This window comes from Anoxybacillus kestanbolensis (genome assembly GCF_001996285.1).
GTDB lineage: Bacteria > Bacillota > Bacilli > Bacillales > Anoxybacillaceae > Anoxybacillus > Anoxybacillus kestanbolensis_A.
In genome coordinates this window covers 115344-229895 of the sequence record NZ_MQAD01000005.1, presented here as the reverse complement: position 1 = coordinate 229895, position 114552 = coordinate 115344, and the positions used below count along the sequence as shown (strand labels likewise).

136 protein-coding genes, 1 tRNA gene and 1 pseudogene (1 of these 138 cut by a window edge) are annotated in these 114552 nt (G+C 38.8%); 78 read left to right on the top strand and 60 right to left on the bottom strand.

The genetic code is table 11. The annotated features are described in order from the left end of the window. Nucleotides 1-86: 86 nt before the first annotated feature. On the bottom strand, nt 87-542 hold the full coding sequence (locus tag BO219_RS03585; protein WP_077428427.1) for a chemotaxis protein CheX: 456 nt from the start codon (nt 540-542) through the stop codon (nt 87-89). Nucleotides 543-807: 265 nt separating this feature from the next. Between BO219_RS03585 and BO219_RS03580 the strand changes: the two genes are divergently transcribed. From BO219_RS03580 to BO219_RS03540, 10 genes are all read left to right on the top strand, one after another. Further along, nucleotides 808-1872 (top strand): type III polyketide synthase, encoded by a 1065-nt coding sequence (locus BO219_RS03580; RefSeq protein WP_077428426.1) that lies wholly within the window; start codon nt 808-810, stop codon nt 1870-1872. Continuing rightward, nucleotides 1869-2375 (top strand): isoprenylcysteine carboxyl methyltransferase family protein, encoded by a 507-nt coding sequence (locus BO219_RS03575; protein WP_226373753.1) that lies wholly within the window; start codon nt 1869-1871, stop codon nt 2373-2375. The genes BO219_RS03580 and BO219_RS03575 overlap by 4 nt, the downstream gene beginning before the upstream one ends. A 58-nt stretch (nt 2376-2433) precedes the next feature. Continuing rightward, on the top strand, nt 2434-6069 hold the full coding sequence (locus tag BO219_RS03570) for a dynamin family protein (protein ID WP_077428424.1): 3636 nt from the start codon (nt 2434-2436) through the stop codon (nt 6067-6069). Beyond that, complete coding sequence (locus BO219_RS03565) at nt 6062-6334, top strand: YpbS family protein (RefSeq protein WP_077428423.1); 273 nt, start codon at nt 6062-6064, stop codon at nt 6332-6334. The genes BO219_RS03570 and BO219_RS03565 overlap by 8 nt, the downstream gene beginning before the upstream one ends. A 60-nt stretch (nt 6335-6394) precedes the next feature. After that, a complete protein-coding gene (locus BO219_RS14635; protein ID WP_088223298.1) occupies nt 6395-6535 on the top strand; it encodes a hypothetical protein in 141 nt (46 codons plus the stop codon). 50 nt (nt 6536-6585) lie between these two features. Then, the gene (locus BO219_RS03560) at nt 6586-7107 is read left to right on the top strand and encodes a peroxiredoxin family protein (protein ID WP_077428422.1); all 522 of its coding nucleotides are present in this window, start codon (nt 6586-6588) and stop codon (nt 7105-7107) included. A gap of 80 nt (nt 7108-7187) precedes the next feature. Next, nucleotides 7188-7319, top strand: a complete 132-nt coding sequence (locus BO219_RS03555; protein ID WP_077428929.1) for an FbpB family small basic protein — start codon at nt 7188-7190, stop codon at nt 7317-7319. A gap of 34 nt (nt 7320-7353) precedes the next feature. Then, a complete protein-coding gene (locus tag BO219_RS03550) occupies nt 7354-7497 on the top strand; it encodes an acid-soluble spore protein N (RefSeq protein ID WP_004890310.1) in 144 nt (47 codons plus the stop codon). 126 nt (nt 7498-7623) lie between these two features. After that, on the top strand, nt 7624-7851 hold the full coding sequence (gene tlp / locus BO219_RS03545; protein WP_077428421.1) for a small acid-soluble spore protein Tlp: 228 nt from the start codon (nt 7624-7626) through the stop codon (nt 7849-7851). A gap of 91 nt (nt 7852-7942) precedes the next feature. Continuing rightward, a complete protein-coding gene (locus BO219_RS03540) occupies nt 7943-8362 on the top strand; it encodes an acyl-CoA thioesterase (RefSeq protein ID WP_077428928.1) in 420 nt (139 codons plus the stop codon). Nucleotides 8363-8380: 18 nt separating this feature from the next. Here BO219_RS03540 and BO219_RS03535 read toward each other — a convergent pair whose 3' ends face one another. Next, nucleotides 8381-8668, bottom strand: coding sequence for a HesB/YadR/YfhF family protein (locus BO219_RS03535; protein ID WP_171699925.1), 288 nt, complete (start codon nt 8666-8668; stop codon nt 8381-8383). A 164-nt stretch (nt 8669-8832) separates the two neighbouring features. Here BO219_RS03535 and BO219_RS14995 point away from each other — a divergent pair, with 164 nt between their 5' ends. The 8 genes from BO219_RS14995 to BO219_RS03495 all read left to right on the top strand — a co-directional run bounded on the left by BO219_RS14995 (nt 8833) and on the right by BO219_RS03495 (nt 14624). After that, nucleotides 8833-8964 (top strand): hypothetical protein, encoded by a 132-nt coding sequence (locus BO219_RS14995; protein WP_268915711.1) that lies wholly within the window; start codon nt 8833-8835, stop codon nt 8962-8964. 24 nt (nt 8965-8988) lie between these two features. Next, the gene (locus BO219_RS03525) at nt 8989-9927 is read left to right on the top strand and encodes a magnesium transporter CorA family protein (RefSeq protein ID WP_077428419.1); all 939 of its coding nucleotides are present in this window, start codon (nt 8989-8991) and stop codon (nt 9925-9927) included. Nucleotides 9928-10075: 148 nt separating this feature from the next. Next, the gene (locus BO219_RS03520) at nt 10076-11512 is read left to right on the top strand and encodes an NAD(P)/FAD-dependent oxidoreductase (RefSeq protein ID WP_077428927.1); all 1437 of its coding nucleotides are present in this window, start codon (nt 10076-10078) and stop codon (nt 11510-11512) included. Between the two features lie 107 nt (nt 11513-11619). Further along, nucleotides 11620-12609: a biotin synthase BioB gene (bioB, locus tag BO219_RS03515; protein WP_077428418.1), complete on the top strand. Its 990-nt coding sequence runs from the start codon at nt 11620-11622 to the stop codon at nt 12607-12609. Between the two features lie 83 nt (nt 12610-12692). Beyond that, the gene (locus BO219_RS03510) at nt 12693-12887 is read left to right on the top strand and encodes a hypothetical protein (protein WP_004890325.1); all 195 of its coding nucleotides are present in this window, start codon (nt 12693-12695) and stop codon (nt 12885-12887) included. Nucleotides 12888-13119: 232 nt separating this feature from the next. After that, nucleotides 13120-13293, top strand: a complete 174-nt coding sequence (locus tag BO219_RS03505) for a YozD family protein (protein ID WP_004890329.1) — start codon at nt 13120-13122, stop codon at nt 13291-13293. A 98-nt stretch (nt 13294-13391) separates the two neighbouring features. After that, a complete protein-coding gene (locus tag BO219_RS03500; RefSeq protein ID WP_077428417.1) occupies nt 13392-14162 on the top strand; it encodes a sporulation protein in 771 nt (256 codons plus the stop codon). Between the two features lie 153 nt (nt 14163-14315). Then, the gene (locus BO219_RS03495) at nt 14316-14624 is read left to right on the top strand and encodes a hypothetical protein (protein WP_077428926.1); all 309 of its coding nucleotides are present in this window, start codon (nt 14316-14318) and stop codon (nt 14622-14624) included. A gap of 101 nt (nt 14625-14725) precedes the next feature. Here BO219_RS03495 and BO219_RS14990 read toward each other — a convergent pair whose 3' ends face one another. After that, nucleotides 14726-14851 (bottom strand): hypothetical protein, encoded by a 126-nt coding sequence (locus tag BO219_RS14990; protein ID WP_255707113.1) that lies wholly within the window; start codon nt 14849-14851, stop codon nt 14726-14728. A gap of 81 nt (nt 14852-14932) precedes the next feature. On the opposite strand from BO219_RS14990, the gene BO219_RS03490 reads away from it, so the two are divergent. The 3 genes from BO219_RS03490 to BO219_RS03480 all read left to right on the top strand — a co-directional run bounded on the left by BO219_RS03490 (nt 14933) and on the right by BO219_RS03480 (nt 16988). Beyond that, on the top strand, nt 14933-15295 hold the full coding sequence (locus BO219_RS03490) for a hypothetical protein (RefSeq protein WP_077428416.1): 363 nt from the start codon (nt 14933-14935) through the stop codon (nt 15293-15295). Between the two features lie 105 nt (nt 15296-15400). Beyond that, a complete protein-coding gene (gene deoD / locus BO219_RS03485) occupies nt 15401-16105 on the top strand; it encodes a purine-nucleoside phosphorylase (protein WP_077428415.1) in 705 nt (234 codons plus the stop codon). 73 nt (nt 16106-16178) lie between these two features. Then, entirely contained in the window at nt 16179-16988 is an 810-nt protein-coding gene (locus BO219_RS03480; RefSeq protein WP_077428414.1) for a M15 family metallopeptidase, read from the top strand. A 2-nt stretch (nt 16989-16990) separates the two neighbouring features. On the opposite strand, the gene BO219_RS03475 is transcribed toward BO219_RS03480, so the two are convergent. Next, the gene (locus BO219_RS03475; RefSeq protein ID WP_006318573.1) at nt 16991-17323 is read right to left on the bottom strand and encodes a hypothetical protein; all 333 of its coding nucleotides are present in this window, start codon (nt 17321-17323) and stop codon (nt 16991-16993) included. 79 nt (nt 17324-17402) lie between these two features. Then, nucleotides 17403-18713: a Na+/H+ antiporter family protein gene (locus BO219_RS03470; RefSeq protein WP_077428413.1), complete on the bottom strand. Its 1311-nt coding sequence runs from the start codon at nt 18711-18713 to the stop codon at nt 17403-17405. A 229-nt stretch (nt 18714-18942) separates the two neighbouring features. On the opposite strand from BO219_RS03470, the gene BO219_RS03465 reads away from it, so the two are divergent. From BO219_RS03465 to BO219_RS03450, 4 genes are all read left to right on the top strand, one after another. After that, nucleotides 18943-19806, top strand: a complete 864-nt coding sequence (locus BO219_RS03465; RefSeq protein WP_077428412.1) for a cation diffusion facilitator family transporter — start codon at nt 18943-18945, stop codon at nt 19804-19806. Between the two features lie 21 nt (nt 19807-19827). Further along, nucleotides 19828-20727 (top strand): EamA family transporter RarD, encoded by a 900-nt coding sequence (gene rarD / locus BO219_RS03460; protein ID WP_077428411.1) that lies wholly within the window; start codon nt 19828-19830, stop codon nt 20725-20727. A 106-nt stretch (nt 20728-20833) separates the two neighbouring features. Continuing rightward, on the top strand, nt 20834-20938 hold the full coding sequence (locus BO219_RS03455) for a YjcZ family sporulation protein (protein ID WP_021094060.1): 105 nt from the start codon (nt 20834-20836) through the stop codon (nt 20936-20938). A 26-nt stretch (nt 20939-20964) separates the two neighbouring features. After that, nucleotides 20965-21078, top strand: a complete 114-nt coding sequence (locus BO219_RS03450; protein ID WP_006318569.1) for a YjcZ family sporulation protein — start codon at nt 20965-20967, stop codon at nt 21076-21078. A 27-nt stretch (nt 21079-21105) separates the two neighbouring features. Here the strand turns inward: BO219_RS03450 and BO219_RS03445 are convergent, their stop codons facing one another. Beyond that, nucleotides 21106-22446: an MATE family efflux transporter gene (locus BO219_RS03445; protein WP_077428410.1), complete on the bottom strand. Its 1341-nt coding sequence runs from the start codon at nt 22444-22446 to the stop codon at nt 21106-21108. A gap of 155 nt (nt 22447-22601) precedes the next feature. On the opposite strand from BO219_RS03445, the gene BO219_RS03440 reads away from it, so the two are divergent. Next, a complete protein-coding gene (locus BO219_RS03440) occupies nt 22602-24017 on the top strand; it encodes an alanine/glycine:cation symporter family protein (RefSeq protein ID WP_077428409.1) in 1416 nt (471 codons plus the stop codon). Nucleotides 24018-24041: 24 nt separating this feature from the next. Here the strand turns inward: BO219_RS03440 and BO219_RS03435 are convergent, their stop codons facing one another. Then, nucleotides 24042-25295, bottom strand: a complete 1254-nt coding sequence (locus tag BO219_RS03435) for a two-component system sensor histidine kinase NtrB (RefSeq protein ID WP_077428408.1) — start codon at nt 25293-25295, stop codon at nt 24042-24044. A gap of 170 nt (nt 25296-25465) precedes the next feature. Here BO219_RS03435 and BO219_RS03430 point away from each other — a divergent pair, with 170 nt between their 5' ends. The 19 genes from BO219_RS03430 (at nt 25466) to BO219_RS03340 (ending at nt 41213) form a co-directional block, all read left to right on the top strand. Next, nucleotides 25466-25672, top strand: coding sequence for a YuzF family protein (locus BO219_RS03430; RefSeq protein WP_003398689.1), 207 nt, complete (start codon nt 25466-25468; stop codon nt 25670-25672). A gap of 13 nt (nt 25673-25685) precedes the next feature. Further along, nucleotides 25686-26582 (top strand): manganese catalase family protein, encoded by an 897-nt coding sequence (locus BO219_RS03425; protein WP_077428407.1) that lies wholly within the window; start codon nt 25686-25688, stop codon nt 26580-26582. Nucleotides 26583-26737: 155 nt separating this feature from the next. Then, nucleotides 26738-27946, top strand: coding sequence for a threonine ammonia-lyase (ilvA, locus tag BO219_RS03420; RefSeq protein WP_077428406.1), 1209 nt, complete (start codon nt 26738-26740; stop codon nt 27944-27946). Nucleotides 27947-28057: 111 nt separating this feature from the next. After that, nucleotides 28058-28261: a hypothetical protein gene (locus BO219_RS03415; protein WP_035019624.1), complete on the top strand. Its 204-nt coding sequence runs from the start codon at nt 28058-28060 to the stop codon at nt 28259-28261. Nucleotides 28262-28275: 14 nt separating this feature from the next. Next, complete coding sequence (locus BO219_RS03410; RefSeq protein WP_006318546.1) at nt 28276-28485, top strand: DUF6501 family protein; 210 nt, start codon at nt 28276-28278, stop codon at nt 28483-28485. Nucleotides 28486-28585: 100 nt separating this feature from the next. Continuing rightward, the gene (locus BO219_RS03405) at nt 28586-29236 is read left to right on the top strand and encodes a nitrous oxide reductase accessory protein NosL (protein ID WP_077428405.1); all 651 of its coding nucleotides are present in this window, start codon (nt 28586-28588) and stop codon (nt 29234-29236) included. A gap of 251 nt (nt 29237-29487) precedes the next feature. Continuing rightward, a complete protein-coding gene (locus BO219_RS03400; RefSeq protein WP_006318540.1) occupies nt 29488-30060 on the top strand; it encodes a zinc metalloprotease in 573 nt (190 codons plus the stop codon). 3 nt (nt 30061-30063) lie between these two features. Then, a complete protein-coding gene (locus BO219_RS03395; protein WP_077428404.1) occupies nt 30064-30681 on the top strand; it encodes a hypothetical protein in 618 nt (205 codons plus the stop codon). A gap of 211 nt (nt 30682-30892) precedes the next feature. Beyond that, on the top strand, nt 30893-33358 hold the full coding sequence (locus BO219_RS03390; protein ID WP_077428403.1) for a U32 family peptidase: 2466 nt from the start codon (nt 30893-30895) through the stop codon (nt 33356-33358). Between the two features lie 83 nt (nt 33359-33441). Beyond that, complete coding sequence (locus tag BO219_RS03385) at nt 33442-34002, top strand: thioredoxin family protein (protein WP_077428402.1); 561 nt, start codon at nt 33442-33444, stop codon at nt 34000-34002. A gap of 189 nt (nt 34003-34191) precedes the next feature. Then, nucleotides 34192-34392 carry a cold-shock protein gene (locus tag BO219_RS03380; protein WP_003398700.1) on the top strand — a complete coding sequence of 67 codons (201 nt, stop codon included), beginning with the start codon at nt 34192-34194 and terminating at the stop codon, nt 34390-34392. 279 nt (nt 34393-34671) lie between these two features. Further along, nucleotides 34672-36033, top strand: a complete 1362-nt coding sequence (glnA, locus tag BO219_RS03375) for a type I glutamate--ammonia ligase (RefSeq protein WP_077428401.1) — start codon at nt 34672-34674, stop codon at nt 36031-36033. 97 nt (nt 36034-36130) lie between these two features. Continuing rightward, complete coding sequence (locus BO219_RS03370; protein WP_077428925.1) at nt 36131-36922, top strand: SGNH/GDSL hydrolase family protein; 792 nt, start codon at nt 36131-36133, stop codon at nt 36920-36922. Continuing rightward, nucleotides 36922-37833 (top strand): ABC transporter ATP-binding protein, encoded by a 912-nt coding sequence (locus tag BO219_RS03365; RefSeq protein WP_077428400.1) that lies wholly within the window; start codon nt 36922-36924, stop codon nt 37831-37833. The genes BO219_RS03370 and BO219_RS03365 overlap by 1 nt, the downstream gene beginning before the upstream one ends. Continuing rightward, complete coding sequence (locus BO219_RS03360) at nt 37826-38806, top strand: ABC transporter permease (protein ID WP_077428399.1); 981 nt, start codon at nt 37826-37828, stop codon at nt 38804-38806. The genes BO219_RS03365 and BO219_RS03360 overlap by 8 nt, the downstream gene beginning before the upstream one ends. Beyond that, entirely contained in the window at nt 38806-39462 is a 657-nt protein-coding gene (locus BO219_RS03355) for an NUDIX hydrolase (protein ID WP_077428398.1), read from the top strand. The genes BO219_RS03360 and BO219_RS03355 overlap by 1 nt, the downstream gene beginning before the upstream one ends. Further along, a complete protein-coding gene (locus BO219_RS03350; RefSeq protein WP_077428397.1) occupies nt 39441-40403 on the top strand; it encodes an MBL fold metallo-hydrolase in 963 nt (320 codons plus the stop codon). The genes BO219_RS03355 and BO219_RS03350 overlap by 22 nt, the downstream gene beginning before the upstream one ends. Nucleotides 40404-40449: 46 nt before the next feature. Continuing rightward, nucleotides 40450-40542: transfer RNA gene (locus BO219_RS03345), tRNA-Ser, on the top strand. A gap of 74 nt (nt 40543-40616) precedes the next feature. Then, complete coding sequence (locus tag BO219_RS03340; protein WP_077428396.1) at nt 40617-41213, top strand: ribonuclease H1 domain-containing protein; 597 nt, start codon at nt 40617-40619, stop codon at nt 41211-41213. Nucleotides 41214-41226: 13 nt separating this feature from the next. Here the strand turns inward: BO219_RS03340 and BO219_RS03335 are convergent, their stop codons facing one another. Next, entirely contained in the window at nt 41227-42147 is a 921-nt protein-coding gene (locus BO219_RS03335; protein ID WP_077428395.1) for a CobW family GTP-binding protein, read from the bottom strand. A gap of 450 nt (nt 42148-42597) precedes the next feature. Between BO219_RS03335 and BO219_RS03330 the strand changes: the two genes are divergently transcribed. The 4 genes from BO219_RS03330 to arsC all read left to right on the top strand — a co-directional run bounded on the left by BO219_RS03330 (nt 42598) and on the right by arsC (nt 45024). Continuing rightward, entirely contained in the window at nt 42598-42738 is a 141-nt protein-coding gene (locus BO219_RS03330) for a YrzI family small protein (protein WP_006318510.1), read from the top strand. A 204-nt stretch (nt 42739-42942) separates the two neighbouring features. After that, nucleotides 42943-43275 carry an ArsR/SmtB family transcription factor gene (locus BO219_RS03325; RefSeq protein WP_077428394.1) on the top strand — a complete coding sequence of 111 codons (333 nt, stop codon included), beginning with the start codon at nt 42943-42945 and terminating at the stop codon, nt 43273-43275. An 18-nt stretch (nt 43276-43293) separates the two neighbouring features. After that, the gene (locus BO219_RS03320) at nt 43294-44592 is read left to right on the top strand and encodes an arsenic transporter (protein ID WP_077428393.1); all 1299 of its coding nucleotides are present in this window, start codon (nt 43294-43296) and stop codon (nt 44590-44592) included. 15 nt (nt 44593-44607) lie between these two features. Further along, nucleotides 44608-45024, top strand: a complete 417-nt coding sequence (gene arsC, locus BO219_RS03315; RefSeq protein WP_077428392.1) for an arsenate reductase (thioredoxin) — start codon at nt 44608-44610, stop codon at nt 45022-45024. Between the two features lie 102 nt (nt 45025-45126). On the opposite strand, the gene BO219_RS03310 is transcribed toward arsC, so the two are convergent. Further along, on the bottom strand, nt 45127-46008 hold the full coding sequence (locus BO219_RS03310; protein ID WP_077428391.1) for a LysR family transcriptional regulator: 882 nt from the start codon (nt 46006-46008) through the stop codon (nt 45127-45129). A gap of 123 nt (nt 46009-46131) precedes the next feature. On the opposite strand from BO219_RS03310, the gene BO219_RS03305 reads away from it, so the two are divergent. The 5 genes from BO219_RS03305 to BO219_RS03285 all read left to right on the top strand — a co-directional run bounded on the left by BO219_RS03305 (nt 46132) and on the right by BO219_RS03285 (nt 50852). Next, a complete protein-coding gene (locus tag BO219_RS03305; RefSeq protein WP_077428390.1) occupies nt 46132-47064 on the top strand; it encodes a DMT family transporter in 933 nt (310 codons plus the stop codon). Between the two features lie 38 nt (nt 47065-47102). Beyond that, complete coding sequence (locus tag BO219_RS03300) at nt 47103-47996, top strand: DMT family transporter (RefSeq protein ID WP_077428389.1); 894 nt, start codon at nt 47103-47105, stop codon at nt 47994-47996. Nucleotides 47997-48085: 89 nt separating this feature from the next. After that, nucleotides 48086-48934, top strand: a complete 849-nt coding sequence (locus BO219_RS03295; protein WP_077428388.1) for an oxidoreductase — start codon at nt 48086-48088, stop codon at nt 48932-48934. Nucleotides 48935-49041: 107 nt separating this feature from the next. Then, nucleotides 49042-49848, top strand: coding sequence for an ABC transporter ATP-binding protein (locus tag BO219_RS03290; protein WP_077428387.1), 807 nt, complete (start codon nt 49042-49044; stop codon nt 49846-49848). A 131-nt stretch (nt 49849-49979) separates the two neighbouring features. Then, complete coding sequence (locus BO219_RS03285; RefSeq protein ID WP_077428386.1) at nt 49980-50852, top strand: GNAT family N-acetyltransferase; 873 nt, start codon at nt 49980-49982, stop codon at nt 50850-50852. Between the two features lie 91 nt (nt 50853-50943). On the opposite strand, the gene BO219_RS03280 is transcribed toward BO219_RS03285, so the two are convergent. After that, a complete protein-coding gene (locus tag BO219_RS03280; RefSeq protein ID WP_077428385.1) occupies nt 50944-53028 on the bottom strand; it encodes a DNA topoisomerase III in 2085 nt (694 codons plus the stop codon). Between the two features lie 120 nt (nt 53029-53148). Here BO219_RS03280 and csaA point away from each other — a divergent pair, with 120 nt between their 5' ends. From csaA to BO219_RS03260, 4 genes are all read left to right on the top strand, one after another. Beyond that, a complete protein-coding gene (gene csaA, locus BO219_RS03275; protein ID WP_077428384.1) occupies nt 53149-53478 on the top strand; it encodes a chaperone CsaA in 330 nt (109 codons plus the stop codon). Nucleotides 53479-53624: 146 nt separating this feature from the next. Continuing rightward, the gene (gene chrA / locus BO219_RS03270; RefSeq protein WP_077428383.1) at nt 53625-54794 is read left to right on the top strand and encodes a chromate efflux transporter; all 1170 of its coding nucleotides are present in this window, start codon (nt 53625-53627) and stop codon (nt 54792-54794) included. Nucleotides 54795-54807: 13 nt separating this feature from the next. Further along, complete coding sequence (locus BO219_RS03265; RefSeq protein ID WP_077428382.1) at nt 54808-55998, top strand: DNA polymerase IV; 1191 nt, start codon at nt 54808-54810, stop codon at nt 55996-55998. Between the two features lie 66 nt (nt 55999-56064). Next, nucleotides 56065-56547, top strand: coding sequence for a hypothetical protein (locus BO219_RS03260; RefSeq protein ID WP_032101746.1), 483 nt, complete (start codon nt 56065-56067; stop codon nt 56545-56547). Nucleotides 56548-56779: 232 nt separating this feature from the next. Here BO219_RS03260 and BO219_RS03255 read toward each other — a convergent pair whose 3' ends face one another. The 8 genes from BO219_RS03255 to BO219_RS03220 all read right to left on the bottom strand — a co-directional run bounded on the left by BO219_RS03255 (nt 56780) and on the right by BO219_RS03220 (nt 63424). Then, on the bottom strand, nt 56780-56974 hold the full coding sequence (locus BO219_RS03255) for a hypothetical protein (RefSeq protein WP_077428381.1): 195 nt from the start codon (nt 56972-56974) through the stop codon (nt 56780-56782). A 171-nt stretch (nt 56975-57145) separates the two neighbouring features. Then, nucleotides 57146-57346, bottom strand: a complete 201-nt coding sequence (locus tag BO219_RS03250) for an alanine:cation symporter family protein (RefSeq protein ID WP_420807094.1) — start codon at nt 57344-57346, stop codon at nt 57146-57148. 476 nt (nt 57347-57822) lie between these two features. Next, nucleotides 57823-59727: a vWA domain-containing protein gene (locus tag BO219_RS03245; RefSeq protein ID WP_077428380.1), complete on the bottom strand. Its 1905-nt coding sequence runs from the start codon at nt 59725-59727 to the stop codon at nt 57823-57825. A gap of 10 nt (nt 59728-59737) precedes the next feature. After that, on the bottom strand, nt 59738-60559 hold the full coding sequence (locus tag BO219_RS03240) for an AAA family ATPase (RefSeq protein ID WP_226373775.1): 822 nt from the start codon (nt 60557-60559) through the stop codon (nt 59738-59740). A 196-nt stretch (nt 60560-60755) separates the two neighbouring features. Beyond that, nucleotides 60756-61019, bottom strand: a complete 264-nt coding sequence (locus BO219_RS03235; RefSeq protein WP_041638381.1) for a metal-sensitive transcriptional regulator — start codon at nt 61017-61019, stop codon at nt 60756-60758. 61 nt (nt 61020-61080) lie between these two features. Next, the gene (locus tag BO219_RS03230; protein WP_003397201.1) at nt 61081-61455 is read right to left on the bottom strand and encodes a replication termination protein; all 375 of its coding nucleotides are present in this window, start codon (nt 61453-61455) and stop codon (nt 61081-61083) included. A 157-nt stretch (nt 61456-61612) separates the two neighbouring features. After that, nucleotides 61613-62512, bottom strand: a complete 900-nt coding sequence (gene purU, locus BO219_RS03225) for a formyltetrahydrofolate deformylase (RefSeq protein WP_143271266.1) — start codon at nt 62510-62512, stop codon at nt 61613-61615. A gap of 93 nt (nt 62513-62605) precedes the next feature. Further along, nucleotides 62606-63424 carry a formate/nitrite transporter family protein gene (locus tag BO219_RS03220; protein WP_077428377.1) on the bottom strand — a complete coding sequence of 273 codons (819 nt, stop codon included), beginning with the start codon at nt 63422-63424 and terminating at the stop codon, nt 62606-62608. 241 nt (nt 63425-63665) lie between these two features. Between BO219_RS03220 and speE the strand changes: the two genes are divergently transcribed. Further along, a complete protein-coding gene (gene speE, locus BO219_RS03215) occupies nt 63666-64514 on the top strand; it encodes a polyamine aminopropyltransferase (protein WP_077428376.1) in 849 nt (282 codons plus the stop codon). 92 nt (nt 64515-64606) lie between these two features. After that, entirely contained in the window at nt 64607-64756 is a 150-nt protein-coding gene (rpmG, locus tag BO219_RS03210; protein ID WP_035019608.1) for a 50S ribosomal protein L33, read from the top strand. Between the two features lie 26 nt (nt 64757-64782). On the opposite strand, the gene treR is transcribed toward rpmG, so the two are convergent. From treR to BO219_RS03175, 7 genes are all read right to left on the bottom strand, one after another. Continuing rightward, nucleotides 64783-65505 (bottom strand): trehalose operon repressor, encoded by a 723-nt coding sequence (gene treR / locus BO219_RS03205; protein WP_077428375.1) that lies wholly within the window; start codon nt 65503-65505, stop codon nt 64783-64785. Nucleotides 65506-65532: 27 nt separating this feature from the next. Beyond that, nucleotides 65533-67197: an alpha,alpha-phosphotrehalase gene (treC, locus tag BO219_RS03200; RefSeq protein WP_077428374.1), complete on the bottom strand. Its 1665-nt coding sequence runs from the start codon at nt 67195-67197 to the stop codon at nt 65533-65535. 1 nt (nt 67198) lies between these two features. Further along, nucleotides 67199-68602, bottom strand: a complete 1404-nt coding sequence (treP, locus tag BO219_RS03195) for a PTS system trehalose-specific EIIBC component (RefSeq protein WP_077428373.1) — start codon at nt 68600-68602, stop codon at nt 67199-67201. Nucleotides 68603-68797: 195 nt separating this feature from the next. Beyond that, entirely contained in the window at nt 68798-69184 is a 387-nt protein-coding gene (locus BO219_RS03190) for a PilZ domain-containing protein (RefSeq protein WP_226373751.1), read from the bottom strand. A gap of 68 nt (nt 69185-69252) precedes the next feature. Continuing rightward, the gene (parC, locus tag BO219_RS03185; protein ID WP_077428371.1) at nt 69253-71649 is read right to left on the bottom strand and encodes a DNA topoisomerase IV subunit A; all 2397 of its coding nucleotides are present in this window, start codon (nt 71647-71649) and stop codon (nt 69253-69255) included. Between the two features lie 4 nt (nt 71650-71653). Next, a complete protein-coding gene (gene parE / locus BO219_RS03180; RefSeq protein ID WP_077428370.1) occupies nt 71654-73627 on the bottom strand; it encodes a DNA topoisomerase IV subunit B in 1974 nt (657 codons plus the stop codon). A 122-nt stretch (nt 73628-73749) separates the two neighbouring features. Then, entirely contained in the window at nt 73750-74154 is a 405-nt protein-coding gene (locus BO219_RS03175) for a CoA-binding protein (RefSeq protein WP_077428369.1), read from the bottom strand. Between the two features lie 135 nt (nt 74155-74289). Here BO219_RS03175 and plsY point away from each other — a divergent pair, with 135 nt between their 5' ends. After that, nucleotides 74290-74871: a glycerol-3-phosphate 1-O-acyltransferase PlsY gene (gene plsY / locus BO219_RS03170; protein ID WP_077428368.1), complete on the top strand. Its 582-nt coding sequence runs from the start codon at nt 74290-74292 to the stop codon at nt 74869-74871. Then, nucleotides 74871-76235, top strand: coding sequence for an RsmF rRNA methyltransferase first C-terminal domain-containing protein (locus tag BO219_RS03165; RefSeq protein ID WP_143271265.1), 1365 nt, complete (start codon nt 74871-74873; stop codon nt 76233-76235). Before plsY ends, BO219_RS03165 begins: the two co-directional genes overlap by 1 nt. A gap of 30 nt (nt 76236-76265) precedes the next feature. Here the strand turns inward: BO219_RS03165 and BO219_RS03160 are convergent, their stop codons facing one another. The 11 genes and pseudogenes from BO219_RS03160 to BO219_RS03110 form a co-directional block, all read right to left on the bottom strand. After that, nucleotides 76266-76826, bottom strand: a complete 561-nt coding sequence (locus BO219_RS03160) for a YpmS family protein (protein ID WP_077428366.1) — start codon at nt 76824-76826, stop codon at nt 76266-76268. Nucleotides 76827-76829: 3 nt separating this feature from the next. Further along, nucleotides 76830-77582, bottom strand: coding sequence for an SGNH/GDSL hydrolase family protein (locus BO219_RS03155; protein WP_077428365.1), 753 nt, complete (start codon nt 77580-77582; stop codon nt 76830-76832). A gap of 65 nt (nt 77583-77647) precedes the next feature. After that, a complete protein-coding gene (locus tag BO219_RS03150; protein ID WP_006318425.1) occupies nt 77648-78220 on the bottom strand; it encodes an SCO family protein in 573 nt (190 codons plus the stop codon). Nucleotides 78221-78233: 13 nt separating this feature from the next. Next, nucleotides 78234-79076 carry a DegV family protein gene (locus BO219_RS03145; protein WP_077428364.1) on the bottom strand — a complete coding sequence of 281 codons (843 nt, stop codon included), beginning with the start codon at nt 79074-79076 and terminating at the stop codon, nt 78234-78236. Between the two features lie 141 nt (nt 79077-79217). Continuing rightward, nucleotides 79218-79469 carry a YpmP family protein gene (locus tag BO219_RS03140; RefSeq protein WP_077428363.1) on the bottom strand — a complete coding sequence of 84 codons (252 nt, stop codon included), beginning with the start codon at nt 79467-79469 and terminating at the stop codon, nt 79218-79220. Nucleotides 79470-79566: 97 nt separating this feature from the next. Then, nucleotides 79567-80835: a threonine ammonia-lyase IlvA gene (gene ilvA / locus BO219_RS03135; RefSeq protein ID WP_077428362.1), complete on the bottom strand. Its 1269-nt coding sequence runs from the start codon at nt 80833-80835 to the stop codon at nt 79567-79569. 123 nt (nt 80836-80958) lie between these two features. Beyond that, a complete protein-coding gene (locus tag BO219_RS03130) occupies nt 80959-81447 on the bottom strand; it encodes a dihydrofolate reductase (protein ID WP_077428361.1) in 489 nt (162 codons plus the stop codon). A 13-nt stretch (nt 81448-81460) separates the two neighbouring features. Next, on the bottom strand, nt 81461-82255 hold the full coding sequence (thyA, locus tag BO219_RS03125; protein ID WP_064221177.1) for a thymidylate synthase: 795 nt from the start codon (nt 82253-82255) through the stop codon (nt 81461-81463). 94 nt (nt 82256-82349) lie between these two features. Beyond that, nucleotides 82350-82571 (bottom strand): annotated as a pseudogene (locus BO219_RS03120) (AIR synthase-related protein); the annotation flags it as partial. Between the two features lie 16 nt (nt 82572-82587). Then, nucleotides 82588-83307: a twin-arginine translocase subunit TatC gene (tatC, locus tag BO219_RS03115; protein ID WP_052023519.1), complete on the bottom strand. Its 720-nt coding sequence runs from the start codon at nt 83305-83307 to the stop codon at nt 82588-82590. Between the two features lie 108 nt (nt 83308-83415). Further along, complete coding sequence (locus BO219_RS03110) at nt 83416-83598, bottom strand: twin-arginine translocase TatA/TatE family subunit (RefSeq protein WP_012575061.1); 183 nt, start codon at nt 83596-83598, stop codon at nt 83416-83418. 91 nt (nt 83599-83689) lie between these two features. Here BO219_RS03110 and BO219_RS03105 point away from each other — a divergent pair, with 91 nt between their 5' ends. After that, complete coding sequence (locus BO219_RS03105) at nt 83690-84052, top strand: GIY-YIG nuclease family protein (RefSeq protein ID WP_035019599.1); 363 nt, start codon at nt 83690-83692, stop codon at nt 84050-84052. Nucleotides 84053-84076: 24 nt separating this feature from the next. On the opposite strand, the gene BO219_RS03100 is transcribed toward BO219_RS03105, so the two are convergent. The 4 genes from BO219_RS03100 to BO219_RS03085 all read right to left on the bottom strand — a co-directional run bounded on the left by BO219_RS03100 (nt 84077) and on the right by BO219_RS03085 (nt 86909). Then, nucleotides 84077-85297 (bottom strand): dicarboxylate/amino acid:cation symporter, encoded by a 1221-nt coding sequence (locus BO219_RS03100; RefSeq protein ID WP_171700039.1) that lies wholly within the window; start codon nt 85295-85297, stop codon nt 84077-84079. Nucleotides 85298-85491: 194 nt separating this feature from the next. After that, on the bottom strand, nt 85492-85623 hold the full coding sequence (locus tag BO219_RS03095) for a YuzL family protein (protein WP_077428359.1): 132 nt from the start codon (nt 85621-85623) through the stop codon (nt 85492-85494). A gap of 34 nt (nt 85624-85657) precedes the next feature. Continuing rightward, complete coding sequence (locus BO219_RS03090; RefSeq protein ID WP_077428358.1) at nt 85658-86434, bottom strand: class I SAM-dependent methyltransferase; 777 nt, start codon at nt 86432-86434, stop codon at nt 85658-85660. Between the two features lie 40 nt (nt 86435-86474). Beyond that, a complete protein-coding gene (locus BO219_RS03085; RefSeq protein ID WP_077428357.1) occupies nt 86475-86909 on the bottom strand; it encodes a BrxA/BrxB family bacilliredoxin in 435 nt (144 codons plus the stop codon). A gap of 144 nt (nt 86910-87053) precedes the next feature. Between BO219_RS03085 and metA the strand changes: the two genes are divergently transcribed. Continuing rightward, complete coding sequence (metA, locus tag BO219_RS03080) at nt 87054-87962, top strand: homoserine O-acetyltransferase MetA (protein ID WP_077428356.1); 909 nt, start codon at nt 87054-87056, stop codon at nt 87960-87962. Between the two features lie 90 nt (nt 87963-88052). Then, entirely contained in the window at nt 88053-89555 is a 1503-nt protein-coding gene (locus BO219_RS03075; protein WP_077428355.1) for an MDR family MFS transporter, read from the top strand. Between the two features lie 8 nt (nt 89556-89563). Here BO219_RS03075 and BO219_RS03070 read toward each other — a convergent pair whose 3' ends face one another. Then, the gene (locus tag BO219_RS03070) at nt 89564-90238 is read right to left on the bottom strand and encodes a class I SAM-dependent methyltransferase (RefSeq protein WP_226373749.1); all 675 of its coding nucleotides are present in this window, start codon (nt 90236-90238) and stop codon (nt 89564-89566) included. A 64-nt stretch (nt 90239-90302) separates the two neighbouring features. On the opposite strand from BO219_RS03070, the gene BO219_RS14985 reads away from it, so the two are divergent. After that, entirely contained in the window at nt 90303-90434 is a 132-nt protein-coding gene (locus BO219_RS14985; RefSeq protein ID WP_019416538.1) for a hypothetical protein, read from the top strand. 27 nt (nt 90435-90461) lie between these two features. On the opposite strand, the gene BO219_RS14630 is transcribed toward BO219_RS14985, so the two are convergent. The 3 genes from BO219_RS14630 to BO219_RS03060 form a co-directional block, all read right to left on the bottom strand. Further along, a complete protein-coding gene (locus tag BO219_RS14630; RefSeq protein ID WP_198936640.1) occupies nt 90462-90614 on the bottom strand; it encodes a hypothetical protein in 153 nt (50 codons plus the stop codon). Between the two features lie 308 nt (nt 90615-90922). Then, entirely contained in the window at nt 90923-91399 is a 477-nt protein-coding gene (gene rraA, locus BO219_RS03065; RefSeq protein ID WP_041638390.1) for a ribonuclease E activity regulator RraA, read from the bottom strand. Between the two features lie 65 nt (nt 91400-91464). Continuing rightward, nucleotides 91465-91965, bottom strand: a complete 501-nt coding sequence (locus BO219_RS03060) for a metal-dependent hydrolase (protein WP_077428353.1) — start codon at nt 91963-91965, stop codon at nt 91465-91467. Nucleotides 91966-92138: 173 nt separating this feature from the next. Between BO219_RS03060 and BO219_RS03055 the strand changes: the two genes are divergently transcribed. The 3 genes from BO219_RS03055 (at nt 92139) to BO219_RS03050 (ending at nt 94077) form a co-directional block, all read left to right on the top strand. Beyond that, nucleotides 92139-93239, top strand: a complete 1101-nt coding sequence (locus BO219_RS03055) for an acyltransferase (protein ID WP_077428352.1) — start codon at nt 92139-92141, stop codon at nt 93237-93239. Between the two features lie 135 nt (nt 93240-93374). Then, complete coding sequence (locus BO219_RS14730) at nt 93375-93692, top strand: CHASE3 domain-containing protein (RefSeq protein WP_230403155.1); 318 nt, start codon at nt 93375-93377, stop codon at nt 93690-93692. Then, entirely contained in the window at nt 93592-94077 is a 486-nt protein-coding gene (locus BO219_RS03050; protein WP_226373748.1) for a methyl-accepting chemotaxis protein, read from the top strand. The genes BO219_RS14730 and BO219_RS03050 overlap by 101 nt, the downstream gene beginning before the upstream one ends. Nucleotides 94078-94098: 21 nt before the next feature. On the opposite strand, the gene BO219_RS03045 is transcribed toward BO219_RS03050, so the two are convergent. Beyond that, the gene (locus tag BO219_RS03045; protein ID WP_077428351.1) at nt 94099-94989 is read right to left on the bottom strand and encodes a uroporphyrinogen-III synthase; all 891 of its coding nucleotides are present in this window, start codon (nt 94987-94989) and stop codon (nt 94099-94101) included. A gap of 109 nt (nt 94990-95098) precedes the next feature. Between BO219_RS03045 and BO219_RS03040 the strand changes: the two genes are divergently transcribed. Next, nucleotides 95099-96409, top strand: coding sequence for an ATP-binding protein (locus BO219_RS03040; protein WP_077428350.1), 1311 nt, complete (start codon nt 95099-95101; stop codon nt 96407-96409). A 71-nt stretch (nt 96410-96480) separates the two neighbouring features. Here the strand turns inward: BO219_RS03040 and BO219_RS03035 are convergent, their stop codons facing one another. The 10 genes from BO219_RS03035 to BO219_RS02990 form a co-directional block, all read right to left on the bottom strand. Further along, a complete protein-coding gene (locus BO219_RS03035) occupies nt 96481-96921 on the bottom strand; it encodes a flavodoxin (RefSeq protein ID WP_077428349.1) in 441 nt (146 codons plus the stop codon). 130 nt (nt 96922-97051) lie between these two features. Beyond that, complete coding sequence (locus BO219_RS03030; RefSeq protein WP_077428348.1) at nt 97052-98908, bottom strand: PTS fructose transporter subunit IIABC; 1857 nt, start codon at nt 98906-98908, stop codon at nt 97052-97054. Further along, nucleotides 98905-99828: a 1-phosphofructokinase gene (pfkB, locus tag BO219_RS03025; protein WP_077428347.1), complete on the bottom strand. Its 924-nt coding sequence runs from the start codon at nt 99826-99828 to the stop codon at nt 98905-98907. The genes BO219_RS03030 and pfkB overlap by 4 nt, the downstream gene beginning before the upstream one ends. Continuing rightward, nucleotides 99828-100577, bottom strand: coding sequence for a DeoR/GlpR family DNA-binding transcription regulator (locus BO219_RS03020; RefSeq protein WP_077428346.1), 750 nt, complete (start codon nt 100575-100577; stop codon nt 99828-99830). Before BO219_RS03020 ends, pfkB begins: the two co-directional genes overlap by 1 nt. A 152-nt stretch (nt 100578-100729) precedes the next feature. Continuing rightward, a complete protein-coding gene (locus BO219_RS03015; RefSeq protein ID WP_077428345.1) occupies nt 100730-102556 on the bottom strand; it encodes a bifunctional diguanylate cyclase/phosphohydrolase in 1827 nt (608 codons plus the stop codon). A gap of 169 nt (nt 102557-102725) precedes the next feature. Beyond that, nucleotides 102726-103307, bottom strand: coding sequence for a DUF5317 domain-containing protein (locus tag BO219_RS03010; RefSeq protein WP_004890556.1), 582 nt, complete (start codon nt 103305-103307; stop codon nt 102726-102728). A gap of 182 nt (nt 103308-103489) precedes the next feature. Beyond that, complete coding sequence (gene glpK, locus BO219_RS03005) at nt 103490-104974, bottom strand: glycerol kinase GlpK (protein ID WP_077428344.1); 1485 nt, start codon at nt 104972-104974, stop codon at nt 103490-103492. Between the two features lie 131 nt (nt 104975-105105). Then, nucleotides 105106-105660, bottom strand: a complete 555-nt coding sequence (locus BO219_RS03000) for a glycerol-3-phosphate responsive antiterminator (protein WP_004890563.1) — start codon at nt 105658-105660, stop codon at nt 105106-105108. Continuing rightward, nucleotides 105657-106058 carry a secondary thiamine-phosphate synthase enzyme YjbQ gene (locus BO219_RS02995; RefSeq protein ID WP_004890566.1) on the bottom strand — a complete coding sequence of 134 codons (402 nt, stop codon included), beginning with the start codon at nt 106056-106058 and terminating at the stop codon, nt 105657-105659. The genes BO219_RS03000 and BO219_RS02995 overlap by 4 nt, the downstream gene beginning before the upstream one ends. Before the next feature lie 120 nt (nt 106059-106178). Further along, complete coding sequence (locus BO219_RS02990; RefSeq protein ID WP_004890569.1) at nt 106179-106427, bottom strand: hypothetical protein; 249 nt, start codon at nt 106425-106427, stop codon at nt 106179-106181. 249 nt (nt 106428-106676) lie between these two features. Here BO219_RS02990 and cspD point away from each other — a divergent pair, with 249 nt between their 5' ends. Beyond that, nucleotides 106677-106877, top strand: coding sequence for a cold-shock protein CspD (gene cspD, locus BO219_RS02985; RefSeq protein WP_003398931.1), 201 nt, complete (start codon nt 106677-106679; stop codon nt 106875-106877). 109 nt (nt 106878-106986) lie between these two features. Then, the gene (locus tag BO219_RS02980; protein ID WP_004890571.1) at nt 106987-107268 is read left to right on the top strand and encodes a DUF2564 family protein; all 282 of its coding nucleotides are present in this window, start codon (nt 106987-106989) and stop codon (nt 107266-107268) included. A 32-nt stretch (nt 107269-107300) separates the two neighbouring features. On the opposite strand, the gene BO219_RS02975 is transcribed toward BO219_RS02980, so the two are convergent. Together BO219_RS02975 and BO219_RS02970 are read right to left on the bottom strand one after the other, a co-directional pair. Further along, nucleotides 107301-107489, bottom strand: coding sequence for a zinc-finger domain-containing protein (locus BO219_RS02975; RefSeq protein WP_035018664.1), 189 nt, complete (start codon nt 107487-107489; stop codon nt 107301-107303). Next, complete coding sequence (locus tag BO219_RS02970) at nt 107489-108148, bottom strand: ribonuclease H family protein (protein WP_035018665.1); 660 nt, start codon at nt 108146-108148, stop codon at nt 107489-107491. Before BO219_RS02970 ends, BO219_RS02975 begins: the two co-directional genes overlap by 1 nt. A gap of 109 nt (nt 108149-108257) precedes the next feature. Here BO219_RS02970 and BO219_RS02965 point away from each other — a divergent pair, with 109 nt between their 5' ends. Both BO219_RS02965 and BO219_RS02960 read left to right on the top strand, forming a co-directional pair. Beyond that, on the top strand, nt 108258-108941 hold the full coding sequence (locus BO219_RS02965) for a queuosine precursor transporter (protein WP_077428342.1): 684 nt from the start codon (nt 108258-108260) through the stop codon (nt 108939-108941). 60 nt (nt 108942-109001) lie between these two features. Further along, nucleotides 109002-109898: a DMT family transporter gene (locus BO219_RS02960; protein WP_077428341.1), complete on the top strand. Its 897-nt coding sequence runs from the start codon at nt 109002-109004 to the stop codon at nt 109896-109898. On the opposite strand, the gene BO219_RS02955 is transcribed toward BO219_RS02960, so the two are convergent. Further along, a complete protein-coding gene (locus BO219_RS02955; protein WP_041638403.1) occupies nt 109893-110363 on the bottom strand; it encodes a divergent PAP2 family protein in 471 nt (156 codons plus the stop codon). The two genes, BO219_RS02960 and BO219_RS02955, sit on opposite strands and share 6 nt — an antisense overlap. A gap of 67 nt (nt 110364-110430) precedes the next feature. Between BO219_RS02955 and sspL the strand changes: the two genes are divergently transcribed. Continuing rightward, entirely contained in the window at nt 110431-110562 is a 132-nt protein-coding gene (sspL, locus tag BO219_RS02950) for a small, acid-soluble spore protein L (RefSeq protein WP_035018667.1), read from the top strand. Between the two features lie 24 nt (nt 110563-110586). Here sspL and acnA read toward each other — a convergent pair whose 3' ends face one another. Next, nucleotides 110587-113295 (bottom strand): aconitate hydratase AcnA, encoded by a 2709-nt coding sequence (acnA, locus tag BO219_RS02945; RefSeq protein WP_077428340.1) that lies wholly within the window; start codon nt 113293-113295, stop codon nt 110587-110589. A gap of 169 nt (nt 113296-113464) precedes the next feature. Between acnA and sspO the strand changes: the two genes are divergently transcribed. Next, complete coding sequence (gene sspO / locus BO219_RS02940) at nt 113465-113614, top strand: small acid-soluble spore protein O (RefSeq protein WP_004890592.1); 150 nt, start codon at nt 113465-113467, stop codon at nt 113612-113614. A gap of 17 nt (nt 113615-113631) precedes the next feature. Here the strand turns inward: sspO and BO219_RS02935 are convergent, their stop codons facing one another. Beyond that, nucleotides 113632-113892 (bottom strand): hypothetical protein, encoded by a 261-nt coding sequence (locus tag BO219_RS02935; protein ID WP_035019584.1) that lies wholly within the window; start codon nt 113890-113892, stop codon nt 113632-113634. A gap of 103 nt (nt 113893-113995) precedes the next feature. Between BO219_RS02935 and BO219_RS02930 the strand changes: the two genes are divergently transcribed. Both BO219_RS02930 and BO219_RS02925 read left to right on the top strand, forming a co-directional pair. Then, the gene (locus BO219_RS02930) at nt 113996-114139 is read left to right on the top strand and encodes a small acid-soluble spore protein P (protein WP_006318326.1); all 144 of its coding nucleotides are present in this window, start codon (nt 113996-113998) and stop codon (nt 114137-114139) included. 78 nt (nt 114140-114217) lie between these two features. Beyond that, nucleotides 114218-114552: the 5' portion of a DUF2621 domain-containing protein gene (locus BO219_RS02925; protein ID WP_035019583.1), read on the top strand. 103 nt of this gene lie beyond the right edge of the window; only the first 335 of its 438 coding nucleotides appear in the window; it begins with the start codon at nt 114218-114220; the stop codon falls past the right edge of the window.

Here is a 114552-nt window from a genome sequence, read left to right as displayed (position 1 = left end):
GAGGTTGTGAAAAAAGTGTGAAATATTTAGAAAAAGATGGATAAAAAATAAAAAAGAAGCTTACAAACGCAAGCTTCTCTTCGCACTTATTCGTTATCAATTGTTAAAATGAGCTGCAATTCTCCTTTATTTTCAAAGTGAATCGGCACGCGAAATGCTTTATCAAAACCGTAAATTTTTGTTTGACCAACAAGAACAGTAGGAGGAGTGATATCGATTGTAATTCCTTTTTGAAATACGATCGTTGCTAAGTTTCCTGCAATCATATTGCCGAGCTCACCGGTAAATGACTCGAGCATTTCACCTTCTAAAGGCATACCGAACATCGTTTCTCCGATACTTCCAAATATCGTTTCATGCCCTTCAATCATAAGGCGTCCCCGTAAGTCTCCGGTCATCCCAATCAATACACTAATAGACGTTTGAGTGAAAGGTTGTGTAAACAATGAAGGTTTTTCGATTGTCATTGCTAGCGGGATGACAGAGCGAATCGATTCGATCGTTCCGTTTAAAATCGTTGTAATTTTCTCACCTAAAGCCATAACAAGACCCCTTTTTTCTTCATCATAACAAATTTTTCGTTTCGATTACATCATTTTTCGACAAATGTAGACAAAGAAAACATAAAAAAACATAGTGACGAAACAATAAATTGCGTTATAATGGAAGTGCACAACAACATACCTCCTTTCAAAACGTCGAAAGCTTTCCTCCTATTGTGGTGAGGGAGGCTTTTTTACTTAATATGTATAAAATTCCTTTATCAGAAAAATATTATCATTAATGAAAATGAAAGGATAGAGATGTATGCCGAGCATCGTTGCAGTGGAATTAGCTGAACTTCCTTACCGTGTTTCACAAAACGAGGTGATGATTGCAATCAAACGTATGTTTCAACATCGTTATGAGCATATCGATCGTCTATTATCGATTTTTGAACATGACCATATTCAATCAAGGTCATTTGTACAACCGTTACATTGGTATATGACAGCTCATTCGTTCGCTGAGAAAAATGAACTGTATATTGAACATGCCGTTCAATATGGAAAAGAAGCAATTGAACGTTGTTTACATCGCGGAAACATCCCGTTCGAAGATATTGAAGCTATTTTTTTTATTTCAACGACGGGGATTGCTACACCGAGCGTTGAGGCAAGAATAATGAACGAGCTGCCTTTTTCGATACATACGAAACGGATTCCTATATGGGGGCTCGGATGTGCCGGGGGAGCAGCTGGCATTGCTCGAGCGGTAGATTACTGTCGAGCATATCCAAAAGCGAAAGTGCTTGTCCTTGCGGTAGAGTTTTGCAGTCTCACTTTTCAACTTGACGATGTGTCAAAAAGCAATCTTATTGGCACATCACTATTTGCGGATGGAGTAGGTTGTGCGTGTGTTGTAGGGGATGATGTACAGTTACAAAGCATAGCTCCACAGGTGATCGATATGCAATCGATATTTATGCGTAACATGGAGGATGTTATGGGGTGGGATATAAAAGATAACGGATTTTATGTGGTGTTCTCTAGGCATATTCCGACTATTATTCGTCAATCGATTGGTGAAATCGTGGAATTGTTTTTAAGAAAAAACGGGATTTGTGTTTCGCAAATTGAACATTTTGTCGTACATCCAGGTGGTAAAAAAGTGCTCGATGCCTATCAAGAGGGGTTACATATAGATGAAAATAAGTTAACTCATGCGATTCATGTTTTACGAGAGCATGGAAATATGTCGTCTGTAACTGTGCTTGCTGTTTTACAGCGTTTTTTACAACAGCCTATCACTCAACAACACGGTTTAATGATGGCGATGGGACCGGGATTTAGCTGTGAGCTTTTATTGTTAAAATGGGGAGAGAAATTATGAAATGGAAAGTATTTCTCTTTTTACTTGTTCAACGATTTGTTGAGTTGTACTGGGCAAAAAGAAATGAACGATGGATGAAGGAGAGAGAGGCGAAAGAGTTCGGGCAAAATCACTATAAACATATTGTTTGTATGCATAGTTTATTTTTTGTTTCGCTTTTGCTCGAAGGAAGGAAAAAACACGCATCTGCTTTATGGCCATTTTTGTTTAATATCTTTATCATTCTACAGCTGTTTCGTTTTTGGACCATTGCTTCGCTTGGACGGTATTGGAATACGAAAATTATTGTATTGCCAAATGCAGAACGAATACAAAAAGGACCGTATCGATGGTTTCGTCATCCTAATTATCTTGTTGTTACCCTCGAATTTATTATTATCCCCCTGATGTTTCAAGCATATTGGACAGCTGTCATATTTACAGTATGGAACGTGTACCTCTTATCTATCCGTATTCGTGTAGAGGAACAGGCGCTACGTTTATTAAAATCTCCTCATAAGTAGGGGGATTTTATTTTTCTGTGAACTACAGTAAAATGAAGGTAGATTTTTTAAAAGGGGTATGGGGAAAATGCATATGACAAAAACACAATCATTGCAACAATGGTTATATCGTCTCATCGCACTTCATGATGAATTTATCAAAAGAGGTGACATGACTCAAGCAAATAAAACAAGACAATTAATTAAAAAAGTGTATCATAAAGAGTTTACGATTGCTCTTTGTGGACACTTTTCTGCAGGAAAATCTAGTTTAATTAATGAGTTGATCGGTGCTCAGCTTTTACCGTCTAGTCCAATTCCGACAAGTGCAAACCTTGTGAAAGTAAAAACAGGGAAACCGTATGCGCGTGTATATTATAAATCTGGCGAACGGATTGAATATACGGCTCCTTATGATTACGACGAAGTGAAAACGTTTTGTCGGGATGGCGACGCCATTGACATGATCGAGATTAGCGATGAAACAGAGGTGATTCCGTCCGGAATAGTACTTATGGATACACCAGGTATTGATTCAACCGATGATGCTCATCGCTTGGCGACAGAGTCGGCACTTCATTTAGCGGACGTCATATTTTATGTGATGGATTACAATCATGTTCAAGCGGAATTGAACTTCGAGTTTACGAAGCGTTTGTCACAGTATGGAAAAACGCTATACTTAGTTGTGAATCAAATTGATAAACATCGTGATGAAGAACTTCTATTTTCACAGTTTACTCGCTCTGTCGAGGAATCGTTTCAGCAGTGGGGCATCACATTTGAACGAATATTTTATACGTCGCTGAAACAAAAAGATAATATATACAACGAACTTGAGACATTAAAACAATTATTGCAGTCACTTTTTAATGAAAAAGAGGAACGACTTCATCAAAACATCCGTATCGCTGTCGATCAAATGATCGACGACCATATGCAGATCGTCATCGCTCAACAGGAAGAAGAAAAGCGAAATATACGTCAGTTACTCTCGTTTGATCATGAACATGAGCTTCTTGCAAAACTCGAAGAAATCGAGCGAGCGATTGATCATATTCATACAACGTGGACAAATGCTAAGCAACATATTGAACAACAGTTGGAAACAACGTTACACAACGCATATGTGATGCCTTATGAAACACGAGAGTATGCGCGTGCCTATTTAGAGGCGTGTCAACCTGATTTTAAAGTCGGTTTTTTATTTACAAAGCAAAAAACAGAGGAAGAACGTAAAAAGCGGTTGCATGCGTTTTATGAAGATTTACATCAAAAAATCGAAAGTCAGCTTGAATGGCACATCCGTGACTTATTGAAGCAGTTTTATCAACAATATGATGTTCACGACCATGAATTATTGCATCGTATTCAACAATTAACCGTCCCGTTTTCAGAACAATGGATTGTTGAACGAAAACAAAATCAACCAGTTGTCACAGGCGATTATGTATTAACATATACGAACGACATAGCAAACGAAATGAAACGGTTATATCGCGATGCAGCTATTCAACTTGTCGAACAAATCATTGAGAAGGGAAAAGTACAACAAAAATTGAGTATGTATCAACAACAACTCAATAAGTTGATGGGGGAACGGGCATGCTGGGAGCAATTGAAGCAACTTGCTCGTGAGCGTGAACATACGCGTCAACAATTGCAAAAAGTCGTCGAAAATGCCAATTCGTTAAGCGATGATGCTGTTTATCCGTTTGTTCATGAGACGTTTACAATAAGAACAAGCAGTGAAAGCAAAGAAGAAGTTCCACATGGAAATGAATCAGCGCAAGAACAACATCCAATTCAAACGGTGCAAATAGAAAATGAGACGACCGAGCAAATGATCGAAAAATTGCGGACGATTAGTCAAATGATCGCCCCAATTAAAGGAATGAAACAGCTAGCAAATGAAATGGAAGTAAAAGTTCAGCAGCTTCAACGACGGACGTTTACGATTGCTTTGTTTGGCGCCTTTAGCGCAGGAAAATCTTCATTTGCAAACGCGTTAATCGGTGAACATGTCTTACCTGTTTCGCCACATCCGACGACGGCAACTATTAACAAAATTGTTCCACCAACAGGTGATCGTCCGCATGGAACCGTTGTCGTACAAGTAAAAACGGAACAGCAGCTTTTAAACGATTTACAACACTCTTTGCGCTTTTTCGGTATGCAAGTTCATTCATTACAAGAGGCGATCGAAGAAAGTAAAAAAGCTATTCGTAATGAAGCTGTTGATGCTAAGGAACGAGTGCATTGGGCGTTTTTACAAGCCGTTGTGCGCGGGTATGAACAAATGAAAGAAAAGCTTGGACAATTGCTTACGATTTCACTTCAGCAATTTCATGAATATGTAGCGAATGAAACAAAATCGTGTTTTGTTGAATGGATTGAGCTATATTATGATTGCCCATTAACGCGCGAAAACATTATTCTTGTCGATACACCAGGCGCGGACTCTGTTAACGCTCGTCATACAGGAGTTGCATTTAACTACATTAAAAATGCTGATGCGATTTTCTTTGTCACATACTATAACCATGCGTTTTCAAAAGCGGATCGCGAATTTTTAATTCAGCTTGGTCGAGTAAAGGATACGTTTAGTTTAGATAAGATGTTTTTCATCATTAATGCAGCGGATTTAGCACATACAACAGAGGAATTACAAGCTGTTGTTCACTATGTGAAAGATCAGCTTTTACAATTTGGTATTCGTCATCCTCGTCTTTTTTCGCTATCAAGTAAATGGGCGCTCGCAGAAAAGAAGGGAGAGTTGTGGAAACATGATGTGCTATCCAATTCGGGAATGGACGCATTTGAGCAGGCGTTTTATCCGTTCATTCATCAAGAACTTAGCTCGCTAGCGCTTGCTTCCGCTCGTTTGCAAATAAAACAAGCGCAAAAGCGACTAGCAGAATATATTGCAGAAGCAAAACAAAGCGATGAAACGAAACGTAAAAAGTTGCACATATTGCACCAAGAGCAACAACAGCTTGAGCGGATTATCGAACAATACGAAGCAAATCACGACGTTCATGCGATCGAGCAAGAATTAAATGAATTAGTTTATTATATTCAACAGCGCGTCTTTTTTCGTTTACCGGATTGGTTTAAAGAGTCGTTCAATCCTTCTGTTCTTCATGATCGACAGAGCAACATAAAAAAAGCGTTACAATTATGTTTGGATGAATTTTTATATTCCATTGGATTTGATTTGGCGCAAGAAATGCGTGCAACTAGTTTGCGAATCGAAGCATTTATAAGCAAACGTTATGATCTTCATTTTATGGCGTTAGAAAAACAATGGAAGGAAGTTCATGATCTCATTGTAACAAAAGCGGATCTTCCTGTTTTTCCAACAATGGAATTTCCACTTGCTTTTGAACAACTAGATCGCAACATATTTAAAAAGGCATTAGCGTTGTATAAAAACGCAAAATCATTTTTTGAAAAAGATGAAAAACGATTGATGAAAGAAGAATTGGAACGGCAATTGCATGAACCGGTAAAAGCATATATAACTGAGCAGAAAAAGCGTTTGCTTGTTCACTATAAGGAGCAATGGAATATAATGATTGAGCAACTTCACCATCATATGCGTGAGCAATTGAATGAACATTTCACCGGTTTAAGTGCTGCTTTAACAGCCCAAGCGTCAATAGATGAATTACAACATATTTATGACACGATTGGAGGAATGAATAATGACTGAAGTTCACCAAGCGATTACAGCGCATTCGCAAAAACAACACGCACTCGTTCGGGCATTTGTCGAGCTAAATACGAAACGGGAAACATATATTGAAGAAGCCATTGCCTTATGTCAACGAGGAGAGTCATTTTCTGTACAAAAAATTAATGAAGTGACAAAACAAATAAATGAACTAGCGAAAAATGGAATTGTACCACAGCGAAAATATGTAACAGTTGACATGGTAAAGGAGTATGTCCAAAAATTAAATAACAAATCGTCGTAGTGTGAAACGTCCCGTTCGCGCATACTATCTGTGCATCATGTATAAAAGGAGGATAAAGCGATGGGACGAACAAAATTTGGAAATGCTAATGCTCAACGAAATAATAATGCGAAGCATAAAAACGAATTAAAAACGGAATTTGCTTCATATGCTGAAGTGGAAGTAAAAAAAATGAGCAATGAGCATAAAAATATTCGATAAGGAGGCGCACATGCGCCTTTTCTTATGAGATGACAAATAGAAGGGTAGGTATGTTGATGAAAAAGTGGATGGCCATCATCGTTTTATTTAGTTTTTTTGCATATATGCTTTGGGAACATACGGCGGAGAGACAAACAATCAAAACAGGTATTCATATTGGCATGAAGGCCCCAAACTTTTCTTTAAAAACGATTGATGGGAAAACCGTACAACTTTCACAATTACGCGGAAAAGCAGTTATTGTGAATTTTTGGGCAACATGGTGTCCGCCTTGTCGTGCAGAAATGCCAGATATGCAGACATTTTATGAACAGTATTATAGACAAGTAGAAATTGTAGCCGTAAATGTGATGGTGCGAGATTCGCAAGAAAAAGTACGTGAGTTTATTAAGGATTACCATTTAACGTTTCCAGTTGTGCTAGATGTTGATGGCAATGTGATGAAACAATATGACATTCAACCGATTCCAACATCGTTTATTATCGACCGTCAAGGAATAATTCGCGAAAAACAAATCGGTCCTATGTCATATGAGCAAATGGTACAGTATGCAGAAAAATGGGGAAAATAGCCGAGGAGTCGGCTATTTTTTGTATATTTTTCATTATGTTTGGAAAAGATAGAAAAAAACAAAAAGTAGGTGAATACATCATGCGAAAAATAAGAAAACGGACATTTGCAGAACTCGTCATGGAAAATAAAAGACAACTATTAAATGATGTCAGCGCATTAGAAAAACTGGAAGAAAAAATGGAAACACGTTGGCTTCATAAAGCAGAGTAATATAGCCATACTATGAGGGAGAGGGGGATGAAAAATGGGTAATCCAAAAAGTAATCAACAGCCATTTGTGCCGCAACATATCGGAACGAAACCGCGATCAGCAGGTGGCAATAAAGGAAAGCAAATGCAAGATCAATCTGGTCAACATCCACAAGTCATTCAAACGAAGGGTGAGTAAGGGCGAATATTCGCCCTTATATAGTTTACATAATTAAATTATGATAAACAATAAAATTTGTATAACATGAAGAAAAACGTGCACGATAAAAAATGTACATTTTACTTTCACAAGGAGGATGATAACATGAGACCGAATGAAGATGATCGTCGCGACAATGTAGAAAAATTACAGGACATGGTACAAAATACGCTTGAGAATATTGAAAGAGCGGAAGAAACGATGGCGTTTGCTAGTCCAGAGGAGCATGAGAAAATTAGGGAAAAAAATCATCGCCGTGAAGAAGCAATTGAGGCGATGCGAGCAGAGATTAAAGACGAGGCAAGAGCACGAGAAAAAGGATACGAATTGTAAAAGCCGCATATGTGCGGCTCTTTTTTTCTGCTTTTCCTATGTTTATGGTAAAATAGTGATAAAGTATCGTTATGTTGGAGAGTGAGAAATGATGGTCATTTCACAAAAAGAGATTGAAGTGCGTTACGCAGAAACGGATCAAATGGGGGTTGTTTATCATGCGAATTACTTAATTTGGTTAGAAATGGGACGAGCTCATTTTATTCAACAGCTTGGTTTTCAATATGCTGATATGGAGAAAAGAGGGATTGTGTCCCCAGTTATTGATTTACAAATTTCTTATAAGAAGCCGTTACGATACGGGGAAATAGCTACGATTAAAACGTGGGTGGAATCATATGATGGTATTCGGGTTGTTTATGGATACGAAGTATTGACCCCGACAAATGAAATCGCAGCAACAGCAACTTCAAAACATGTTTGTGTGACAAAAGAAACGTTTCAACCAGTTTTAATCAGAAAATATTTTCCAGATTGGCACGAGGCATACGAGCGGGCAAAAAAAAGATAAAGGCGGGATCCCCCGCTTTTATCTATATGTGAATACCGGCTCGTTTTGCTTTTCATCAAATTCAATATGTAAATCGTGACCGTCAAAATACCACATATCGTTTTGTTCAATAAAAAAGATGACGCCGTTTTTTTCTAGTGCAACCGCAGCATCGATCGGCTCTTCCTTATTTACTCCTAAAGAAAAACCTTTTTGTACATTGCTACATCCGCCATATCGAGCAAAAAAACGAACATAGTCCCCGCGCTGTAATTGAAGTTCTTCTTTATACCACTGAAATGCTTGATCACATATAGATATGTTCATGACATTCACCACCTTTCATAAATGATTATAAAAGAACGAGAAATATTTTTCTATTTTGTACATGCCATTCGAGAAAAAATAAAAAATGAACTATACAAATGGTGGCAAAACATGTATCATTAATCCGTAATGATTGTGAAAACGAAAGGAGTGACAGTTCCGTTATGAGCAGGGCGAACACGAATGAACCAGAACCAGCAATAATAGAGGAAGTAGCTTCGTTTTTTGGCGCTGGAACGTACTGCTCACAAACGAAACAGGCGCTCCAACGGCAAAAAAGTGGCGCTTACCTCTAGTAGAGAAGATAGGGGGATCACGCCATGATGAACATTTATTTATCGAATGACCAAGGAAAATTAGAAGAAATTCACGAACTAAAAAATGGTTGTTGGGTAAACCTCATTTCTCCAACGGAGAGTGAAATTCGCTACATTGCAGAACATCTCAATATTCCCATCGATTCTATTAAAGATGCACTCGATGATGAAGAGCGTTCACGCATCGAAAAAGAAGATAACCATGTACTCATCATCGTAGACATCCCAATTATTACGTACGATGAAGGAAATATTCCAACATATGAAACCATTCCAATTGGAATGATTATTACAAATATATGTTTTATCACCGTTTGCCTTCAAGAAAACCCGATTTTTGAAGAGTTTACAAAGAACAAGGTGAAAAATTTTTATACGTATATGAAAACGCGTTTTGCGTTACAAATGTTATATATGATTTCTACGTATTATTTAAGATATTTAAAGCAAATTAATCGAAAAACGAGCGAAATTGAAAAACAGCTACATCAATCGATGCAAAATAAAGAGTTGTTTTCTTTGCTTAGTTTAGAAAAAAGCCTTGTTTATTTTACGACATCGTTAAAAGCGAACAATATTGTGATGGAACGATTGCTTCGTTTAAATTATTTACGGATGTATGAGGACGATCAAGAATTGTTAGAGGATGTCATTATTGAAAACAAGCAAGCCATTGAAATGACAGAAGTATATAGCAGCATTTTAAGTGGAATGATGGATGCCTTCGCTTCTGTTATTTCAAACAACTTAAACATCGTCATGAAATTTTTAGCTGCGATTACAATTGTTATTTCCTTTCCAACGATGGTAACAAGTTTTTATGGAATGAACGTTCCGATTCCGTATCAAGATAAACCGTATGCATATTTAGTTGCTTTAGGCATTTCTTTCGTACTTTCAAGTATTACGGCGTTTGTTTTTTGGAAGAAACGTTACTTTTAGCAAGGACGGTGTTAGCCGTTCTTTTTTTTATATGTTAAGATAACACGAACATTAAATGATTTTTTAAAAAAAAAGATCGCTTTTTATTGACTGATTATATGTTATTTAGTATATTAACATTCGGAAAACGGAAGGTGAGGGATGAATGATGAACAATCGTTACGATGTAATTGTTGTTGGAGCAGGTCCGACAGGGATTTTCACTTGTTATGAATTGACATTAAAATTACGAGGGGCACGGGTGCTGTTAATTGATAAAGGGCACGATATTTATAAACGAAATTGTCCGATTTTGCAGAAGAAGATTGAAAAATGTCCGCCACCAGCTGGAAAAAAAGATTACGCAGGTTGTTTACCTGCTTGTTCGATTACAAATGGATTTGGTGGGGCAGGAGCTTATTCCGATGGTAAGTTTAACATTACGAGCGAGTTTGGTGGATGGATGACAGACTATTTACCTGATTCAACGGTGTTACAACTCATTCGTTATGTGGACGAAATTAACTTGAAACATGGTGCAACGCGTACGTTGACCGATCCATTGACAGATGAAGTGAGAAAAATTGAAAAGCGTGCTTATGCTGCTGGATTGAAATTGTTGCGCGCACAAGTTCGTCATCTCGGTACAGAACAAAATTTAGAAATTTTAAAGAGCATATATGAATATTTACGTACCCATATTGATATGATGTTCAAAACGGAAGTAAGCGATATTTTGACGGAAAAAATAAATGGCACGCATCATGTAAAAGGAATTCAATTAAAAAATGGACATATGTTATATGCCGATCGTGTCGTCATCGCTCCAGGACGTGATGGCTCTGCTTGGTTAACAAACATATTGAAGCGTCGTGGGTTGAAAATGATCAATAATCAAGTCGATATTGGCGTTCGTGTCGAAACGTCTAACGTCGTTATGGAGGAAATTAATACACATTTGTATGAGGGAAAGTTTATTTTTAACACATCCGTCGGAACACAAGTTCGGACATTTTGTAGTAACCCTTCTGGTCATGTTGTTGTCGAAAATCATTCAGGAATTATGCTTGCAAATGGTCATGCGTATAAAGACCCAAAACTAGGAAGCAACAATACAAACTTTGCTCTTCTTGTTTCTCATAAATTTTCAGATCCGTTCGATCAACCGAACGAATACGCCCATCAAATTTCTCGTTTAGCGAATGCATTATCTAACGGCGGCATTATTGTACAAAAATACGGAGATATTTTAAAAGGGAGACGCTCAACAGAAAAACGGATTAAAGAAGGATTCATCGAACCAACGTTAAAGGAGGCTGTTCCTGGAGATTTAGGGCTCGTTCTTCCATATAACACAATGAAAAGTTTAATTGAAATGACAGAAGCACTAAACGCTGTAACCCCAGGCATTGCTTCAGAACATACACTTTTTTACGGAGTAGAGGCAAAGTTTTATTCTGCCCGTCCAAAATTAAATGAACGTTTTGAAACAGAAATCTCAGGGCTATATGTTGGAGGAGACGGCGCAGGAATTACACGCGGTCTGGCGCAAGCGGGGGCATGTGGGGTATGGATTGCCCGAAATATTGTCGAAACGTCTAACTAGCGAAGGTTGTTCGCTAGTTTTTTTGTTAACTAAAATAAAAATAATGTTGACATATAACTTCTAATCGAATACGATTATTGGTAATTAGAAGTAAAAGGGGGAGAACAATGGATTGGTTACTATTGGCAAATCGTGTGTTAGATGGGGAAGACATTACAGATGATGAGGCGCTTGCAATATTAAATTGTCCCGATGATGAGCTATTGCTATTGTTGCAAGGTGCTTATCGCATCCGTAAAACGTACTACGGAAATAAAGTGAAATTAAATATGATTATGAATGCAAAGTCGGGATTGTGTCCGGAAAATTGCGGATATTGTTCCCAATCTTCTATATCAACAGCCCCGATTCCGACATATAAAATGGTAAACAAAGAGACAATTTTGCAAGGTGCAAAGCGGGCGTATGAGGCCAAAATAGGAACATACTGCATCGTTGCAAGCGGAAGAGGACCGAGCGATAAAGAAATTGATATCGTTGTATCTGCGGTTAAAGAAATTAAAGAAACGTACGGCTTAAAAGTATGTGCCTGTTTAGGAATACTAAAGCCAGAACAAGCGTTGCGCTTAAAAGAAGCAGGTGTGGATCGCTACAATCATAATATTAATACGTCAAAAGAACATCATCCTCATATTACGACTTCCCATACATACGATGATCGGGTACGTACGGTAGAAACGGTCAAGGAAGCAGGGATGTCTCCATGTTCAGGTGTGATTATCGGTATGAAAGAAACAAAACAAGATGTGATCGCAATGGCGAGAAGTTTAAAAGCGTTAGATGCGGATTCAATCCCTGTAAATTTCCTTCATGCGATTGATGGAACGCCGTTAGAGGGGACAAAAGAACTAAATCCACGTTACTGCTTAAAAGTATTAGCATTATTTCGATACATTAACCCTACGAAAGAAATTCGTATTTCTGGAGGGAGAGAAGTAAACTTACGTAGTTTGCAACCACTCGGCTTGTATGCTGCGAACTCCATTTTTGTTGGCGATTACTTAACGACTGCCGGACAAGAAAAACATGCTGATTTTCAAATGCTTGAAGATTTAGGATTTGATATTGATTTTGCCCCAGCATCTTATGCGAGATAAAAAAGCCGACGTTGTGTGTCGGCTTTTTTATCTGTACATATACTATTACTAATTACGATGCTCAACATTGGAGTGAAGTTCATGTGATATCTCGAAAATTTGAAAACGAGCGATTGCGTCGAAAACAAGAAGAAAAAGAGATTATTGACGGTTTACTAGATATTTATAACGATTACAAGTGGTTGTACGAACGATTTGGTGATGAACAGTACGAACAGATGATGGAACAAATCATTGAGCAATTAAAAAAGTTTACCCGACGGAGACGACGCGAATGAAATTATATGCATTGCGATAATACGTATATGAAATAAGGAATACAGAAAAGGAGTATGATATAGAATAATACATTCGTGATCGTCTCCATCCATTGGTCAATTCGTTCGTTCATAAGCTTGTCCTCCGTTCTTTTTTACTTCCAACGTATGTGTACATAGCGGTAAATATACATAAAAACGGCTGACATAAATGGATCATTTTTTCATAACATAATACAAAGGGGGCGATGTTGTGAAAGAAATTGAAGTTGTGATCGATACGGAAGAAATTGCGGAGTTCTTTTACAATGAACTTGTTCGGCGAGGGTTTGTCCCAACAGAGCGTGAAATGGAAGAAATAGCAGATATTATGTTTGATTATTTGATCGAAAAAAGTATTATTGATGAGGAAGTAATTGATGAATAAAACGGCGGATGTCCCGTCGTTTTTTTGCTTGAAATTTGAAACATTTTCTTTTTTTATTCGTACAACATAGTGTACTGATAAATAAGAGGAGGGTTTTTATGGGTCTGTTTAATAAAGTTTTAGCGAGTATTGGGATTGGTGCGGCGAAAGTAGATACAAAGTTGCATGAGTCACATTTATTGCTCGGTGAAAGTGTGACTGGGGTTGTAGAGGTAACGGGAGGAAATATAGAACAACAAATTGATGATATATATTTATCTCTCTGCGCTACATATACAAAAGAAGTAGATGATCGCAAAGTAACGAAGCAAGCAATTATTGAAAAATGGAAAATCGCCCAATCATTCAAAATTCGTGCTGGAGAAAAGAAAGAATTTCCATTTTCTTTTTCCCTTCCGCTTGACACACCAATTACAGTTGGAAAAACAAGAGTGTGGTTACACACAGGACTTGACATAAAAAATGCTGTCGATCCGACAGATGAAGATTACATTCGTGTTCAACCTAATCGGATGATGAACGAAGTATTTCGTGCGATGGAAAACTTAGGCTTCCGCTTAAAAGAAGCCGAATGTAAAGAAGCTCCTTATCGTATTGGTAAGCGACTTCCTTTTGTTCAAGAGTTTGAGTTTGTACCAGTTCGAGGAGAATTTCATGGGAAGCTTGATGAAGTGGAAATCATTTTTTTTGCCCAAGGGGCAAATGCGTTTGAATTGCTTATTCAGGTGGATCGACGTGCGCGAGGGCTGGCTGGATTGTTTGCGGAAGCACTCGATTTAGATGAGACGTTCATTCGCGTGACGATTAATGAACAGCACATCCAAACATTACAAACAGATCTTGCTTCACTTATTCGACGATACGCTTAAAAAGACTGGGAGCCCCCGGTCTTTTTTTATGTATAATTATGTCGGAATTTTATATGTATTCGACAAAAATAGTAAAAAAATGAAAAAGGAATCGACAAAACGAATCGCTAATAGTTACAAAAAGAAAAAAGGGAGTGGATATTGGTGATTCGGATGTTTATGGAGAAAATATTAAAATCAACGCAATGTTATGATGTAACGCTTTTTCAAACCCCACAATTTGGTCAAATAAAAGGGTATCGGCAAGTATATCGCTTAACAGTAAACGGAGAAGATCACGATGACGTATTAGCAGAAGTTTATCGAATATTTAACGTTCCTGATCTAGTGCCGAAAGATTATGATGCACGCTATGTAGGGACAGGCGACATCTTGCTCATTGACGAAGGAAGATATGGACAATTTTTTTATCGCTTAAGCCCAGATGGATGGGAGCGTATTCACCGTATGCATGTGCGTTAAAAAATGTCTTTAAATGTTCACAAAATTGTGCTATATTGTATATAGACAATGAGCACAAGGTTAGAGTATGATAAAAAATTCCCCTTGTGCGTGCAAGGGGATTATTTTTTTCGTTTATCAGCATTGTACTCTTTATCGTGTGCTTCAGCTTCAGCGATCAATGTTTCTTTCGGAACATGGTTATTTTTCTTTGGGCTATTGATGCGGTTACGATGTTTTTTTCCCAATTGGAAACCTCCTTTACGTGTAGTTACATCCATTAACATCGACAACATCATAAAAAATATACATACAGGGTGGGAAAAACGATGTTTGCATTTATGATTTCTTCCATCGTCGGGATTGTTGCGATTTTTTGTTCCTTGTTTATTAAATTCGAATTAGAGCGGCTCATTGGGCGGAGAAAGAAAATTTTCCTCCTTCATTTGGCAAACATTAGCATCACTAACGTGGTGATTGCAAGCGCTTACTATGTGTTTAGTGGAATGTTTGAAACAAGCGAGCACCCATTTTACCTCATTTATTTAGCGTCTTTAGAAGCGATGTTACCAATTTATGTTGTTTGTTATTTAATATATGAACATTATGAGCAAGCAAAGAAAAAATATGTTGTAAGTGAAGATAAAAAGGTTTTATACGTGAAACCAAAGTATTTTCGCAAAATATCGTAAAGAGGGGAATCCCCTCTTTTTTTATACATGAAAAACAATGCTTTAGTGAAACATAGGAGTGTGGTATAGTATATATGCAACGATAAAGATTAAAGGAGGATACATATGAGTGTTCATATTGGAGCAAAAGAACACGAGATTGCAGATAAAATTTTACTTCCAGGAGATCCACTTCGCGCAAAATATATCGCTGAAACGTTTTTAGAGGGAGCTACTTGCTATAATCAAGTTCGCGGTATGTTAGGATTTACAGGTACATATAAAGGCCATCGCATTTCTGTTCAAGGAACAGGTATGGGTGTACCATCTATTTCTATTTATATTACAGAACTTATGCAAAGCTACAACGTTCAAACATTAATTCGCGTCGGAACATGTGGTGCTATTCAAAAAGATGTAAAAGTTCGTGATGTCATTTTAGCGATGACATCGTCAACCGATTCCCAAATGAATCGCATGACGTTCGGAGGAATTGATTACGCTCCGACAGCTAACTTTGACTTGTTAAAAACAGCGTACGAAATTGGAAAAGAAAAAGGATTACAACTAAAAGTTGGCAGTGTATTTACAGCTGATATGTTTTATAATGAAAATGCACAATTTGAAAAACTGGCACGATACGGTGTACTGGCTGTAGAGATGGAAACAACAGCGCTTTATACATTAGCCGCTAAATTTGGCAGAAAAGCATTATCGGTATTAACAGTAAGCGATCACATTTTAACAGGGGAAGAGACAACGGCTGAAGAGCGCCAAACAACATTTAACGAAATGATCGAAGTCGCTCTTGAAACAGCGATTCGCCAATAAACTAAAAAATAAAGAAAGCTCCTGCGAATCATTTTCCTCGCGGAGCTTTCTTCTATTCGTGAGGGAGAAAAAGATGAAAAAATGGTTATGTTGTTTTTTGATAATAACTAGTGGCTGTCAATCCTTTGGATCACTTGAGCAGGAACCGAGACCGTCTAAGCCTCCTGTCCAAGCTGAGCAGCCGACGCCATCTTCTGAAACACCCACACTACCTTCTGAACAACAAGAACAAGAAGAGCTTGTACTTGAAGAGAGATTTTGGAATCAAATCGAAGTGCAAAATGGGGTAAAAGTCATTATAAATCCAGATAATATACTAGCTTTAGTAAATAAGGAGCAGCAATTACCTGCTGACTACAAGCCGGCTGACTTAGTTGTTCCAAATGTTCCGTTTACGTTTAAAGAAACGGATGTTGAAAAACGACACATGCGTGCAGAAGCTGCAAAAGCGTTAGAAGCAATGTTTACAGCAGCGAAACAACAACAAGTTTTGTTATATGCTGTATCTGGCTATCGTTCGTATGAACGGCAACAACAGTTGTTTACATTTGAAGTTCAACGATTAGGAGAAGAAAAAGCAGTTGTTGCCGTTGCGATGCCTGGGAAAAGTGAACATCAAACCGGATTAGCGATGGATATTACAAGTCCAAGTGTTCAATATGCCATTACCCCTGCTTTTGGTGACACGCGAGAAGGAAAGTGGGTAGCTGAGCATGCGCATGAATTTGGTTTTATTATTCGCTATCCGAAAGGAAAAGAGCATATTACAAAATATCAATACGAGCCTTGGCATTTGCGTTATGTCGGCGTGAAGGCAGCCAAAATTATTTATGAAAAACAAATCACGCTAGAGGAATATTTTCAAATTGTCAAGAAAATATAAAGTTATACACATTTGAATACACGATATTGTTCAAACACACGAGCAAGTTTTGTAGAAATATAAATGTATATTTCTGACCGATATACTGCACTTAGTGCCTGACGGAAATGCATTTGTTTAACGAATAAATCAATTTGATGTTTAGCGTATTTCATCGCCTGGTGTTGTGAAATAATTTGTTTTTTCATAATTTTCAACTCAATTTCTGTCAATAAGGAGACAGAAAAGCGAAGGATTGCTGCTTCTGTTTGGCCGATAAATTGCGAAATCATCGTTCTCATTCCTCCTTCGAGCGTATTTACAATTTTGAAATATACTTTACAATACATTAACATATTTCGATTAAAAAAAATGTCGGAATGTGCGCCGAAATTTCGACAAAAAGGGAGCTACTGTGTGAAAGTAGCTCCCTTTTTATAACACAATTGCTGCGATCCATGCGAAAATAATAACAGGAATATTGTAATGAATAAAAGTTGGGACGCATGTATCCCAAATGTGATGATGTTGACCGTCAACATTTAAACCCGATGTTGGGCCGAGTGTGCTATCAGAGGCAGGTGATCCAGCATCACCAAGTGCACCAGCAGCACCAATAATCGCAATCGTTGCCATCGGACTAAGCCCAAGCTTCACACAAAGTGGTACGAAAATGGTTGCAATAATTGGGACAGTAGAAAACGAAGACCCAATTCCCATCGTGATTAACAGACCAACAATTAACATAAGCAATGCACCAAGCGCTGCATGATGACCAATAAGTGAAGCAGCTTGTTCAACGAGTTTTTCAATATGACCAGTTTGTTTTAATACATTGGCGAAGCCTGAGGCACTTAACATAACAAACCCAATAAACGCCATCATGCGCATACCTTCTGTTAATAAACGATCACTTTCTGCTAAACGAATGCATCCGCTTAAGTAAATGACGACAATTCCTGCAAATGCTCCAAAAATCATAGAATCGAGAGCAAGTTGCACAGTTAAAGCAACGATGACAGCAATAACCGCAAACCATACCCCACGTCGTTGAAACGACGAAGTTCCTTCACTTTCTAGTTTTACTTGTTTATACGTACGCGGTTTTCGATATGTGAAAAAAGCAAGAAGTAAACCGACGATCATTCCGAGTGAAGGTAAAAACATCGCTTTTGGAATATCTGACTTTGCAACAACTAACCCACCTTGAGCCATGTTAGATTGTACAATGTCATGAAAAATGGCACCAAATCCGGTAGGTAGCCACATATAAGGGGTAATTAAACCAAAAGTAATGATTGATGCGATTAACCGACGATCTACTTGCAATTCATTTAAAACGTGTAAAAGTGGCGGAATCAAAATAGGAATAAACGCAATATGGATTGGAATTAAGTTTTGTGAAAAACAAGACATCAATAAAATGAAAAGAAGAACAAGTGCTTTGGAATATTGTGTCCTTTTTTCCTCCCCTTGTTTTCCAACGATTTTTATAATCACATGAACAATGGCATTCGGCAATCCTGTTTTTGAAATAGCGATGGCAAACCCACCTAACAAAGCATAACTTAACGCGACTTCTGCACTATTCCCCAGTCCTTCTGAAAATGATTCAACCGTTTTGGAGAGACCAAGATTTCCGATCCATCCTCCTACTAATGATGCAATTAATAACGAAAATACGACGTTCATTCGCATTAAACTAAGAATGAGCATGACGAGTACTGAGATGACAACTGCATTCATAATCAAGACCTCCGAAAAAACACTTTAGTTTGATAAATTGGTAGAGTGATGAAACATTAAACACTTTATCACATTTTTTTATTAGACGTCAACAGTAAATTTGGTTAAAGGCAATGTTATTGCACGTTTCCTACTGTTCTTCAATGAACCAATTTTGTTGCTATAGACCCACACGATGTACGCTTGGTACAATGTTAACGCAAAAATGATTGAGAAGTTGGTGGAGCATATGACACAAATGAAGCCTGAGATAGGGGCATGGGTAAGCATTGGTGCTTATATTGTTTTATCTTTAACTAAGTTGTACGTCGGATATATGTCAAGTTCTGAAGCATTAAAAGCAGATGGGTGGAATAATTTTACTGATATTCTTGCTTCTACCGCCATTTTAATTGGATTACTCATCGCAAAAAAACCTCGTGATGATAACCATCCGTATGGCCATTCGCGTGCAGAACATATTTCTTCTTTAATCGCAGCGTTTATTATGATGTCTATCGGATTAGACGTATTAGTAAACGCCGTGCAAACGTTGAAGGAAGGGGAGTATGTAAAGCCGGATTTAGTAGCAGTATGGACGGCTGGCGCTTCAGCCGTATTTATGTTTGCCGTATATATGTTCAATAAGCGTTTAGCTATCGTCACAAATAGCCAAGCGCTTGCCGCTGCTGCCAAAGATCATTTGTCCGATGTACTTGTTAGTGTAGGAACCATTGTTGGTGTGATAGGTGCCCAGTTACATATGCGTTGGCTCGACCCTGTCACCGCTTTTATTATTGGATTTATCATTTGCAAGACCGCATGGGGCATTTTTAAAGAGGCGTCTCATACGTTGACGGATGGGTTTGATGACAAAACGCTACAAAAGTATAAACAGGACATTGAGCATATTAACGGCGTGGAGCAGGTGGTAGATATTAAGGGGAGAATGTACGGCAATGATGTTGTCATAGACGTTATTATTTGTGTCGCCCCACATTTAAATGTTGTAACAAGTCACGACATTGCGGATCAAGTTGAGCGTTTGCTTGAACAAAAATATGGCATTGTTTATGCTCATGTGCATATTGAGCCGTATGAGCATGAGGATTGAGATGAAGGAAGGAGCTGCAAAATGGAAAATAAAAAACTTGGCACGATCTATGCCTTGCTCGCTTATGTATTGTGGGGAATATTGCCTTTGTATTGGAAATTACTCGAACATATCGAGGCGAAGGAAATTTTATCTTATCGTATTGTTGCTTCGTTTTTTTTTATGATTGCGTTGTTGATCGTTCAAAAAAGTTGGTCTACATTTTTGCATACATGTCGATTGTTATGGCGAGAAAAAAAGCGTGCCATCGCTTTAATCGTTGCATCGCTACTTATTAGCGTTAATTGGTTTATTTACATATGGGCTGTCAACCATAATCATATGGTTGAAGCAAGTTTAGGATATTATATGAATCCATTGTTAAACGTATTGTTAGGTGTCGTTGTATTAAAAGAGCGTCTTTACAAATGGCAAGCCGTATCGTTTATTCTAGCAGCTGTTGGAGTTTTACTTATGACGATTGAATATGGAAAAATTCCATGGGTTGCGCTTTCGCTTGCCTGTAGCTTTGCGCTATATAGTCTTGTGAAAAAAGTGATTTCGATTGACGCAACAATTGGTTTGACTGTTGAGACGATGCTTGTGACTCCTTTTGCGCTCATATTCATTATACACTCGTTTGGACAGCTACACGTTGCTTCTTTTTCGTTTGCAACGATGTTATTGCTTGTAGGGGCTGGTCCGGCGACTGCCTTGCCCCTTTTATATTTTGCCAAGGGGGCTCAGCATATTTCGTTAACCTTTTTAGGATTTTTGCAATATATTTCACCAACGTTAAGTTTACTTCTTGGTGTGTTTTTGTTCCATGAGCCGTTTACAAATGCTCATGTATATGCATTTAGCTGCATTTGGACTGCCTTGCTTTTATTTTCACTTTCTAGTACACGGGAAAGACGAAGGGGAAAATCATTGAACATGTAAAGGGATGTCTGTAGGGCAGGCGTGTTTTTCACCCATTTTTCAAAAAACCCTAACCTTTTTCTTAACAATTGAATAGGTTGTTAGTACAAGAAGGAGGTGCCAAAAGATGAGTGGAGGACATCATCACGGCGGTGGTTTCGCGTTAATTGTTGTATTGTTTATTTTGTTAATCATTGTTGGTAGTGCTTATATTGGTGGCTGGGGATATTAATTAAACGATAAAGGAGGAAATGCATCATGTACGGATATGGCTATGGATATGGTTATGGTTATCCAGGATACGGAAAAACGTTTGTGCTCATCGTCGTACTTTTTATCTTGCTTATTATCGTCGGTGCAGCTTGGTGCTAAAAAGCAAGAGGGGGCTCCCTCTTGCTTTTATATATGTTTCCATTTTTGTCGTAACCGTACGAATAACAATATAGCGCCTGAGGCTAGACCGGTAATAAGACCGATCCAATATCCAAACGGTCCAGCAGTTGTATAATGAGCGAATATATATCCGACAGGCAAACCGACGAACCAATACGATACAAGCGCAATAAAAAACGGAAAACGAACGTCTTTGTATCCACGTAATGCGCCTTGGATCGGAGCGGCAACGGCATCTGAGAATTGAAAAAATAAAACATATAACAAGAACTGCTTCGTCCATTGCAAAACGTGTTCATCATTCGTATATAGGAAAGCGATCGGTTCACGAAATAATAGTAGAACGATAGAGGCAACAATAGCCATCATTACAGCAGATGAAATACCGATGATACAATACTGTTTTGCGTGCTCTAAGCGACTAGCACCTACTTCAAAACCAACAATAATGGTTAAAGTAAGTGAAACGCTTAGTGGAATCATATATAAAAGTGAACCGAAATTTAATGCCGCTTGATGAGCGGCGATTGCTGTTGTTCCAAATTGACTCATTAACAACGTGACAGCAGAAAAAATACTCGTTTCAAAAAAGATCGCTAGTCCAATAGGTGTACCGATCAAAATTAATTGCTTCCAAATGGATAACGAGATCGGATGAAATTTCTTAAGTATATTGTACGTTGAAAAAGGTTTACGAAAGCGAACGAGCAAAAACGCACATAGTAACAAGCAACAATACGTGATGCTTGTGGCATATCCTGCACCGACTCCCCCGAATGCGGGGATACCCCATTGTCCGAAAATGAATATATCGTTTAGTAAAACGTTTAAAGGGAGTGAGCATAACGTTAACGTCATTGTAACTTTTGTTTGACCGAGCGCATCCATAAAGGAGCGGAGAACGTAATAAATAAAAATTGGGACAATGCCAATACATAATGCTTGTAAATATTGATAGGCAACGATTTGAACATTGCTCTCGATATACATGTTTTCCAATAAAATAGGGACGAGAAAATAAATAATTGTCAACACAAAGCAGGCAAAAACGATCGCCAAGTATATTGCCTGCTCGACCGTTCGAGAAATACGCTCATGATCTTTTGCCCCAAACGCTTGGGAAACGATTGGAGTTAGACCTGTCAATACTCCGCCAATTCCTGTAAATATAGCAACCCAAATGTTTGAGCCGATGGCTACACCTGCTAAATCAACTGCGCTATATTTTCCTGTCATTGTCACATCAAAAAAGTTCATCATATATAGGCTGATTTGGGTAAGAAAAACAGGAAGTAGTATATGTAAGAACTGTTTTATTTTTTCTTTTAACGTAGATGTTTCTTTCATTTTTTCCTCCAAAAATACGTGTAAAAATATAGACAGACGATATTATAACATATCATTTTTGCATATTCATAGATAATCCTCTTGCTTTTCATGTTATGTTTTGTTACATTGAAAAAGTCGTTTTTTAATTATAAACATCAGGTGAGGTGATGGATATGCAAGTATTACAAACGATTGTATCATTTTTGAACAACATTTTATGGTCGTATGTTCTCATTGCCCTTTTAATTATTTTAGGATTGTACTTTACATTCCGCACAAAGTTTGTTCAATTTCGTTATTTCGGTGAAATGTTCCGTGTCATTACAGAAGGGCCAGAAAAAACAGGTGCGATTTCGTCGTTACAAGCGTTTTTTATGAGTACAGCGTCCCGCGTTGGAACAGGTAACTTAGCCGGTGTTGCGTTAGCGATTTCTGTCGGTGGACCTGGTGCGGTATTTTGGATGTGGTTAATTGCTCTAATTGGGGGGGCATCAAGTTTTGTGGAAAGCACACTTGCTCAAATTTATAAAATAAAAGATAAAAATGGTTATCGTGGAGGCCCAGCGTATTATATCGAGCAAGGGCTCAAGAAACGTTGGCTTGGTATATTGTTTGCTGTTTTAATTACGTTTTCATTTGGTCTTGTATTTAACTCTGTTCAGGCAAATACGATTACGTTTGCCTTTGAGCATGCATTTCAAATGGATCGGATCGTCATCGGTATTTTACTTACTGTTCTGACGGCATTTATCATTTTCGGTGGTGTGCATCGTGTTGCGAAAGCATCGTCGATCATCGTTCCCGTTATGGCCGGTTTATACTTATTGATTGCGTTTTATGTCGTGTTGACAAACATTGCTGAATTACCATCTGTATTTGCTTTGATCTTGAAAAATGCATTTGGTATTGAACAAGCCGTTGGTGGAGGATTTGGTGCAGCAATTATGATGGGGATTAAACGAGGTTTATTCTCTAACGAAGCCGGTATGGGAAGCGCGCCGAACGCCGCGGCGACAGCAGAAGTTTCCCATCCTGTAAAGCAAGGTTTAATTCAAACATTAGGTGTATTTGTAGATACGTTAGTAGTTTGTAGCGCAACAGCGTTCATGATCTTATTATCAGGCGACTATATGAAGGAAGGGCTTGATGGAATTACGTTAACACAAACGGCATTGAGCACACACATTGGTGAGTGGGCAAAAGGATTTGTGGCAGTCAGTATATTTTTATTTGCATATAGTTCGATTATTGGAAACTATTATTACGGTGAAACAAATATTGAATTCATTCGTTCGAGTAAAGTATCATTATTGGTCTATCGTTTAGCTGTATTATTCATGGTTATTTGGGGATCTGTATCGAGCATTCAAATCGTATGGGATTTAGCTGATTTATTCATGGCGTTTATGGTGGTTGTAAACTTAATTTCGATTTTCTTGCTCGGTCGTGTTGCCTTTGCTGCCTTACAAGACTATACAACGCAACGAAAACAAGGAAAAAATCCGGTATTTTACGCACGTAATATAGGTATGGACAATCAGGTAGAATGCTGGAAAGAGGAACAAGTGGAGCAGCAAAAAGAAGCGTAAAAATGAGGCTGCGATGAAGCAGCCTCATTTTTTTAAATAAATGGGCAGTTCGATAATAAAACATGTGCCACGCCCGAATTCGCTTTGCACACGCATTGAACCTTTATGAAGTTCAATAATTTTTCGCGACAAAGATAGGCCAAGACCTGTTCCCGTTTGTTTCGTCGAAAAAAACGGATCAAAGATGTGATGAATAATTGTAGGAGGGATGCCAGGTCCATTGTCGCGGACATAAATTTGAACAAGGTTATTGTGCAGAGCTGTTTGAATGTGTACATTCAATGACTTTCCTGTTTTTGCTTCAATCGCATTGCGCAATAAGTTAATAAACACCTGCATCAGTTGATTTTTGTCAATATAAACACCATGATGTTGTAGTTTTTCATCTAGATCGTATGAAAGCTCTACATTGTGAAGAAGGGCTTCGCTTCGTAATAAAAGATCTAAATCGTTTTGAATAAATTCGTTTATGCCAATCCACTCTACTTTCATTTCGTTTGGTTTTGCAATGTTTAAAAAGTCTGTGATAATATCGTTTGCTCGATCAAGTTCAGGAATCAACAGTTGTTCGATAAGTGTGACAATATGTTCAGGTAGTTGCTCTTTCAAAAACTGTAAATATCCTCTCACGGTAGTTAACGGATTTCGAATTTCATGCGCAATCCCGGCAGCAATTCGCCCAGCGATCGCTAATTTTTCAGCTTCTTTCATTTGATTAAGCGATTGAAACATGCTAATGACGCGTTTAATTGATCCATCTTCATTGTATAAAATACGTGTATTAATAATGCCATAGTACCGATCAAGCACTTCACAATTGTAAAGCGGTTGTTTTGTCCGCAGTGTTTTTAGCGTCATAATCTGTTCGTCAGGAATGTTTAACAACTCCCGAATATGTTTGCCGATGATTTCATCCCGATTGACGCCAACGTCGTTCGCTGCCTGTAAGTTACATAATGTAATGATTCCGTCCGCATCAACAAAAACGATATGGTGGGAAACAAGATCAAAAATAGGCGCTAAAAATTGTTCAACTTGTTCAAATGGATAATCTTTTTGTAAATCCATTTTCCATTGTAATATTGGTTTTTGTCGCTCATTTTTTTCTATTCTTTCGACGATCGGAGTAGATATATCATTTTCCTTTTTCAACATCTTTCCTATTTCGTGATCGACGTACGAAAATGGGAAAGGAATGTGTTCGATAAAACGTTTATATAATTTCACTTCTTCTTCAAGATCGTTTATTTTTCGTTTTAATTGCTCATGAGTTTCCATCGTTCTAACCCCTTGTTTCACTATTTCTATGTTGAAGTTTATCGTAAAACAAATAAATCAGCTAGTATGTATTTTATTTTTTTATAAAACTATGTTCTAAATGAAAAAATGTAATAAACACAAATGCGAGTGAATAAACTGGAAAGGAGAAGTTAGAAAGGGGGAGGAAAATGACACCGCAATTTATGGCTTTCATCGACCCTTATGTTTATCAAACGTTACAAACGATTAAAGGAAGGGAAGTAGTAATCGAAACGGTGCGTGGAAATATGCAAGGCATAATTCAAGATGTAAAACCAGATCACATTGTATTAAAAAGTAGCGATACCCTCTTTTTTGTTCGCATTCAGCAAATCATTTGGATTATGCCAAAATAAGAGGGGGAGTGCAATGTTTACAAGAGTGAACAAACTGCAGATTGAATTGCCGAAATCTACGTACGCGGATGCAAATGCTGCCGCAGCAGTACAAGAGTTGCTCGGCGGAAGATTCGGGGAAATGTCAACGTTAAATAATTATTTGTTTCAGTCGTTCAACTTTCGTGAAAAGAAAAAATTAAAACCTTTTTATGATTTAGTTGCAAGTATTACAGCAGAGGAATTAGGTCATGTCGAACTCGTTACAACGGCGATTAATCTATGTTTGACGGGAACAACGTTTGAAGGGGATCCGGATGTTACTCCGATGCAAAGCGGGGTAGATAAACGAAATACGTACCATTTTATCGCGACAGCACAAACCGCTTTACCAGGGGATTCAATGGGAAAATCGTGGTCAGGGGATTACGTCTTCAACAGTGGGAACTTAGTTTTAGATTTGCTGCACAATTTTTTCTTAGAATGTGGTGCCCGTACACATAAAATGAGAGTATATGAGATGACCGATCATCCTGTCGCAAGAGAAATGATTGGTTATTTACTTGTGCGTGGAGGAGTGCACATTACCGCTTATGCGAAAGCACTTCAAATTGTCACAGGTGTTGATGTGACAAAAATGTTGCCAATTCCTAACTTAAGCAATGATAAATTTGATGCAGCACGTAAATACGAACAGCAAGGATGGCATCGGAAGTTGTACACATTTAGTGAACATGATTATCAAGACGTAAAGCAAATTTGGAAAGGAACGCATCCGCTTGATGGGGGACAGCTCGAAGTGATTCAAGGAACACCAGCGGGAGCGCCGATCCCCGATTTGGAATCGGTCGAGGAAACATTTGCCCCAGGAATTTCATACGAGGATTTTCTCGAAATTGCAAGACGTCTTCAACAATCAGCGGGGTTGTGAGCTGTGCAATACGCATAGCTTTTTTTCTTCCCAAATTTAAATAATAGAACTATGTTCTAAATAATCAATTAAAAATCAAAGAAAGAGAATAGGCAATTGCTTGTTTATGATCAAATAACATATAATGAAAAAGACACAAAGGAGGATGAGATGAATTGATCACGCTACAACACATATACGAAGCGCAACAACGAATGAAAACAGTTGTTCACAAAACTCCTCTTGAATTTTCACAAACGTTTAGTCGACTATCAAATAATCGAGTGTACATGAAATTAGAAAACTTACAGAAAACAGGTTCATTTAAAGTTCGAGGATCGTACAATAAAATCATTTCATTGAGCGAAGAAGAGAAAAGGCGTGGGGTAATTGCAGCTTCAGCGGGCAATCATGCACAAGGGGTAGCTTATTCTAGCAACATGATCGGAATACCATGTACCATTGTCATGCCGAAGGGGGCGCCATTAAGTAAAATTCAAGCTACACAAAGTTATGGCGCAAACGTTATTCTACACGGTGATGTATTTGACGAATCGTTAGAATATGCCCGAAAGCTTCAGCAAGAAACAGGTGCAACATTCGTTCATCCGTTTGATGACCCAACCGTTATTGCTGGACAAGGTACAATCGGGTTAGAATTATTTGAACAACTAGATGATATTGATGCAGTGATTTGTCCGGTTGGAGGAGGTGGTTTGCTCGCTGGTCTAGCCGTTGCGATGAAACAAAAAAACCCCTCTATTCGCGTATATGGCGTTGAGTCGACTGCTTGCGCGAGCACGACAGCAGCAAAACAACATAATCAGCCCGTTATGATTACTCCATTGAATACAATTGCCGATGGCATCGCTGTGAAACGAATTGGAGATTTAACGTTTTCATACATACAAAAATATGTCGACGATATCGTTTGTGTCGAAGAGACGGATATTTCACGAACAATGTTATATTTACTCGAACGAAACAAATTGCTTGTCGAAGGTTCGGCAGCTTGCTCACTAGCAGCTTTATTGTACAAAAAAATTCCACTTGAAGGAAAAAATATTGTCGCTGTTTTAAGTGGTGGGAATGTCGATGTCACACTCATTTCACGCATTATTGAACGAGGACTCGTTGAATCAGGACGCTTCGTCACATTTTCAACGGTCATCTCTGACAAACCGGGACAACTAAATAAATTGTTGCGCATCATCGCGGATTTAGAAGCTAATGTCATGTCCATTGATCATCAACGGATGGGAACAAACGTTCTCCCCGGGCAAGCCGAAATACGTTTTTCCCTTGAAACAAAAAATGAGGAGCATATTGATCAAATTCAACGTGTGTTAATCGAATCTGGTTACACCATTCGTCGTCTTGATTAAAAGGGTAAAAGACATATCTTTTTCTCCCCATGTAAAACAATACTTTCAAACTCACGTATCTTCTACTATTATTAAATTAAATAAACGCTTGATTTAAAGGTGGGGAGAAAAATGAAAAAAATGGAGTTTTTTATCGTTCCACATCCGAGGGGAACTGTGCGGGTAGATGTATACAAAAAGAACGGGTCTTACGAAGCGCACGCCAAGTTTAAAGATGTGGCCACGGCGCAAGCGAGCGGAAACGATAAACATCTGGCTGTATTACAAGCATTACATGAGCTTGCTAAATTTTTGAACAAATATAAAGGATCTTGAGGGAGGAATAAAAGATGATTCATTTAAACTGGCATGAACGTCCAACGATTAAAACAGTTGTATGTAATCATACGAACGCAGAGAAATACATTGTACATAACGTATTAACACCAGGCAAAGAGTATGAAGTGAAAAACGAAACAGATGATTTTTATTTTATTATCGATAATCGTGGCAAAGTCGGCGGATATTATAAGCATTATTTTACAGAAAAAGCGGTGTAATGCCGCTTTTTTTCATTTTCAACACATTCATTTTAAATAAATTTCACAATTATGTAGTACAGTGGACTACGGATTGAATGAAAAAGGGGGATTTTTAGCAATGAAAAAATGGATCATTCTACTGATTGCAGCCTTTGTTTTTGGATTAACGGGGTGCAACAATCAAGCGGAGGATAAGCAAGAAGAAACAAAACAAACAGAACAAAATATGGAACAGTCAAATGCAGAAGATGTATTTACGAAAGTAGCAATAGCTGAACCAGATGAAAACACTGTGTGTGTATTTTGTAATATGAAGGTGTATCCAAAAGAACATGAACTCGGCAAATTTACAGCGAAATCTGCGACAGAAAACGGTGATGTCCTGTTTTTTGATGACATCGGATGTTTATTGAATTACGAACGCGATCACGGTGAAGCTGTAAAAAAATATGTTCGCGACTACAATACATTAGAATGGATTGAATTACAAAACGCGACAGTAGTGAAAGCAGATATTAAAACACCGATGAACTATGGATATGCGTTTTTTGCAAATAAAGAAGATGCTAATAAATTTATAAATGGACAATCGAATGCAATGATTGTATCATGGGAAGATGTTGACAAAGTCGCTCACGAACGTTATATGAAAAAGAAACAAATGATGCAAAATAAAAATGATGAGCAAGGTCACGGTCATGGCGACAATATGCAACAAGATGGTCATCAAGACGGAAATATGAACAACGATGGACATAGCCATAATTAAAAAGCTGCCTTTTGAGCGGCTTTTTAGTTTTTTGAAAACTACAATTAACGTATTGTTAGATATAAATCAGAAATATATACATTGAAATGAAATGGTGCTTAATGAGTATAGAATTCCCAAGAATAACATTTCACCATTATTCTACGCTTCTTCGCTTGTGACGAAATATTTTTGTAAAAAAGAAAGGAATGAAGAGGATCGATAGAGAATGATATCCATGAAATTAACATTTTATAGAAAAGAATGGAATTATGAAAGTCAAAAGAATTTTATTACTTATTCTCGGTCTAGCTTTTTTACTACCAACCATCTTAGTTAACGCCCACTCAGATCATTATAATCCTAATGGATATACTGGGGCACAAAACCTTAAGTATTGGCGTGATGCTAGTGTTTCCAGTGCGGGTTACCATAATCGTGCAGACACCGCATATGCAACTTGGAATAACATTTCTTCAAAGGTTGCTATTTCACAAGTCACTTCTGAGCCTACATATTATAGCATTGTTGTTTATGCAGGAACTATCTCCGGCTCAACCGTTTATGCTACCGCAGATTATTGGACGTATGGCTTTTTCGGATGGCGTCAAGTAAATCCGGAGGATGCAAGGGATCGTTCAAGAATTCGACTCAATACACCTCAAATGAACACACTAACTTCTGCTGAATCAACTGACGTTATTATTCACGAATTTGGACACGCACTAAGCTTGAGACATAATGACAATTCAGGTGCCTCTGTAATGAAGGAGTATGAACTAACAACATACGGATCCCCTCAACAGACGGATAAAGACCATCTAAAACAAAAATGGGGAAATTAATAGATGAAAGGAGATATTACGAATATGAAAAAAAATAAGATTATTATTATTTCAATAGCTCTGTTAGGTTTTATTTCTCTCGGTTCAAGTCTATGGTATATGTCGGCTGATAAAAAAGTAAGTTTATCAACTATTGATGCTAAACAAGTATCCTTTAACACAGTAGATGAAATGGTTACCTTTTCTCAACTTGTTGTCACTGGAAAACCAATTGAAAGTGAGAACTTCGTAACATTCGATGAGAGAGGGTTTACAGTAGATGCGTATACAATTACTCAGTTTAAAATAAATAAGGTCCTTGAAAATAGAACTACTCACGATTATAAAGCTGGGGATATTATCAAGGTAGCTGAACCAAGCTACGTTTACGATAATGGTATTATGCCCGGAAAGACTAAATTTTCAATTAATAACTACCGAAACATGGATAAAAACCATAGCTACATGCTACTTCTTGTGCCCGATTTTAAATACGATGATCTGTACGTAATTTCTGGTGTCAATGAGGGTAAACACAACATTGATATTCCTGGTAATGATGGCGAAAAAGTTGGCGTGCCTCAAGAAGCAAAGAATTATAAATTTAAAGAGGAATTAATGAAAAAATTTAATTTAAAGTAATTCAGATTTTGACATTCAGTTCTTTTCAAAACATCTTGTTCCCCCATTTATTCATCGTCTTTGGCGAGGAGACCTCCACTTCAAGCGTTAGCTAAGTGAGGTAGTTGACTAGAAGACCTGTACGTTCAGGTCTTTTTCTTTGTTGGCAAACGAGGGGGATATTCGGTAATATATTGTTGTTCATGATAAAAAATAGAGAGGTTGACCAGCTGTGAGAAAAATTGAACTGTTAGCGCCGGCGGGAGATTGGGATTGTCTTCGTGCTGCTGTTGCCAATGGAGCAGACGCCGTTTATTTTGGTGTCGACAAATATAATGCACGTGTACGGGCGAAAAATTTTCGCATGGAAGAATTAAAAGATGTGATGGCTTATTTGCATAAATACAACGTTCGTGGATATGTTACTTTTAATATTTTAGTGTTTGAAAATGAGCTAGAAGAAGCAAAGCAGCTCGTTGAAGCATGTATAGATGCAGGAGTAGATGCACTGATTGTCCAAGATTTAGGGCTTGTCAAACTTATTCGCGATATGTCGCCTGATTTTCCGATTCACGGATCAACACAAATGACCGTTACATCTCCGGAAGCAGTCGAGTTTTTGAAGCCTTATAACTTGGAAGTGGTGGTGCTCGGTCGCGAAAATAATTTAACACACATTCAAAAAATTGCTGAGAAAACAAATGTCCCGTTAGAAGTTTTTGTTCATGGAGCACTTTGTGTATCATATTCAGGACAATGTTTAACATCAGAAATGTGGGGTGGGCGTTCAGCCAATCGCGGAGAATGCGCACAAGCGTGTCGTCTGCCATACGATTTAATTGTTGATGGCGAACAAAAAGAAATGGGGAACGTTGCCTATTTACTTTCACCAAAAGATTTAGCTGCTCTTGATCTCGTCCCGGAGCTCATTGAGGCGGGAGTGAGCACGTTTAAAATCGAAGGGCGATTAAAGTCACCAGAATATGTAGCGAATGTTGTCAGCAAATACCGAAAAGCTATTGATGAATATTTAGCAGGACGCCATTATACTCCTTCACCTGAGGAAATACGTGAACTACAACAAAGCTTTAGTCGAGGATTTACACATGGCTTTTTAAAAGGAACGAACAACAAACAGCTTGTTGACGGAACATTCCCGAAAAGCCGTGGTGTATTTCTTGGAACGGTCAAAAAAGTATTAAAAGACGGGGTTTTATGCGAACTACAAGCCCCGTTAAAACGTGGGGATGGCATCGTATTTGATGCAGGCCGCCCAGAGGAAAAAGAAGAAGGCGGACGCGTGTATGACTTACGAAAAAACGGAAAAAAAATCGAAGGAGAAGTCGAAAAAGGGCTTGTTGAAATCATCCCAGGTCGACATGACGTCAATTTAACACGCGTACATGTCGGAGACCGCATTTGGAAAACGAGCGACCAAGAGCTTGAACGTCGCTTGCGCAAAACGTTCGAAACTGAACGACCATATCGCCTGTTCCCACTAACTGTACGCGTGTACGGCGAAGCAGGAAAACCGCTCATTTCAACATGGCGCGATGAAACGACAGGTAATGAAGTAACTGTTCAATCTGAGCAGTTGTTAGATGTGGCCCAAAAGCGACCATTAACACTAGATTTTATAAAAGAACAGTTCGGCAGATTAGGCGGAACGATTTTTGAATTACATGACGTTTATATGCATACGACAGACAATGTTATTCTTCCAGTTAAAGAATTAAACCGAATAAGAAGACAAGCCGTTGAACAGCTTATTGAAAAACGGCAACGTCCGCGGCTATACATCAAGCAAGCCGTTGATTTAACATCTTCTTACCGACAAAAACAACGAGCAGAAAACCCTTCTTTAATGGCGCTCTGTCGTACGCTTGAACAAGTCGAAGCGGCATGTGATACAGATGTAGACATGGTGTATGCGGATTTCGAATTTACAACCGATTATCCAAAAGCTGTACAGATTGCACGAGCCATGAATAAACCGATCGCTTTAGCTACTCCACGCATTCATATGCCGGGGGAAAATGGGATTTTGAGAGGAATTTTAAAAGCTGAACCAGATGCCATTTTAGTGCGTAGTTTAGGAGCGGTACAATATTATACGAGTCAATTAGTTGAACAAGTGTTAATTGGTGATTTTTCACTTAATATTTCAAATCATCTGGCTGCACAGTTGTTTTTATCTCGGGGACTTGATCGCATTACCCCTTCCTACGATTTAAACATTCAACAAATGATTGATTTACTTGAAGCAGCACCAACAGAACGGATCGAAGTCGTTATTCATCAACACTTACCGATGTTTCATACTGAACATTGTGTATATTGTACATTTTTAAGTGAAGGAACCGATTTTACAAACTGTGGACGACCATGTGAAAAGCATCGTGTCTCCTTGCGAGATCGTATCGGTATGCTTCATCCAGTTCGTGTCGATATCGGTTGCCGAAATACAGTGTACAACGCCATTGAACAATCTGGGGCAGAATATATTCCAAACTTTTTATCCCTTGGTGTTCGTTCATATCGTGTTGAGTTTTTGGAAGAGTCGCCGAAAAAAGTAGAAGAAGTTGTCAATTTATATCGTGAAGCGCTTGAGGGTAAACGAAGCGGTACGAGCGTATGGCGTACACTGAAAGCTATTAACCAACTTGGTGTAACACGCGGACAGCTAATCAAAAAATAAGCGGGCTCAAGCTTGCTTATTTTTTGTTATTTGTACATTTTGCTATAATAGTAAATGAACGAGGAAAAGAAAGGGTGATTTGTATGCCAGCTGTTGAATCAAATATGTTTCCATTAGGAGAAAAAGCTCCGTCGTTTGAGCTTGTTAACGTCATCAATGGCCAAACCGTTCGTTTAGAAGATGTCAAGTCGGATATTGCAACAGTAATCATGTTCATTTGCAATCATTGCCCATTTGTGAAACATGTTCAAGAAGAACTTGTTCGTTTGGCTAATGATTATCAATCAAAAGGAGTTTCATTTATTGCAATTAATTCAAACGATGTAGAAAAATATCCAGACGATTCTCCAGAAAAAATGAAAGAAGTGGCCGAACAACTCGGATATCCGTTTCCATATTTATTTGATGAAACACAAGAAGTCGCAAAAGCATATCAAGCTGCATGCACACCGGATTTTTACATATTTGATGGTGAATTGAAATGCGTTTACCGCGGTCAACTCGATGATTCACGTCCAGGCAATGGAATCCCTGTTACTGGTTCTTCCATTCGTTCAGCTCTGGATGCATTGCTGTTAGGGAAACCTGTTCCGAAAGAACAAAAGCCAAGCATCGGTTGCAGCATCAAATGGAAAGAAAAATAAAAAAACATTTGACATTTTCTTTTTAAGCCTATATACTTAAGAAGTACCATTTCGTTCGTTATATCAATGATCGTTATAAGCTGCACCTTTGTCGGGTTCATCTTATAAGGACTTGACAGAAGTGCAGCTTTTGTTTTATGAGTAATGAAACGGTGGTCAATTTTTAAAAATGTTTTGGAGGAATTTCACATGAACACAGGTAAAGTAAAGTGGTTTAATGCAGAGAAAGGTTTTGGATTCATTGAGACGGACGGAGGTACAGACGTATTCGTTCACTTCACAGCGATCCAAGGTACTGGATTTAAAACGTTGGAAGAAGGCGAAAAAGTAACATTTGACATCGTGAATGGTAACCGTGGGCCGCAAGCGGCAAACGTCCAAAAAGCATAAATAGTCAAACGTACGGGGTCTCGCTTTTCGCGAGATCCTATTTTTACGTTTTTATATGTAACAAAACAAATTCTCACTGGCGCAGCTTCGGAGCTGCAAGGACGGAAGAGAGGTAGGGTTTCCGTCGTTTTTGTTTATTCGGACACGCTCATAGGAAGCGTGTCCTTTTTTAAATAAAAATACAGAAAATTTGATAAAAAACTATTGAAAAAAGAACAATGATTCCATATAATAAACTCATGTTATAAAACTATACATAAGAATGTGAGGTAATGTAACATGAGTGAATTGCTTGTTTCTGAACAAACAAACACTTCGACGCTTGAACAAATTAAAGAAATTATCAAACAAAAACACGTTGAATTGCTGCATTTACAATTTGTTGATATTGAAGGAGTTTTAAAGCACGTCACGGTTACAGCGGAACAACTAGATGATGTAGTAGAAGGGAAAATTATGTTTGATGGATCTTCGATTAAAGGTTTTTCACCAATTAATCGATCAGACTTATATTTACTTCCTGATTTACAAACGTTCGCAGTATTGCCGTGGACTGTAGAAGATGGATACGCAGAAGCCCGTTTTCTTTGTTCTGTTGTCAATCCGGACGGAACATTATTCGAAGGAGACCCGCGCAACGTATTGAAAAAAACGGTGGAACGTGCAAAGCAAAAAGGATACACGATCTCCGTCGGTCCTGAGTTAGAGTTCTTCTTATTTGAAACGGATGAAAACGGAAACCCAACAACAAAACCACAAGATAGCGGTGGCTATTTTGAGCCATCTCCAAAAGATCTTGGAGAACGCGTTCGCTTAGATATTTATCGTGCGTTAAAAGCAATGGGATTTACAATCGAGGCCTCACACCATGAAGTTGCTGAGGGTCAACATGAAATTAATTTCAAATATGCCGATGCGTTAGGTGCTGCTGACAACGCCACAACATACAAATGGGTTGTAAAAACGATTGCTAAAAAATACGGATTGCACGCTACGTTCATGCCAAAACCAATTTTCGGTATTAACGGTTCAGGCATGCATGTAAATATGTCGCTGTTTAAGGGTGGAGAAAATGCTTTCTTTGATCCATCGGACGACAATCAATTATCTGAAACGGCATACCAATTCATTGCTGGTTTATTACACAATGTAAAAAGTTTCGCAGCTATTACGAATCCATTAGTCAACTCGTATAAACGTCTCGTCCCAGGATATGAAGCGCCTTGTTATATTGCGTGGTCGGCATCGAACCGCTCCGCATTAATTCGCATCCCTGCAAAACGAGGATTGGCAACACGCGTTGAGCTTCGTTGTCCAGATCCATCTGCCAATCCTTACTTAGCATTTGCAGTTATTGCTGAGGCAGGGCTTGATGGTGTAGAAAAAGAACTCACTTGTCCAGCACCAATCGACGAAGATATTTTCCATATGACGAATGAACGTCGTAAAGAGCTTCGTATTGAAAACCTTCCAGGTAGCTTAGGAAAAGCGATTGAAGAACTAGAAAATGGAACAATTGGCCGTCATACATTAGGAGATCACGTATTTAACGAATACGTAGCGATGAAAAAGAACGAATGGGATAGTTATCGAACAGCTGTCCATGCTTGGGAAATTGAACATTATCAAGCGAAATTTTAAAAGCGAGCGATGTGCTCGCTTTTTGCATGTTTTCATTATGCGTTTGAACAACAAATGGTTTATGATGGTACATAGAAAACAACGAAAGGGTGATATTGTGTCTAAACGAATAATTACGATAATCGTATTGATTTGTACCGCAACAACACTATTATGGGCTATCGGTTTAATCGTCACGATTCAAGATCAATTTTTTTACGAAGCTTCCTCGATCAAACAACCAAAAACAACAACTTCAAACATACAGAAAAATAATGGACTTTCGATTGTCGCTCTTGGCGACTCATTAACGCGTGGAACAGGAGATGAAACGGGGAAAGGGTACGTTGGATATGTTGTAGATGAACTAAAAAAACGGACAAATCAACCCGTTCAATTCATAAATTTATCCATTAAAGGACAACGTTCTCCTCAACTCATCAATCAACTCAAACAAAAAGAAGTGCAACGTCAATTAAAAGAAGCTGACATTATTTTAATGACGATCGGAGGAAACGACTTATTTCGCGGTGGTGAAACGCTAAGAGACTTATCCCATACTCAAATTGAAAAAGAAAAAAAGAAATTTGTCGAGCAGCTGCATACGATTTTCCGACTCATTCGTACAGCGAATAGCAACGCCCCAGTATTTTATGTCGCTTTGTATAATCCATTTAATGATTTAGATAACGGAAAAGAAACATCTGCCGTTGTACGTAGTTGGAATTATGCAGCATCTGAAGTAGCAGCCAACTATAAGTCAATCATTTGCGTTCCGACATATGATTTGTTTGAACTGCAAGTAAACGACTATTTATATACAGATAAATTTCATCCTAATAAGGAAGGGTATAAGCGAATTGGTGAACGTGTTGCTTCACTCATTACGTTAACGAAAGGAGAGAAATAATGGAAGAGACATTAGTTGTGCAAAACGTGCGAAAAACCATTGGAAAAAAAGAAATTATTAAAGGACTTTCGTTTTCACTAAAAAAAGGCGAAGTGTTTGGTTTCTTAGGTCCAAATGGCGCAGGGAAGACGACAACGATTCGCATGCTTGTCGGATTGATTCGACCGACATCTGGAACGATTTCAATTTGTGGATATGATTTACAAAAACAATTTACAAAAGCAATTCAACACATTGGCTGTATTGTTGAAAACCCTGAACTTTATCCATATTTAAGCGGTTGGGAAAATCTTGAACACTTTGCACGAATGGTGCCGGGAATTACGGCTCATCGCATTCAAGAAGTGGTTGAACTCGTCGGTCTACAAAATCGGATTCATGATCTCGTGCGCACATATTCGCTCGGCATGCGTCAACGACTCGGTATTGCGCAAGCGCTACTCGGAAAACCGACGGTGCTTATTTTAGACGAACCAACAAACGGTTTAGACCCTGTCGGCATTCGTGAAATGAGACAGTTTATTCGATCGCTTGCTGAAAAAGAACAGTTAAGTGTGCTCGTTTCATCACATTTATTGAGTGAAATACAACTCATGTGTGATCGTGTTGCGATTATGTCTAAAGGGGAGATTATTCGCATTGATACGGTTGAACATTTGCTACAAGAACAAGCTCGGACATATTGGAGCGTTGATCCGGTAGATAAAGCAAAACAAATACTACAAAATGAAACGACTGTGCTTGGTGAAAAAGATGGAGCACTCGTGACAATCTATGAGTCAAATGAAACGATTGCGCGTTGCAATGCCCGTTTAATTGAAGCAGGGGTACATGTCAGTGGAATTGAACGCAAACTTCCAACACTAGAAGACTTATTTATTGAATTAACGGGAGGGGAAACGATTGATTAATCTTGTATACAATGAGATGTTAAAAATTGTTCGTAAAAGACGACTGTTTATTATCGCAGCGATCGTTGCTGTTCTCGTGAGCTTATTTACATACGCGCAATTTAAACAGATCGAAACGATTCGAGAACGGATCGGAACGACAGATTGGCGCACTCAGCTGCAACAGCAAATCATCGACACACAAAACCGATTAAATTCGACAGGAATCTCTGAGGATTGGAAAAAGTTTCTTAAAATTCGTTTACAACAACAACAGTATTATTTAGACAAAGACATTAATCCAATGGCACCAGGTGCTCCAACATTTATGCGCATGTTTATCGAAAACTCCATCGAGTTATTTTTACCGCTCCTTGTTATGGTAATTGCTGCTGATCTCGTTTCATCAGAGGCGAGCGGAGGGACGATCAAACTGTTGTTAACACGTCCTGTGAAACGATGGAAGATTTTAATGAGCAAATATATCGCGATGATGTTATCTACATCGTTTGTCGTATTTTCCGTCGCTCTATTATCATACGCTATCTCTGGCATTGTATTTGGATATGGTGGATGGAATTTGCCACTCTTAACAGGATTTTCGATTCAAGGTGAAGAATTAAATACATCAGCTGTCCATCTTATCCCGCAATGGAAATACTTGCTTATTGAATTCGGGCTCGCTTTTTTTGTTTCGCTCGTTGTCGGCACATTAACATTCATGTTATCGGTATTACTACGTAGCACAGCTGCCGTGATGGGAATTATGCTTGCCGCTCTCATTTCAGGAGCGATTTTATCAAATATGGTGTCATCGTGGACGTCTGCGAAATATTTGTTTATGGTGAATTTACGACTCACAAGTTATATTAGCGGCATGGCGCCACCGATTGATGAGATGACACTTTCTTTTTCGATGACCGTGCTAGCCACTTGGGCACTTGTCGCGCTGATCGTTTCTTTTTATGTATTTACGAAAAGGGATGTTTACTAATGAAAAAAGTGATTTATACGACAATGAATGAACTACAGCAGCGAACACCAACAATCATGGATTTCAACTCATACGCAAAATATGCTGTACTTCTCCCGCTTATTTGTCAACACGATGACGTGTTTGTCTTATTTGAAGTACGCTCATTTCAGTTACGTCGCCAGCCCGGTGAAATTTGTTTCCCGGGTGGAAAAATGGATGCATGTGATCAAAATCCACAAGAAACAGCCATTCGAGAAACATGTGAAGAGTTGGGGATTAAAAAAGAACATATTACACATGTCGTTCCACTTGATTATGTGCTTTCACCATTTGGCATGGTCATTTATCCATTTGTTGCATTTGTAAATAACGCACACATGCAAATCAATAAAAAAGAAGTGGAAGATGTATTCACCGTCCCGTTATCTTTTTTTATTGAAACGAAACCACGAATATATCGTGTTCAATTTGAACCAAAGCCCGAAGACGATTTCCCATTTGACGATATTCCTGGAGGAAGACAGTATAATTGGCGACCGAGACAAATTGAAGAATATTTTTATTACTACGAAGATAAAGTCATTTGGGGATTAACTGCAAAAATCGCTCATCATTTTGCTCGACTTATTCAAAAAGAGAAAGGAGAATCAACATGTGGCGACCTGTTGATTTAGGATTTGGCATTTCACTCATTGATTTATATGATTTACAAACAGCCCAACGAACAGGTGCATACGTTTTCCATGAAGAAGAAGTGACAATTATCGAAACAAGTGCAAGCCCATCTATCCCGCATTTACTTAAAGGACTAGAAGAATTATCAATCGATTTAAAAGATGTAAAAAACATTATTGTGACACATATTCATTTAGATCATGCGGGTGGAGCAGGAGTGTTACTAAAACATTGTCCAAACGCTCGCGTATTTGTTCATCCGAAGGGAATGCGACATTTGGCCGATCCATCTCGTCTCATTGAAGGGGCAAAAGCCGTTTACGGTGAAAAATTTGATGCGTTATTTGATCCGATCGTTCCAATTCCAGAGGACCGACTGGTCATAAAAGAAGATGGGGAAACGTTACAAATCGGAGAAGATCGTACATTAACGTTTCTTCATACACCAGGGCATGCGAATCACCATTTCTCTATTTATGACGAAAAAAGCAACGGTATTTTTACAGGTGATACGGCAGGTGTTTTTTATCCACAGTTACTTTCATATGACGTGGAGTTATATTTGCCATCTACATCACCAAATCAATTTGACCCAGAAGCGATGCAAGCTTCGATTAAAAGATTCATGTCGTTACATCCAGATCGCATCTATTTTGGCCATTTTGGTATGTCAACCCATGTGCAGACGGTTTGGGATCAGCTACATTACTGGCTACCGATCTTCGTGCAAATAGGTCGCGATATCGTAGATAAACAAAAAGATAAGTCCTTTACAGAAAAGACAGAAGCCGTTTTCCAACTTTTATTCGACAACGTTCAAACATTTTTACGCAAACGGCAAGTACCCGATAATGCAGATGTATATAAAGTGCTTCAACTTGATTTACAAGTATGTGCGATGGGGCTTGTTGACTATATTGAAAAACAAAAAAGTAATTGACGAAAAATCATGTTTTCGCTATAATTTCTTTGGCACCCCAACGTACGGAGGAGTACCCAAGTCCGGCTGAAGGGGTCGGTCTCGAAAACCGATAGGGGTGTCAAAGCCCGCGGGGGTTCGAATCCCCCCTCCTCCGCCATATCTCCTCTTTCATTCCTTCTTTTGTGACCTTCAACTTTGTTTCTTTATTCCAATTCGTGAGGATGTGACAAATTGAAAAAATATTATGTCGTTTGGCAAGGGGCGAAAACAGGTATTTTTTCTTCTTGGGACGAGTGTAAACCGTACGTCATTGGCGTTCCGGGGGCAAAATATCGCTCATTTTCATCGAAAGAAGAAGCAGAACAAGCATTTGCGTCTGGTCCGTTTGTAAACCGAACGAAAAAAAATAAAGTGCTTGCAACGAACTATGTAGAGGAAAGTATTTGCGTAGATGCGGCATGTAGCGGAAATCCAGGATGGATGGAGTATCGAGGAGTACATACGAAAACAGGGAAAGAGTTGTTTCATGTTGGACCGATGATCGGAACAAATAACATTGGGGAGTTTTTAGCCATTGTCCACGCATTAGCATGGTTACAACAACAAAACAAAAGTTTGCCGATTTATTCTGATTCGGCAACAGCCATAAAATGGGTAAAAGGAAAAAAAGCGAATACAACGCTCGTTCGCAACGCTGAAACAGAACGTGTCTGGAAACTTGTTGAACGTGCTGAAAGTTGGTTGCGCACGCACCATTATACGAATGAAATTATGAAATGGGAAACCGAGCAATGGGGAGAAATTAAAGCGGACTTTGGACGAAAGTAAAAGGAGAGGGATATTAACCTTCTCCTTTTTGCATATTATCGAGTTGTTGTTTTAGTGTTTGTTTATCCAATTGTTCACCAATCACAACAAAATGTAGCGGAACATTCATTTCCTCTTTCATATAGAGCGGTGTACCGTATGCATACTGAAAAGAATAAACCCCACTTGTACGAGTAAAGCGTAAAAACCCTTTCATTCGGTAAATGGTATCAGGTAACTGCCGTACCCATTGTTCGAACACATCTAAATCAATTGGGCTTGTAAATGTATGTACGTATGTTTGAATGCGTAATCTTTCTATGTTCATTCGCTCATGCTCGTTTCTTACCCGCTTCGATAACAAATGAATATCTTCCATTCGTACGTTAGAAAATGTTGTAAAAATTGTACGCGCTTCATTGTTAATCGTTTGTAACTCAAACGACAATTTTGCTTGTTCTTCTGGGCGTAATTCATCTGTCTTATTGACAATTAATACATCCGCGTGACGAACTTGTTCTTTTAATAACATTTGCAAGGGAATGGAGAGTTGTTGACGATTCATCCAACGTGTTGCATCGATTGTCGTGATGATACCTCTCATTTGAAGACGATGAGCAAGTAATGGCGACACACACGCATCGAGCACTTCAACAGGATGCGCTACCCCTGTTGTTTCAATGTAAATGACATCTAATGAATGTTGCTGGAGCAACGAATAAAGCTCTACTTCAAATTGATCTTGAATGGTACAACATACACAGCCGCTTAATAATTCGCTTAGTACAGCATCTTCTGAAACAGCATGTGAGTCAATGGACACTTGGCCAATTTCATTCATCACAACAGCGACTTTCCGTCCATGTTCTTTTTCATGTTGCAGTAGCCGCTTTAATAATGTCGTTTTACCACTCCCAAGAAATCCGGATAAGATATATATGTCTGTATGTTTCATAAAGATCTCCCTTCTACATGTTCTTTTTTGATCATAGTCAAAAATAATAAATAGCACAAGAAAATATATCGTACATCGATGGACAATTTGCTTAAAAGACAAAAAATGATGCATCTGTCCTTGCATACCTTTTGTTTTCTTTCATATACATATCTTCGTGATCTGTTTGGAAAAATTTTTATTATATATTTACAAACTTATCTTATCGTGTATATAATTTACTACATCAATTGATTTTGGAAGGGAGGAAAGAGTTATGACAACAATGACAGAAGTACATGGCGCAATTGAACAAAGAAGATTGGCCTGCCCTCCCGATGTGAAAATCATTCACCTTTTCACAAGCGATCGCATGTCGCAGGGAAGGATGTGTTCCCTGCGTTTTTTTGTGCCATCCGCGAAAAGATTTTGTCCAACGGATTTTTTTTACTGAAAGGGGGTGAGTAAATCATGAAATTTCATTTATTTTTTTTAACGATTTCCATTCAACGACGAATATGGACAGCTGAAGAAATAGAGCGAGAGCAGCTGATTCGACAAGTTGAAGAAAAGATGATGGATCGAAAATGTTCAATGTACCAATTGTTTTAATTTAGACGAAAAATACATGTTGAAAGGAGAATGAAAAATGAAACAACAGCAAACAAAAACAAATATAACATGGACGGTAGATGACGATTAGTTTTATGCGACAAGAGTTGATCAGTGGATCAGCTCTTTTTTCTTTACAAAATCTTTACTTGTTTATATAAGTATATAATTATATAATAATTTACGGATGAAGGAGGGGGTATTATGTATCACATCGAAGAGGCGGCAAATATGTTAAAGCTATTAGGCGACAAAACAAGACTCACGATCATGGCTATACTAAATGAAGCAGATTGTTGCGTATGTGAGCTCGTTGAACTATTACAGATGAGCCAACCTGCCATTAGCCAGCATTTACGAAAACTAAAAGATAACGGTTTAGTGAAAGAAACAAAAAGAGCGCAGTGGGTATTTTATTCACTAAATAAAAAACATGAGTTTTATCCAATGATGCAAAGCATTTTCGCTTATTTGCTAGATCCAAAAGAACACATTCGTCAACTTAAGGAAAAAGGAATGCGTATTCAGTGCGAATAAAAAGAGAGGAGTGGTTTTTTGCTTTCCGTTATTCTTGCATCACTGATTTTTCTTGTTACCCTCGTTTTTGTTATTTGGCAACCACGCAATTTATCGATTGGTTGGTCGGCGTGCGGTGGCGCCTTATTAGCGTTGCTCCTTGGGGTTGTTGATGTTCAAGATGTCATCGATGTAACGAACATCGTTTGGAATGCGACGCTTGCTTTTATTGCAATCATTATTATTTCTTTAATTTTAGATGAAATTGGCTTTTTTGAATGGGCAGCATTACATATGGCACGTGCTGCAAAAGGAAACGGCATTCGCATGTTTGTATTTGTTTCAATTCTCGGTGCTTTAGTGTCTGCATTTTTCGCAAACGATGGCGCTGCACTCATCTTAACACCCATCGTATTAGCTATGGTGCGTGCATTACAATTTGATGAACGAAACGTATTACCATTTATTTTAGCAAGCGGATTTATCGCTGATACGACGTCGTTACCGCTTGTTGTCAGCAACCTTGTCAATATTGTCTCTGCGGACTTTTTCCGTATTAGTTTCGGTGAGTACGCATCACGGATGATCGTTCCAAACTTTTTCTCGCTCGCAGCGAGCATCGGGGTACTTTACTTATATTTTCGAAAAGACATTCCAAAACGTTATGATTTATCCCATGTTAAACAACCATACGAAGCGATTAAAGACGTGCGCATGTTTCGCTTGTCTTGGATCGTTCTTGCGGTTTTATTAGTCGGTTATTTTGTCGGTGAATTTGTAAATATCCCTGTTTCGTTTATTGCTGGTGCTGTGGCGTTATTGTTTTTATGGATGGGGAAACGTAGTCCAGTTGTCCATGTGAAACAAATAGTAAAAGGAGCGCCGTGGGCTGTTGTGTTTTTTTCCATCGGAATGTATGTTGTTGTATACGGATTACGCAACGTCGGGCTAACGAACATTCTAGCTGATCTGATCGAGGGAGCCGCTAAGCAAGGGTTGTTTGTAGCAACGATTGCTATGGGGTTTATCGCAGCCATTTTATCATCTGTGATGAACAACATGCCAACGGTTATGATTGATGCACTAGCCATCGCTGATACAAATACGACAGGAATTATTCGTGAAGCGCTTATTTATGCCAATGTGATCGGTTCCGACTTAGGACCAAAAATTACACCAATTGGCTCACTCGCGACACTTCTTTGGTTACATGTCCTTTCAACAAAAGGAGTAAAAATTACGTGGGGCACTTATTTTAAAAACGGTTTAATTTTAACTATCCCAACATTATTTATTACGCTCGTTGGGTTATATATATGGTTACTTATTATTCATTAAAAGGAGTCGATTGCAATGAAAAAAGTCATTTATTTCTTATGCACAGGAAACTCTTGTCGTAGCCAAATGGCGGAAGGATGGGCAAAAAAATATCTCGGTGATGAATGGGAAGTATATAGCGCTGGTATCGAAGCACACGGTTTAAATCCAAACGCCGTAAAAGCGATGAAAGAGGTGGGCATCGATATTTCAAAACAAACATCCGATATCATTGATCCGGAAATTTTAAACAAAGCCGATTTAGTCGTTACATTATGTGGACATGCAGCTGATCATTGTCCAGTCACACCACCGCACGTAAAACGCGTACATTGGGGGTTTGACGATCCAGCGAAAGCAGAAGGGACCGAAGAAGAAAAATGGGTTGTTTTCCAGCGTGTTCGTGATGAAATTGGCGCGCGAATTAAGCGATTTGCGGAAACAGGAGAGTAAAACGCCGAATATAAACTTATGATTTATATATCCAATCTATTTCCCATAATTTAATTATGTAAACTTAAAGAGCCAAACGAGAAGATCCCCGTTTGGCTCTCCTTAAATTTCTCCCACTAAGAGGCTCGTCAATTGTTTCATTGATTGTGACAACCATTTTTTACGATGGTATACAAGTTGAAGGGAGAGGTGTATATCGGCCTCGGGAAGAAGGATGCGAACTAAACTCCCTTTCTCTAATTCAGACTCTACAGCCATAAGTGGCAAAAAAGCGATGCCAAGTCCATAGGCGACGCATCGTTTTATTGCTTCAATACTCCCTAGTTCAATCGTATACTCAAAACGAATACTATGATTACGATACAAATTTCCGATGACTTCTCGATAACTACATCCTTGTTCAGTCACAATAAGCTTTTCATCACCTAACATACGTATATCCACTTCATCTAACTGGGCTAAACGATGGTCTGGTTTAGCAACAAGAACTAGCGGCTCTTGTTTAATAACAGTCACATGTAAATCAGGGTCTTCACGTTCTTCATCGAGAATAATAGCTAAATCATATTTCCCTTCCTTTACTCCTTCGACAAGCCGATTGCAAATGTTTTGTTGCAACAGCAAATTTACTCTCGGATACTTTTGCTTAAATGCTTGTAAATAAGGTGGGAGATAAAACCCAGCGACTGACTCAATCGTGCCAATTGATAAACTCCCAGCGAGCTCCGTTTGCTCAGAAAGACTTTGTTTCGCCTCATCAATCAAACTAACAATCTTATTTGCATATTCAAGTAGTTCCACCCCGGCAGATGTCAGTTTAATTTTCCCGCCCCAACGTTCAAACAAAACAACACCAAATTCCTCTTCTAGCTTTTTTATCTGTGTTGTCACACTCGATTGGGCGTATCCTAACATTTCACCAGCTTTCGTAAAACTATTCCATTTCGCTACCTCACGAAATGTATGCAAATAATCAAGATTCATACTCCCCAACTCCCCATCAAAAATATTGATGAACGATATCAATTATTATCAATAACACCTATGACCAAATACTTGTAAAATTGATTATAACAGAAATGTAAAGATAAACGAGGGGGATATTTCATGTCAACAAAAAATTTGAACACGTATATACTTTTATTTTTAACCACTACCATTTGGGGTGGTGCCTTCGTTGCTGGAAAAATCGCAACGATGACTTTGCATCCGGTGTCAGTTGCTTTTTTTCGCTTTTTCGGCGCTAGTTTGATTTTATTTCCGCTATTACATTGGAAAGAACCAAATAGACCCATCCCTATAAAAAAAGACTGGGGAGTGTTAGCACTTCTTGGCCTAACAGGAGTATTTTTATATAACATTTTCTTTTTTATCGCTACAAAATATGCACCAATTGTCAAAAGTTCATTAGTCATTGCAGTCAATGCACCGCTCATTACGCTTTTATCTGCGTTGTTTTTAAAAGAAAAATTGAACAGAAGAAGCGTACTAGGAATGTTTCTTGCAGTATTTGGAGCTATATATATTATTACAGATGGTCACCCTTCTGTGCTTATTGACATAGGATTCTCCCCAATCGATCTCGTGCTAGTGGGGGCATGTCTTAGCTGGAGTACATACTCTGTCATCGGAAAAATCGCGATGAAAAAGTTTAGTCCTCTTGCGGCAACAACATATGCAACAGGTTTTGGGACGCTATTTCTAGCGCCGTTTGCGCTATATTATACTTCCTTTGCATCCATCGAAGCGAGCGGATGGGATGTTTGGTTGAGCGTTCTATACGTTGCTATTTTTGTTTCAGCGATCAGCTTCGTTTGGTGGTATAACGGTATTCAAAAAGTAGGTGCTTCAACCGCCTCTGTTTTCATTAATGTCATGCCTATTTCTGCTACTGTGATGGGTACGATGTTTTTTAATGAACATTTGACATTCACTCATATTATTGGTGCAGCGTTTGTCTTTAGTGGTATTTTACTTAATATTTACAGCAAACAAGAAAACGTGTTGTTTTCTCTCAACAAAAAAGAAGCAAACACATAAATTTTTGTAAAAATAGTCACGTTTGAGGTGCAAAAAGTATGTGGAAAGGATATGGACTTATATTGTTATCAGCAACGGGATTTGCGTTCATTCCCATCTTTGCATTATACGCATACGACAGCGGTGTCACTGTGACGACCTTGTTGTTTTTACGTTTTGCACTGGCTGCGCTCTTCTTTTTTCTGTATTTATTGTTAAAAGAAAAAAACTGGAAGGTTTCGCGGTCACATTTATTGTATTTATTTTTACTAGGCGGCATTTTCTATATGATGCAATCTTCTTTTTATTTTCAGGCAGTAAAATATATTCCGTCTTCACTCGCGGCTTTATTGCTGTATTTAAACCCAATATTTGTCGCTGTTTTTTCGTTTTTTACTAATCAAGAAAAGCTAACAAAGCACATCATCATAGCGATTCTCATTTCTTTTTTAGGTATGTTGCTTGTATTAGGAGCACCAGAAGGAAAAATTCAGCCGCTCGGCATTGCGTTAGCCATTGGAGCAGCGATGGTTTATTCGATCTACATTATCGTTGGAAATCAGGTAACCGCACACGTTCCACCCATTACAGCGAGCGCCTATATCGCACTCTTTGCTGCTTTTTCTTTTTTTGTTTTTGGAATGTGGTCGGGAACATTACATTTTCAATTTGACGCAAAAGGATGGATTCCAATTATCGGAACATCGTTTATTTCAAGCGTTTTGGCGATGCTGACGTTTTTTGCGGGAATGAATATCATCGGTCCGACAAAAGCAGCGATTTTAAGTATGATAGAACCGATCGTGACGTTTCTTCTATCGATGGTATTTTTACATGAAAGCATGTCGTCTATTCAAATGATTGGGGGACTGATTGTGTTGAGTGGAGCTATGCTTGTTGTCACAACAAAAGAACTTAAACCAAAGAAAAAATCGACCTCCATCAGTACGTGATGGAGGTCAATTTTTCAAAATGGCAGGAATATTACCTATCGTTATCTAATTCCAATAAATATGTCTTTATCGTAGCGAGGAGGATTGTTGTGAATCAAAAGGTAAACTCTCCATCGGTGGCGCTAGTGACAGGGGCCTCGAGTGGGTTTGGACTACTCGTCAGTGTTGCACTTGCGCACGAAGGATATCGAGTCGTTGCTTCGATGCGAAACATGCAAAACAAAGAAATGCTTACAACCGTGGCGTCTGAAGCCGGCGTGTACGATCGGATAGAAGTCATATCTCTCGATGTCACCGATTTCGCTACGGTGGAATCGGTCGTGAATGATGTAACTAATCGCTATGGACGAATCGATGTATTAGTTAACAACGCAGGGTTTGCCGTTGGTGGTTTTGTCGAGGAACTCTCAATTGAAGAGTGGGAGCGTCAGTTTGCGACGAACTTTTTTGGGTTAGTTGCCGTCACAAAAGCTGTTTTGCCGATTATGCGAACGCAACGTAGCGGTAAGATTATCAACATTAGCAGCATTAGCGGACGAATCGGTTTTCCGGCGATTGGGCCATATGTCGCTTCAAAATTTGCTGTCGAAGGATTTAGCGAATCGCTTCGTTTAGAAATGTTGCCGTACGGAGTACATGTCGTCTTAATCGAGCCTGGGTCATTCAAAACAAACATTTGGTCGAAAGGACTTCAAGGAGTGTCCGTCCGTTCAGGTTCGCCATATGAAAAAGAAATGAAAACCATTATGCAATACGTGAATCGAGTAGCTAAAACAGCTCCACCTCCTGATGAAGTCATTAGGCAAATAATCAAAGTCGTCCAATCGTCGACTCCTCGTTTGCGTTACCCTGTAGGGAGAGGGGTCACATTGACGTTAAGACTGAAAAACTGGTTGCCATGGAAGTGGTGGGAAATGGATTGTCATGAAATCGCTTAAACAAAAATAAGTACCACATATGCAGCTACAGAAAACATACATTTTGAAAATTTTATAAAATCATTGACAAAGTGTTTTAGATCAAAATGAAACAAGGGGGAAGAGGAATGATTGTTGAGATGAAAAATGTTTCATTTATTAGAGAAGGGCGCGTCATTTTAGACCGTCTACATTGGGAAGTGCAAGAAAATGAACAATGGGTCATTCTCGGGTTAAATGGTTCAGGAAAAACATCGCTACTTAATATTTTATTAGGTTATGAATACCCATCAAAAGGAGAAGTTTCCGTATTAGGGCACCGATTTGGAAAAACAAATTTGCCAGAACTTCGCAAACACATCGGGTTTGTAAGCAACTCGTTTGAGAGATTTCAACCTACATTAGAATCGGAAACGGCGGAAGAGGTAATTGTTAGCGGAAAATTTGCTTCGATTGGGCTGTATGAGCCTGTCACAGACAAAGATTTCCACCAAGCCGAACAATGGATGAATGTCTTTCGAATCGGTTACTTAAAAGGAAAAACGTATCGCACCTTATCGCAAGGAGAAAAAAGAAAAGTACTGATTGCTCGAGCACTAATGGCAAAGCCAAAGCTGCTCATATTGGATGAACCAACCGTAGGACTAGATATGTTGACACGAGAAGAACTTTTGGCACTCATTAGGGACGTTATCATAAAAAAAGTATGCCACGTGTTATATGTCACACATCATATTGAAGAAATTATCGAAGAAATGACCCATGTTTTATTATTAAGAGATGGAAAAATTATAGCAACCGGACAAAAAGAAAAAATACTCACCGACAATTATTTGTCAGAAACGTTTCAAATAGATGTGCACGTCCGTTGGGAACATAATCGCCCGTGGGTATCGATTAAAAACAGCCCTACACTTCAGCAGATAGGAAAATAAAGGATGACGAAAGGCATAAAATGAATGAGAAAAGGGAGGAAAATTTCATTTCAATGTCTGTAAAGAAGCCAACAAATAATAGAAAAAAGAAGCTTCGTCCGAAGAAAACATTACGGCATAATGGAGGGAATATGTTACAAATAAAACGACTATCAGAATGTACGTTAGAAGAAGCAGTACGTGCTTGGAATGCTGGATTTGAAGGGTATTATTTTCCGATTCAACTGACGCTAGAAAGCTTTTTGCAGCGATTAGTCGGGGAGGGGCTTTCTCCTTCACTATCTATTATTGCCTTTCACCATGAGGAGGCAGTTGGGATCGTGCTAAACGGCATTCGCGAATTTCAAGGGACTTTAATCGCCTGGAACGGCGGCACAGGAGTAGCGCCTGCGTTTCGCAAAACAGGAATTGGAACGGAGCTAATGGAAGCAACACTTGACATTTACCAACAAGCAGGCGTCGAGCTTGCAACATTGGAAGCGATTAGCGAAAATGAGCGAGCTATTGGACTATATAAAAAGTTCGGATATGAAATCGTAGACGAACTCGAATATTTACAGTTTCCAGAATCAGTACCACGCTTAGACACCAAACCATTTCAAGTGGAAACGACCGTCCCGCAACGAGTGAGCCATCTTCCTTTTTATAAAGGAGGACATCCGTGGCAAACGCAATGGCAAAGCGTCAAAGAGGGCGAGGCGCTTCTTGTAAAAGACGAGCAAGGTGGCGACATCGGATATGCCTATTATCGCCGTGTTTTTGATGAAGCAGGTAAGCATGAAAAAACGATTTTATTTCAATGCGAAGCTCACCCTGCAAGGGACGATGCGGAACCGATCCTTCGGTTTTTGCTGACAAACGTGTTCGGCACTTGTTCAGACGAGGTCGTGAAAGTAGTAGTAAACATACCGGTTACTCATTCGTCACCGACCTACTCCCTGTTAAAAGAAATCGGCTTTCAATCAACCGTCAAACAAGTGTGGATGCAGAAGCGCATGAGATAAACAAAGCTGTTGGAGTAAACCCAACAGCTTTGCTCGTCGGCGAAAAAACGAATGGAGTGAGCCGGTGTCAGAGGCGACACCGGCATCTCCCTTACTCGCTCTTTTTCTCTAACGCCTGCTTCAATAAATCACCTAAACTTGTGCCAAACGAATCATTCTCGGCACTATATTTTTTCAATAACGCCCGTTCTTTTTGGCCAAGTTTTGTTTTTTTCTGTTCTTCTGCTTTTTCAATAACATTGCAAGGGCGGCATTGAAAGTAGATACCTGCTTTTCCTTCATGAATTTCCATCCGTTTTTTGCATTGTGGGCAGCGACGATGCGAAAGTTTTGGATCTTTTCGTTTTCGGAATCGGCAGGCCATATTCGCGCATACAAGCAGACGTCCTTCTTTTGTTGCCCGTTCTTTTAAAAACGACCCGCATTCTGGGCACATCGAGCCAGTTAAATTATGGGCGCGATACGTTCGATCGCTTTGTTTGATTTCCGCCACTAACCGCTCCGTTTGCTTGCGGATGTTTTGGAGGAACGTTTTCGGATCACCATTCCCGCGGGCAATTGCTTCTAATTCTTTTTCCCACTTTGCGGTCAACTGTGGCGATTTTAATTCCTCGTTCACGAGTTCAATTAATTGTTTTCCTTTCGGTGTCGGATAAAACCGCCCGTTTTTTCGCTCGACCGTTTCCGTTTCGATAAGGCGTTCAATAATGTCAGCCCGCGTCGCTGGCGTACCGAGTCCGTATTTTTCCATTTGTGACAACAAGTCGGCTTCGGAACAGCGAAGAGGCGGTTCTGTTAGCGTTTCTTTTTTCTCTAGCCTAACAGAAACCGTTTGGCCTTTCTTAAAAATAGGGAAAGTCATTTTCTCTTCTTGCTTTTCTAGAATGCATCGAAACCCGGCGTTCACTACTCGCGTTTCGCGTGCGATAAACGTTTCGCCGTCGATTTCAAAAACAGCTTGAACGGTTTCATATTCGCACGCTGGATAGAAAAGTGCTAAAAAGCGACGAGCGATTAAATCATATAGTTTTCGTTCATCGGCAGAAAGCTTGCCGACATCCAGCCGCTCTTCCGTCGGGATAATCGCGTGATGATCGGTTACTTTTTTATTATCAAATACCCGCTGAGCCATCACTTTCCCTTTATGTTTTAAAAGCGAAGCCATTTCGTCTCCGTATCCAGATTTCATCGCCTCTAGCCGCTCAAGCATCGTGTTTTCCATATCGGTCGTTAAGTAGCGCGAGTCGGTGCGCGGATACGTGACGAGTTTATGCTGTTCATAGAGCCGTTGTAGCACGCTTAACGTTTTTTTCGCAGAAAAGCCAAATCGTTTGTTTGCGTCCCGCTGCAGTTCCGTTAAGTCGTAAGGGAGCGGCTGCGGCTCTTTTTTTGTTTTTCGTTCAACAGAAATAACCGTTGCTTGCTTGTTTTTTAGTGTTTCATATAGCTGTTCCGCTAGTTCTTTCGAAAAAATTCGTTTTTCCCCGTTACGCTCCCAAACAGCAGGAACAGACCCGACGTTGGCATGAATCGTCCAATATGGCACCGGTTGAAACGACTGAATTTCTTTTTCCCGCTCGATGATCATCGCAAGCGTCGGTGTTTGGACGCGGCCTGCGGAAAGCGGTTCATTGTATTTGGTCGTTAACGCTCTCGTCACATTTAATCCAATCAACCAATCCGCTTCTGCCCGGCACACTGCCGATTCATATAACCGATCAAACTGTTTCCCCGGTTTTAAATGTTGAAACCCATCGCGAATCGCTTGGTCGGTTTGGGACGAAATCCAAAGGCGAAGGAACGGTTTTTTCCAACGAATCTTTTGCAAAATCCACCGTGCAACGAGTTCGCCTTCCCGTCCGGCGTCGGTGGCGATGATGCAGTTTTTAATGTCTGGGCGTTTTGCTAGTGTTTCGATAGCGCGAAACTGATGGCTCGTTTGTCGAATGACGTTCAGTCCCGTTTTTTCCGGAATAATCGGCAAATCTTCTAGCCGCCACGTTTTATATGCTGGGTTATAATGCTCTGGCATCTTCAATTCAATTAAATGCCCAAGCGCCCATGTGACAATATAGTTCGGTCCTTCCAAGTAATGTTTATGTTGTTCCCGACAGCCAAGTACGCGGGCAATTTCTCGTGCCACACTCGGCTTTTCGGCAAGAACTAGTGATTTCATTCGTTTTCCTCCTAGCCACAAGACTACTTGTTCAGTATAGCGGAAAGGGGGGAGTTTTGCACCTTTCATATTTCAAACGAGTTAAGAAGTGTGATAAAATAGGATGAAGTGGGGATGTATATGGCAACGATTGAAGATTTTTTAAAACTAGAGATTCGCATCGGTACAGTTGTAAAAGCAGAACCGTTTCCGGAAGCGCGCAAACCGGCAATCAAATTAGAAATTGATTTTGGCGAACTTGGCGTGAAACGCTCCTCCGCACAAATTACGCGGCGCTACGAACCGGAACAGTTAATCGGGCGGCAAGTCGTCGCCGTCGTCAATTTTCCGCCGCGGCGCATCGCCGGCTTTTCCTCCGAAGTATTGGTCCTCGGCGGCATTCCGGAAGAAGACGATGTCGTGCTTTTACAACCGGACGCACCTGTGAAAAACGGAACGGTGGTGGGGTAATTATTACACCAGCAAGAACATCGAGAAGAAGGAGACAACCTTCGTAATTATCTTTATGTACAAAAAACGGGGGCTGTATAGTTAGGGAATGTGGTCGGAACGATTTATTAAAAGTTGTTGAGGTTTATTAAGAAGGGGGGGCTAGTTTGAATCCTGAAAAATACATCGTCCAGAAACACCCGATTTGGGAAGTATGGAAAACAGCGGCGCGGTTAGGATTGGTTTCTTTCGGTGGGCCTGTCGCTCACTTAGGGTATTTTCGTGAAGAGTATGTGAAAAGGAAACAATGGATGGATGAGAAAACATATGCTGATTTAGTTGCGTTATGTCAGCTACTTCCTGGACCGGCGAGCAGTCAAGTCGGGATTGGCATTGGATTTTTGCAAGCAGGGATGCTCGGGGCGATTGCGGCATGGATAGGATTTACGCTTCCGTCGGCATTGATTCTTTTATTGTTTGCCTATTTTTCCAAAGGGATTGCTATCGATTGGCTGCATGGATTGCTCGTCGTAGCGGTAGCGGTGGTTGCTCATGCCGTATGGGGAATGGCAAGGGCGTTTGCTTTCGATCGTTCGCGTGCGACGATTGCCGTTGCGGCGGCTATTTTGTCTTTTTTGTTTCCAAACGCTGGAGGACAAGTTGTTATCATTATTGTTGCTGGGATGTTAGGAAGCCTTTTGTATCGGAGCCATTCGCCCACAGCGGTTTCGTCGATTTCTATTTCTTCAGGAAAAAAAGTGAGCTTTTTACTTATATTTTTTATACTGCTTGGGCTGCTTCCGCTTGTCGCACAATTGACGAGTTCTCCGCTTGTCGCGCTTTTTGACAGCTTTTATCGCGCAGGGGCGCTTGTTTTTGGTGGAGGACATGTAGTACTTCCTTTATTACAAGCGCAAGTAGTGACGAAAGGATGGGTAACAAACGAACAATTTTTAACGGGATACGGAATGGCGCAGGCAGTACCGGGACCGTTGTTTACGTTTGCTACATATTTAGGGATGGTAAGCTTCGGATGGAAAGGGGCAATTGTCGCAACGATTGCGATTTTTCTCCCGTCTTTTCTATTAGTCATCGGGACGCTTCCGTTTTGGGAATGGATTCGTCAGCATGCACGGTTTCAAGCGGCATTCCATGGCATTCACGCGGCGGTGGTAGGCATTTTGCTTGCGGCGCTGTATCATCCAGTATGGACAAAAGCCATTCAAACCCCGGCGGATTTTTGCCTTGCATTAGCGGCGTTTTGTTTACTAGCGATTTGGAAATGTCCGCCTTTGCTTGTTGTTATCGTCTCCGCTATCATTGGCGCGTTTATCTAGAAGGGGAATCGAAATGGGACGCATTATTTTTCATATCGACTGTAATTCGTTTTTTGCTAGTTGCGAAGAGGCGTATGACCCGTCGTTAAAAGGGAAGCCTGTTGTTGTTGCAGGCGATCCGAAAGAACGAAGGGGGATTGTGCTAGCAGCAAATTATCTCGCAAAGCAGCTTGGCATTTATACGACAATGCCGCTATGGGAAGCGAAGAAAAAGTGCCCGTCTCTTATTGTGCGAAAACCGAACTTTTCGCTTTACCGCGCAATCAGTCAACAAGTGTTTGAACGTTTACAGCGCGTTTCTCCGCTACTTGAGCGGGCCTCTATCGATGAAGGCTATTTAGATGTTACAGAAATGGCATCGGTACATCCACTTATATTGGCTGAACATATCCAACGAGATTTACTTGAAACGGTTCAAATTCCTATCAGTATCGGTATTGCACCGAACAAATTTTTAGCGAAAATGGCAAGTGAAATGAAAAAGCCGCTCGGCATCACGGTTTTACGCAAACGGGATGTTCCGAACGTACTATGGCCGTTGACGGTAGAAACGATGCACGGAGTAGGAGAGAAAACCGCCAAAAAGCTGAATGCAATGGGGATTGCCACGATTGGCGATTTAGCAAAAGCGAACGAAATAGCTCTGCAACAAACTCTCGGAATTTATGGCTCTCGTTTAAAAGAATGGGCAAACGGGATCGATCATCGCCCTGTCAACCCAGAAGAAGGGGAAAAGCGGAAATCGATTGGCAATTCGATCACTCTTCCGTACGATGTCACAGAGCAGCGGGTTCTTTTGGATATCCTTCGTCAATTAGCCGAGTCTGTCGGCCGACGAATGAAACAAAAGCGGGTGGTGTCGGCAACCGTTCAGTTGACGATTCGCTACCACGACTTCCAAACGATCACCCGCAGCAAAACGTGGGACAACCCATTTCAAGAAGCGGAAGAGATTTTTCGCTATGCGGCGTATTTATTGAAAAAACATTGGAACGGCGAGCCTATCCGCTTGCTTGGCATTACCGCATTAGACGTGTTTGATCGCAAAGAAGCGGTCAAACAGCTTGATTTGTTCCATTATGAAGAAGAAGCAAAAACCGAAGCGTTATGGAAAACGGTAGAGAAACTCCGAAAAAAATTCGGTGGCACAGCAATTCAAAAAGGTGCCGCCTTGGTAGAAAAAAAGGGGGAGCAACAAAATTAAGACATCTATAGTAATAAACTAACTTTCAAACAATCGATTGCAAAATAATAAAAATGGGAGGCATTTGTGGGTACATATTATAGCTTAGGGATTATTAGTGAATTTGTGGCTGAATCAGAAAAGACTTTAACTCAAGCTGAATGGGAACAGCTTTTAACAAAACGATTAGATTTAAGTTTGTTCCAACTAACTATCCATGGAAATAAAATTTATGGATCGCTTTATCCAGAAATTTTCAAGGAAAACATTAAAGATTTCTACCAAATTCTAAAGGAAATTGCTGGACCGAACCGAAGTGAAAACATTGATTATTATGAAAAGAAATTCGGAAGTAATCTAGATGATTATCATTATTCCGAAACCGTTCTTTTCGTTGAAGGTTCTGACGGTTCTTTAATTAAAATTGGCGTCCGCTTTGCTCTACTATTTGTTGAGGGGAAGGTAAGTGTTGAAATTTTTAACACTGAGCCTCATTTAATAAACTGGTTATTTCGCAACAGTAAAATAGCGAATAAGCTTGCCGGATGTGTTATAAGCGAGATTGTGTAACTAAAAAACCTAAGAGGGCAGTAATAAATAGCAACTGCCTTGTTTTTTGTTTTTATTATTAGTTTACATAACATAAATTATAGGAAGTTTAACAAATTGTATCTCATATCATAAGTAAACTTTTGTTTTTGAGACAGAAGAAAAATTATGAGCCCGCAGTCTAACGTATTTATGAGCAGCTGCGGGCTTATGATGAAACAAACACTATATAATCCGTCCTTTCTTATGTCACTTATGCGATATCTTCACTACAATAGCGAACACCTTTATATTGAATACGGATCGGAATTTGTTTTTCTTGTTCATACTGGCGACACAATTTTTTCGCTTTTACACACGCATCCATCATGCCATCTGCAATAATGGCTTCTTCCCATACAACTGGTTGTTGATGGTGTGTACTAAAAGTGAAGATGTACTGTTTCATACACATCCTCCTCTCTCAATTTATTTATATATTCATTATAATCATTTCGTTTATTATTATAATGCAAACCTGTATTACAAAAAAGATTGAAACTGTTACAACATTGTAAACTTTTACAATACATTGTGTAAAAAACAGACCTAAGGATTACCTCAGGTCTGTTTTTTACACTCATTTTCCAGCAGCTTTTTTCATTTGTTCTTCTTTACGAGTTGGCCAGCATTCAACACCTTTTAACCCTTCGATATCATCAGCATAGAATACTGGATTTTCTCCGCGTTTCCGTTTTGCCATATAATCATCAAGCGCTTTAAATGCAATACGACCAAGTAAACCGATTGCTACTAAGTTTGTTAATGCCATAAGCGCCATCGCTAAGTCTGCTAAATCCCAAACGATTTGTAAACAAGTAAATGACGTTTGTCGTACATTTTTTCATACGCTTTTCTGTTCTTTTTCAATTCTGACTTGGAGAAAGGACGGTACATACTTCTACCTCTCCTTCTTCATAGTTTTCCTTTAACATATTATAACAAAAGAAAAACGATTTTGTCCTTGACAAAATCGTTTTTCAACAGTCTGAAGATTATTAGTCTCGCAATAGTATTATCTGAAAATTAAAATTATGCGTCAATAGTAAAAATTAGAAAAACATATTACAATTTACAGAGTTAAAGGAATAAAATTGAAATTTAATTATTTTAATATATTATTTTAAAACGATTATGTTTACTACTCTTTTACTTTCTCATATAATATCCCAACACAATCTTTTTTTTTAAAAAATTTTTTTGTTAACAAATTTTTTTTGATGATTAACATAAAAAACACCCAGAATGGTGGGTGTTTTACAATTTATGCAGCAGTAATTTCTTTAGCAATGGGGCTAAAAATATTGGTAATTGCTCTACGTTTGGAACGAGTACACTGTAATGTCCATATATATTTTCAATCGTTTTTTGTTGACTTTCGCTAATTATTCCGTTTGCTAAAAACACATTGACTACTTCAATTCCTAATTTTCTCGCTTCTACAACCGCTTCGTGTGTATCTACAATCCCATTTTGATCATAGCCGAAAGCAGCTGGTTCCCCATCCGAAAAGACGAGTAAAAATTTTTGTTTTTCGTTTCTTTTTTGTAATTCTTCTGTCATTAATCGAATAGCCAAACCATCACGATTATCTTCTTGTGGCTCCAATTGCATAATTCTTGCCCCATGATCTTTTCTTAGAGAATCATCAAAATCAATAACAGTTTGAAAATAATTAGGTTGATAAGACGATGTAGCGTCGTTCGTATCCTCCCAAAAACCAACAATTTTATGCGGAACGCGAAGCGCTTTAAGAGATTCGTGAAATAAAATAATTCCTTTTTTTGTTTCTTCCATTTTGTCATACATCGATGCAGAACAATCGACAAGCAAAACAAAAGCAGCATCTAATAACGGGGATGTTTCGTGTTTTTTATAGAATAAACGCGGATGTTCTTCTGTAAAAAAGCGTAATAGCTTTTTATTTAAACGACCTGCATGTAAATCCGTACGAGGGTGTATTTTTTTATGCTCGAGTACTTTTTCAATGGATCGTGTCAATTTTTTTTGATACGGCCCAATTACTCCCCGGTTACGTTCATACTGTTTAGTTTGCTCAATTGTCGGTGGCAAAGCATCCACAAATATCGGCTTAGCATAACGATTTTCTTTTCCGTATTCATACTCGGAACGTCCAGAAAGTTCGTAGCGATGCTCTTGTTGTTCTAAATGCGTATAATCATTATGTGTTGTTTTTTGTGATGAACCATGCACTATCCCAAGAGATTGGTCTCCCGCTTCCCCTTGACGAACTCCTTCCCCGAGCAAGTCAGTCTGTGAACCTTGTTCGAGATCAAACTGTAAAAAACTATTCGTCATATCGCTTGTTTCACGATGCCATGTATGCATCGTCTCTTGAAAAATATCTTCATTTTCCGATTTTTTATCAAGTACGTCATGATTTTTCAATGGATCTTTTCGTCGAATATCTTCCCTATCTTGTTGCTGATTAACGTAAATATACTCTGGGAGATGAAAATACGTGTTTAGCATATCAGTATCTAACAATTCATCTAACACATCTACAACTGTAAGCACAATATGTGAAATATGAGCGGTCGATTTTGCATCATATACATTTCTTATTTCACGCTCAACAAATGGAAGAGCTAAGCGTAAACGTTCAGGAAGAAAAATATCGTTTACGGGTTGTTCCGCTGTTAATAGTAAATATAAATAATTAAACAATGCATCTGTATAAACGCTTTTTATCATATTCACATTCCATTGAGTTTCGAAGTAATGGCGATATACATGTTTCCGAATAACGAACGCTTTTTTTGTACCAGGACGTACATGCCGGCATATATCTTCTAACCGCATATCTTCAAGCAACACAAATAACTGTTTAGCAAAGTTCGGAATAGAATATGCTTTTATTTGATGAAGGAAGAAAAGAATGTCTTTGTCACTTGTATAATGGAAATTTCCGATCGTCCGCAAAAACACATCGCTTTTTAATCCATATACGTACTGTTCTTTTGGACGATTATCCCAAAAGTGACTGACAACGACTTTTTTATGTTGCCGATCAAGATACGACTGATAACCGAACTCGAGCTCCATTTCCTCATCTTTTGTTAATGTTTTCACTAAATCAGATAGCTCCATAAACAAAAAAGAATCAACTTTTTTATCATTAAACATAATAAAACGATTCATGTAGCCACCCTCATTCATCAAACAACGTTTCGGCTAAATTGCGCACCGCAGCTTTTTCCCGGTCGTCCTCCAATTTTTCGACGATCGCTCGCTCGATTGCCCGTCGTGGTGGAATGTATACCGCTAAATCACAAGCATCGATCAACGCCCGAATGGAAGCAGCTTCTTCTGATACATATCCTTGCTTCACTTGAACAATTAAATCTGCGGATAGTGTAACAAAACGATCTAATAACGCTTCATTTGTTAGCTTCGTTTGTTGTTGTAAAATACGTTTTAATGCTTCACCTTGGACGTACGGCACATCAATGACAACAAAACGGTTTTTCAATGCTTCATTTAACGGTACTGTTCCAATGTATCCTTCGTTAATCGCTGCAATGACGCCAAATGTCGGCTTCGCTTTAACAACTTCCGCAGTAAATGGATTTGTAATCATTTTTCGATAATCGAGTACCCCGTTTAAAATCGGTAACGTTTCCGGCTTAGCCATGTTAATTTCATCAATATATAACAGATGCCCTTTTGTCATTGCTTCAATCACAGGCCCGGGGATAAATTCAATTGTTGCTTGCCCATTTGTTTGTTGAATCGTCTTGAAACCAAGCATCGCCTCAGCATCTAAATCAATTGAACAATTAATGCTGTGCATTGGCTGTCCAAAGAAAAGCGATAACGTTTCGGCTAGTTTTGTTTTCCCTGATCCTGTCGGCCCCTTTAACAACACATTTTTTCCTAGAGCCAAAGCAATAATTGCGTCATATAAAATGGACTCATGAGCGGGTGTATATGCCGTATATTCAGCCTGTTCGTCTATGTTATTTTTAAACATCTCTCTTCTTTCTTTAACGATCGCTTCAATCGTTTCTGGTAGTGTAAATGACTGTGTATAAATCATGATGTCATTCCTCTCTATATTTTCATACGTACGTATTGTACAAAAAACAAATGAATTTGTGCAAACAAAAGAACAGTTTAACATAATTATATTATGTTAACAAATGAATGAAAAAGGGAGCCACTCGGCATTACCGGCTTTTGACGAGTAGCTCTACCGCTTCTTGAATAAGTTTTTCACTTTCTAATGATCCTGTTTCTATATCCTTACGAATGCAATGTTCCAAATTAGCACTTACAACAACTGCAATAGCACGATCAACAGCACTACGAATAGCTGACAACTGAGCAACGACTTCTTTGCAGTCTTTCTGCTCATCCATCATTTTTAGTACGCCGCGAACTTGTCCTTCAATTCGCTTTAAACGGTTCTTCACTTGATTATCATATGTCATGTTCATCAAACCCCTTTTCTTATACCCTTATCAGTATATTAAATGAAATATAATTCTTTTGTCAACTAAAATTATCTTTGATCGCTTTACGGATAAGCGCTTCACAACGATCAAGTTCTGTTTTTAATTGTCGCTTATACAACTGGGCTTTCTTATATCCTTCCTCAGTAAAACGATAATAAACAACTTCTTGGTATTTCATTCCTTCTTTTTTCTTTTTTACTTGTTCTAAAATGCCATCTTCAATCAAATCATGTAGCGCTTTGTATACCTCTGAATGATTCGGACGATACCCAAATGGTTGAAACTCTTCACGAAGCACATCTAACAATTTCAATCCATACAATCGTTCCTGTTCAGTCAAAGTAATTAAATATAACTTTAAAAATGCGCGTTGCTTTAATAAAAATCCGCTCGGTTTTCTTTTTTCACTCATTTTTTCTCCTCCTTTCATATGACACATTCTTTACTTAAAAGAAAATTCCTTCTCCATTTCCATTATAATTGAACATTTTTATTTTTATTCAGTTTTTATTTAGAACATAGTTTTATGATATCAATTTTTTGTAAAAAAGAAGAAGGATCTTCCTCCTTCATTTAAAAACAATTGTTTTATTTTCATGAATAATGACACGGTCTTCTAAATGCCATTTTAGGGCGCGGACAAGAACCGTTTTTTCGATCATGCGCCCGATTCGCTTTAAGTCTTCTACATGATGCTTATGATCCACCCGCTCGACATCTTGTTCAATAATTGGGCCTTCATCTAAATCATCTGTTACATAATGAGAAGTGGCACCGATCAGTTTCACTCCGCGTCGATAAGCTTGCTCATATGGTCGTGCGCCAACAAATGCCGGTAAAAACGAATGATGAATATTAATGATTTGTGCTGGAAACGTTGCAACAAAATGTGGTGATAAAATTTGCATATAACGAGCAAGCACAATGACATCCACATCGTGTTCCTTTAATAGTTGGATTTGTTTTTCTTCCGCTTCCTCTTTTGTTTCTTTTGTTACCGGTATATGATAGTATGGGATTCCAAAAGACTCTACCGTTTCTCTCATTTGCTCATGATTGCTAATAACTAGAGCAAAATCTGCAAGTAATTCACCCGCTTGCCACTCCCATAGTAACTCTAATAAACAATGCTCTTCTTTTGAAACAAATATCGCTACTTTTTTCACATGTGTATGTAAGCTCAATCGCCAATTCATCTCAAACTGTTGTGCAATCGTTGCAAATTCCTTCTCTATCGTCTTTTTTCTTTCTGATATATTCGGAGCATCGAACTCGATTCGTAAAAAAAACGTACCGCCTTCAGGATCTGTCGAATATTGACTGGATTCCACAATATTAGCCCCCTTTTCGTACAAAAAAGTAGTGACAGCGGCCACAATGCCTGGTTGATCTGGGCATGAAATAAGCAAGCGTGCTCGATCTTTATATTTGTTCATAAACTTTTGCACATGTTTTTGTTGAAAATACATCATAAATCCCCCCATAGACAGAAAAATGAAATAAAATAATAGCTTTTATTATAACAAATAAAAAAATAGTCGAGAACATATCCCGACTATTTTTTACTTATTCAATATTTTTCTTACTCCAAACGCCCCTTTCCACACAGGCGTAGATTGTTTATTAGATGAAAGATATGTGTATAACGCCCCCATAAATAATGAACCACCAATGATATTCCCAAGCGTTACAGGGACGATGTTATGGATAATCCCTGCTACATGAATTGTATCTGGATGCTCGACAGCTAAAGCAAGTGAAAAAATAACAAAGTTTGCAATAGAGTGTTCATATCCGGAAGCAAAAAAGACGAAAACGATTAAAATCATCGCAAACATTTTTGCCATATCTTCCTTCATTTGCATTGGAATAAAAATAGCTAAACAAACAAGCCAGTTACATAAAATCCCTTTGACAAACAATTGTACCGTTGTTGCATGCATTTTTTTCAAAGCAATTGCAAAAAGTAAATGATCCATCGGAATGTCATGAAAAATACCTGACTGTGCAATCAAAAAGGCGAAGAAAATCGCACCAAGCAAGTTGCCGCTATAACACGCCACCCAGTTACGAAGCGTGTCACCAATCGTCGTTTCTTTTTGAAGCGTACTAACAGTAAAATACATCGTATTCCCTGTAAATAGTTCTGCACCGCCATACATAATCAACACAAGGGCAATTCCGAAGAAAATACCGCTCACTAAATACGTTACAGGTGAATGCGCCTCATAAAAGTATTGTCCGATACGTACGCAAAGAACGAGAGCAAAACCAATGTATACACCTGCCAACGCAGCACGAATCATGTATTGAAGAGGCGATGTTTGCAAAATGGAGCGCTTCTTTAATGCAAGCTCTTTACATGTTTGTAAAGCTTCCATTGTTTTCTCACTTCTCTTTCTATTTTGTGATATTTTTCACACTTATCCTACTCCTCTTTGTTCTGTTTTTCAATGCATTCGTGTAAATGTTAAAAGAACTGTCAACACTTTATTTTTGTAAACGTTTGCGAATAAAATGACTATTGCAATTTTTTTATCTGATGTTCTCATCCTTTGCAAACTCATGCACAAATGTATTAATATAAAGAAGGCGCAAAATACATTGTTAGAGGAGGAAGCCATGAACTACATAAAAGAGCAAAATGGACAGCTATGGTTAACAGAAGATGAGCGTGAAAATTTAAAGATTAGTTATCGTATCAAGGAGATCGTTTACTCAGAACGTTCACCATTTCAACATGTGATGATTTTAGACTCATATGACTTTGGAAGAATGCTTGTGCTTGATGGAATTGTACAAACAACTTCTATTGATGGACATATTTACAATGAGATGATCACACATGTTCCTCTTTCTCTTCATCCGTCGCCAAAAAAAGTTTTAATTATCGGTGGGGGCGATTGTGGTGCAGCTCGTGAAGTGGCGAAATATGAAGAGGTAGAAGAAATCCATCTCGTCGAAATCGATGAACTTGTTGTTCAAGCATGTAAAGAACATTTACCTGAAGTATCTGGAAATCTTTCCGACCCTCGTGTACAGTATGTGTATAAAGATGGGGTTCAATTTGTGAAAGATCATATGAATACGTACGATGTCATTATCATTGACTCGTCTGATCCTATTGGTCCTGCCCAAGTATTATTTGAATACGATTTTTATAAAAGTGTGCATGAAGCGCTCAAAGAAGATGGAATGATGGTTTGTCAAAGCCAATCGCCGATTTTCCATATGGACGTATTGAAACAAACATATGCAAATATTCGTCATTTATTCCCGCACGTTCACGTATATACGGCTACTGTGCCAACGTATCCTGGCGGGCTATGGAGCTTCACTCTTGGTGCAAAACAGCCGATTTTATTTGACCGACTTCACACCTTCACAAAGCAAACGAAATATGCAAACGCTGATGTTTTAAGCCAATGTTTCCGTCTTCCACAATTTATGAAAGAGCATCTTCAATCGTAGTCGGAATGATTCCGACTACGATTGTTGACAAAGTTTATATTATGATACAAAACGTAATGATTACTATTTTCTTTTGTAAGGAGAGTGCCTATATGCGTGTGAAAGTTGTTTTACAATGTACAGAAACTGGAGATCGCAACTACATAACAACGAAAAATAAGCGTAACAATCCTGAACGACTGGAATTAAGAAAATATTGCCCACGTTTGAAACGCCACACATTACATCGTGAAACAAAATAACCCACGGCATATGCCATGGGTTATTTTTAATGCAAATGAATACGTCGTGCAAAATCAACGAAGCGAAATTTATCAAGGCGGTGCCGGGATTCAGTATATTGAAACAAACTGGCATCATCTAAATAAACGTAATTTCGCACCACAACAACATGCGTATATTGCTTTAAGTTTAAATACATGCGATCTTCTTCGGTACATTCTTCAACGAAAAATTCCTTTTTCGCGAAGCTAATTTTTAATTGCAATTCCTTCTCCAAATATTCATAAATGGACCGCTCACATATATCTTTAGATAAAAACGGAACAAATTTTTTATTAAAAAAGTCTTTGTCTAAAATAATACGCTCTCCTTCAATTTCCCGAACGCGTATTACTTTCCAAATGTCTTCCCTCGCTGTCACGTGAAGATGCTTTTTTAACGTTTCATCAGGTTTCATCGTTTCAAGCTGCTCAACAATCGTTCGTGATGGTTTTCCGAGTTTTTGTGCCAATTCCTTAAAACTAATGAGCCCCGAAATCGGAAAATCGAATTTACGAACATCTAATACAATTGAACCTTTCCCTTTAATTTTTTGAATGTAGCCATGCTCAGAAAGTAAGTTGAGTGCTTTGCGAATCGTTTCTCGCGATGTTTCATATTGTTCAACGAGTTGATTTTCGGAAGGAATTTTCATCCCTGGCTTAAAAATTCCCTTTTCAATTTTTGATAACAAGTCATTGTAAATCGATAAATATTTATTTTCACTCATTGTTTATCACCGAAAAATATTTTACCATTATTTTTTCAAGTAATAAACAATGGATTCATACGGACGTAACGTCATTCGTTTAAAGTCGTTTGGTGAATCATCGTAGTTTGATAATAAAACTTGACTAGTATATTCACTTATATCTATATGTTTTGGCCATTCAAACAACGTTTCTTGTCCGTAGAAATTATTAATCACAACAAGTTTTTCATCGTTTCCGTTGCGAATATATGCAAAAATCGAAGGATGGTCTTCTAAAATGAGTTCGTAGTCCCCTGTCGTAACGATGTCATATTGTTTACGCAACTGAATGAGTTTTTGATAATGATAAAAAATAGACGTTGGATCTTGTAATGCTTGTTGAACATTAATTTCTTTATAGTTATTCGCCACAGAAATCCAAGGTGTTCCCGTTGTGAAGCCTGCATGTGGTTCATCGCTCCATTGCATCGGTGTTCGCGAATTATCACGCGATTTTCGCTGTAAAATATGCAACACTTCTTGCTCGCTTTTTCCTTGTTCTTTTAGTATACGATACATGTTCAATGACTCTACATCACGATAGTCATCAATTCGTTCAAATTTCGGATCGGTCATCCCAATTTCTTCACCTTGATAAATATAAGGTGTTCCTTGCATCATATGAATCGTTGTCGCAAGCATTTTTGCTGATTGCTTATGATAGCGTCCGTCATTGCCGTAACGAGAAACGATGCGTGGCTGGTCATGATTGCACCAAAATAATGCGTTCCAACCCCCACCCTTATGCATGTGAATTTGCCATTCCGATAAAATCTTTTTTAACTGTAAAAAATCAAAATCAGCAACTGCCCACTTTTCTCCATTTGGATAGTCGACTTTTAAATGATGAAAGTTAAACGTCATATTCAGCTCATGACGTTCAGGATTTGTATATAAAATACAGTGATCAATTGTCGTTGATGACATCTCTCCTACTGTCATCATATCGTACTTCGAAAATACTTCTCGATTCATTTCTTGTAAAAATTCATGAATACGTGGACCGTCTGTATAATACTTTCTTCCATCACCCGGAGGAATAGAACCGTCATCATCTAAAAATCGCTGATCTTTTGAAATTAAATTAATGACGTCCAAACGAAAGCCATCTACCCCTTTTTGTAACCAAAAATGCATCATATCGTATACACGTTTGCGTACTTCTTCGTTTTCCCAATTCAAATCAGCTTGTGTAACATCGAACAAGTGTAAATAATACTGCCCCGTTTGTTCATCATATTCCCAAGCAGATCCTCCAAATTTTGATTGCCAATTGTTTGGCTCATCTCTCCAAATATAAAAATGACGATATGGGTTATCTTTCGATGAACGAGCTTGTTTGAACCATTCATGATCTGTTGACGTATGATTTACAACGATATCCATTACAATTTTTATGTTGCGCTTATGCGCTTCTTTAATAAGATTCTCAAAATCTTCCATAGTTCCGTACGGTTCATAAATACGATAGTAGTCGCTAATGTCATATCCATTATCGCGCTGCGGTGACTCGTAAATCGGGGTGAGCCAAATGGCATCCACCCCGAGCATTTTTAAATAATCGAGTTTTTCTATGACGCCTTGCAAGTCGCCAATTCCGTCACCGTTTGTATCTTTAAAACTTTTCGGATAAATTTGATACACGACCGCTGTTTTCCACCATGGATGCATATTACTTACCGCCTTTCGTCTTTGCCAAGATGTATGTCAACGTAAATGGAACGACAAGAACAATGGCCATGCCGATGAAAAATGGCACCCATTTATCAGGGAAGATTGATAAAAAGCCAGGTAATCCACCGACACCGATAGAAGACGCCTTTACTTTATTGATCGTAATAAAAATGCCTGCCGTTGCCGAACCAATTAAAGCCGAAATGAATGGATAACGGAATCGTAAGTTTACACCAAACATCGCTGGTTCTGTAATGCCTAAATAAGCGGATACAGCCGATGTAAACGATAAACCTTTCAATTTTTCATCTTTTGTTGCGAACATCATCGCAAGTGCTGCTGAACCTTGTGCAATGTTTGATAAAGCAAGCATCGGCCATAAAAATGTCCCACCTGTACTACCGATCAGTTGTAAATCTACCGCTAAAAACGTATGATGCATTCCTGTGACAACAAGAACAGCGTACAATCCCCCATATACGAGTCCACCTAATGCAGCAAAACGATCAAATAGTGCGACAAGACCATCTGTTAAAGCGTTTGCAATTCCGAATGTTACAGGTCCGATCGCAATAAAAGAAATAAATCCCGTCAAAAGCAACGCAATTGGAGCAACAAGCAACAATTGAAACGCTTCTGGAATACGTCTTTTTAAAAATACTTCTAATTTTGCTAACACATATGATGAAATTAAAATAGGTAACACTTGACCTTGGTAGCCGATTTTCTGAACGTCAAATCCAAATAAATTCCAATAAGGTACTGTTCCTTCTTGTACAGCGGAAGCGTATGCCCATGCATTTAGTAATACTGGATGAACGAGCATAAGACCAAGTACAATTCCGAGCAGCTCGCTTCCTCCGAATTTTTTTACCGCTGACCAACCAATTAATCCTGGTAGAAAGACGAACGCTGTGTTAGCAATTAAGTTGATCATATCAGCAAAATCGCGCCATTGTTCATGAACATCAACAATCGATTTTCCTTCATAAAAAATTCCTGGACCTGTTAAAATATTGTTAATCCCCATCAATAAACCGGCTGTGACGATGGCTGGTAAAATCGGAATGAAAATGTCAGCTAATGTTTTAATGGCACGTTGTAACGGATTTAACTTTTTTTCTGCAGCGTCTTTTATTTCTTGCTTCGTTGCTCGACCAATCCCGGTCATTTCAACCATTTCGTTATACACTTTATCAACTAGTCCTTGTCCGATAACAACTTGAAACTGACCGTTCACCGAAAAAGAACCTTTCACAATATCAATGTTTTCTAGTGCTTCTTTGTCCACTTTCCCTTCATCTTTTAGTGCAAAACGAAGGCGCGTCACACAATGTGTAGCGGCGATAATATTCTCTTTCCCACCGACCGCTTGAACAATTTGCTCCACAGATTGTCGCATCCTTTATTCCTCCTTAGTTGAAGCGTTTACATTACCTTTTGTAACTTGTATATACAAGTCAACTTGTCTGCCTCTATTTTAACTTGTATATACAAGTTAGTCAACCGCTTTCAAATAATTTTCAAAGAAAAAAGATGTCCCATATTGAAGTGTCCTCTGTCAGAGAGGAGACACTTCATACACGGACATCTTCTTCTACTTACTTCCTTTTTTCCACGCATACATCGCCGCGTGTCGTTTTATTTCACCAATTAATTGTATTTCCTCTTGTTTTGAAATCTCTAGGGAAAGGCCGTATTGAAATTCGTTTACATATGTTTTCTTCCAAATGACAATCCCACGCACGTTGATTGGTTGATCAACGATTGTAAATTGCAACTCCACTTCCAATTCACCTTTGGCGGAATCAATTGGCAAATTTAAGGCTGTTTCCATTCGAATGCCGCGTGGACTAATGTCGTGAATTTCAGCCGCTCCTTTATCCGTTTCTACTTCCCGTTCCCCAATACGTGTGATACGAAACGTACACGGAAGCGGTTGACCAAATTGATATCGAAAAGGTTCTTGACGTTTAAACCTCATCATAAATCCCCCACATACAAACTATACCTTCTTCAATATAATTGAAATCATAAATGAATGCAAGGGAATTATGACCATTTCACCCATGTATCTGTCACGTTACCTGTTTCGTCACAATCAATTACATATGTAACATTGCCATATCGATCACTTAGTCGTAATTCATCGACATGAACTTCTTCCGTTATTCCTTTCTCTGTTTTTAAAATAACCCAACCATGTGAAATGAAATGACAACTTACTAATCGATGTGGATTCGTTTTCACTTCTTTAACGAGAAGTTGTCCTCGTTTCGCCCGAGTAGATAGTTCGATCTCTGCTCGCGCAATTTTTTTTGCTGCCCCGCGTTTTGTTACAAGAATTATGTTTTCGTCTGTTGCCTGTTGACCAGAAACAACATAATCTCCATCTTTCAAATGAATACCTTTTACTCCTGCTGCTCGAACACCTACTTCTCCAATTTCTTCTTCTGAAAACAATAATCCGTATCCGTATTGTGTGACAAGAAATATATGTCCCATTCCGTTTGTTGGATATACGTTCACGACTTCATCATCTTCTTTTAATCGCATGGCAACAAGCGGCTTAGAATAACGTTGCGCTTTATAATGAACGAGATGAGTTTTTTTCACAAATCCTTGTTTTGTAATAAATAATAAATGCCCGTTTTTAAAATCTGCGATTGGAATGGCGCTAGTCAGTTGTTCGTCTCGATCAAGCGGAATTATATGAGAAATGTGTTGACCAAGATCTTTCCAGCGAATGTCTGGAAGTTCATAAACAGGACAATATAAATAGTTCCCTTTATTTGTGAATAACAATAACGTATGTGTTGTATTCATTTCAAACATCCCAAGTAACCTATCGCCCTCTTTCATTCCGATATCTTGTCCGTTAGAGGCGCTATAAGATCGAAGGCTCGTGCGTTTAATATATCCGTCTTTTGTAATAGTGACGATGACATCTTCCTCCGGAATCACAACGTTCATTTCGATTTTAATTTCTTTTATTTCTTCTTCAATGGTCGTTCTTCGTTCATCGGCATACGTTTTTTTCATTTTTCTTAATTCCGATTTAATGACAGATAATAGTTTTTTTTCACTTTCTAAAATCGATGTTAGTTGCTCAATTTTATCATGGAGCGCATTTGCTTCTTCACGTAAATCATAAATATCTGTATTCGTCAAACGATATAACTGCAATGTGACAATGGCTTCTGCCTGAGGTTCTGTAAACCCATATCGATCCATTAAATTCGTTTTGGCATCTTTTTTATCTTGAGAAGCGCGAATCGTTGCGATGATTTCATCTAAAATAGAAACAGCTTTCATTAATCCTTCTACAATATGAGCACGTTCTTTTGCTTTCCGTAATTCATAACGTGAACGATTCGCGACAACTTCTTTTTGATGCTCAATATATGCATCCAACATTTGCGGCAAATTTAATAATTTTGGACGGCGCTCATGAATAGCGACCATATTGAAGCTATACGTAATTTGTAAATCTGTATTTTTATATAAATAGTTTAGGATACCTTCTGCATTTCCATCTTTTCTCACTTCAATGACAATGCGTAATCCTGTACGATCTGTTTCATCGCGCACATCAATAATTCCGTCCAATTTTTTTTCTAGACGCAATTCATCAATTTTTTTAACTAAGTTCGCTTTATTCACTTCATAAGGAATTTCTGTAATCACAATGGCTTGTTTACCGCCTTTGCCTTGCTCAATCGTGGCTTTCCCACGAATAACGATTTTGCCTTTTCCTGTTTCGTAGGCTGTTTTAATGCCTTCTTTTCCTTGAATGATACCACCAGTTGGAAAATCTGGTCCTTTCAGTACCGTCATTAAATCATCAACCGTACAAGTCGGATGATCAATACGCATGATAACGGCATCAATTACTTCTCCTAAATGATGTGGTGGAATTTCTGTGGCATAACCTGCTGAAATGCCTGTGGAACCGTTGACGAGCAAATTCGGAAACATCGCTGGTAATACAACGGGTTCTTTACTCGTATCATCGAAGTTCGGTACAAACTCTACCGTTTCTTTTTCAATATCGCGCAACAATTCCGATGCGATAGCGGATAATCTTGCTTCTGTATAACGCATCGCTGCGGGTGGATCTCCATCAATACTCCCATTATTTCCATGCATTTCAATAAGTACATTTCTTACTTTCCATTCCTGACTCATGCGTACCATTGCTTCATATACAGAAGAATCACCGTGCGGGTGAAAATTACCGATGACATTTCCGACCGTTTTAGCCGATTTACGAAATGGCTTATCCGATGTGTTTCCGTCTACGTACATTGCATATAAAATGCGGCGTTGCACCGGCTTTAATCCATCGCGCACATCCGGCAAGGCGCGTTCTTGAATAATATATTTACTATATCGGCCGAATCGGTCTCCAAGCACATCTTCAAATGGTAAATCTAATACGCGTTCCATTCCCTTATTCCCCCTCAGCTGTCATCACATGATCGTTTTCTAAAATATTCATATCGTCCTCTAAACCGAATTGCACATTCGATTCAATCCATTTCCTTCTCGGTTCTACTTTATCGCCCATTAATGTTGTTACACGACGTTCTGCACGTGCTGCATCATCAATACGAACACGAATAAGCGTCCGTGTTTCAGGGTTCATTGTCGTCTCCCATAATTGATCGGCATTCATCTCACCGAGTCCTTTGTAACGTTGAATCGTATATCCTTTACCGATCTTTTTCAAAATCGACTGCAATTGTTCATCCGTCCATGCATATTCCACCACTTCCTTTTTGCCAACTTTTTTACTCACTTTATACAGCGGTGGAAGAGCGATAAACACTTTGCCCGCTTCAATAAGCGGTCGCATATAGCGATAAAAGAACGTTAACAACAATACTTGAATATGCGCACCGTCTGTATCCGCGTCAGTCATAATGATCACTTTGTCATAGTGAATATCATCGAGTGAAAAATCAGCCCCGACACCGCCGCCAATGGCATGAATGATTGTATTAATTTCTTCGTTTTTAAAAATATCGGTTAATTTCGCTTTTTCCGTGTTAATCACTTTTCCACGAAGAGGTAATACAGCTTGAAAGCGACGATCACGGCCTTGTTTCGCAGATCCACCAGCTGAATCCCCTTCAACTAAATACAACTCATTTTTTTGTGGATTTCGCGTTTGAGCAGGCGTTAACTTTCCGCTTAATACGTGCTCTTTTCCTTTTCGCTTTTTTCCCGACCTTGCTTCTTCCCGAGCTTTTCGTGCAGCCTCACGCGCTTGAAACGCGCGAATCGCTTTTTTAATTAACAGCGTTGCAATATCTGGGTTTTCGTTTAAAAAATACGTCAGTTTTTCACTAACGACCGCTTCAACAGCGGAACGAGCTTCAGGTGTTCCTAATTTCCCTTTCGTTTGCCCTTCAAATTGCAAAAGTGCTTCTGGAATGCGAACAGAAATGATGGCAGATAATCCTTCACGGATGTCTGTCCCTTCTAAGTTTTTATCTCTTTCTTTTAATAAACCTACTTTTCGTGCATATTCATTAAACACGCGAGTCATCGCTGTTTTAGCCCCGATTTCATGCGTCCCTCCATCTTTCGTTCGGACATGGTTTACAAACGAAAGCATGTTTTCTGCATATCCGTCATGAAATTGGAAAGCAAACTCGACTTCAATATCACTTTGCTCACCATTAAAAAATACAACAGGGTGAAGCACGTCTTTTTCCTCATTTAAATATTGCACAAACGCCTCAATGCCGTTTTCGTAATAAAATGTATCGCGCAAACCTGTTCGTTCATCGTATAATTCAATCTTTAACCCCTTTAATAAAAATGCAGATTCTCTCAACCGTTCACTAATCGTTTCGTAATGAAACGTCGTTGTGCTAAAAATCGTTGGATCTGGTTTGAAGTGAATTTTTGTCCCTGTTTGTTTTGTTACTCCAATTTTCTCAAGTGTAGTTACAGGTTTTCCACCGTGTTCAAACCGTTGATAATATATAAACCCATCACGATGAATGGTCACTTCTAACCACTCAGACAAAGCATTCACAACAGAAGCGCCAACACCGTGCAACCCACCGCTCGTTTTATAGCCACCTTGACCAAATTTTCCCCCAGCATGTAATACCGTCAAAATAACTTCTGGAGTAGGCTTTCCTAACTTATGCATGCCTGTAGGCATCCCACGTCCTTCATCTTGCACGCTAATGCTTTGGTCATTATGTATCGTTACAATAATACGCTTTCCATATCCAGCAAGCGCCTCGTCAACTGCATTGTCTACAATCTCATATACGAGATGATGCAAACCTCGACTATCTGTACTTCCAATATACATGCCTGGCCGTTTACGAACCGCCTCTAACCCTTCTAACACTTGAATGGTGTCTTCGTTATATGTAAGAAGCTGCTTATCTGTCACAATCATTCCCCTTTCATAACAAGAACATTTGTTTCTATTTTTTCGACTTTCTCTATTTTAACATACATTCGTAAAACGTCCAACGTCGTGAAGAAAAAGAACGACCATTACAAAAAGAATGGTCGTTTTTACCGTGTGAGCGCATGTTCTACTTTGATACAGCGATCCATCACAACCGTATACCCTTTTTCTGTTAAATCATGATATACGTCTTCATCATATACACCTAATTGCGCCCAAAACACGTCTGCATCCATTTGAACAAACTGTTCAGCGATTTCACGTAAATGTTCGGAGCGACGGAACACATTCACAATATCGACATGTCCTTCGATATCTGTTAACGCAGCAACGGCTGGAATGCCTTCCCACTCTTTAATAAGAGGGTTAACTGGAATAATGTCGTAGCCTGCCTCTTTCATCGCTTTTGCAACCATATAAGATGTACGCTCCGGACGATCTGACAATCCTACCACAGCAATTCGCTTCGCCTTGTTTAAAATTTGCTTAATTTGTTCACGACTTGGACCCATATCATCTACCTCCCATAATAAACTAGTATTTCTTCATGTAAAAAAATAATCCTGCCTTCATTTTTTAAAAAAGCATGTTACAATAAAAACATAACCTCCATAGAGGAAATATGAATGGAGTAGAGGGGGCATATGATGTCTGTTTTGCTTGTGATTCTCGGTTACTTACTTGGTTCAATTCCGTTCGCGTTGATCGTTGGAAAAGTAGGGTACGGAATTGACATACGTGAACACGGGAGCGGCAATTTAGGTGGAACAAATACATTTCGCGTGCTCGGTGGAAAAGCGGGATTAATTGTGACAATTGCCGACATTTTAAAAGGAACGTTAGCCGCCAGCTTACCTGTATTGTTTTCTGTAGATATTCACCCGCTTCTTATAGGGATGTTTGCTGTGTTTGGTCATACATATCCGGTGTTTGCACAATTTCGCGGTGGAAAAGCGGTTGCTACATCTGGTGGAGTGTTGTTATTTTATTCACCCGTTCTATTTATGACGATGTTAGCTGTCTTTTTTCTCATTCTATATATATCAAAATACGTTTCACTTTCATCCATGTTAACAGGCGTGTATGCGACCGCTTATGCATTTATATGGACCGATGATGTTCCTTTGCGCATTGTCGTCACATTATTAACACTTTTTGTGTTTTATCGTCACCGAGCGAACATAAAACGTATTTTAAACAAAACAGAACCGAAAGTGAAGTGGTTATAGTGGCTACATGTCATTTACCAAAACAATTTGTAACGAAAATGAATGCTTTGCTTCAAGATGAAGCGGAGCGTTTTTTTGCGACATACAATGAAGAAAAAGTCAACGGTTTACGGATCAATTCATTGAAAGTATCACCATCAACATTTTTACACATAAGCCCATGGGAACTTGAACCGATCCCTTTTTGTCCTACAGGATTTTATTATGACAACGCCCAACCCGGAAAACATCCGTATCATGCTGCCGGATTGTATTACATTCAAGAACCTAGCGCCATGTTTGTCGCTGAAGTGCTTGCCCCATCTCCAGGAGAACGAGTGCTCGACTTATGCGCAGCGCCGGGGGGGAAAACGACACAATTAGCAGCGATGATGAATAACGAAGGTTTTCTACTGGCAAACGAAATTCATCCAAAACGCGTCAAAGCTTTATCTGAAAATATTGAACGACTCGGAATTACAAATACTGTTGTGACAAATGAAACGCCTGAAAAATTATCGGAAACGTTTGAAGAGTTTTTTGATAAAATTTTAGTTGACGCTCCATGTTCAGGGGAAGGCATGTTTCGAAAAGACGAAGAAGCGATCCAATTTTGGAGTTTAGAACACGTTCAAAAATGTGCACAAACACAACGACACATTTTATCATGTGCTTATAAGATGTTAAGTGAAGGAGGCACACTCGTTTACTCGACATGCACTTTTTCTCCAGAAGAAAACGAGCAAATCATTGACTGGTTTTTAGCAACTTACGAGGATATGGAATTAATACCAATTGAAAAAAAACATGGTATTCAACCAGGTGTGTCACATTGGACAAACACACATCGTGGAAACATTGCACATACAGCAAGGCTCTGGCCGCATCATCTAAAAGGTGAAGGACATTTCGTTGCGAAAATGCGCAAACGAGGGAGCACAAAACATTGGAATGGAAAAACAGTTGCATGTAACGTCCCTAAAGTGATGTGGCGGGATTATGAAACGTTTATGAATCATACCATCCAAACACCAATAAAAGGAACGATGTATGCGTTTGGCACGCACTTATTTGCCCTCCCACATACCTGTCCTCGCTTAGATGGCTTAAAAGTTGTTCGTCCTGGTCTCCATATCGGAGAATGGAAAAAAAATCGCTTTGAACCAAACCACGCTTTAGCGATGGCATTAACAAAACAACAAGTACAAGCATATCTGTCTCTTACATTTGAAGAAAGCCTCCGATATATGAAAGGAGAAACATTACAAACGAATGGAGATCGCGGATGGGTATTAGTCACTATTGATGGATATCCGCTTGGTTGGGGCAAAGAAGTAAAAGGAGTTGTAAAAAACTTTTATCCTAAAGGATTGCGAATCAAATAGGATGTCCCTCAGTAATGAGAGACATCCTCATTATTTTGTTATAGTAACTGTAAAAGTGATATCATTTTTATTTAAATCGAACGTTTTCGCCTTCAACACGAGTCCTTCTTTTATACGAATGTTGCTTACAACAATATAAATGCGTTCATGTTTCGCATCGATTTTCACCCAATTTGGCAATGAAGCATGTTTATTGATATACGTTAATACATACGGTACAGGTAAACGGAGTTGCCCAAACGTCATCGTCGGATGAGCAAGTACAACATGACCATTCTCATCCACCTTTGGATTAAATGCCATCGTCAAATCAACAGGCTTTCCAAATATCGGGATAGCACTTGTTATATACAACCGATCAGCTAATTGAACATTGTAAGACAAACCACCTTTTTTTTCATGCTTCTGAATATAGTCGTTCACTAACGCATTTAGATGTTGTTTAGATGTTTGAACAGTAAATGTCGGTCCTTCCACGTTAACATTCGATATATATGGGGAAGGAGATGATTGAAACATATAAAAAAGTAATAACGCCATCACTAAACTATTTATTCCTAACAAACTAAAAAATAACACTTTCCACTTCACTATTTATTCCCCTATCCATTCTTCATGTTTTTGTAGATGTTCATACATACGTTGTGCGATTAGTTCATAGCCACGTGTGTTCGGATGAAATTGATCGTCATACAATATATCATCACGTTCTTCAAACAAATCGTCAATAGGTACAAATAGCGCACGATCATAACGCGAGATCACTTTCTTACTTCCTTCGTTCCACATGTGTATGATCTCCCCCATTTCTTGTATATTCGGAAAAGCCGAAGAAAACGGATTGTATAACCCGATAAGTACAATATAAGCATCTGGATTTATATAGCGAAGAAGTTGCAATTGCTCGTCAAGTCGGGAAGCAAACATCTGTTGTTCTTTAACAAACAATTCATACGTTAAGGATAAAAAATGTGACCGGACAACTTTCATGACATCGTTTCCGCCAATTGTAATCAAAATAACATCTGCTTTTCGAATGACCGATTCATTGTTCATGATGACATCAGTTAGTTGTTCACTACGCAACCCCCGTTTGCCAAAATTTTGAACAAACACCTTATTCACATCTTCACGTTGCTCTAAATATTGCTTAATGAATGTGACATAGCCACCTTTACCATCCCCTACCCCTTCCGTTAACGAATCGCCTAACGCTACAACATGTAAATCACGTGGCTTGATTTGTTCTTGTTCATTTTCTTGTATGGTCGTTGGGACAGTAGTTGTAGAGGTCGAGGAACATCCGACTAAACATACACAAAGAAATAGAAGAAGCAGTTTGTTCATATGGGATCCCCTCTCTATAAAAGAAAAGACAAAAATGACACGGTCATCATTTTTGTCTGTATATGTTATTCTTGTAACATGTCAATATGTTTTAAAATTTCTTCGTACGGTACATCGTTTAAGCCACTATAATACTTCACGATCGTTCCATTTTGGTCAACGAGATAAAAATCTGTACCGTGAATGACTTGATCCCCTTCTTGTGGCTTTTTTACAACGGCTTTAAAGTTTTTCTGCGCAAAGCGTTCAATGTCTTGTTGGGTGTAACCTGTAAGTAAGTGCCAATTACTTAAATCTCCTTGAAACTTTTCAACATACGTTTTTAACGCATCTGGTGTATCGTTTTCGGGATCTACACTAAATGAAACAAAGTGCACATCTAACCCTTTTTCCTTCGCCATTTTTTGTAATTTCGCCATATTTGCTGTCATCGGTGGACAAACGTCAGCACATCGTGTGAAAATAAAATCGGCTACCCACACTTTTCCTTTTAAATCAGCTAGACCAAACTGTTGACCATGTTGGTCAGTAAATGTGAAATCTTCGATCGGCCAATTTTTTGCATCTGGAATCGCTTGTTGGCAAGCGACAAGCGAGAACAACAGCACAGCAAACAGCCATAAACGTATACGCTTCACCTTTTATGTCCTCCTATTCCGTATAGTACATAAACCCTATCGCTCCTGGACCTGTATGTGTCGAAATGATTGGAGTTGTATACACAATGTCCGTCTGTGTCCATCCTGTCGTTTCCGCAATGGATTGCTTTAATCGTTCACTTAAATCAAGCGCATCTGCGTGAGCAATTCCGACTGCTCGAACTTTTTTTCCCTTCGTATGTTCAACAAATTGATTGGTTAAATATTTGACAATTTGGGACTGGCTCCGAACTTTTGTGACAGGCGTATATACCCCATCTTCTAATGAAGCGATCGGTTTGATGTTTAGTAACGAACCTATCATCGCTTTCCCTCGTCCGATGCGTCCACCTTTGACGAGATTTTCAAGCGTATCAACAACAACGAATAAATGTGTATTCGCACGAACTGTATCGAGATGGGAAACAATCTCTGATACTGTCTTTTCCTCAGAGGCCATTTTGGCCGCTTCTAATACTTGAAAGCTAAGTGCAAGAGAAATAAAGCGTGAGTCGACAACGGTGACGTTTGTCTTTGTCATCGCAGCTGCACTTTCGGCAGAGCGCACCGTTCCGCTCATTCCTCCTGTCATATGAATCGAGATAACATCGTATCCCGCTTCTCCAAGTTCATCATACACTTGTAAAAACTGTCCTGCAGACGGTTGAGAGCTTTTCGGAAGTTCATTTGCTTGTTTCATTTTTTCAATAAATTGTTGTGGAGTTAAGTCAATACCATCTAAATATGTTTCCCCATCAATAGAGATGGATAATGGAACGACACGAATGTCCCACGCTTCAATTATTTCTTTGGGTAAATCGACCGTAGAGTCTGTTACAATTTTTACTTTACTCATTTTTTCACTTCCTGTATTTCATTCTAAAATTTTCGTACGGTGAAATTATATAATAAAATTGCCCTGCATGTCGTCGTTTTCATAAAATTTTTTGTAAAAAAAGAGCTGATTTGCACATTAGCAAAACAGCTCCTTCGTCATTTATGCATTGTTTTTTAAAATTTCAGATTTAAATATTTGTTCGTATACCGGCCACTTCAACACACGTTTTAAATAATCTTTAAACGAATACACCTTCTTTGTTTTTTTGCTCGCATACACTTGTGCAATAAACGTTTGTAACCTTACTTTTACCATAAATTGATAAGGGTTATCGTCCTCCAATACCGGAATTTCGATAATTTTTACTTTTTGCCCATCTACGTTTTTAAACTCTAGGCTTTTGAATAACAAAATATCAATCCTCTTTTTTGACCGATTTACTTATATTATACACGATTTTCGTGTTGAAGTATGTCACATTTCGTCATCGATTTATAAAAAATTTTTGTCAAATGAGCAAATGGAATAAACTACTATCTTTATTCACTTCCATAAACGGAAAACCTTTTTTCTTCATTCGTTCAACAAGCGGACCATAATCTTCACGACATTTCAATTCAATACCAACAAGAGCTGGACCACTATCTTTATTATTCTTTTTCGTATATTCAAACAATGTAATGTCATCTGTTGGTCCCAGCACTTCATCAAGAAATTCACGTAAAGCGCCTGCACGTTGTGGAAAATTGACAATAAAATAATGCTGAAGTCCTTCATAAATCATAGAACGCTCTTTAATTTCTTGCATACGTCCAATATCGTTGTTTCCTCCACTGATAATGCAAACAACTGTTTTGCCACGAATATGTTCTTTATATAAATCAAGTGCAGCAACCGGCAACGCTCCAGCAGGCTCGACTACAATCGCATTTTCATTATAAAGCTGTAAAATCGTTGTACACACTTTTCCTTCAGGAACAACAACAATATCATCGACTATTTCTTTGGCTAACGTGAATGTTTTTTCCCCGACACGCTTTACCGCTGCTCCATCTACAAATGGGTCGATTCCATTTAAAGTAACGACTTCTTTTGCTTCAAACGATTTTTTCATCGAAGGAGCTCCTTCAGGTTCGATACCGATTAATTTTGTCGTTGGTGAAATGCTTTTTATATACGTACCGACACCAGAAATAAGCCCTCCCCCGCCAATACTTGCGAACACATAGTCGATCGGCTCTTCACAATCATTTAAAATTTCAACCCCGACCGTTCCCTGTCCAGCAATGACAGCCTCATCATCAAACGGATGGATAAACGTTCGTTGCTCTTTTTTGGCACAAACAATCGCCTGCTCATAAGAGTCATCAAATGTATCACCAACTAAAATGATATCAACAAATTCCCGACCAAAAAATTGTACTTGTGATACTTTTTGTCGTGGAGTAGTAGACGGCATATAAATTTTACCGTGTACGCCGAGTACTCGACACGAATAAGCAACGCCTTGGGCGTGATTTCCTGCACTTGCACAGACAACGCCGTTTTTCTTTTCTTCTTCACATAAACTTTTCATTCGATAATATGCCCCGCGAATTTTAAACGATCGAACGACTTGTAAATCTTCTCGTTTAAAGTATACGTGGCAATCATAACGTTCTGAAAGCAATTCATTTTTTTGTAAAGGAGTATGATACACGACATCTTTTAACGTTTGATAAGCAATTAAAATATCTTCTACATATACGCCATGTTTTCGTTTTACTTGTTGTTCCATCTTCTCGTTTCCTTTCCATTTATAAATTCGTTGTCACATTTATGTTATTCTAAAATATATCATATTTTCGGATAAAGAAAAGTAAATTTTCTAAAAATTATTTAAAAAGATAAAGCCCGCCGATTAGCGAGCTCGTTCATATATGCAAAATGTATGTGGATAGCGATTTTTTTCATCTTGCACACCCGGTTGGGCGATACAAAGCGTCCATTGTTTTTCATCGATTGGCGGGAAAAATGTATCGCCTGTAAACGTTGCGTCAATATGTGTAACATACAGGCGATCCGCTAGCGGCATCGCTTGCTCAAATACTTGTGCTCCTCCAATAACGAACGCATGGCCATATTGTTGCTCGATTTGTCGAATGTTATCTATCGAATGAATGACTTGCACATTCGCATCTGTTGAAAACATTTTGTCTCGTGTCAGTATGATATTGATTCTCCCAGGGAGTGGACGACCAATCGATGCAAACGTTTTTCGCCCCATAACAATCGGATGTCCGAAAGTGACGCGTTTAAAATAAGCTAAATCCGCCGGCAAATGCCAAGGTAACGTATTGTTATAACCAATCACCCGATTGCGATCCATCGCGACAATAATAGAGATCAACTAAATCACTTCCTTATACAGACACGTCCGCTTTAATATGCGGATGTGGATCATAATCAACAATTTCAAAATCTTCAAAACGATACTCAAAAATAGAAGCAGGCTTTCGTTTGATTATCAATTTCGGGAGCGGTCGCGGTTCTCTTGTTAATTGCAATTTTGCTTGTTCAATATGGTTCATATATAAATGGACATCACCGCCAGTAAAAATAAGTTCTTTCGGCTGCAGATCGCATTGTTGAGCAACCATATATGTAAGTAACGCGTAGCTTGCGATATTGAACGGAAGACCTAAAAACGTATCGACAGATCGCTGTTGCCACATGCATGATAATGTCCCATTTTCCACATAAAACTGAAAAGCATAATGACAAGGTGGCAACTTCATATGATCTAATTCTGCAACGTTCCACGCGCTCACTAAAAGACGGCGGGAGTTTGGATTTGTTTTTATTTGTTCAATCACTTCACTTATTTGATCAATCGTTCGTCCGTCTGCTCCTCTCCACGAACGCCATTGCGCTCCGTACACCGGTCCTAAATCTCCGTTTTCATCTGCCCATTCATCCCAAATCGTTACACCATTTTCTTTTAAATAGCGAATATTCGTATCTCCGCTCAAAAACCAAAGCAATTCATGAATAATGGAACGAATATGTAATTTTTTGGTTGTCAGTAAAGGAAATCCTTCTCGTAAATCAAAACGTAACTGACGTCCAAATACAGAAAGCGTTCCCGTCCCCGTACGGTCATCTTTATACACACCGTTTTGCAAAATATCTTCAAGTAATTGTAAATATTGCTTCATGATGCCCTCACCCTTTTTTTATTTACTGTCATTTATTATGACATAAAGCAAAAAAGTAGGAAAGACAAAAAAACCGTAGGATTTGCCCTACGGTTTAACAAATACGAGGTAACATAAGCCCTGTCAGTCGATATAACCGTCGTGTTGTACCAAGCGGTGTCCGTAATAACAACTGCCCTTTGTTTGTTGCTCGAACTGTTCCGATCACAGCTGCGTCTTTTCCTTCTAGTTGGGAACGAAGTACATCAAGAATGGTCTGTTCATCTTCTTTTGGTACGATCATGACTACTTTTCCTTCGTTAGCCAAATAATTAAAAAACAAAAAGCGCCTTCTACTCTGAAGACGCTTCTTGCTCTGGCTGCTTTTCTTTGCGTTTATACACAAATTTTGAAATAGATATACTCACTTCATATAATAGGAGTAACGGGATGGTTACTAAAAAGTCAGAAATAAAGTCTGGTGGGGTAATCGTTACCGCAATAATAACTAATACAAAATACGCGTATTTTCTTACTTTTTGTAATGCGTACGGATTAATTAAACCAACGCTTGTTAAAAACATAACGATGATCGGTAATTCAAACAATATAGCAAACGGAATCGTCATGTTTAAAATAAATCGAAAATACTTCTCTGTTGTAAACATCGTCGCGAACAAATCTTCGCCAAGACTCATTAAAAAGTGGAACACCATCGGCAAAACAACAAAGTAACCAAAACATAAACCGAGAACAAATAACAAAAATGTCGCTGGAATATACGATAACGTTACTTTTCGTTCTCTTGGAGTAAGAGCAGGCTTCACGAACATCCATAGTTGCCAAACAAATACAGGAATCGTCATTGTGATGGCAAATACCCCTGCTAACATAACATATACCCATAAAATATCTGTCGGACCTAAAATAGTTAACTTTACATCTAAATCAGCAATCAACCAGCGATATAAATCTTGAACAAAAATAAATCCTACAATAAAAAATAAAATAAGAGCCCCGACAACAATAAACACGCGTTTGCGTAATTCTTCTAAGTGTTCGACTAACGTCATCTCTTGATCTTCATATCGTCTCTTTTGTTCCACGGGCGTAAACACCTACCTTTTTCCATGTTAAAAACGGCAACATACTGTTGCCGCCTTATCGTTGAATTCGTCTCTTCATTTTTTATTTTCATCAAGCTCTTCTAATACTTCGTCGCGCAATCCTTTTGTTGACTTTTTAAACTCACGCAACGTTTCACCGAAAGCACGTCCAATTTCAGGCAGTTTTTTCGGTCCGAAAATGACAAGAGCGATGACAAGAATTAAAATTAAACCAGGCACTCCGATATTTGAAAGCATAACGTCATCTCCTTTTTTCATACATACGCTTCTTTTATTGTATTGCTAAGATCTTCATTTTTCAATGACTAATTTTTAAGAGGTGTGAGAAATGTTTGACAATCAACATACAGTATATGCTATATTCTTCACCATAACTAGCAATGTTACTGTAGAAGTCGGTAAATTGGGTAGTTTTTTATTTCCGAGCGGAAACTATATTTATGTAGGGAGTGCGAAACGAAACATTCAATCACGTATTCGACGTCATATGCAACTGGAAAAACGAAAACGTTGGCATATCGATTACATTCGTCCATATGGAGAAATTACACACGTTCAAACATATTCTTCTGAGCTTAGTGAATGTGAGCGTGCCCAACAACTTTTACAACAATATAAAGGAACATGGCTCGTGAAAAAATTCGGTTCATCGGACTGTCATTGTTTCTCTCATCTCATCTATTATAAATAATAAACGAGGGATGGATTCCCTCGTTTAGCTCGCCTTTTCATATTTCTCTTCTGATTTCGCCACAATCACCGCACATGCCGCATCGCCTGTAATATTCACAACTGTTCTCGTCATATCAAGCAAGCGATCAACTCCTAAAATAAGGGCAATTCCTTCAACAGGTAGGCCGACGGATGTCAGTACCATAGAAAGCATAATTAAGCCGACGCCCGGAACGCCTGCTGTACCGATGCTCGCAAGTGTTGCCGTCAAAATGACTGTCAAAAGATCACTTAATGTCAAATCTACACCGTACACTTGTGCGATAAACATTGTTGCCACACCTTGCATAATGGCCGTTCCGTCCATATTAATTGTCGCTCCAAGCGGCTGGACAAAACCACTGATGCTTTTTGGGACGTTTAAGTTTTTTTGTGCGGTTTCCATCGATACTGGTAATGTAGCGTTGCTACTTGATGTACTAAATGCTACAGCCATTGCTGGAGAAAACCCTTTAATAAACGCAATCGGGCTCATTTTTCCAAGTGTCCACACAGCTGTGCCGTATACGACAAAGAAATGAATAAACAAGGCTAACAATACCGCAAACATGTATTTCCCCATCGCCGCAATTGCATCGAATCCTTGTCCACCGATCGCAATCGCAATTAATGCAAACGCACCGTATGGGGCAAACTTCATGACCCATTCTACTAAGTACATGAGAATATCATTCGCTTGCTCTATTATCCCTCGTACTTGTTTTACCCGATCACCTAAACGAGCAATGGCCATTCCAACAAGCACCGCAAAAACAATCACTTGCAACATATTTCCTTCTACCATGGCTTGGAACGGGTTTGTTGGGATAATGTTTAATAACGTATCTACAACAGGTGGAGCTTCTTTTTTTTCAAACGCTGCTCCTTCTAAATTAAAATTCCCTTCTCCTGGGCGGATCACAGATCCTAACGTTAAAGAGATAACGAGCGCAAGGGACGTAGTAATTAAAAAGAATGCAATTGTTTTCATACCAATACGACCAAGTTTTTTCGGATCACCGACACCCGCTGCACCTAAAATAAGAGATACAAGTACGATCGGAACAACGAGCAATTTGATTAAGTTAATAAATATTGTGCCAAGTGGATTAAGTACGTACGTCTTTGCGAGGTCAAACCATTCTGTCGGAAGGGCTAGGTTGAAAACGAGACCTACGATGATTCCTGTAAGCATTCCAAGTAAAATTTTCTTCGTCATCGACATATCCACACCTCCATCAATTTCTGCGTCTTTTGCTGTAAAACGTATTCAACTTCGCATGGTAAAAGGGTTAAGGGAGAGGACCCATTCAATTCTAAATGTTTTTTTTAAGATTGTAAAGAAAAAATGAGTATAATTGTTAGAAAAGTATTTGAATTTCTTTTTTTACAAAAAAACTACCACAATGATGTGGTAGCCTACGCGCGCTTTGTTTTTTTACGACTTGAATCCAACTCAATGTTTCCTGTTTCATAGTCAGTCGTACCTTGCCCTTTGATCTCCGGTGAGCTTAATCCCGCTTTCGAAGCATCTTTTTTTCGTTTTCCCATCTGATTCACCCCCTACTGCTTTATTTTGTGCCATTTACGAAAGTTCAATCGTACCGAAATGAAATTTTGCTGTTTTTCTTCGATAAACAGAGAAACCAAATTGATGAAATCGCGAGCTTTGCCAATGATCTTTCAACACAACTCGTTGACGGGCTACTCGTTTCGCCTGTTCGATATCTTCTTTTGTTACGTTCGTATATAGCGCTACCTGTTTTAATCCCTTTATCCCATCCGACTCTTCAATACTTACTTCAAACATCGGATCCAAATAAACAACATCATATGATTTATCATCGCATTGCGCTAAAAATGAGCGAAAATCATCATGATGCACACAAATACGTCGCATCGCTTCATTAAGTTCAACTACATCGCTATCCCAATGACGTAACCCTTGTTTTGTTAAGTAAGCGATATATACACTCCCCTCAATTCCTACCACTTTTCCTTCCGGACCAACAGCTAAGCTGGCGATAATACTATCGGTCGCCAATCCAAGCGTACAATCTAAAAACGTCATCCCCTTTTGTAACTTCGTAGCTTGTAAAAACGGTTCACTTTCTCCTTTTAAAATGCGCTTTGCTCGAAAAGAAGCAGAATTAGGATGAAAAAATAACGGTTCACGTCCGTTCGGAAAATGGAGTTCTAATCTCTCTTTTCCAACGACAAGAACAGGTTGAGCTACGAATTGGTGGATGGTCGTAATGGAACGTTTTCGACGCGGAATGTATGAAGTTTGTAATTCTAACGCAATTTGTTTCGCTTTCTCGATCATTTGGTCATTCGTTCTACCTGCAGTTGTCACAATCATACGTTCACCTCAAAAGAAAAAGGATGTCTGTAGGACACCCTTAGCAATATTTTCTAAAAGCTTGCATAATATTTTGCATAATATTTTCGAGCGAGTTTGCTTCGATATCGTGACGTGGAATAAAATGAACAACTTCTTTACCTTTTAATAATGCCATCGATGGAGAAGAAGGTTCGATACCGACAAAATACTCACGCATTTTAGCTGTCGCTTCTCGATCTTGCCCTGCAAAAACCGTAACGAGATGATTCGGTTTTTTCTCGCTCATTTGTACCGCCTGAATAGCCGCTGGACGCGCAAGCCCTGCTGCACAACCACAAACAGAATTAACGACAACAAAAGTTGTTCCCTCTACCTGTTCCATAAACTGTTCCACTTCTTCACTCGTGCGCAATTCTTTAAATCCACCGTTTACTAATTCATCACGCATCGGTTGTACAACTTGGCGCATATATTCTTCATATGACATAAACATACGTACATCCCTCCAAATCATTATTGCTTTTACAAGAATACAACAATGTAAATAGAAAAATCAATAAAATAAAAAACATTGAACAATTTTCTAAAAATTTTTATAATGAATGTATTTATATAATGTAAATGGAGGTTGAGGACATTGCCAATTAATATTCCACATGATCTTCCTGCGAAAGAGGTACTAGAACAAGAAAATATTTTCGTCATGGATGAAGATCGTGCCTATTCTCAAGACATTCGACCGCTAAACATTATTATTTTAAACTTAATGCCCCAAAAAGAAAAAGCGGAAACACAATTGCTACGTTTACTTGGAAATTCACCGCTACAAGTGAATGTAACCTTCTTGCGTCCAGAAACACATGAAGCAAAAACAACATCAAAACACCATCTTGACCAATTTTATACAACATTTCAACATGTACGCCATCGAAAGTATGACGGTATGATCATTACCGGGGCACCTGTTGAACATTTACCGTTTGAACAAGTCGATTACTGGAATGAATTGACCAAAATAATGGAATGGACAAAAACAAATGTCACATCTACGCTACATATTTGTTGGGGTGCACAAGCAGGGATGTACTATCACTATGGTATTCCAAAATACGATTTACCACAAAAATGTTTTGGTGTATTTGATCATGTGTTAGAACAAAAGCACGTGAAACTGATTCGTGGATTTGACGATATTCATAAAATCCCACACTCACGCCATACAGATGTGAAACGTGAACATATCGAAGCGGTTTCAGAGTTAACCATTTTATCTTCATCCGAAGAAGCTGGCGTCTGTCTCGTCATTTCAAACGATGGCAAACAAGTGTTTTTAACAGGGCACCCAGAGTATGATGCCACAACGCTAAAAGAAGAATACGAGCGCGACTTAGCCAAAGGTCTAGACATTCAAATTCCAAAATATTATTTTCCACATGACGATCCAAATAAACAACCGTATAACACATGGCGTTCTCACGCTAACTTACTGTTTGTCAATTGGCTCAACTATTATGTTTATCAAGAGACGCCTTACATTTGGGAGTAGGCTTTCGCTTTTCTGCGAGAGCTTTTTTATTTGTAAGTATGTAAAAAAAGAATATAATGTTTTGTATACATAAAGAAAGGAGATGTACACATGGTTGATCAAACCCGACATATTTCTTTTATTGTAGCGGGACTGTTATTAGCCATTTTTATGGCAGCAATGGATAATACAATTGTCGCAACCGCAATCGGTACAATTGTCGCAGATTTAGGCGGCGTAGATCAATTTATTTGGGTCACATCCGCTTACATGGTGACCGTCATGGCTGGTATGCCGATATTCGGGAAATTGTCAGATATGTATGGTCGAAAACGTTTCTTTTTATTCGGATTAATCGTCTTTTTAATCGGTTCTGCGCTCTGTGGTTTAGCGCAAAGCATTGTACAACTTAGCATTTTCCGCGCGATTCAAGGAATTGGTGGCGGGGCATTAATGCCGATTGCATTTACCATCGTATTTGACGTGTTCCCACCAGAAAAACGGGGAAAAATGACAGGATTGCTCGGGGCGGTCTTTGGGATATCAAGCGTGCTTGGTCCATTGCTCGGTGCTTATATTACCGATTATTTAAGTTGGCATTGGGTATTTTATGTGAATGTCCCAATCGGTTTATTGTCTATTTTTTTCATTGTTCGTTATTACAAAGAATCGACACAGCATACAAAACAAGCTATTGACTGGTTTGGCGCTTTGACTCTCGTTGTTGCTGTCGTTAGTTTAATGTTTGCATTAGAATTAGGTGGAAAACAATACGATTGGAAGTCAACTCCTATCATTTCATTGTTTTCTATTAGCTTTGTTTTCTTTGTGGCTTTCTTATATGTAGAAACAAAAGCAAAAGAGCCAATCATCTCATTTGTTTTGTTTAAACGGCGCACGTTTGCGATCGCACAACTATTAGCATTTTTATATGGAGCAACATTCGTTATTTTAACTGTGTTTATTCCTATTTTTGTCCAAGCTGTATATGGAGGAACTGCTAAAAATGCTGGCCTCATTTTAATGCCAATGATGCTTGGTTCTGTTGCGGGAAGCTCGGTAGCAGGAATTTCCCAAACGAAAACATCCTATCGAAATATTATGTTCGTTTCGATTATCGCCTATTTTTTTGGTATGCTTCTTCTCAGTATGATGACACCAGAAACATCGCGACTATGGTTAACTGTTTATATGGCATTAACTGGATTTGGGGTGGGTTTCTCCTTCTCACTTTTACCGTCGGCATCTATGCATAACTTAGAACCTCGTTTTCGAGGTACAGCAAACTCAACAAACTCGTTTTTCCGCTCGCTCGGTATGACGATTGGTGTAACGATTTTCGGTACAATTCAATCAAACAAATTAATTAACGAGTTACATAACACGTTCGGTGCGAACACAGCTTCATTTTCTCCGGATCCGCATGCATTGTTTGAAGCTGGAACACGAGCTCAAATCCCACCCAATGTGTTGCAAAAAATTGTAGATGCCATGGCTTCATCCATCACGTATGCATTTTCTATCGCATTAGTTCCGATTGCACTCGCAGCGTTCGCCATTTTCTTTATGGGAAATGAGAAACTGGAAGTACAACAAAAAGGTAGGGGGCAATAATCCGTCCCCTACCTTTTTCGCAACATAAACAACCAAAGAAACGAAAGCGCTTGTTTTAATTCTGTTGGTAGTTGTTGGGGAATAGAAGCGTCAACTCCTCGCTTATATACCCCTTCTTGTGCAACAAGCGTGAAACCATTTTCCTTTGCTAACTGTTCAAACTCCCATGGCATCATCGTATTACAAATGACTGCTTCATCATATAAACGACGATAGCTATTCACTCGAGGAGCGGCCGTTGGGCCAAGAATGCCGACGCATACATATGCATTTGTTTTTAACACCCGACGAACTTCTTCAAGTGCAGCAAGTGGACGTTCAGTCCATTCCAAGCAGTTAATAATCATCGCACCTGTAAACGTTTCATCTGGAAAAGGTAAATTCATAATATCCGCTTGTTGAAAATGAAGATGTTCATGAGTTCTTCGGTTTTTGGCTAATTCAATCATTTCACTTGATAAATCTAATCCGATGACACGATATCCTTGCTGACATAGTTTATATGACCCGTATCCATCCCCACATCCAATATCTGCAATATATCCTTCTTTCGGCATATATGTCGTCACAAACGGAATGATCGTTTTTCGACTTCCTCTCTCCCACATGTCTTCACTACTTTGATGCCACCACTCTGCCCGCTCATCCCATTGTTTTTCCGCCTCTTTATGCCATGCGCGCATAACTCCACCCCTTTTTGAAAAAATAAACATGTTACGTTTATTGTAGCAGAAAGGAGCAAAGAACATGACAAAAAAAGTGAACGAAGGAAGTCGAAATCAAAACGCACCGACACAACACGGGCAACTATATGAAGGTGCAGGAGATAATAGTAAAGGCCGTAAGCAAAACAAAAGCCAAAGTGATAAAACAGAGTAATGAAAAAAGTCGGGCTGATCGCCCGACTCATTCTTCTCGCTTGTTCACACGAATAGCTGGTGTGTTGTTCCCCATATAAAACGGAACGCCTTCTTCATGCGGATAGCCATAAAAATAACGGTTGATCTCTTGTTCAGCAAACGCTACTTCATCTTCTGGCATTGTTCGTTTTTTCTCCATCGTCCAGCCCGTTACAGAAAACTTACAAGACTGTTTCCTTCCTTGTTCATCGCACCCGATTTCGCGAAAAGCTACTCTCGTTTCTTTGACGCTCCGAAGTCAAGTTTCTTGATGTTTTCCGTTTTTCTGTAACGGTATTCACCTCCCTCTGTTTCAACTTTGTACGTGCGAATCATCTTCTCCCAGCCCCTTTTTGACTTTTTTCACATAAAATGATCATCAGATTTTTATAAAATTTTTATAAATATTTATACATTTATCATTAACAGTCAAAAGCCCCCTAGACGATAGAATAACCGAACAAATCGTTATTCATGCAAAGGCCCGTCTGAAACAATCACTCCATCTTCATCAACATATACATATGTACCTGGCTTCCACTCTATATCCCCGAAATGTACAATCGTATCTCGTGCCCCTTTTCCTTCTTTTTTACTTTTGCGCGGGCATGTTCCGAGGGCAACGACACCGATTGGCATCGTGCTTATTTCTTTCGAATCACGAATGCATCCATGTACAATAATGCCTGCTAATTGACGGTCACATGCAATTTGCGCAAGACGATCGCCCACAAGCGCACATTGTTTCGAACCTTTCCCATCAACAACAACCACACTGCCTGCGGGTACCGTTTCGAGTGCTTCTCGAACGAGTACATTATCTTCCATAACATCTACTGTTGTAATGGGTCCATAAAACGATGTTTTTCCCCCGTAGTTTTGAAATGAAAGTGAACAAACACGCACACGTTCTCCATATTGATCACATAAATCTGCCGTTTTCATCCTCATCCCCCATTTTCGCCAATCTCACCCTAATAATAGTCAATCTATTCTAAAAAATCAATAAATTAAAACAAAAATAGTGAATCTTGCTCTTCTATCGCGCCGTTCATTAAAAAATAAATGAATAAGGCGAGAAAGCAGTAAAAAAGCACGGTTTCAAGAAAACTAGATGTACGATATGTAACGATAAACCGATATCTTCTTTTAGAAAATGGCCATAATAACGGAACACCTTGGCTAGAACAATAATCAGCTAGAATGTGAAACGCATAACCTAAGCATAACCCGAGCGTAAAAGAGGAAAAGTGCTGTAATAATAAAACAGCTGTGATTGCTCCCCATGCTAATAGCGAGTGCGTAAATCCACGATGACCGAACGCTTTTTTTACTTGTTTCGCTACACCTAGTGAACGGCGACCAATATATGAGTTTGGTTCATCAATATCAGGGAGCAATCCCCCAATAACTAATCCCGTAGCATAAGCGATAGTAAAAGATACAGGGGTGTATGTTGCGATGCCAGCTCCAATGGCTAACGATGAAACAATATGTGTATGGTAACGCATGTTTTCACCTTCCTTATTTGTGTTTGTAAACGTTTTACATCATATTGATTATTAATATTCATGAATTTGCGATGTTTTTTTCAATAAATGTTCATTTCCCTAACCAACTTTGTGAAACTATTAGCATTATACTAGTATATGAATAAACTGACAAATGAAACTGGTGAGGCAAAATGACAAAAAAAACACCTGCAGAATTAACCATTATGAAAAGTTTAGCATTTTTAGCTGTCGTGTTTCAAAGTGCAGTATTATATGTAATGAATCACCGCTCACCTCATCCGGAGGAAGCGATTATGCTCAGTATCTGGTTTCAATTCGTTAAATTTTCCGCTCCTGTGTTTGTATTTTTAGTCGGATTTCATATCTCACAACTAACAGAAGTGATTTCTTACTCACGTTACATGTCCCATAAATGGAAAGAGCTAATCGTCCCGTATATAACATGGTCATCTATTTACTTTGTATTTAGTCATCCACATACATTTGAAGCGATGAAACAGCTATTGCTTGGAGAAGCAGCCCCACATTTATGGTACGTCGTCATGATCATACAATTTCATATACTTGTTGTGATATTTGTTCCATTTTTCCGTTGGCTTGAGCAAAAAAAATATTGGAAATCATTTATTACAATTAGTGCACTCATTTACATTAGTTTTATTACATTCATTTCTCCGATCGTTCAAAGCGAGTCATATATACATTATGTGGATCGTACATTTTTAGCTTATTTTTTCTATTTTTGTTTGGGTGGTTTCGCTGCATACACTTTACCAACTTGGCGAAAGTTTGTAATTCGGGCTATCCCGCTTAACACATTTTTATTTTTATCTTTATTTATTTTTGTTGGGTATGAATTATTTACATCGCAAAGCATTTTTTCGATCGATTTAACAACGATTACGTATTTAAAACCTTCCATGGTGTTATATGTCACATCAGAAATTTTCTTGTTATATGGTTTATCGATTACGATCGTACAAACAAAATCGCGATTATACACAGCATTACGGTTCATTAGTCAATATACGTACGGAGCATATATCGGTCATATATTCTTTCTATATGTGTTTGCAGCAATCATTTCGACGACAATGTATTCTATATTACAAGCGGTGCTTTTGTTTTCAATTACAACAATCGTTTCCGTCGGCGTCTGTTATACAATACACGCAACACCCCTTAGCTTACTATTTATCGGTCAAGTGCGCCAACATCGGACATTGCCGATCTCAATGGTTTCAAAACTAAAAAAAGGTATCCCCGGATAATGTTAGGGATACCTTTTTATTTTGTTCGCACAAACCACCTTTTACTTTTAAACATATAATCAGGTTGGAAATTAAATATAAAGGTGGTTAAATATAGGTATTTGTCAAAAAATATTTTTCGGATGTTTCTTCATTTTGCTATTCGCGATATGTGTAGGAACATTTCAAATATTAAGAATGAACGAAACAAAAGAGATGTATAGTCGTCTCATCGACCATCGCTTCAATATCATAACAAAAACAAGCGAAATGGTCACCTATTTTTATGAAGAAAGAAAAGACATACTTACTTATTTATTGTTAAAAGATGACAAATTTTTAACAAGTTATGAGGAAAAACGAAGACAATTTTATGGAAGTTTTACACGAGTTTGCGACAGGAATGAGTCAAATTGCCGAAAGTACAGAAGATCTACTTACTTCAGCAGAACAAGCACATCATTCCGTCAATAAAGGAAAACAAGCCATTCAAGCAGTTACGAGACAGGCACACGAATTGCATGATGCGATGTTTACAACAAAAACACTTGTTGAATCGCTCCAGCAACATTCGGAAACAATCGGAAAAATTACAAACGTCATTACAGCAATCGCCGAACAAACAAATTTACTTGCACTTAACGCTGCGATTGAACAAATGACCGCGATTTCAAACGAAATAACTGAAACGATGAAACAATTAAAACAACTAGCACAACAAGTCATGCAAAAAAGTAAAGAAAGCGCTGTAACTGTAGAAGAACAATTAGCAATGAACGAACAAATTTCTTCGGCCGCCCAAACGCTTGCAAAACTTAGTGATCAGCTACGCGCAACAGTTGAATTATTTCGTACGTAGCCGCGCATATTGTATGCACGGCTACTTTTTCTCAAAATATTTTGCGAGTTCGACAATCATGGCCCCCATACGTTCGTGATCCGGTGCAATGACACGTGCAACCCCTTCTTCATGTAACGCTTCTTTTGTCACCTTTCCAACCGCAACAGCTACAACGTCATCGGCCAATGCTCGTTTAATTTCACGTATGTATCCCCATTCGTTCACAACCGAAAAGAAAAAACGCACTTGAATTGCTGATGTAAAACAAACCGCTTGTACAGATCGAGAAATGATTTCATCAACAAGCTGTTTCATCACACTTGGTGTAGGTGGAGTATGAAGATATGGCCATACTTCTTTGTACAAAGCCCCTTGTTTAACTAAAAATTGTTGTAAGGATGGAACAGAATCTCCGTAAAGCTGAACAACCACATGTTTATTTTCCCATTCGACATCTCCCAAAGCACGTATAAGGCCACGTGTCGTTCCATCATTTGCCGTTATATGCGGACTGATACCGTACGTACGTAGCACATTTACTGTTTTATAGCCCCGTGCCGCTATATGTGCTCGGCGAATGACCTGAAGTAACGCATCTTTCATTCCCCATTCGTCTGCTTTTTTTATTAACGTTTCGGCACCAATTCCTGTTGTGAAAATAAACCAATCGACTGGTTCATTGATCATTTGATGAAGCTGTTGCTCTAGCTCTTTATTGAAAAACATCGTTCCTTGGGCAGGTCGAGAGAGAGGAATACCTCCTTGTTTAGCGATAAGCATGCTCATTTCCTCTATCTTACGCGAGGCACATAGTGCAATTTTTTTATTCGTTAACGCTTTCTCACCCATTCTCTCATCTCCTTTTCTTCCCATCATACCACATAAAGATGCGAAATTGCGCAAAATTTGTAGAAACATGACATAAAACATCGAACTATTATGTATTCACATCATCGTTAACTTTCCCTACAATGAAAAGAGATCATTCGACTTAAATATTCAAATAATTCGAAATATATGTCGAAAGGAGTGGCTTCACATGCCCTCACTAATCAAAGAAATATTGCTAAACTTATTTTTTATTATATTAGCATTATTGATCGTTCCGATTTGGCTTGAAGAACGCCGCATATCCGATCACGTGAAAACGATGTTGAAAACGATCGCAATCGGCATATGTATTATATTTTGTATGACGTTTCCGATACATACGACAAATGGGTTTGTTTTCGATTTGCGTCAAGTGGCCATTTGGATTGGTGGTTTATATGGTGGCGCATTTTCAGCTCTTTTTCTTTCGATAATTACTGTAGTTTACCGTATCATCATCGGCGGTACAGAGGGCATCATAGTAACAATGATCATTACAACCGTTCAAGTTGTGACTTGTTTCTTTTTGTACCGAAAGTTTACAACATCTTTATCATCCAAGCAACGAATAACTTTCATTACTCTTTTATCGATTGGCACAGCTATTTTAACAATGATACTCTCTCACATACATATTGATGATGAATACCAATTGTCACACATTATTTCAACATACTTTCCAGCGCAACCGCTTGCAGCATTTTTAGGTGCTTACATTACCGAAACGATTCAAAAACATAGCGAACTTCGGCGGCGTATTGTCCGCGCTGAAAAAATGGAAGTCGTTGGACATTTAGCTGCTTCTATTTCACATGAGGTGCGTAACCCATTAACCGTATCGAGAGGATTTATGCAATTGCTACTCCAAAGCGAACGAATGAATTATAAAGATAAACAATATATTCAAATTGCCATTGAGGAGATTGATCGCGCTGAGGCTATTATTACCGATTATTTAACATTTGCAAAACCGGCGCCAGAACATGTTGAAAAGTTAAATGTAAAAACAGAAATCGAACGAGTGATTGATATTTTACGCCCCTTTGCCAACATGAGTAGCATTGAAATTCAAACATCTCTTGTCCCGTTTGCAGTGAAAGGAGAACGTCAAAAGTTTCAGCAATGTTTACTCAATGTAATGAAGAACGCCATTGAAGCGATGCCAAATGGAGGTACGTTGCGTATTAACGTATCGATCGATAAAGATTACGTACTTATTCATATTGGTGATACAGGAGTTGGCATGACGAAAGAACAAATTGAACGTTTAGGAGAACCGTATTTTACAACAAAAGGAGCAAAAGGAACCGGTCTCGGAATGATGGTTGTATACCGCATCGTTGAGACGATGAAAGGAGATTTATTTATTCATAGTGAAGTTGGAGAAGGAACAGATGTGTATATGTATTTTCCATCTTATTATAAGTCAGATATCGAAACATCATCAAAGCGCTCTCGATTTGAACAAGTTAGTTATTGACTTGTTCTTTCTTTTTTATTGATTATTTAGAACATAGTTTATTTAAAAAAGGTCGTGTGTAAAACGACCTTTTACAAATGTTTTACAAAATCTCGACCGAATAAACGACATAATTGTTTCTCTTGATTTGTCGGTGTCAATTCAACCTTGAGCCCGTCGAGAACGACTTCAGCCCCACGTTCTTGCAACTTTTCAATTAAAATATCAACGGCAGCACCGTATTTTTCATAACTTGAATCGCATGAGCCGAAAACAGCCGCTTTTTTACCTGTCAAATCAACGCTATCTAATTCATCGTAAAAATCTAAAAAGTCATCTGGTAATTCACCATCTCCCCATGTGTACGCTCCAAGCAAAATACCGTCATATTCCTCGAGCTCTGTTGCTGTGGCGTCTAATACTTCTTTCACATCTAACTCCGCACTTTGTTCTCGAACACCTTCAGCAATCGCTTCCGCCATCTCTTCTGTATTCCCTGTCATACTTGTGAATACCATAATGACTTTTGCCATTAGTAATCCCCCTATCCTTATTATTGATAATCATTTTCAACAACTATATATTAAATGATAATGATTATCTTTGTCAAAGTATTTTTTTTAAGAAAAAACGCGCGATTTTTTATCGCGCGCTCTTTATCTATTATTCTTTTACTTCTTTTTTCCACAAACCAACCATGAATGCAGTCACAAGTGAACCAATTAAAATGGCAAGCACATATAACAACGGGTTTCCTTTTACGATCGGGATTACAAAAATTCCACCATGTGGAGCTGGGAGACCGATACCAAACATCATCGTCAACGCTCCGGCAACCGCTGAACCAACAATAATTGATGGAATGACACGTCCTGGATCAGCCGCTGCAAACGGAATGGCCCCTTCTGTGATAAATGAAGCCCCCATAATATAGCATGTTTTTCCTGCTTCCCGCTCTGCTTTTGTAAATTTCTTTTTAAATAATGTTGTCGCAATCGCTAATCCTAAAGGTGGAACCATTCCACCTGCCATAATAGCTGCATGCGGTGCATAGTTCCCTGCATCAATCATCGCAATTCCAAACGTAAACGCCGCTTTATTGATCGGTCCACCCATATCGACTGCCATCATTCCTCCAAGGACAAGGCCAAGCAAAACAAGGTTACCTGTGCCTATATTTTCAAGCCATGTTTTCATTCCTACATTTAATGCTTTCACTGGGTCAATGACGACATACATCATAATAAGTCCCGTGAGCAATATTCCGAATAATGGATAAAGTAGAACAGGTTTAATTCCTTCAAGTGATTGTGGCAAACGGCTAAACCATTTTTTCAATCCAACAACGAGATAACCGGCTAAAAATCCCGCAATTAGTCCACCTAAAAAGCCTGCACCGCCATTCGCGGCCATAAATCCTCCGACCATCCCCGGTGCAAATCCTGGGCGATCGGCGATGCTCATCGCGATAAATCCAGCTAAAACAGGAATCATGAGGGCAAAGGCACTACCACCACCGATGTCCATTAATGCTTTTGCAATCGGATGGAATGACGGATCATTTGGATCAAACGCTTTAATACCAAAAATAAATGAGATCGCAATTAAAATTCCGCCACCAACAACGAACGGAAGCATATTCGATACGCCGTTCATTAAATGTTTATAAAAACCTGTTCGTTCTTTCGATGCATACGAGCGATTGCCACCACTTGCACGATAAATTGGGGCATCTTGTTTTAATGCTCGGTCAATGAGGTGCTCTGGTTTACGAATCGCATCGGCAACAGGTACTTGGATGACATGTTTTCCATCGAATCGGTCCATTTCTACTTGCTTATCTGCTGCAACGATAATGGCAACAGCATCTTCAATTTCTTGTTGTGTTAACTCATTTTTCACCCCGCTTGAACCATTCGTTTCTACCTTTATGTCCACTCCCATTTCTTTTGCTTTCGCCTTCAGAGCATCAGCAGCCATATACGTATGCGCAATCCCTGTTGGGCACGCTGTCACGGCTAATACTTTTTTCTTTCCAACCGTCTGTTTTTCTTCAGTCACCATTTCTCCCTCCTTTTCTTGAATCGTCTGAATAATTTGTTGTTTTGATGAAGCGTTTTCAATTTCTGAGCGAAACGATGTATCCATTAACAATGTTGACAAGCGGGATAGCGCTTCTAAGTGAGTATCGTTGGCTCCTTCTGGTGCAGCAATCATGAAAAACAAATGGCTTCTTTTTCCGTCCAACGCATCGTAATCAATTCCCTCTTTCGAACGTCCAAAAACAACGGCTGGGGTGCGCACCGCCTTCGTTTTTGCGTGAGGGATGGCAATTCCTTCTCCGATTCCTGTCGTACTTTGCGCTTCGCGAGCAAAAATTGCTTCGATAAACGTCTGACGATCGTACAATTTCCCCGTATTCTCAAGAACATTTGCTAATTCCTCAATCACTTCTTTTTTTGTTCGGGCTTTCAAATCAAGAACAATCGTATCTTCTGTCAACAAATCTGTTATTCTCATACACGATCCTCCATTCTGATGATGGTCACTTGTTCTAATAAGCGATAAACCTCATCTTCTGTGCATAAATCTTCCGAAAATGCCGTCGCACTCCCTGCTGCGACGCTATATCGAAATGCTTCTTCAAGTGGTGCTTCGTTCACGTACGCAGCTAAAAATCCTGCTACCATCGAATCACCTGCCCCAACTGAATTTTTTACCATTCCTTTTGGGGCTTGAGCGATTAATATGACGTCTTTATGGAACAAAATTGCCCCATCTCCAGCAAGGGACACAATGACATGTTGCACACCATTGTCAATTAGTTTTTTTCCGTATTCTATAATTTGATGGCGACTATGAATACTCACTCCGAACAATTCCCCAAGCTCCATTTGATTCGGTTTAAGTAAAAATGGTTCGTATGCGATTGCTTGTTTCAATGCACTACCACTCGTATCAACAACAACTGCAACTTTTCGTTTTTTCGCTTCTTCCATCATCATGACGTAAAATGTATCATCTATCGACGGCGGAAGGCTTCCTGCTAAAACAAGGATATCTCCTTTTTTTAGCTGCTTAATTTTATCGATCAGCGCTTCTTTATGTTTATCGCTGATGACAGGCCCTTCGCCATTTATTTCTGTTTCTCTTTCTCCTTTTAACTTAATGTTTAATCGCGTTTGTCCAGGTACAGTAATAAAATCCGTTAAAATATGTTCCCGTTTCAATTCATCAGCGATGAACTGTCCGGTAAATCCACCGATAAACCCGAGGGCAATATTATGAATGTGTAGTCGTTTTAGTACGCGTGATACATTAATTCCTTTCCCCCCAGGAAAATAGGATGTTTTTGTCGCACGATTTAATTTTCCAAGTTCGATCTGTTGCGCTTCAACAACATAGTCGACGGAAGGGTTTAACGTACATGTATAAATCATCATTTCACAACCTCTACTGTCGTTTTTGCTTCATACATCGCTAGCAATTCTTCATCTGTTTCATCCGTAATCATCGTTGCCTCTTGTAATTCGGCAATTTTTGCAAACGTGCTTTCGTTTAATTTCGAATGATCAGCTAATACAAAAGCTTGTTGTGACAAATGAATGGCTGTTTGTTTCATAAACGCTTCTTCAGGATCTGGAGTCGTATAACCAAAATCAATATGAACGCCATTTACTCCAATAAAACATTTGTCAAAACTATATTGCTGCAACGAGTGAATAGCTCCTCGCCCGATTAATGCATTCGTTTTTTTCTTAATTAATCCGCCAACAACATACGTCGGGATATCCTTTTCTAATAGTGCATCAATATGCATCATTCCATTTGTCACAACGACGATATTTTTTGCTTGAATATAAGGAATCATCTGTAATGTTGTCGTTCCCGCATCTAAATAAATGCAATCTCCATCTTGAATAAGACTTGATGCATATTTACCAATAAGCTGTTTTTCATGAATGTTTTTCGTCGATTTTTCAAAAACGCTCAGCTCTTCTCTTTTTTGTTGTAACAACGCTGCACCACCATGGACGCGCTTTAATTTTTTTTCTTTTTCTAACTGACTTAAATCACGTCGAATTGTCGACTCGGAGCATTGCGTTGCTTCAACGAGTTCATGTAGCTTGACAACTTCTTTTTCTTGTAACAGCTGTAAAATAATGCGATGTCGTTCTGGTGTTAACAACTTCACGCCTCCTTTTTAAACCGCTTACATTTTTATCATACTGAAATATATACAAAAAATCAATCAAATTCATTCAATTTTAATCAAAAATAATCATTTTATTTCATATATCATTCACAAACGATCAATTTTCAGAAAAAATAAAAACTGCCTCACGGTGAGACAGTTTTGTTTTCATTTCCGACTTTCTCAGGATAATATTCTTCAATCATTTGGATAAATGGCTCGACATATTGAGGATCGAATTGCGTCCCAGAACAGCGGCGCAATTCAACAATTGCTTCGGAGAATGTTTTTGTTCGTTGATACGGGCGGTCTGTTGTCATCGCATCAAATGAATCAATAATACACAAAATACGTGCTAATTTCGGGATCTCTTCGCCTTTCAGTCCATAAGGATATCCTCGTCCATCATAACGTTCATGATGAAGTTCAACAAGAGGAATAACTTCTTCAAACCGACCATCCGAAAGGACAATTTCTTTCCCCCATATAACGTGTTTTTTCATTATTTCCCATTCATCTGGATCAAGCTTGCTTGTTTTGTTAATAATATCTCGTGAAACTTCGATTTTTCCAATATCATGAACAAGCGCCCCTAAAACGAGTGTACGTTTTTCCTCTTCCGTAAGAGTTAAACGATCGCTAAATTCCATTGCATATTTAAATACACGTTTACTATGACGGTATGTATATACATCTTTATAAAGCAACAATTTTAACTGCTCTTCAATCGCATCTAAATCTTCTTTAAATTTCAATGCATCACGCGATATTCTTTTCGCATCGTACAATTGTACATTATTTTTCCCTTGTGCTTTTGAATAATAAAGCGCTTGATCAGCCTTATGTAATAGTTCACTTTCTTCATACATGTCAGACTCATACTCCGCAACTCCACATGAAAACGAAATGCAACGATACGGAAGGCGGTCAACTCCGTCAAATGGTGTATCGTTTAATTTTTTTCGTAATTGATCCATAAAAGCTGCTGCTTCATGTTTTGTTATTCTGGGTAAAGCAATCGCGAACTCCTCTCCACCATAACGGGCAACAATATATCCTAAATCTTTTGTTTCGTTTCTCAAAAATTCCCCAACAAACTTTAATAATCGATCACCTTGCACATGACCATGATAATCATTATATTTTTTAAAATCATCTAAATCTAAAAAAGCGATCGAAAACTGGCCACCTGTTTTTTTCGTCTCCCGAAATAATTCCTTTAAGTAATCTTTAAAATATCCGTGGTTATATAAGCCGGTGAGGTAATCTTTATTTGCCTGATTGGCCATTTCTTGATACCACTCAAGCACTTTTCCGAATGTAATAGACAGCAAAACAACTAAAACCGTAAACAAAAACAATCCAAAAAACCCTTCGTTATCGATTAAGATAATAAGCACTAAAGAGAGCAGGAGTGTGACGAAATATGCAAAAAACACTTCTTTTAAAAGGCCACGGTTAAATACCCCCGTAAATCTTGATTGTGCAGAACGATAAAAGCCGATCAAAATAATTACATTAATTAAAAAATACACAATTAAACTCAAAAAATAAGGAGATAAATTATATACAATTTCTCCTCCCACTTTTCCATTCAAAAAACTAAATGAAAAGCTAGTTGCGAGTATCATGATTAAATACATAAAAAAGTTTAGTAAATGAGCCCATATCGGCACAGCTCGGTTATACACAATTTGAAGTGAATAAAAAAGCAATAAGACCCAGAATGAAACAAGGAAGCCGAAATGAAGAGCCGCCGCTAGGAAAATAGCTGAGTCCATTGAAAACGAACCTTTATTTTCAAACTGAATTTCAAAACGAGTAAGAACGAATGAAGAGATAGCTAAAAAATATATCCATAACCATTCTTCAAGTTTGGGATAAGGTAACGAAAAGCCAAAAGCAACAGTACTTAGAACAAAACTGAATATTCCCAGAAGAACAACATATACCTTTGATCGAACTGTTATCATAGATCAATCACTCATCCTAAAATAATAATTTAAAAAATAAGGGAGTGAGCCTCCCTTTTTTTGCTTAATCAAAATCCAATTATTTTAATCCCCGACGTCAACGCAACAACAACGGAACCGATGACAATTAAGTTAATAAGTACATTTTTTACGCGTGCGTTCATGTGTTTCACCTCCCTTCATGTATTGGTTGGGAAGCATTTGTTTGTTTCTCTTTCATCATTAAATACTGAATAAACAAAAAGACACCGATATTCATGACAACGTCGCCAATGCTAATCACTTTCGCTCGCGGATAAGGTGGCGCTAACGGAATGATGTCGCCTAAGAACGGAAATATCGTATCAGCTGTAATAGCTGTATGCTTTCCGTAAAGTCCCGTTTTTAAAAGTTCAACGTATTCTTGTCCTAAAACGGCTTGGGTAGCTTCAAGTGATACAGGCATTCTACCACCGTTTAATGCAATAACAATAAAGTTTAAAAGCACGCCTGCGAAGATCGTTTTCATTCCCGGATAATGGCGATTAAGCCAAATAAATGTTAGTCCAACGATGTAAACGATAATAAATGTGACGTTGCTTATATTCGCTAGAAAAGCAATTCGGTCTTGCAATAGGAAGAAAATCCATTGCACAAGCAACAGCACAGGGAAGATCCAACCGCCTTTTAACTTTAATGTCGCGATCCCTTTAAAATTGCCTCCGCGAAATAAACCGATTAAAATGCTCAAAATAATCCCATCATATACCATATAGCCCTCACATTTCTTTAAAAACAAAATTTTTTTCTTTTTTATTGATTATATTATCACATTTTTTCGGATGTGAAAACGGTTATATTAACAAAATATTTTGTTTTTCTTATTGATTATTTAGAACATAGTTTTATTTATAAAAATAAACCGACTGCCCAAAACACAGTCGGTTTGACTCTTTATTTAAACATTTGGGCAGCACGAACTGCTTTTTTCCATCCATCATAAAGTTGTTGTTGAACATCAACATTCATTTTTGGTTCAAAAGCACGATCTATATTCCATTGTTTCGCAATCTCTTCTCTACTTTGCCAATAGCCAACCGCGAGCCCTGCTAAGTAAGCAGCACCGAGAGCAGTCGTTTCGTTCACAACTGGTCTTTCAACGGGTACGCCGAGGATGTCACTTTGAAATTGCATTAGAAAATTGTTTTTTACCGCTCCACCATCAACACGTAACGTTTTTAACGTAATCCCCGCATCCGCTTCCATTGCAGTTAGCACATCTTTCGTTTGATATGCAAGTGACTCAAGCGTTGCGCGAATAAAGTGCTCTTTTGTCGTTCCGCGTGTCAAGCCAAATACCGCTCCTCGTACATCGCTATCCCAATATGGTGTCCCAAGTCCTACAAACGCCGGTACCACATATACACCATCTGTTGATTGTACTTTCGTTGCATATGCTTCGCTATCTTTTGCTTCCTTAATCATTCGTAATCCGTCACGTAACCATTGAATGGCAGATCCAGCAACGAAAATGCTTCCTTCTAACGCATATTCGACTTTTCCATCGACTCCCCATGCAATTGTCGTTAATAAACCGTGTTTAGACTGAACTGCTTTTTCGCCCGTATTCATTAACATAAAGCAACCTGTTCCATACGTGTTTTTCGCCATTCCTTGTTCAAAGCATGCTTGCCCGAACAAAGCTGCCTGTTGATCTCCTGCAATACCAGCAATCGGCACTTCTTGCCCAAAGAAATGGTACGGTGCTGTATGTGCGTAAATTTCTGAAGATGGCCGAACATCCGGTAGCATTGCTTTTGGCACTTGTAAAATGCCGAGTAGTTCATCATCCCATCTTTGTTCATAAATATTGAACATTAACGTTCTTGAAGCGTTAGAGTAGTCTGTCACATGCACTTTTCCACCAGATAGCTTCCAAGTAAGCCATGTATCAATCGTTCCAAATAATAACTCCCCTCGTTCCGCTTTTTCTCGTGCTCCTTCCACATGATCTAAAATCCATTTCACTTTCGTTCCTGAAAAGTAAGCATCAATAAGCAAACCTGTTTTCTGACGAAATAGGTCATCGTATCCATTCTTTTTCAACTCTTCGCAAATTTGTGCTGTCTGGCGCGATTGCCACACGATGGCATTATATATTGGCTGACCTGTTTGTTTATCCCACACTACTGTCGTTTCACGCTGGTTTGTTATACCGATGGCCGCAACTTGTTTCGGCTCAACAGCTGCTTCTGATAATACTGTTGCAATGACAGCTAAAATAGAACCCCAAATTTCATTTGGGTTATGCTCCACCCATCCTGGCTGTGGAAAATATTGTGTAAACTTTTTTTGTGCAATATGAACAATTTCCCCTTTTTGATTAAATAAAATAGCGCGCGAACTCGTTGTTCCTTGATCAAGAGCTAAAATGTACATACACCTATCCCCCTTACAAAAAAAGACCCACACCGCAATCAATAAAAATGCGTGTGAGTCTCCGTTTCTCTGCCACTAACATGATGAACTTACTATAAGACTAATCGATTTCGAAAACGCTGTCAATATATTTATTTTGGCTCGAAATATCGCCAAAGTTCGACATTTGATGTCGTTACCGCAACAGCCCCTGCAGCAATCGCCGCTTCCACTTCGGTTTCGTTTTCTATTAATCCTCCAGCAATAATTTCTTTCCCAGTTCGTTCATGAAGTTGAGAGATAACTTTCGGAACAACACCAGGTAATACCTCAATATAATCAGGATTTGTTTTTTCGACAAGTTGAACACTTCGTTCAAAGGCGTTCGAATCAATAATAAATGTTCGTTGAATCGCAACAACACCTTTTTGTTTTGCTTTCGTGATCACACTGCTTTTGGTTGAAATCAATCCGTACGGTTTAACGAGTTGACATAAAAATTCTGTCGCATACTCATCACTTTTTAGCCCTTGTATTAAATCAACGTGAAGAAACATTTTTTTCCCATGTTCATTTGCATATGTATACACACTTTTCAACATACCGATATGAATGTCTAAAAACACACCATATTCATAATTCATTTTTAATAGCCTGTCAAAATCTTTCATCGAACGTACTGCCGGCAAAATACGTTGTTCGTTCATCCTTCAATCACCTTCACATAAAATGTTCTCGTTCTCGGTCCATCGAACTCGCAAAAATAAATGCCTTGCCATGTTCCGAGAAGCAACTGACCTTTTGTGACAATGACATGCGCAGATGATCCAACCGTGCTTGCTTTCATATGAGCAGCTGTGTTTCCTTCACTATGCCGATCGAGAGAATGATACCATGGATACAATTCATCAAAACGGCGAATCATGTCCCGTTTAACATCTGGATCAGCATTTTCATTAATTGTGATTCCTGCTGTCGTGTGTGGACAATAAACAACAACAACTCCTTCTTGTACACCACTCTCTGTAATAAAGGATTGAACAAGTGAAGTAATGTCTACAAATTCATCTCGCTTCGTCGTCTGAATCGTCCATTGTTTGATCATCATACGTTCCCACCTTTATCCTCATATATTTATGATCATACATATTTTCACAATTGTTTTCTATAAAAAATTCATCTATTGACGACTATAACATAAATAAAGCCCAGACTTTACTGGACTTTATTCATACACATGATGAGAAGGGATAATATAATCGACCGAAATCACAGGCAAATCGTGCTGTTCAACTGAGGCTACAATTAACCCCTGCTTGCTTACAATGCCGAATTGTTCTTTTTGTTGATTAAATGCTGCTTCACCAAATGCTAAAATTGTTTGATATAACTTTTCTTGATCGACTTTTTGCTTCCGTACATGATTGCTTAACTTAATGATCACTTCTTTTCCACGAATTTGACCACGATACATACCGCTCACTCCCTTTCTATACTACTTACTGTTAATGTTATGCACTTATTACAAAAATCCTCCTCTAAAAAAATTTTTTGAAAAAATCGCCTTTTTGTCTTGACTCTTCCTCATCATTCGTGTATAGTCTAATTATCATCTAACTGAATATATGTCCTGCACCGACTTGGTTGCTGTGAGTATATTCCGTTATATGAAAAATTTTTTCATTAGCCTGTTGGCTAAAAGGTATTAGGAGGATTCAGTATTATGCAAAACGGTAAAGTAAAATGGTTTAACAACGAAAAAGGTTACGGATTCATCGAAGTTGAAGGTGGAGACGATGTATTCGTACACTTCACAGCAATCCAAGGTGAAGGCTACAAAACGTTAGAAGAAGGTCAAGCTGTTTCTTTTGAAATCGTTCAAGGAAACCGTGGCCCTCAAGCTGCAAACGTAGTGAAATTATAATCGTCTGAGATGATTCATATATAGCTCGACGAAAAGACCAGCAATATGCTGGTCTTTTTTGTTACATACTCTCCTCTTTTCACACAAATACTACAAGTGAGGAGGGATCATGATGACACAAAACCCAAAAAAGCCACACCTTCAGGCAGATAGCGTATTTACGAAAATTGAAGATGCACATTTAGCGGTTGAATCGGCAAAAAAGATGGTTGCAGCGGCAACGATGAGTTTAGACAGTCACACTTTCGATCACGCAAAACAAGCGATCGAAAATGCAAAAGAAGCGATCGCACGCGCTAAAACAAACATCGAGGATCCACTGCTATTACAATGTGAAAAGGAATTAGCAGACGCATATCATCAATTATCAGAAACGATCCACCACACGTAATGATGAGGTGTCCCGTATCTCGGGGCACCTTGTTACGTTTTTTGTTTCACAAGCAACTGACCGTATTGCTTCATTTTTTCTCCTATTGTACATGTTTGGATGCAAAACGATTGTGCATATAATTTCCCGTATTCTTTACGGAGTGCACGTTTTACAAAACACTCCTCACAATACGTGTCAAATAATTCATTTATTCGAAGTAACACATCTTTTCGATTCATCATTCACGCTCCAATTGTATTGTACTTACAATTATCTTCCCACGAAGAGCTTGTGTTGCTAACTGATCTGCTTCACTATTTTCTTTTCTATTAATGGGTTCATAAATTGGAGAAATACGAAGCTTTTTCATTTTTTGCTCAATTCGCTCCACCCATCTCCCCTCGTCTGAAAATACAGGCCAATCATTAGACAATTGATGCAATACAACATGCGCATCCCCACGGAATACAACAGGCAAATGATGAACACCGAGATGCTCGATTTGTTCGAGTAAAAAATAAAAGGCTGCATACTCTGCTTCATTATTTGACTGCAATTCGTCTAACTGCGCATTTGCTCGCCTACGAAATTGTGCACCGTTTTGTTTATAATAAATCACGATTCCAATTCCTGCTTTTTTTGATTGACGATCATAACCGCCATCAAAATAAGCAATCACGTCGTGCGGCTCCGTTTCAATTTCTTTCATAAGCTTCATTAACTCCTTTTTCGTCCAAGCCACACCACTTGCATCATAAAATAAAAGTTGTTTCACTCTCCCTGTTCTTTCTATATCCTCTGCAAAAAATAGAGCCTCTGTCACTTCCATCTCTGTTGATGTCCACACCATTTCCTTTTTCTTCGGTGTTACATATGTCCATTCCATAAAAACCTTCATATGTCACTCACCTTTTCTTTTTATTTTATTATAACAGTTTAGACAAAAAATGATGTCAGTTGTATAATATCGCTTGTGTCTTTATATTTTCATACGAGGAGGGATCACGATGTTTAACGAAATACTCGGTCTTTTTTCTGCCATCGTCACATTTTCACTTGTATTGCTCATTTATCGTTTCTTCGGTCGCTCAGGTTTATTCGTATGGATCGGCTTTTCTACTGTCGTTGCTAATTTACAAGTCGTCAAAACCGTTGAATTGCTTAGTATGACAGCTACACTCGGAAACGTCATGTACGGAACCGCCTTTTTAGTGACTGATATTTTAAGTGAAAAATACGGAAAAAAAGAAGCACAAAAAGCGGTATGGCTCGGCTTCTTTACACTTATTTCACTCACAATCGTCATGCAAATCGCTTTATTATTTAAGCCGCATGCGAGCGATTTTGCTCAACCAGCGTTAGAAACGATTTTTGGTTTATTGCCACGTATCGCGCTTGGTAGCTTACTTGCTTTTGTAATTAGTCAATCGCTTGATGTTCACTTATTTCATTGGTTTAAAAAGAAATTTCCGCGCGATTCGCAACTTTGGATTCGCAATAATGGAAGCACAATGATTAGCCAGTTGATCGATACACTCGTTTTCACATCCATTGCATTTCTCGGTGTATTTCCGTTGCATGATTGGATACAAATTTTTATGACAACATATGTACTGAAATGGATTGTTGCAATGTTGGATACACCTTTTGTATATTTTGCAAAAAAAATATCTCCAAAATATACAGAATAATGGTAAAATGTTGTATGAGACTTCGGTCTTATACAACATTTTTTTGTAAAGGAGAGTCAAATGAAATACAAAGCTGATATTAGTTTATTATTTGTTGCATTTGTTTGGGGTGCTACGTTTGTCGTCGTTCAAAACGCCATTGCTTTTTTACCTCCATTAATGTTTAATGGCGTACGTTTTGCGATCGCTAGCGTACTGCTATGGGCTTGGGTGCTTATCTTCGAACGTAAACCTCTGGATCGACAACTTATATGTGCTGGATCGCTTCTTGGCATATGGCTATGTCTTGGATATGCCTTTCAAACGATTGGTTTATTGTATACGACTTCATCAAAAGCGGGATTCATTACCGGATTAAATGTTGTTATCGTTCCTTTCCTTTCATTTATCATTTTAAAGCAAAGACCTTCGTTTAACGCCGTTGTCGGAAGCATACTCGCTACATGCGGACTATATCTTTTAACCGCAAGCGGAGATATGTCGATCAATAAAGGAGATGTGTTCGTCTTTTTGTGCGCTATCGCTTTTGCGCTACATATCGTAACGACAAGCATATATGCAACAAAATTTTCACCTATCCTACTAACAACGATTCAAGTTCAAACAGTATCCATCACTTGTTTTATATGTTCATATTTGTTTGAAGACTGGTCTCTTATTCCACTATCCACTTTTTTTGAATTTGATGTATGGCTGGCTCTACTCATTACCGCACTGTTCGCGACAACGATTGCTTTCTTTATTCAAACGCATTTTCAACAATATACATCTCCAACACGTGTTGCTTTAATTTTTGCTTTAGAACCTGTTTTTGCGGCTCTAACTGCATATATATGGAATGATGAGTATCTTCAACAAGCGGCCTTATTTGGAGCTGGACTTATTTTATTAGGGATGATTTTGTCAGAACTCCCTCAACATATATGGCAAAGAAAAAAGAGCGCTCACCTCTCATAGCGAGCGCTTCCACCTACTTATTACATAAGATAATCCTCCTGTAACGATACCAAGAAACGCCCCTCCAATCACTTCAATTGGTTGATGACCAAGCCGTTCGCGCAACAACTCTTCTTTTCGGTCCAACTTTCCGTCATCTTGAGCACCTTTTAACCGTTCGATTTCCTCAGTTAATTCGTTCACACGAATAGCTAACTCTCCTGCTTGATGACGCACTCCTTGGGCGTCATACATAACAATTAAACCAAAAATGGCTGCAAGGGCAAAATCTATACTATGCACTCCTCGTTTTAAAGCAACATATGTGGCAAGGGAGGCAACACCCGCAGAATGTGAACTTGGCATGCCTCCCGTTTCAAAAAAAAGCGACCAATCCCACTTTTTCGTTTTTCTTTTCGTCAATGGAATTTTTAAAAATTGGGCTAAAGCAATTGTACACAATGCTGTTTGAATGGCTCGATTCATGTCACTGCCTCCTCTTATATATATTTTTTGAAAAAGACGGATACAATATGCGCAGGAGGTGGACATGATGAGTAAAAATAACGGAAGAAATCGTGGGCAAAACGCTCCAAGCGTCAATCCACAAGGATATGATGCCACATTTACCCCTGATCCAAAAAGTGCATTAGAAAACGCAGCGAAAAAGACAAACACAAAATAAAGAAGAGAGCAGATCGCTCTCTTCTTATCGTTTTAACTTCTCGCGCAATACCATCGGCAAAATTCCACCATGACGGTAGTAGTCGATTTCTACTTCGCTATCGAAACGAACAAGCACTTCAAATTCTTTTTTGTTTCCTTGCTCGTCTGTCGCTGTTACTTTGACGTAGTCGCGCGGTTTGACGTTTTCATCAATATGCACTTCAAATACTTCTTTACCTGTCAATCCAAGCGTCTCAGCATTTTCCCCTTCTTTAAATTGGAGTGGTAACACACCCATAAGCACAAGGTTTGAACGATGGATACGTTCAAAGCTTTCCGCAATAACCGTTTTGATACCGAGCAAGTATGTTCCTTTTGCCGCCCAGTCGCGCGAACTTCCCATACCGTAATCTTTTCCAGCAATAACAACAAGCCCTGTACCATCTTGTTTATATTTCATGCAAGCATCGTAAATCGACATGACCTCGCCTGTTGGCCAATATGTTGTATAGCCACCCTCTGTACCTGGCGCGATTTGGTTGCGAATACGGATGTTTGCAAACGTACCACGCATCATCACTTCATGGTTACCACGACGAGAACCGTACGAGTTAAAGTCTTTCGGATCAACACCTTTAGAAATTAAATATTGTCCTGCTGGTGTATTTACACCGATCGATCCAGCTGGCGAAATGTGATCTGTTGTGACAGAGTCGCCAAACTTTCCAACCACTCTCAAACCAGCAAGTGGTTTTACTTCTTCCACTTCTGGCGATAATCCTTCAAAGAATGGCGGATTTTGAATATATGTTGAGTTTTCATCCCATTGATAAAGTGGCTCGTCCGTCGTTTCAATCGCATTCCAACGTGCGTTATCGTCAAATACTCGCTCGTATTCTTTACGGAATAATTCTGGCGTCACCGTCTTTTTCACAACTTCTTTCACTTCTTCTGTAGATGGCCAAATGTCGTTAAAGTACACATCATTGCCGTTTTGATCTTTACCGATCGGATCATTTAACAAATCGATGTCGACTGTTCCGGCAAGCGCATATGCTACGACAAGCGGCGGTGATGCTAAATAGTTGCCTTTGACGAGCGGATGAATACGCCCTTCAAAGTTTCGGTTACCAGACAATACGCTCGTGACAAGCAAATCGTTTTCGGCAATCGCTTTTTCAAGCTCCGGAGCAAGCGGACCAGAGTTACCGATACATGTCGTACAACCGTAACCAACGATATTAAAGCCAATTTGCTCTAGGTAAGGGAGAAGACCTGAATCTTTTAAATATCCTGTGACGACTTTCGAACCAGGTGCAAGTGATGTTTTTACGTATTTTGGTACTTTCAATCCTTTTTCCACCGCTTTTTTCGCCACTAAGCCTGCACCGATTAACACGTATGGGTTAGACGTGTTTGTACAGCTTGTAATCGCCGCAATTGCGATCGCACCTGTTTTCATTTTTACTTCTTCGCCGTTTAACGTAACAGTCATTTCTTTATCGAAATCTGCTTCAGTCAAGCCAAAACCTTGGTTCCCTTGCGGAGAAACAACAGCTTGACGGAACGATTCTTTCATTTTTGAAAGCGGAATTAAATCTTGTGGACGTTTTGGCCCAGAAAGATTTGGTTCAATTTCTGATAAGTTAATTTCAACAACATCTGTAAACACAGGCTCTTGTGCATCTGGTGTATAGAACAAACCATTCGCTTTGCAATATGCTTCAACGACTTGAACATGTTGTTCGTCACGACCTGTTAAACGTAAATAATCAAGCGCCTCAGCATCAACCGGGAAGAAGCCACACGTTGCACCATATTCAGGTGCCATGTTGGCCACAGTTGCACGGTCGGCCAACGGCAATGTCGCCACACCTGGACCGAAAAATTCAACAAACTTGCCGACAACCCCTTTTTTCCGAAGCACTTGTGTCACTTTTAACGCAAGGTCTGTTGCTGTCGTACCATTCGGTAATTTTCCTGTTAAACGTACACCAATTACTTCTGGTACTGGGAAGTAAGATGGTTGTCCAAGCATGCCTGCTTCCGCCTCGATACCACCAACACCCCAACCGAGTACGCCAATACCGTTAATCATTGTTGTGTGGGAGTCTGTGCCAACAAGCGTATCTGGGAACGCCTCATACTCACCATTTTCCCCTTCAACAACATGCACCACATTCGCTAAATACTCTAAGTTAACTTGGTGCACAATACCTGTTGCTGGAGGAACAGCACGATAATTGCTAAACGCTTTTTGTGCCCACTTTAAAAACTTATAACGCTCTGCATTGCGTTCAAATTCTAAATTCATGTTATACTCGAGCGCATCTTCTGTCCCTGCTTTATCAACTTGGACAGAATGGTCGATCACAAGATCAACAGGAATTTCGGGGTTGATTTCATACGGATCTCCGCCGATGTCGGCCATTGCTTTCCGCATGGAAGCTAAGTCAACAACAGCAGGGACACCTGTAAAGTCTTGCAAGATGACGCGAGATGGTTTAAACGGAACGTCTACATCTTTTAGTTCGCTCGTTCCCCATTTCGCTAAATTTTCAACATGCTCTTTCGTAATGACACGTCCATCAACTTGACGAAGTACTGATTCAAGAAGCACTTTAATAGAATACGGAAGACGCGATACATTTCCGATTCCTGCTTCTTCAAGCGCTTGTAAACGATAATAATGATATTTTTTCCCGTTCACCTCAAACGTATCACGCGCTTGAAATACATCATTTTTCACCATTATGTATTACCCCCTTCTAACAGATCATCTTCTCCCACACCCACAAAATTCCTACGCTTTTATCTTAATACAATGCTCTCCATAAGTAAATAATAATTGTTTATAAGTTTCAGATAAATGCATATTTTTTTGCTCTATTTCCAACAATAGTTGTAGGAGGTGAAAAAAGATGGTAAAAAGAAAAGCAAATCATGTCATTCCTGGCATGAACGATGCGAGCGCACAAGGAAAAGGTGCTGGCTACAATGAGGAGCTCTCCAACGAGCCACTCACCGAAGCTCAAAAACAAAATAATAAAAAACGAAAGAAAAATCAATAATCCCGCTTGAAGCGGGATTATTCATACATGTTAACTTCGTCGACAATCGCTTGCAAATCATGACGAAATTGTTCAAGCTGTTTGCGTTGTTTTTCCGAGGCTACTTCAAGCGCGTTATTAATTTGTTCAAACGCCTCGTTTACTTCCTGCTTTAGATGATGCAACTGACTTCCATAGTCTGCGTCACTTTTCACCAGATGATCATACCATTCTTTTGCCTCCATTGTTCCTTGTTGTGCAGCTTCAAACGCCTGTTGCTTATTTTTATGATAAGGCATCGCTTTCACTCCTCTCTTTTTGTTATTATCGTGCCTATTGACGGATGAAATATGCATAAATACGGTTTATCATGCCATCATATGAAAGAAAGGAGTGTGTCGCATGAACAAAAATACAAGCAAAGACATGCGTAAAAATGCCCCAAAAGGAGATAACCCAGGACAACCAGAACCGCTTAGTGGTTCGAAAAAAGTAAAAAATCAAAATCATACCCGCCAAAAGCATAACTCAAGTCACGATATGTAAAAGAGCTGACGCAACTGTCAGCTCTTTTACTTGATTCTGCCATTGTTTTTTTACATAATAAACGTTGAGGTGGAATGTATGCTAACAGGTTGGTTTTTATGGTTTATTTTATTTTGGGTCGTTTTTCTTCTTGTTACGATGTCAATCGGTGGCTTCTTCATGTTTAGGAAATTTTTAAAACGGCTACCAAAAGAGGATGGGAAGTCAGAATTGGATTGGCAACAATATTATATTGAGCAAACGCGTCATTTATGGTCTGAAAAAGAAAAAGCGCTACTTGAAGATTTAGTTCGCCCAGTTCCTGAGTTGTTTCGCGATGTGGCACGCCAAAAAATTGCTGGGAAAATTGGAGAGTTGGCGTTGCAAGAAAATGCGAATCAAATTACAGAAGATTTAGTTGTTCGTGGCTATAT

Coding starts and splice junctions, on each gene's coding strand:
- BO219_RS03585 (WP_077428427.1), bottom strand. CDS start 542: ATGGCTTTAGGTGAGAAAATTACAACGATTTTAAACGGAACGATCGAA.
- BO219_RS03580 (WP_077428426.1), top strand. CDS start 808: ATGCCGAGCATCGTTGCAGTGGAATTAGCTGAACTTCCTTACCGTGTT.
- BO219_RS03575 (WP_226373753.1), top strand. CDS start 1,869: ATGAAATGGAAAGTATTTCTCTTTTTACTTGTTCAACGATTTGTTGAG.
- BO219_RS03570 (WP_077428424.1), top strand. CDS start 2,434: ATGGGGAAAATGCATATGACAAAAACACAATCATTGCAACAATGGTTA.
- BO219_RS03565 (WP_077428423.1), top strand. CDS start 6,062: ATGACTGAAGTTCACCAAGCGATTACAGCGCATTCGCAAAAACAACAC.
- BO219_RS14635 (WP_088223298.1), top strand. CDS start 6,395: ATGGGACGAACAAAATTTGGAAATGCTAATGCTCAACGAAATAATAAT.
- BO219_RS03560 (WP_077428422.1), top strand. CDS start 6,586: ATGTTGATGAAAAAGTGGATGGCCATCATCGTTTTATTTAGTTTTTTT.
- BO219_RS03555 (WP_077428929.1), top strand. CDS start 7,188: ATGCGAAAAATAAGAAAACGGACATTTGCAGAACTCGTCATGGAAAAT.
- BO219_RS03550 (WP_004890310.1), top strand. CDS start 7,354: ATGGGTAATCCAAAAAGTAATCAACAGCCATTTGTGCCGCAACATATC.
- tlp (WP_077428421.1), top strand. CDS start 7,624: ATGAGACCGAATGAAGATGATCGTCGCGACAATGTAGAAAAATTACAG.
- BO219_RS03540 (WP_077428928.1), top strand. CDS start 7,943: ATGGTCATTTCACAAAAAGAGATTGAAGTGCGTTACGCAGAAACGGAT.
- BO219_RS03535 (WP_171699925.1), bottom strand. CDS start 8,668: ATGAACATATCTATATGTGATCAAGCATTTCAGTGGTATAAAGAAGAA.
- BO219_RS14995 (WP_268915711.1), top strand. CDS start 8,833: ATGAGCAGGGCGAACACGAATGAACCAGAACCAGCAATAATAGAGGAA.
- BO219_RS03525 (WP_077428419.1), top strand. CDS start 8,989: ATGATGAACATTTATTTATCGAATGACCAAGGAAAATTAGAAGAAATT.
- BO219_RS03520 (WP_077428927.1), top strand. CDS start 10,076: ATGAACAATCGTTACGATGTAATTGTTGTTGGAGCAGGTCCGACAGGG.
- bioB (WP_077428418.1), top strand. CDS start 11,620: ATGGATTGGTTACTATTGGCAAATCGTGTGTTAGATGGGGAAGACATT.
- BO219_RS03500 (WP_077428417.1), top strand. CDS start 13,392: ATGGGTCTGTTTAATAAAGTTTTAGCGAGTATTGGGATTGGTGCGGCG.
- BO219_RS03495 (WP_077428926.1), top strand. CDS start 14,316: ATGTTTATGGAGAAAATATTAAAATCAACGCAATGTTATGATGTAACG.
- BO219_RS03490 (WP_077428416.1), top strand. CDS start 14,933: ATGTTTGCATTTATGATTTCTTCCATCGTCGGGATTGTTGCGATTTTT.
- deoD (WP_077428415.1), top strand. CDS start 15,401: ATGAGTGTTCATATTGGAGCAAAAGAACACGAGATTGCAGATAAAATT.
- BO219_RS03480 (WP_077428414.1), top strand. CDS start 16,179: ATGAAAAAATGGTTATGTTGTTTTTTGATAATAACTAGTGGCTGTCAA.
- BO219_RS03475 (WP_006318573.1), bottom strand. CDS start 17,323: ATGTTAATGTATTGTAAAGTATATTTCAAAATTGTAAATACGCTCGAA.
- BO219_RS03470 (WP_077428413.1), bottom strand. CDS start 18,713: ATGAATGCAGTTGTCATCTCAGTACTCGTCATGCTCATTCTTAGTTTA.
- BO219_RS03465 (WP_077428412.1), top strand. CDS start 18,943: ATGACACAAATGAAGCCTGAGATAGGGGCATGGGTAAGCATTGGTGCT.
- rarD (WP_077428411.1), top strand. CDS start 19,828: ATGGAAAATAAAAAACTTGGCACGATCTATGCCTTGCTCGCTTATGTA.
- BO219_RS03455 (WP_021094060.1), top strand. CDS start 20,834: ATGAGTGGAGGACATCATCACGGCGGTGGTTTCGCGTTAATTGTTGTA.
- BO219_RS03450 (WP_006318569.1), top strand. CDS start 20,965: ATGTACGGATATGGCTATGGATATGGTTATGGTTATCCAGGATACGGA.
- BO219_RS03445 (WP_077428410.1), bottom strand. CDS start 22,446: ATGAAAGAAACATCTACGTTAAAAGAAAAAATAAAACAGTTCTTACAT.
- BO219_RS03440 (WP_077428409.1), top strand. CDS start 22,602: ATGCAAGTATTACAAACGATTGTATCATTTTTGAACAACATTTTATGG.
- BO219_RS03435 (WP_077428408.1), bottom strand. CDS start 25,295: ATGGAAACTCATGAGCAATTAAAACGAAAAATAAACGATCTTGAAGAA.
- BO219_RS03430 (WP_003398689.1), top strand. CDS start 25,466: ATGACACCGCAATTTATGGCTTTCATCGACCCTTATGTTTATCAAACG.
- BO219_RS03425 (WP_077428407.1), top strand. CDS start 25,686: ATGTTTACAAGAGTGAACAAACTGCAGATTGAATTGCCGAAATCTACG.
- BO219_RS03415 (WP_035019624.1), top strand. CDS start 28,058: ATGAAAAAAATGGAGTTTTTTATCGTTCCACATCCGAGGGGAACTGTG.
- BO219_RS03410 (WP_006318546.1), top strand. CDS start 28,276: ATGATTCATTTAAACTGGCATGAACGTCCAACGATTAAAACAGTTGTA.
- BO219_RS03405 (WP_077428405.1), top strand. CDS start 28,586: ATGAAAAAATGGATCATTCTACTGATTGCAGCCTTTGTTTTTGGATTA.
- BO219_RS03400 (WP_006318540.1), top strand. CDS start 29,488: ATGAAAGTCAAAAGAATTTTATTACTTATTCTCGGTCTAGCTTTTTTA.
- BO219_RS03395 (WP_077428404.1), top strand. CDS start 30,064: ATGAAAGGAGATATTACGAATATGAAAAAAAATAAGATTATTATTATT.
- BO219_RS03385 (WP_077428402.1), top strand. CDS start 33,442: ATGCCAGCTGTTGAATCAAATATGTTTCCATTAGGAGAAAAAGCTCCG.
- BO219_RS03380 (WP_003398700.1), top strand. CDS start 34,192: ATGAACACAGGTAAAGTAAAGTGGTTTAATGCAGAGAAAGGTTTTGGA.
- glnA (WP_077428401.1), top strand. CDS start 34,672: ATGAGTGAATTGCTTGTTTCTGAACAAACAAACACTTCGACGCTTGAA.
- BO219_RS03365 (WP_077428400.1), top strand. CDS start 36,922: ATGGAAGAGACATTAGTTGTGCAAAACGTGCGAAAAACCATTGGAAAA.
- BO219_RS03355 (WP_077428398.1), top strand. CDS start 38,806: ATGAAAAAAGTGATTTATACGACAATGAATGAACTACAGCAGCGAACA.
- BO219_RS03350 (WP_077428397.1), top strand. CDS start 39,441: ATGTGGCGACCTGTTGATTTAGGATTTGGCATTTCACTCATTGATTTA.
- BO219_RS03335 (WP_077428395.1), bottom strand. CDS start 42,147: ATGAAACATACAGACATATATATCTTATCCGGATTTCTTGGGAGTGGT.
- BO219_RS03330 (WP_006318510.1), top strand. CDS start 42,598: ATGAAATTTCATTTATTTTTTTTAACGATTTCCATTCAACGACGAATA.
- BO219_RS03325 (WP_077428394.1), top strand. CDS start 42,943: ATGTATCACATCGAAGAGGCGGCAAATATGTTAAAGCTATTAGGCGAC.
- arsC (WP_077428392.1), top strand. CDS start 44,608: ATGAAAAAAGTCATTTATTTCTTATGCACAGGAAACTCTTGTCGTAGC.
- BO219_RS03310 (WP_077428391.1), bottom strand. CDS start 46,008: ATGAATCTTGATTATTTGCATACATTTCGTGAGGTAGCGAAATGGAAT.
- BO219_RS03305 (WP_077428390.1), top strand. CDS start 46,132: ATGTCAACAAAAAATTTGAACACGTATATACTTTTATTTTTAACCACT.
- BO219_RS03300 (WP_077428389.1), top strand. CDS start 47,103: ATGTGGAAAGGATATGGACTTATATTGTTATCAGCAACGGGATTTGCG.
- BO219_RS03290 (WP_077428387.1), top strand. CDS start 49,042: ATGATTGTTGAGATGAAAAATGTTTCATTTATTAGAGAAGGGCGCGTC.
- BO219_RS03285 (WP_077428386.1), top strand. CDS start 49,980: ATGTTACAAATAAAACGACTATCAGAATGTACGTTAGAAGAAGCAGTA.
- BO219_RS03280 (WP_077428385.1), bottom strand. CDS start 53,028: ATGAAATCACTAGTTCTTGCCGAAAAGCCGAGTGTGGCACGAGAAATT.
- csaA (WP_077428384.1), top strand. CDS start 53,149: ATGGCAACGATTGAAGATTTTTTAAAACTAGAGATTCGCATCGGTACA.
- BO219_RS03265 (WP_077428382.1), top strand. CDS start 54,808: ATGGGACGCATTATTTTTCATATCGACTGTAATTCGTTTTTTGCTAGT.
- BO219_RS03255 (WP_077428381.1), bottom strand. CDS start 56,974: ATGAAACAGTACATCTTCACTTTTAGTACACACCATCAACAACCAGTT.
- BO219_RS03250 (WP_420807094.1), bottom strand. CDS start 57,346: ATGGCGCTTATGGCATTAACAAACTTAGTAGCAATCGGTTTACTTGGT.
- BO219_RS03245 (WP_077428380.1), bottom strand. CDS start 59,727: ATGAATCGTTTTATTATGTTTAATGATAAAAAAGTTGATTCTTTTTTG.
- BO219_RS03240 (WP_226373775.1), bottom strand. CDS start 60,559: ATGTTTAAAAATAACATAGACGAACAGGCTGAATATACGGCATATACA.
- BO219_RS03235 (WP_041638381.1), bottom strand. CDS start 61,019: ATGACATATGATAATCAAGTGAAGAACCGTTTAAAGCGAATTGAAGGA.
- BO219_RS03230 (WP_003397201.1), bottom strand. CDS start 61,455: ATGAGTGAAAAAAGAAAACCGAGCGGATTTTTATTAAAGCAACGCGCA.
- purU (WP_143271266.1), bottom strand. CDS start 62,512: ATGTATTTTCAACAAAAACATGTGCAAAAGTTTATGAACAAATATAAA.
- BO219_RS03220 (WP_077428377.1), bottom strand. CDS start 63,424: ATGGAAGCTTTACAAACATGTAAAGAGCTTGCATTAAAGAAGCGCTCC.
- speE (WP_077428376.1), top strand. CDS start 63,666: ATGAACTACATAAAAGAGCAAAATGGACAGCTATGGTTAACAGAAGAT.
- rpmG (WP_035019608.1), top strand. CDS start 64,607: ATGCGTGTGAAAGTTGTTTTACAATGTACAGAAACTGGAGATCGCAAC.
- treR (WP_077428375.1), bottom strand. CDS start 65,505: ATGAGTGAAAATAAATATTTATCGATTTACAATGACTTGTTATCAAAA.
- treC (WP_077428374.1), bottom strand. CDS start 67,197: ATGCATCCATGGTGGAAAACAGCGGTCGTGTATCAAATTTATCCGAAA.
- treP (WP_077428373.1), bottom strand. CDS start 68,602: ATGCGACAATCTGTGGAGCAAATTGTTCAAGCGGTCGGTGGGAAAGAG.
- BO219_RS03190 (WP_226373751.1), bottom strand. CDS start 69,184: ATGAGGTTTAAACGTCAAGAACCTTTTCGATATCAATTTGGTCAACCG.
- parC (WP_077428371.1), bottom strand. CDS start 71,649: ATGGAACGCGTATTAGATTTACCATTTGAAGATGTGCTTGGAGACCGA.
- parE (WP_077428370.1), bottom strand. CDS start 73,627: ATGATTGTGACAGATAAGCAGCTTCTTACATATAACGAAGACACCATT.
- BO219_RS03175 (WP_077428369.1), bottom strand. CDS start 74,154: ATGGGTCCAAGTCGTGAACAAATTAAGCAAATTTTAAACAAGGCGAAG.
- plsY (WP_077428368.1), top strand. CDS start 74,290: ATGTCTGTTTTGCTTGTGATTCTCGGTTACTTACTTGGTTCAATTCCG.
- BO219_RS03155 (WP_077428365.1), bottom strand. CDS start 77,582: ATGAACAAACTGCTTCTTCTATTTCTTTGTGTATGTTTAGTCGGATGT.
- BO219_RS03145 (WP_077428364.1), bottom strand. CDS start 79,076: ATGAGTAAAGTAAAAATTGTAACAGACTCTACGGTCGATTTACCCAAA.
- ilvA (WP_077428362.1), bottom strand. CDS start 80,835: ATGGAACAACAAGTAAAACGAAAACATGGCGTATATGTAGAAGATATT.
- thyA (WP_064221177.1), bottom strand. CDS start 82,255: ATGAAGCAATATTTACAATTACTTGAAGATATTTTGCAAAACGGTGTG.
- tatC (WP_052023519.1), bottom strand. CDS start 83,307: ATGACGTTAGTCGAACACTTAGAAGAATTACGCAAACGCGTGTTTATT.
- BO219_RS03110 (WP_012575061.1), bottom strand. CDS start 83,598: ATGCTTTCAAATATCGGAGTGCCTGGTTTAATTTTAATTCTTGTCATC.
- BO219_RS03105 (WP_035019599.1), top strand. CDS start 83,690: ATGTTTGACAATCAACATACAGTATATGCTATATTCTTCACCATAACT.
- BO219_RS03100 (WP_171700039.1), bottom strand. CDS start 85,297: ATGTCGATGACGAAGAAAATTTTACTTGGAATGCTTACAGGAATCATC.
- BO219_RS03095 (WP_077428359.1), bottom strand. CDS start 85,623: ATGGGAAAACGAAAAAAAGATGCTTCGAAAGCGGGATTAAGCTCACCG.
- BO219_RS03090 (WP_077428358.1), bottom strand. CDS start 86,434: ATGATTGTGACAACTGCAGGTAGAACGAATGACCAAATGATCGAGAAA.
- BO219_RS03085 (WP_077428357.1), bottom strand. CDS start 86,909: ATGTTTATGTCATATGAAGAATATATGCGCCAAGTTGTACAACCGATG.
- BO219_RS03075 (WP_077428355.1), top strand. CDS start 88,053: ATGGTTGATCAAACCCGACATATTTCTTTTATTGTAGCGGGACTGTTA.
- BO219_RS03070 (WP_226373749.1), bottom strand. CDS start 90,238: ATGCGCGCATGGCATAAAGAGGCGGAAAAACAATGGGATGAGCGGGCA.
- BO219_RS14985 (WP_019416538.1), top strand. CDS start 90,303: ATGACAAAAAAAGTGAACGAAGGAAGTCGAAATCAAAACGCACCGACA.
- BO219_RS14630 (WP_198936640.1), bottom strand. CDS start 90,614: ATGGAGAAAAAACGAACAATGCCAGAAGATGAAGTAGCGTTTGCTGAA.
- rraA (WP_041638390.1), bottom strand. CDS start 91,399: ATGAAAACGGCAGATTTATGTGATCAATATGGAGAACGTGTGCGTGTT.
- BO219_RS03060 (WP_077428353.1), bottom strand. CDS start 91,965: ATGCGTTACCATACACATATTGTTTCATCGTTAGCCATTGGAGCTGGC.
- BO219_RS03055 (WP_077428352.1), top strand. CDS start 92,139: ATGACAAAAAAAACACCTGCAGAATTAACCATTATGAAAAGTTTAGCA.
- BO219_RS03050 (WP_226373748.1), top strand. CDS start 93,592: ATGGAAGTTTTACACGAGTTTGCGACAGGAATGAGTCAAATTGCCGAA.
- BO219_RS03045 (WP_077428351.1), bottom strand. CDS start 94,989: ATGTTTTATGTCATGTTTCTACAAATTTTGCGCAATTTCGCATCTTTA.
- BO219_RS03040 (WP_077428350.1), top strand. CDS start 95,099: ATGCCCTCACTAATCAAAGAAATATTGCTAAACTTATTTTTTATTATA.
- BO219_RS03035 (WP_077428349.1), bottom strand. CDS start 96,921: ATGGCAAAAGTCATTATGGTATTCACAAGTATGACAGGGAATACAGAA.
- BO219_RS03030 (WP_077428348.1), bottom strand. CDS start 98,908: ATGAGAATAACAGATTTGTTGACAGAAGATACGATTGTTCTTGATTTG.
- pfkB (WP_077428347.1), bottom strand. CDS start 99,828: ATGATTTATACATGTACGTTAAACCCTTCCGTCGACTATGTTGTTGAA.
- BO219_RS03015 (WP_077428345.1), bottom strand. CDS start 102,556: ATGATAACAGTTCGATCAAAGGTATATGTTGTTCTTCTGGGAATATTC.
- BO219_RS03010 (WP_004890556.1), bottom strand. CDS start 103,307: ATGGTATATGATGGGATTATTTTGAGCATTTTAATCGGTTTATTTCGC.
- glpK (WP_077428344.1), bottom strand. CDS start 104,974: ATGTACATTTTAGCTCTTGATCAAGGAACAACGAGTTCGCGCGCTATT.
- BO219_RS03000 (WP_004890563.1), bottom strand. CDS start 105,660: ATGAACGAACAACGTATTTTGCCGGCAGTACGTTCGATGAAAGATTTT.
- BO219_RS02995 (WP_004890566.1), bottom strand. CDS start 106,058: ATGATCAAACAATGGACGATTCAGACGACGAAGCGAGATGAATTTGTA.
- BO219_RS02990 (WP_004890569.1), bottom strand. CDS start 106,427: ATGTATCGTGGTCAAATTCGTGGAAAAGAAGTGATCATTAAGTTAAGC.
- cspD (WP_003398931.1), top strand. CDS start 106,677: ATGCAAAACGGTAAAGTAAAATGGTTTAACAACGAAAAAGGTTACGGA.
- BO219_RS02980 (WP_004890571.1), top strand. CDS start 106,987: ATGATGACACAAAACCCAAAAAAGCCACACCTTCAGGCAGATAGCGTA.
- BO219_RS02975 (WP_035018664.1), bottom strand. CDS start 107,489: ATGAATCGAAAAGATGTGTTACTTCGAATAAATGAATTATTTGACACG.
- BO219_RS02970 (WP_035018665.1), bottom strand. CDS start 108,148: ATGAAGGTTTTTATGGAATGGACATATGTAACACCGAAGAAAAAGGAA.
- BO219_RS02965 (WP_077428342.1), top strand. CDS start 108,258: ATGTTTAACGAAATACTCGGTCTTTTTTCTGCCATCGTCACATTTTCA.
- BO219_RS02960 (WP_077428341.1), top strand. CDS start 109,002: ATGAAATACAAAGCTGATATTAGTTTATTATTTGTTGCATTTGTTTGG.
- BO219_RS02955 (WP_041638403.1), bottom strand. CDS start 110,363: ATGAATCGAGCCATTCAAACAGCATTGTGTACAATTGCTTTAGCCCAA.
- sspL (WP_035018667.1), top strand. CDS start 110,431: ATGAGTAAAAATAACGGAAGAAATCGTGGGCAAAACGCTCCAAGCGTC.
- acnA (WP_077428340.1), bottom strand. CDS start 113,295: ATGGTGAAAAATGATGTATTTCAAGCGCGTGATACGTTTGAGGTGAAC.
- sspO (WP_004890592.1), top strand. CDS start 113,465: ATGGTAAAAAGAAAAGCAAATCATGTCATTCCTGGCATGAACGATGCG.
- BO219_RS02935 (WP_035019584.1), bottom strand. CDS start 113,892: ATGCCTTATCATAAAAATAAGCAACAGGCGTTTGAAGCTGCACAACAA.
- BO219_RS02930 (WP_006318326.1), top strand. CDS start 113,996: ATGAACAAAAATACAAGCAAAGACATGCGTAAAAATGCCCCAAAAGGA.